The 114,207-nt window shown below is 74.5% G+C and carries 103 protein-coding genes and 3 pseudogenes (2 of these 106 running past the window's edge); 53 read left to right on the forward strand and 53 right to left on the reverse strand.

Annotated elements, in window-relative coordinates:
• The 3 genes from ACIQUR_RS16030 to ACIQUR_RS16040 all read right to left on the reverse strand — a co-directional run.
• On the reverse strand, positions 1-89 hold the 5' portion of the coding sequence (locus ACIQUR_RS16030; protein WP_403664872.1) for a dolichyl-phosphate beta-glucosyltransferase. The gene continues 2,320 nt to the left of window position 1, outside the view; 89 of the gene's 2,409 nt are visible here — the first part of the coding sequence; the start codon lies at positions 87-89; its stop codon lies beyond the left edge, outside the window.
• 56 nt (positions 90-145) lie between these two features.
• A complete protein-coding gene (locus ACIQUR_RS16035; protein ID WP_403664343.1) occupies positions 146-829 on the reverse strand; it encodes a GntR family transcriptional regulator in 684 nt (227 codons plus the stop codon).
• Positions 830-916: 87 nt separating this feature from the next.
• Entirely contained in the window at positions 917-2,278 is a 1,362-nt protein-coding gene (locus tag ACIQUR_RS16040; RefSeq protein ID WP_403664346.1) for an aspartate aminotransferase family protein, read from the reverse strand.
• A gap of 170 nt (positions 2,279-2,448) precedes the next feature.
• Between ACIQUR_RS16040 and ACIQUR_RS16045 the strand changes: the two genes are divergently transcribed.
• The 3 genes from ACIQUR_RS16045 (at position 2,449) to ACIQUR_RS16055 (ending at position 5,554) form a co-directional block, all read left to right on the forward strand.
• Entirely contained in the window at positions 2,449-3,090 is a 642-nt protein-coding gene (locus ACIQUR_RS16045; RefSeq protein WP_403664349.1) for a DJ-1/PfpI family protein, read from the forward strand.
• Complete coding sequence (locus ACIQUR_RS16050; protein WP_403664352.1) at positions 3,083-3,571, forward strand: MarR family winged helix-turn-helix transcriptional regulator; 489 nt, start codon at positions 3,083-3,085, stop codon at positions 3,569-3,571. The genes ACIQUR_RS16045 and ACIQUR_RS16050 overlap by 8 nt, the downstream gene beginning before the upstream one ends.
• A 129-nt stretch (positions 3,572-3,700) precedes the next feature.
• A complete protein-coding gene (locus tag ACIQUR_RS16055) occupies positions 3,701-5,554 on the forward strand; it encodes a serine/threonine-protein kinase (protein WP_403664355.1) in 1,854 nt (617 codons plus the stop codon).
• Positions 5,555-5,769: 215 nt separating this feature from the next.
• On the opposite strand, the gene ACIQUR_RS16060 is transcribed toward ACIQUR_RS16055, so the two are convergent.
• Complete coding sequence (locus ACIQUR_RS16060) at positions 5,770-6,510, reverse strand: response regulator transcription factor (RefSeq protein ID WP_403664358.1); 741 nt, start codon at positions 6,508-6,510, stop codon at positions 5,770-5,772.
• A 274-nt stretch (positions 6,511-6,784) separates the two neighbouring features.
• Here ACIQUR_RS16060 and ACIQUR_RS16065 point away from each other — a divergent pair, with 274 nt between their 5' ends.
• From ACIQUR_RS16065 to ACIQUR_RS16170, 22 genes are all read left to right on the forward strand, one after another.
• On the forward strand, positions 6,785-8,254 hold the full coding sequence (locus ACIQUR_RS16065; protein ID WP_403664361.1) for an FAD-dependent monooxygenase: 1,470 nt from the start codon (positions 6,785-6,787) through the stop codon (positions 8,252-8,254).
• 43 nt (positions 8,255-8,297) lie between these two features.
• A complete protein-coding gene (locus ACIQUR_RS16070; RefSeq protein ID WP_403664364.1) occupies positions 8,298-8,627 on the forward strand; it encodes a TcmI family type II polyketide cyclase in 330 nt (109 codons plus the stop codon).
• A gap of 31 nt (positions 8,628-8,658) precedes the next feature.
• Positions 8,659-9,930 carry a beta-ketoacyl-[acyl-carrier-protein] synthase family protein gene (locus tag ACIQUR_RS16075; protein ID WP_403664367.1) on the forward strand — a complete coding sequence of 424 codons (1,272 nt, stop codon included), beginning with the start codon at positions 8,659-8,661 and terminating at the stop codon, positions 9,928-9,930.
• Positions 9,927-11,150: a ketosynthase chain-length factor gene (locus tag ACIQUR_RS16080; protein ID WP_403664370.1), complete on the forward strand. Its 1,224-nt coding sequence runs from the start codon at positions 9,927-9,929 to the stop codon at positions 11,148-11,150. Before ACIQUR_RS16075 ends, ACIQUR_RS16080 begins: the two co-directional genes overlap by 4 nt.
• 75 nt (positions 11,151-11,225) lie before the next feature.
• Positions 11,226-11,501, forward strand: a complete 276-nt coding sequence (locus ACIQUR_RS16085) for an acyl carrier protein (RefSeq protein WP_403664373.1) — start codon at positions 11,226-11,228, stop codon at positions 11,499-11,501.
• A gap of 104 nt (positions 11,502-11,605) precedes the next feature.
• Positions 11,606-12,391 (forward strand): 3-oxoacyl-ACP reductase FabG, encoded by a 786-nt coding sequence (fabG, locus tag ACIQUR_RS16090; RefSeq protein WP_403664376.1) that lies wholly within the window; start codon positions 11,606-11,608, stop codon positions 12,389-12,391.
• A gap of 68 nt (positions 12,392-12,459) precedes the next feature.
• The gene (locus tag ACIQUR_RS16095; RefSeq protein ID WP_403664379.1) at positions 12,460-13,413 is read left to right on the forward strand and encodes an aromatase/cyclase; all 954 of its coding nucleotides are present in this window, start codon (positions 12,460-12,462) and stop codon (positions 13,411-13,413) included.
• Positions 13,414-13,417: 4 nt separating this feature from the next.
• Complete coding sequence (locus tag ACIQUR_RS16100; protein ID WP_403664382.1) at positions 13,418-15,775, forward strand: SDR family oxidoreductase; 2,358 nt, start codon at positions 13,418-13,420, stop codon at positions 15,773-15,775.
• Between the two features lie 12 nt (positions 15,776-15,787).
• Complete coding sequence (locus tag ACIQUR_RS16105) at positions 15,788-17,032, forward strand: MFS transporter (RefSeq protein ID WP_403664385.1); 1,245 nt, start codon at positions 15,788-15,790, stop codon at positions 17,030-17,032.
• On the forward strand, positions 17,022-17,606 hold the full coding sequence (locus ACIQUR_RS16110) for an NADPH-dependent FMN reductase (RefSeq protein WP_403664388.1): 585 nt from the start codon (positions 17,022-17,024) through the stop codon (positions 17,604-17,606). The genes ACIQUR_RS16105 and ACIQUR_RS16110 overlap by 11 nt, the downstream gene beginning before the upstream one ends.
• A 4-nt stretch (positions 17,607-17,610) precedes the next feature.
• Complete coding sequence (locus ACIQUR_RS16115) at positions 17,611-17,808, forward strand: hypothetical protein (RefSeq protein WP_403664391.1); 198 nt, start codon at positions 17,611-17,613, stop codon at positions 17,806-17,808.
• 167 nt (positions 17,809-17,975) lie between these two features.
• The gene (locus tag ACIQUR_RS16120) at positions 17,976-18,614 is read left to right on the forward strand and encodes a 4'-phosphopantetheinyl transferase superfamily protein (RefSeq protein WP_403664394.1); all 639 of its coding nucleotides are present in this window, start codon (positions 17,976-17,978) and stop codon (positions 18,612-18,614) included.
• Between the two features lie 37 nt (positions 18,615-18,651).
• A complete protein-coding gene (locus tag ACIQUR_RS16125) occupies positions 18,652-19,593 on the forward strand; it encodes an ACP S-malonyltransferase (RefSeq protein ID WP_403664397.1) in 942 nt (313 codons plus the stop codon).
• Between the two features lie 34 nt (positions 19,594-19,627).
• Complete coding sequence (locus ACIQUR_RS16130; protein WP_403664400.1) at positions 19,628-20,491, forward strand: NAD(P)H-binding protein; 864 nt, start codon at positions 19,628-19,630, stop codon at positions 20,489-20,491.
• Positions 20,488-21,558 (forward strand): alpha/beta hydrolase, encoded by a 1,071-nt coding sequence (locus ACIQUR_RS16135; protein WP_403664402.1) that lies wholly within the window; start codon positions 20,488-20,490, stop codon positions 21,556-21,558. Before ACIQUR_RS16130 ends, ACIQUR_RS16135 begins: the two co-directional genes overlap by 4 nt.
• Positions 21,559-21,725: 167 nt before the next feature.
• Complete coding sequence (locus tag ACIQUR_RS16140; RefSeq protein ID WP_403664404.1) at positions 21,726-22,382, forward strand: antibiotic biosynthesis monooxygenase family protein; 657 nt, start codon at positions 21,726-21,728, stop codon at positions 22,380-22,382.
• Positions 22,379-23,161: a class I SAM-dependent methyltransferase gene (locus ACIQUR_RS16145; protein WP_403664406.1), complete on the forward strand. Its 783-nt coding sequence runs from the start codon at positions 22,379-22,381 to the stop codon at positions 23,159-23,161. The genes ACIQUR_RS16140 and ACIQUR_RS16145 overlap by 4 nt, the downstream gene beginning before the upstream one ends.
• Positions 23,162-23,224: 63 nt before the next feature.
• Positions 23,225-24,094 carry an NmrA/HSCARG family protein gene (locus ACIQUR_RS16150; RefSeq protein ID WP_403664408.1) on the forward strand — a complete coding sequence of 290 codons (870 nt, stop codon included), beginning with the start codon at positions 23,225-23,227 and terminating at the stop codon, positions 24,092-24,094.
• 179 nt (positions 24,095-24,273) lie between these two features.
• Positions 24,274-25,389: an acyl-CoA dehydrogenase gene (locus ACIQUR_RS16155; protein ID WP_403664410.1), complete on the forward strand. Its 1,116-nt coding sequence runs from the start codon at positions 24,274-24,276 to the stop codon at positions 25,387-25,389.
• Between the two features lie 108 nt (positions 25,390-25,497).
• Positions 25,498-26,862 carry an MFS transporter gene (locus ACIQUR_RS16160; protein WP_403664412.1) on the forward strand — a complete coding sequence of 455 codons (1,365 nt, stop codon included), beginning with the start codon at positions 25,498-25,500 and terminating at the stop codon, positions 26,860-26,862.
• A gap of 147 nt (positions 26,863-27,009) precedes the next feature.
• Positions 27,010-28,080 carry an alkene reductase gene (locus ACIQUR_RS16165; protein WP_403664414.1) on the forward strand — a complete coding sequence of 357 codons (1,071 nt, stop codon included), beginning with the start codon at positions 27,010-27,012 and terminating at the stop codon, positions 28,078-28,080.
• A gap of 105 nt (positions 28,081-28,185) precedes the next feature.
• Positions 28,186-29,394: a DUF6081 family protein gene (locus ACIQUR_RS16170; protein WP_403664415.1), complete on the forward strand. Its 1,209-nt coding sequence runs from the start codon at positions 28,186-28,188 to the stop codon at positions 29,392-29,394.
• A gap of 160 nt (positions 29,395-29,554) precedes the next feature.
• On the opposite strand, the gene ACIQUR_RS16175 is transcribed toward ACIQUR_RS16170, so the two are convergent.
• Complete coding sequence (locus ACIQUR_RS16175) at positions 29,555-29,989, reverse strand: MarR family winged helix-turn-helix transcriptional regulator (protein WP_403664417.1); 435 nt, start codon at positions 29,987-29,989, stop codon at positions 29,555-29,557.
• A 97-nt stretch (positions 29,990-30,086) separates the two neighbouring features.
• Between ACIQUR_RS16175 and ACIQUR_RS16180 the strand changes: the two genes are divergently transcribed.
• From ACIQUR_RS16180 to ACIQUR_RS16215, 8 genes are all read left to right on the forward strand, one after another.
• The gene (locus ACIQUR_RS16180; RefSeq protein ID WP_403664874.1) at positions 30,087-31,475 is read left to right on the forward strand and encodes an MFS transporter; all 1,389 of its coding nucleotides are present in this window, start codon (positions 30,087-30,089) and stop codon (positions 31,473-31,475) included.
• Positions 31,476-31,528: 53 nt separating this feature from the next.
• Positions 31,529-32,485 carry an alpha/beta hydrolase gene (locus ACIQUR_RS16185; protein WP_403664419.1) on the forward strand — a complete coding sequence of 319 codons (957 nt, stop codon included), beginning with the start codon at positions 31,529-31,531 and terminating at the stop codon, positions 32,483-32,485.
• An 86-nt stretch (positions 32,486-32,571) separates the two neighbouring features.
• A complete protein-coding gene (locus tag ACIQUR_RS16190; protein WP_403664421.1) occupies positions 32,572-33,750 on the forward strand; it encodes an acyltransferase in 1,179 nt (392 codons plus the stop codon).
• 10 nt (positions 33,751-33,760) lie between these two features.
• Positions 33,761-35,137, forward strand: a complete 1,377-nt coding sequence (locus tag ACIQUR_RS16195) for a sensor histidine kinase (protein WP_403664423.1) — start codon at positions 33,761-33,763, stop codon at positions 35,135-35,137.
• Positions 35,134-35,811, forward strand: coding sequence for a response regulator (locus ACIQUR_RS16200; protein ID WP_403664425.1), 678 nt, complete (start codon positions 35,134-35,136; stop codon positions 35,809-35,811). Before ACIQUR_RS16195 ends, ACIQUR_RS16200 begins: the two co-directional genes overlap by 4 nt.
• Positions 35,812-35,899: 88 nt before the next feature.
• Positions 35,900-37,222, forward strand: coding sequence for a sensor histidine kinase (locus ACIQUR_RS16205; protein WP_403664426.1), 1,323 nt, complete (start codon positions 35,900-35,902; stop codon positions 37,220-37,222).
• Positions 37,219-37,878 carry a response regulator gene (locus ACIQUR_RS16210; RefSeq protein WP_403664427.1) on the forward strand — a complete coding sequence of 220 codons (660 nt, stop codon included), beginning with the start codon at positions 37,219-37,221 and terminating at the stop codon, positions 37,876-37,878. Before ACIQUR_RS16205 ends, ACIQUR_RS16210 begins: the two co-directional genes overlap by 4 nt.
• A gap of 158 nt (positions 37,879-38,036) precedes the next feature.
• Positions 38,037-39,254 (forward strand): cytochrome P450, encoded by a 1,218-nt coding sequence (locus tag ACIQUR_RS16215; RefSeq protein ID WP_403664429.1) that lies wholly within the window; start codon positions 38,037-38,039, stop codon positions 39,252-39,254.
• A gap of 57 nt (positions 39,255-39,311) precedes the next feature.
• Here ACIQUR_RS16215 and ACIQUR_RS16220 read toward each other — a convergent pair whose 3' ends face one another.
• Positions 39,312-40,139: a diacylglycerol kinase gene (locus ACIQUR_RS16220; protein ID WP_403664430.1), complete on the reverse strand. Its 828-nt coding sequence runs from the start codon at positions 40,137-40,139 to the stop codon at positions 39,312-39,314.
• A gap of 163 nt (positions 40,140-40,302) precedes the next feature.
• Between ACIQUR_RS16220 and ACIQUR_RS16225 the strand changes: the two genes are divergently transcribed.
• Positions 40,303-41,586, forward strand: a complete 1,284-nt coding sequence (locus tag ACIQUR_RS16225; RefSeq protein WP_399947128.1) for an adenylosuccinate synthase — start codon at positions 40,303-40,305, stop codon at positions 41,584-41,586.
• Between the two features lie 68 nt (positions 41,587-41,654).
• Here the strand turns inward: ACIQUR_RS16225 and ddaH are convergent, their stop codons facing one another.
• From ddaH to ACIQUR_RS16285, 12 genes are all read right to left on the reverse strand, one after another.
• On the reverse strand, positions 41,655-42,467 hold the full coding sequence (ddaH, locus tag ACIQUR_RS16230) for a dimethylargininase (RefSeq protein WP_403664433.1): 813 nt from the start codon (positions 42,465-42,467) through the stop codon (positions 41,655-41,657).
• A 3-nt stretch (positions 42,468-42,470) separates the two neighbouring features.
• Positions 42,471-43,664, reverse strand: coding sequence for an argininosuccinate synthase (locus ACIQUR_RS16235; protein ID WP_403664435.1), 1,194 nt, complete (start codon positions 43,662-43,664; stop codon positions 42,471-42,473).
• A gap of 22 nt (positions 43,665-43,686) precedes the next feature.
• Entirely contained in the window at positions 43,687-44,280 is a 594-nt protein-coding gene (locus ACIQUR_RS16240; RefSeq protein ID WP_403664437.1) for a formyltransferase family protein, read from the reverse strand.
• Positions 44,281-44,337: 57 nt separating this feature from the next.
• Complete coding sequence (gene yedA / locus ACIQUR_RS16245) at positions 44,338-45,240, reverse strand: drug/metabolite exporter YedA (protein ID WP_403664439.1); 903 nt, start codon at positions 45,238-45,240, stop codon at positions 44,338-44,340.
• 167 nt (positions 45,241-45,407) lie between these two features.
• Positions 45,408-46,070 carry a 2OG-Fe dioxygenase family protein gene (locus ACIQUR_RS16250; protein WP_403664441.1) on the reverse strand — a complete coding sequence of 221 codons (663 nt, stop codon included), beginning with the start codon at positions 46,068-46,070 and terminating at the stop codon, positions 45,408-45,410.
• A 276-nt stretch (positions 46,071-46,346) separates the two neighbouring features.
• Complete coding sequence (locus ACIQUR_RS16255) at positions 46,347-46,751, reverse strand: RidA family protein (protein ID WP_403664442.1); 405 nt, start codon at positions 46,749-46,751, stop codon at positions 46,347-46,349.
• 132 nt (positions 46,752-46,883) lie between these two features.
• A complete protein-coding gene (locus tag ACIQUR_RS16260) occupies positions 46,884-47,756 on the reverse strand; it encodes an alpha/beta hydrolase (RefSeq protein WP_403664444.1) in 873 nt (290 codons plus the stop codon).
• 210 nt (positions 47,757-47,966) lie between these two features.
• Positions 47,967-49,220, reverse strand: a complete 1,254-nt coding sequence (kynU, locus tag ACIQUR_RS16265) for a kynureninase (protein WP_403664446.1) — start codon at positions 49,218-49,220, stop codon at positions 47,967-47,969.
• Positions 49,213-50,058, reverse strand: a complete 846-nt coding sequence (locus tag ACIQUR_RS16270) for a tryptophan 2,3-dioxygenase (RefSeq protein WP_403664448.1) — start codon at positions 50,056-50,058, stop codon at positions 49,213-49,215. The genes kynU and ACIQUR_RS16270 overlap by 8 nt, the downstream gene beginning before the upstream one ends.
• A 177-nt stretch (positions 50,059-50,235) precedes the next feature.
• Positions 50,236-50,649 (reverse strand): DUF3151 domain-containing protein, encoded by a 414-nt coding sequence (locus ACIQUR_RS16275; RefSeq protein WP_403664450.1) that lies wholly within the window; start codon positions 50,647-50,649, stop codon positions 50,236-50,238.
• Positions 50,650-50,729: 80 nt separating this feature from the next.
• Positions 50,730-51,554, reverse strand: a complete 825-nt coding sequence (locus tag ACIQUR_RS16280; protein WP_403664452.1) for an indole-3-glycerol-phosphate synthase — start codon at positions 51,552-51,554, stop codon at positions 50,730-50,732.
• Positions 51,555-51,668: 114 nt separating this feature from the next.
• A complete protein-coding gene (locus ACIQUR_RS16285; RefSeq protein ID WP_403664454.1) occupies positions 51,669-52,619 on the reverse strand; it encodes an arylamine N-acetyltransferase in 951 nt (316 codons plus the stop codon).
• Between the two features lie 220 nt (positions 52,620-52,839).
• Here ACIQUR_RS16285 and ACIQUR_RS16290 point away from each other — a divergent pair, with 220 nt between their 5' ends.
• Entirely contained in the window at positions 52,840-54,207 is a 1,368-nt protein-coding gene (locus ACIQUR_RS16290) for an IS701 family transposase (RefSeq protein ID WP_403664456.1), read from the forward strand.
• Between the two features lie 577 nt (positions 54,208-54,784).
• On the opposite strand, the gene ACIQUR_RS16295 is transcribed toward ACIQUR_RS16290, so the two are convergent.
• Positions 54,785-56,704: a helix-turn-helix domain-containing protein gene (locus ACIQUR_RS16295; protein WP_403664458.1), complete on the reverse strand. Its 1,920-nt coding sequence runs from the start codon at positions 56,702-56,704 to the stop codon at positions 54,785-54,787.
• 259 nt (positions 56,705-56,963) lie between these two features.
• On the opposite strand from ACIQUR_RS16295, the gene ACIQUR_RS16300 reads away from it, so the two are divergent.
• On the forward strand, positions 56,964-57,746 hold the full coding sequence (locus ACIQUR_RS16300) for a 50S ribosomal protein L11 methyltransferase (RefSeq protein ID WP_403664460.1): 783 nt from the start codon (positions 56,964-56,966) through the stop codon (positions 57,744-57,746).
• Here ACIQUR_RS16300 and ACIQUR_RS16305 read toward each other — a convergent pair.
• Together ACIQUR_RS16305 and ACIQUR_RS16310 are read right to left on the reverse strand one after the other, a co-directional pair.
• Complete coding sequence (locus tag ACIQUR_RS16305) at positions 57,658-58,962, reverse strand: transaldolase family protein (RefSeq protein ID WP_403664462.1); 1,305 nt, start codon at positions 58,960-58,962, stop codon at positions 57,658-57,660. The genes ACIQUR_RS16300 and ACIQUR_RS16305 overlap by 89 nt on opposite strands.
• 21 nt (positions 58,963-58,983) lie before the next feature.
• The gene (locus ACIQUR_RS16310; RefSeq protein ID WP_403664464.1) at positions 58,984-59,958 is read right to left on the reverse strand and encodes an NADPH:quinone reductase; all 975 of its coding nucleotides are present in this window, start codon (positions 59,956-59,958) and stop codon (positions 58,984-58,986) included.
• A 103-nt stretch (positions 59,959-60,061) separates the two neighbouring features.
• Here ACIQUR_RS16310 and ACIQUR_RS16315 point away from each other — a divergent pair, with 103 nt between their 5' ends.
• The 10 genes and pseudogenes from ACIQUR_RS16315 (at position 60,062) to ACIQUR_RS16360 (ending at position 74,799) form a co-directional block, all read left to right on the forward strand.
• Positions 60,062-60,502 (forward strand): GNAT family N-acetyltransferase, encoded by a 441-nt coding sequence (locus ACIQUR_RS16315; RefSeq protein WP_403664466.1) that lies wholly within the window; start codon positions 60,062-60,064, stop codon positions 60,500-60,502.
• 276 nt (positions 60,503-60,778) lie between these two features.
• On the forward strand, positions 60,779-61,321 hold the full coding sequence (locus ACIQUR_RS16320) for an SRPBCC family protein (RefSeq protein ID WP_403664468.1): 543 nt from the start codon (positions 60,779-60,781) through the stop codon (positions 61,319-61,321).
• A 158-nt stretch (positions 61,322-61,479) separates the two neighbouring features.
• A complete protein-coding gene (locus ACIQUR_RS16325) occupies positions 61,480-63,057 on the forward strand; it encodes a class I adenylate-forming enzyme family protein (protein WP_403664470.1) in 1,578 nt (525 codons plus the stop codon).
• Positions 63,058-63,075: 18 nt separating this feature from the next.
• Entirely contained in the window at positions 63,076-64,341 is a 1,266-nt protein-coding gene (locus ACIQUR_RS16330; protein WP_403664472.1) for an FAD-dependent monooxygenase, read from the forward strand.
• A complete protein-coding gene (locus tag ACIQUR_RS16335) occupies positions 64,338-66,332 on the forward strand; it encodes an FAD/NAD(P)-binding protein (RefSeq protein ID WP_403664474.1) in 1,995 nt (664 codons plus the stop codon). Before ACIQUR_RS16330 ends, ACIQUR_RS16335 begins: the two co-directional genes overlap by 4 nt.
• A complete protein-coding gene (gene pcaB, locus ACIQUR_RS16340) occupies positions 66,329-67,843 on the forward strand; it encodes a 3-carboxy-cis,cis-muconate cycloisomerase (RefSeq protein ID WP_403664476.1) in 1,515 nt (504 codons plus the stop codon). Before ACIQUR_RS16335 ends, pcaB begins: the two co-directional genes overlap by 4 nt.
• Positions 67,844-67,927: 84 nt before the next feature.
• Positions 67,928-69,343 carry an MFS transporter gene (locus tag ACIQUR_RS16345; RefSeq protein WP_403664478.1) on the forward strand — a complete coding sequence of 472 codons (1,416 nt, stop codon included), beginning with the start codon at positions 67,928-67,930 and terminating at the stop codon, positions 69,341-69,343.
• Positions 69,344-69,422: 79 nt separating this feature from the next.
• Positions 69,423-71,576 (forward strand): annotated as a pseudogene (locus ACIQUR_RS16350) (molybdopterin oxidoreductase family protein); the annotation flags it as partial.
• Between the two features lie 458 nt (positions 71,577-72,034).
• Complete coding sequence (locus ACIQUR_RS16355; RefSeq protein WP_403664480.1) at positions 72,035-73,624, forward strand: FAD-dependent oxidoreductase; 1,590 nt, start codon at positions 72,035-72,037, stop codon at positions 73,622-73,624.
• The gene (locus tag ACIQUR_RS16360) at positions 73,621-74,799 is read left to right on the forward strand and encodes an NAD(P)/FAD-dependent oxidoreductase (RefSeq protein WP_403664482.1); all 1,179 of its coding nucleotides are present in this window, start codon (positions 73,621-73,623) and stop codon (positions 74,797-74,799) included. Before ACIQUR_RS16355 ends, ACIQUR_RS16360 begins: the two co-directional genes overlap by 4 nt.
• Positions 74,800-74,978: 179 nt before the next feature.
• Here ACIQUR_RS16360 and ACIQUR_RS16365 read toward each other — a convergent pair whose 3' ends face one another.
• The 4 genes and pseudogenes from ACIQUR_RS16365 to ACIQUR_RS16380 all read right to left on the reverse strand — a co-directional run bounded on the left by ACIQUR_RS16365 (position 74,979) and on the right by ACIQUR_RS16380 (position 77,282).
• Positions 74,979-75,299 carry a hypothetical protein gene (locus ACIQUR_RS16365; protein ID WP_403664484.1) on the reverse strand — a complete coding sequence of 107 codons (321 nt, stop codon included), beginning with the start codon at positions 75,297-75,299 and terminating at the stop codon, positions 74,979-74,981.
• A 135-nt stretch (positions 75,300-75,434) separates the two neighbouring features.
• Entirely contained in the window at positions 75,435-75,890 is a 456-nt protein-coding gene (locus ACIQUR_RS16370) for a hypothetical protein (RefSeq protein ID WP_403664893.1), read from the reverse strand.
• Between the two features lie 580 nt (positions 75,891-76,470).
• Positions 76,471-76,602 (reverse strand): annotated as a pseudogene (locus ACIQUR_RS16375) (helix-turn-helix domain-containing protein); the annotation flags it as partial.
• 38 nt (positions 76,603-76,640) lie between these two features.
• Positions 76,641-77,282, reverse strand: a complete 642-nt coding sequence (locus tag ACIQUR_RS16380; RefSeq protein WP_403664486.1) for an HAD family hydrolase — start codon at positions 77,280-77,282, stop codon at positions 76,641-76,643.
• 160 nt (positions 77,283-77,442) lie between these two features.
• Between ACIQUR_RS16380 and ACIQUR_RS16385 the strand changes: the two genes are divergently transcribed.
• From ACIQUR_RS16385 to ACIQUR_RS16405, 5 genes are all read left to right on the forward strand, one after another.
• A complete protein-coding gene (locus tag ACIQUR_RS16385) occupies positions 77,443-78,666 on the forward strand; it encodes an MFS transporter (RefSeq protein WP_403664488.1) in 1,224 nt (407 codons plus the stop codon).
• 245 nt (positions 78,667-78,911) lie between these two features.
• Positions 78,912-79,754 carry an arylamine N-acetyltransferase gene (locus ACIQUR_RS16390; protein WP_403664490.1) on the forward strand — a complete coding sequence of 281 codons (843 nt, stop codon included), beginning with the start codon at positions 78,912-78,914 and terminating at the stop codon, positions 79,752-79,754.
• A 146-nt stretch (positions 79,755-79,900) separates the two neighbouring features.
• Positions 79,901-81,475: a class I adenylate-forming enzyme family protein gene (locus ACIQUR_RS16395; protein WP_403664492.1), complete on the forward strand. Its 1,575-nt coding sequence runs from the start codon at positions 79,901-79,903 to the stop codon at positions 81,473-81,475.
• A complete protein-coding gene (locus tag ACIQUR_RS16400) occupies positions 81,472-83,070 on the forward strand; it encodes an FAD-dependent monooxygenase (protein ID WP_403664494.1) in 1,599 nt (532 codons plus the stop codon). The genes ACIQUR_RS16395 and ACIQUR_RS16400 overlap by 4 nt, the downstream gene beginning before the upstream one ends.
• The gene (locus ACIQUR_RS16405) at positions 83,070-83,651 is read left to right on the forward strand and encodes a flavodoxin family protein (RefSeq protein WP_403664496.1); all 582 of its coding nucleotides are present in this window, start codon (positions 83,070-83,072) and stop codon (positions 83,649-83,651) included. Before ACIQUR_RS16400 ends, ACIQUR_RS16405 begins: the two co-directional genes overlap by 1 nt.
• 149 nt (positions 83,652-83,800) lie before the next feature.
• Here the strand turns inward: ACIQUR_RS16405 and ACIQUR_RS16410 are convergent, their stop codons facing one another.
• Complete coding sequence (locus ACIQUR_RS16410; protein ID WP_403664498.1) at positions 83,801-84,679, reverse strand: GNAT family N-acetyltransferase; 879 nt, start codon at positions 84,677-84,679, stop codon at positions 83,801-83,803.
• Here ACIQUR_RS16410 and ACIQUR_RS16415 point away from each other — a divergent pair.
• Positions 84,672-84,905, forward strand: coding sequence for a hypothetical protein (locus tag ACIQUR_RS16415; protein WP_403664500.1), 234 nt, complete (start codon positions 84,672-84,674; stop codon positions 84,903-84,905). The genes ACIQUR_RS16410 and ACIQUR_RS16415 overlap by 8 nt on opposite strands.
• A gap of 18 nt (positions 84,906-84,923) precedes the next feature.
• Here the strand turns inward: ACIQUR_RS16415 and aroQ are convergent, their stop codons facing one another.
• From aroQ to ACIQUR_RS16525, 22 genes and pseudogenes are all read right to left on the reverse strand, one after another.
• Entirely contained in the window at positions 84,924-85,376 is a 453-nt protein-coding gene (gene aroQ, locus ACIQUR_RS16420) for a type II 3-dehydroquinate dehydratase (RefSeq protein WP_403664876.1), read from the reverse strand.
• A 60-nt stretch (positions 85,377-85,436) separates the two neighbouring features.
• Positions 85,437-86,534, reverse strand: a pseudogene (gene aroB, locus ACIQUR_RS16425) (3-dehydroquinate synthase); the annotation flags it as partial.
• Positions 86,531-87,082: a shikimate kinase gene (locus ACIQUR_RS16430; protein WP_403664502.1), complete on the reverse strand. Its 552-nt coding sequence runs from the start codon at positions 87,080-87,082 to the stop codon at positions 86,531-86,533. The gene ACIQUR_RS16430 and the pseudogene aroB, both read right to left, overlap by 4 nt.
• Entirely contained in the window at positions 87,079-88,263 is a 1,185-nt protein-coding gene (gene aroC, locus ACIQUR_RS16435) for a chorismate synthase (RefSeq protein WP_403664878.1), read from the reverse strand. The genes ACIQUR_RS16430 and aroC overlap by 4 nt, the downstream gene beginning before the upstream one ends.
• A gap of 9 nt (positions 88,264-88,272) precedes the next feature.
• Positions 88,273-89,559, reverse strand: a complete 1,287-nt coding sequence (gene aroA / locus ACIQUR_RS16440; protein ID WP_403664504.1) for a 3-phosphoshikimate 1-carboxyvinyltransferase — start codon at positions 89,557-89,559, stop codon at positions 88,273-88,275.
• Between the two features lie 15 nt (positions 89,560-89,574).
• On the reverse strand, positions 89,575-90,024 hold the full coding sequence (locus tag ACIQUR_RS16445) for a transketolase-like TK C-terminal-containing protein (RefSeq protein WP_399947211.1): 450 nt from the start codon (positions 90,022-90,024) through the stop codon (positions 89,575-89,577).
• A 96-nt stretch (positions 90,025-90,120) separates the two neighbouring features.
• Positions 90,121-90,462: a chorismate mutase gene (locus ACIQUR_RS16450; protein ID WP_403664507.1), complete on the reverse strand. Its 342-nt coding sequence runs from the start codon at positions 90,460-90,462 to the stop codon at positions 90,121-90,123.
• Positions 90,463-90,493: 31 nt separating this feature from the next.
• The gene (locus tag ACIQUR_RS16455) at positions 90,494-91,150 is read right to left on the reverse strand and encodes a TetR/AcrR family transcriptional regulator (protein WP_403664509.1); all 657 of its coding nucleotides are present in this window, start codon (positions 91,148-91,150) and stop codon (positions 90,494-90,496) included.
• The gene (locus ACIQUR_RS16460; protein WP_403664511.1) at positions 91,147-92,517 is read right to left on the reverse strand and encodes a dihydrolipoamide acetyltransferase family protein; all 1,371 of its coding nucleotides are present in this window, start codon (positions 92,515-92,517) and stop codon (positions 91,147-91,149) included. Before ACIQUR_RS16460 ends, ACIQUR_RS16455 begins: the two co-directional genes overlap by 4 nt.
• Complete coding sequence (locus ACIQUR_RS16465; RefSeq protein ID WP_403664880.1) at positions 92,514-93,479, reverse strand: alpha-ketoacid dehydrogenase subunit beta; 966 nt, start codon at positions 93,477-93,479, stop codon at positions 92,514-92,516. Before ACIQUR_RS16465 ends, ACIQUR_RS16460 begins: the two co-directional genes overlap by 4 nt.
• 92 nt (positions 93,480-93,571) lie before the next feature.
• On the reverse strand, positions 93,572-94,642 hold the full coding sequence (locus ACIQUR_RS16470) for a thiamine pyrophosphate-dependent enzyme (protein ID WP_403664882.1): 1,071 nt from the start codon (positions 94,640-94,642) through the stop codon (positions 93,572-93,574).
• Between the two features lie 131 nt (positions 94,643-94,773).
• On the reverse strand, positions 94,774-95,769 hold the full coding sequence (locus tag ACIQUR_RS16475) for an aspartyl/asparaginyl beta-hydroxylase domain-containing protein (RefSeq protein WP_403664513.1): 996 nt from the start codon (positions 95,767-95,769) through the stop codon (positions 94,774-94,776).
• Positions 95,766-96,092 (reverse strand): hypothetical protein, encoded by a 327-nt coding sequence (locus tag ACIQUR_RS16480; protein WP_403664515.1) that lies wholly within the window; start codon positions 96,090-96,092, stop codon positions 95,766-95,768. Before ACIQUR_RS16480 ends, ACIQUR_RS16475 begins: the two co-directional genes overlap by 4 nt.
• Positions 96,089-97,990 carry an anthranilate synthase family protein gene (locus ACIQUR_RS16485; protein WP_403664517.1) on the reverse strand — a complete coding sequence of 634 codons (1,902 nt, stop codon included), beginning with the start codon at positions 97,988-97,990 and terminating at the stop codon, positions 96,089-96,091. Before ACIQUR_RS16485 ends, ACIQUR_RS16480 begins: the two co-directional genes overlap by 4 nt.
• Complete coding sequence (locus ACIQUR_RS16490; protein WP_403664519.1) at positions 97,987-98,610, reverse strand: isochorismatase family protein; 624 nt, start codon at positions 98,608-98,610, stop codon at positions 97,987-97,989. The genes ACIQUR_RS16485 and ACIQUR_RS16490 overlap by 4 nt, the downstream gene beginning before the upstream one ends.
• A gap of 127 nt (positions 98,611-98,737) precedes the next feature.
• Positions 98,738-99,634 carry an SDR family NAD(P)-dependent oxidoreductase gene (locus ACIQUR_RS16495; protein WP_403664521.1) on the reverse strand — a complete coding sequence of 299 codons (897 nt, stop codon included), beginning with the start codon at positions 99,632-99,634 and terminating at the stop codon, positions 98,738-98,740.
• Positions 99,635-99,682: 48 nt separating this feature from the next.
• Positions 99,683-100,864 carry a 3-deoxy-7-phosphoheptulonate synthase gene (locus tag ACIQUR_RS16500; RefSeq protein WP_403664523.1) on the reverse strand — a complete coding sequence of 394 codons (1,182 nt, stop codon included), beginning with the start codon at positions 100,862-100,864 and terminating at the stop codon, positions 99,683-99,685.
• A gap of 92 nt (positions 100,865-100,956) precedes the next feature.
• Positions 100,957-102,588 carry a carboxylesterase family protein gene (locus ACIQUR_RS16505; protein WP_403664525.1) on the reverse strand — a complete coding sequence of 544 codons (1,632 nt, stop codon included), beginning with the start codon at positions 102,586-102,588 and terminating at the stop codon, positions 100,957-100,959.
• Positions 102,589-103,296: 708 nt separating this feature from the next.
• Positions 103,297-104,097: a BTAD domain-containing putative transcriptional regulator gene (locus ACIQUR_RS16510; protein ID WP_403664527.1), complete on the reverse strand. Its 801-nt coding sequence runs from the start codon at positions 104,095-104,097 to the stop codon at positions 103,297-103,299.
• A 209-nt stretch (positions 104,098-104,306) separates the two neighbouring features.
• Complete coding sequence (locus tag ACIQUR_RS16515; protein WP_403664529.1) at positions 104,307-105,062, reverse strand: ScbR family autoregulator-binding transcription factor; 756 nt, start codon at positions 105,060-105,062, stop codon at positions 104,307-104,309.
• A 172-nt stretch (positions 105,063-105,234) separates the two neighbouring features.
• A complete protein-coding gene (locus tag ACIQUR_RS16520) occupies positions 105,235-106,002 on the reverse strand; it encodes a glucose 1-dehydrogenase (protein ID WP_403664531.1) in 768 nt (255 codons plus the stop codon).
• A 52-nt stretch (positions 106,003-106,054) separates the two neighbouring features.
• Positions 106,055-106,768: an HAD family hydrolase gene (locus tag ACIQUR_RS16525; protein ID WP_403664533.1), complete on the reverse strand. Its 714-nt coding sequence runs from the start codon at positions 106,766-106,768 to the stop codon at positions 106,055-106,057.
• 388 nt (positions 106,769-107,156) lie between these two features.
• Between ACIQUR_RS16525 and ACIQUR_RS16530 the strand changes: the two genes are divergently transcribed.
• On the forward strand, positions 107,157-108,146 hold the full coding sequence (locus tag ACIQUR_RS16530) for a ScbA/BarX family gamma-butyrolactone biosynthesis protein (protein WP_403664535.1): 990 nt from the start codon (positions 107,157-107,159) through the stop codon (positions 108,144-108,146).
• Positions 108,147-108,374: 228 nt separating this feature from the next.
• Here ACIQUR_RS16530 and fbaA read toward each other — a convergent pair whose 3' ends face one another.
• The 5 genes from fbaA to ACIQUR_RS16555 form a co-directional block, all read right to left on the reverse strand.
• A complete protein-coding gene (gene fbaA, locus ACIQUR_RS16535) occupies positions 108,375-109,397 on the reverse strand; it encodes a class II fructose-bisphosphate aldolase (protein WP_403664537.1) in 1,023 nt (340 codons plus the stop codon).
• A 234-nt stretch (positions 109,398-109,631) separates the two neighbouring features.
• Positions 109,632-110,171 (reverse strand): orotate phosphoribosyltransferase, encoded by a 540-nt coding sequence (gene pyrE, locus ACIQUR_RS16540; RefSeq protein WP_403664539.1) that lies wholly within the window; start codon positions 110,169-110,171, stop codon positions 109,632-109,634.
• Positions 110,172-110,494: 323 nt separating this feature from the next.
• Complete coding sequence (locus ACIQUR_RS16545) at positions 110,495-111,280, reverse strand: aldose 1-epimerase (protein ID WP_403664541.1); 786 nt, start codon at positions 111,278-111,280, stop codon at positions 110,495-110,497.
• Between the two features lie 838 nt (positions 111,281-112,118).
• Entirely contained in the window at positions 112,119-113,015 is an 897-nt protein-coding gene (locus ACIQUR_RS16550) for an SRPBCC domain-containing protein (protein WP_403664543.1), read from the reverse strand.
• 99 nt (positions 113,016-113,114) lie between these two features.
• Positions 113,115-114,207, reverse strand: the 3' portion of a protein-coding gene (locus ACIQUR_RS16555) for a polyamine aminopropyltransferase (RefSeq protein WP_403664545.1). The gene runs 677 nt beyond the window's last position; 1,093 of the gene's 1,770 nt are visible here — the last part of the coding sequence; its start codon lies off the right edge, out of view; it ends in the stop codon at positions 113,115-113,117.

Genomic DNA, 114,207 nt, shown 5'->3' on the forward strand with positions numbered 1-114,207 from the left:
AGGTGGGCGCGTACGGCGTCCAGCGTGGGGCCGATGCGGCACTCCTCGTCGTACGCGGGGATGACGACGCTGAGTTCGACGGTGCCCAGCCAGAGCGCCCCGCGGTCGCCGTCGCGGTCGAGACCGGCGGGGCCGGTGGCGGCGGTCACGCGCCCGCCGCCGCTTCGAGGCCCTCGGCCCAGGCCAGCCCCTGCTCGTTGTAGTCGCGCACCAGCGCCCGCATGCCCTCGGCGTCGCCGCGGGTGACCGCGTCGACGAGTTCGCCGTGGCGGCACCAGAGCGCCTCGCGGAGCTTCGGGTCGCGCAGCAGGTGCGGGACGGCGAAGACCCAGCACTGGACGCGGATGCGGTGCAGGAAGTCGGAGATGTAGGCGTTGCCGATCAGCCCGCTCAGCTCCCGCCAGAAGCGCAGGTCGTAGCCGATCAGCACTTCGAGGGAGCCGCTGAGGGCGGCGCGGCGGGCCTCGTCGGCCCGGCGGCGCACCGAGACCAGCGCCTCGCCGGCGCCGGGGCCCGAGCCCCGCTCGCAGAGCCTGCGGAAGACGCCGTCGACGACCAGGGCGCGGGCCTCGACCATGCCGCGGAAGTCGTCCACGGTGAAGACGCGCACCCGGAAGCCGCGGTGCTGCACCGATTCGAGCAGCCCCTGCGCCGAGAGGTCGACCAGCGCCTCGCGCACCGGGGTCGCGGAGACCTCGTACTGCTCGGCGATCTGCTTGACCGTGAACTCGGTGCCGGGGGGCAGGCGTCCCGCGAGCACCTCGTCACGCAGCGCGTCCGCGATCTGCTGGCGAAGTGTGTTGCGGGTGACAGCTCCGCTGCCGGCCATGGGGTCCGTCTCCTTTGTAGGGCTTCGGACACCTTAGGCCAGGCAGCGGAGCGTCGGGCCGGTCGATTTTCGTGAGAATCAGGACATTCAGCCCGAGGTGGTGTGCCGGTCGGCGACCGTCAGCGCCTCGTCGAGCAGGGCGAGGCCCTCCTTGGCCTCCGCCTCGCTGATGTTGCAGGCGGGGACGACGTGGGTCCGGTTCATGTTCACGAAGGGCCACAGGCCGGACTTCTTGCACGCCGCCGCGAACTCGGCCATGGGCGCGTTGTCGGCACCGCCCGCGTTGTACGGGACCAGCGGCTCGCGGGTGGTCCTGTCCTTGACGAGCTCCACGGCCCAGAAGGTGCCGAGGCCGCGCACCTCGCCCACCGACGGGTGGCGCTCGGCGATGGCGGCCAGCTCCGGGCCGATGACGTTCTCGGAGAGGTGGGCGGCGTGCTCGACGATGCCCTCCTCCTCCATGGTGTTGATCGTCGCCACGGCCGCGGCGCAGGCCAGCGGGTGGCCGGAGTACGTCAGACCGCCGGGGTACGGGCGGGTGGCGAAGGTCTCGGCGATGGCCGGGGAGATCGCGACGCCGCCGAGCGGCACGTAGCCGGAGTTGACGCCCTTGGCGAAGGTCAGCAGGTCCGGGACGACGCCGAAGTGCTCGGCGGCGAACCACTTGCCGGTGCGGCCGAAGCCGGCCATGACCTCGTCCAGGACGAAGACGATCCCGTACCGGTCGCAGATCTCGCGGACGCCCGCGAGGTAGCCGGCCGGCGGGACCATGATCCCGGCGGTGCCCGGGACGGTCTCCAGGATGATCGCGGCGATGGTGGCCGGGCCCTCGAAGGCGATGGTGTCCTCGAGGTGGCGCAGCGCCCGCTCGCACTCCTGCTCCTCGGTCTCCGCGTGGAACGGCGAGCGGTAGAGGAACGGCCCCCAGAAGTGCACGACGCCCGAGGAGGCCGTGTCGGAGGGCCAGCGGCGCGGGTCGCCGGTGAGGTTGATCGCCGCGGCGGTGGCGCCGTGGTACGAGCGGTAGGTGCTCAGCACCTTCTGGCGGCCGGTGTGCAGCCGGGCCATCCGGACCGCGTTCTCGACGGCCTCGGCGCCGCCGTTGGTGAAGAAGATCTTGTCGAGGTCGCCGGGGGTCCGCTCGGCGATGAGGCGTGCGGCCTCGGAGCGGGACTCGACGGCGAAGCCGGGCGCGAGGGTGCACATCTTCGCGGCCTGCTCCTGGATGGCCGCGACGACCTTCGGGTGCTGGTGGCCGATGTTGGTGTTGACCAGCTGGGAGGAGAAGTCGAGGTAGCGGTTCCCGTCGTAGTCCCAGAACCAGGACCCCTCGGCACCCGCGACGGCGAGCGGGTCGATCAGGGCCTGGGCGGACCAGGAGTGGAACACGTGCGCGCGGTCTGCGGCCTTGACGGCGGCTCCCGCCTGCGGATCGGGCTGAGGGGTCATACCGGGCACGCTACGAGTCCGCTGGTGGGACCCGGTATCGGCGTCCTGTAAGCCGGGGAGGGGGGTGCCTCGGCAGTGTGTCTGCCGCGACGGATTTCGTTGACAGCATGCTGTCGTTATGACAGTCTTCTGTCATCGAAGAACGGCAGCCGATCCGGGAGGCGACGACCATGAGCGCGACCGACCTGAGCACGACCCGCCGCAAGCCCGTCCACCTCGCCGTGTACGACACGTACGCGGACTGGGAGACCGGGCACACCACCGCCCACCTCGCCCGGAGCGGGTACGAGATCCGCACCGTGGCCCTGGACGCGGGCAAGCCCGTCACCACCATGGGCGGGGTCCGGATCCAGCCCGACATGTCGCTGGACGAGCTGGGCCCCGAGGACTCCTCGCTGCTGGTCCTGACCGGCGCCGGACTCTGGGACGAGGGCGACGCGCTGGCCCCCTTCGCCGCCGCGGCCCGGCGCTTCCTGGACGCGGGCGTGCCGGTGGCCGCCATCTGCGGGGCGACGGCCGGGCTCGCCCGGGAGGGACTGCTGGACGACCGGCCGCACACCAGCGCCGCGTCCTTCTACCTGGCCGCCACGGGGTACGCGGGCGGCGGGCGGTACGTCGAGGCCGACGCGGTCACCGGCGGCGACCTGATCACCGCCGGTCCGACGGAGCCGGTGGCCTTCGCCCGCGAGGTGTTCGCGCGGCTGGGCGTGTACCGGGGTGAGGTGCTCGACGCCTGGTACCGGCTGTTCCACGACTCGGACCCGGAGGCGTACGGCGTCCTGGCGGCGGCAGCGGAGCGCGGGGATGCCTGACGCGCACGCGGCGGGCACGCGGGCCGAGCAGGAACTGCTGAGCCGCACGGCACTCGGGGTGTTCCGGCTCAACGGCCAGTTCCTCGCGGTCTCGGAGGAACTGGCCGGCCCGGCCGGGCTGACCGCGGCCCGCTGGCAGGTGCTCGGCGCGGTGCTGCGCGAGCCGCTGCCGGTGGCGGGGATCGCCCGGGTCATGGGGATCACCCGGCAGAGCGTGCAGCGGGTGGCCGACCTGCTGGTGGCGCAGGGGCTGGCCGAGTACGCGGCCAACCCGGCCCACCGGCGGGCCAAGCTGGTGCGGCCCACCGAGGAGGGCCGGGCCGCGGTGGCCCGCATCGGTCCCGGGCACGCGGACCTCGCCCACCGGCTGGCCGCCGAGCTGGGGCCGGAGGAGTTCGCCGAGACCGTGCGGGTGCTGGAGCGGCTGGCGCGCGTGATGGACACCCTCAGAACGGGTGCCGAAGAGGGCACCGAGGGCTGAAACTGAACCCCACGGCCGCGGCGTCTCGTGAGGCGGAGAGGGACGACCGCGGAAGACGCGACGGCGGGACGGGCCGGGACGGGACGAGCGCCCGGCCGGCCGGAACCCGGGGAGAGGGGCCGCGCGGCCATGGAGCAGCTGGCATTCGGGGATCCGCAACGGATCGGCGGCTACCGCCTGTTGGCGCGGCTGGGCGCGGGCGGGATGGGCCAGGTCTACCTCGCCCGGTCAGAGCGCGGGCGGACGGTGGCGGTCAAGCTCGTACGGCCCGAGCTGGCCGAACGCGCCGAGTTCCGGGCCCGGTTCCGGCAGGAGGTGGCCGCCGCGCGGCGGGTGGGCGGCGAGTGGACCGCGCCCGTCCTGGACGCGGACACCGAGGCGCCGGTGCCCTGGCTGGCCACCGGGTACGTGGCCGGGCCCAGCCTGAGTGCCGTCGTGGCCCGGCAGTTCGGGCCGCTGCCCGAGCGCTCGGTGCGGATCCTGGCGGCCGGGCTGGCGTACGCGCTCCAGGACATCCACGCGGCCGGGATGGTGCACCGCGACCTCAAGCCGTCGAACGTGCTGGTCACGCTGGACGGGCCACGGGTGATCGACTTCGGCATCGCGCGGGCGCTGGCCGGCGATCCGGGCCAGACGCGGACCGGTGAACTGGTCGGCTCCCCCGGCTTCATGGCCCCCGAGCAGGTGCGGGGCGAGGCCGTGACGGCGGCGTGCGACGTGTTCTGCCTGGGTTCGCTGCTGGCCTACGCGGCTTCCGGGCGGCTCCCGTTCGGGGAGGCGGAGGGCGCGGGCGGGGTGGCCGCGCTGCTGCTGCGGATCGCGGAGGCCGAGCCGGACCTGACCGGGGTGCCGGAGTCGCTGCGGCCGCTGGTCCGCGACTGCCTGCGCAAGGATCCGGGCGCCCGGCCGACGCCGTCCGACGTGCTGGCCCGGGTGGGTGCCGGGGACACGGTCGCCGACGGCCGGGCGCTGGAGCCGTGGCTGCCGGCCGCGCTGGTGGCCCAGCTGGGGCGGCACGCGGTGGAGTTGCTGGACCGGGAGGACGCGGGCCCGGCCCGGGCGGAGCCGCCCCCGGGGCCGCCTCCGGGGCCGACGACCCGGGTGGGGCAGCCCCCGCCCGCCGCGGACGGGTACGGGTACGGGCCCCCGCACGGCCCGTACGGCGGCCCCCCGGGCGGCCCCGGAACCCCGCCGGGCGGCTACGGGCAGCCGGCCGGTTACGGGCAGCCGGCCGGACCGGGTGCCGCGCCCGCGGGGCCCGCCGCGTACGGGGCGCGGACCGTCCCGGGGTACGGGCCGGACGGCGGCTCCGGAACGGGCGGCGGCCAGGGGCCGGGCGGCGGGTACGGAACGGGCGGTGGCTTCGGAACGGGCGGGGGGTTCGGGCCGGGCGGCGGCTTCGGGGTGGCCTGTCCGCCTCCGCCGCCGGTGCCCGCGGAGCGCCCCCGCGGCGGGTCGACCGCGTTCCTGGTGGCGGTGGCGCTGGTGGTCGCGGCGCTGGCCGGCGGCACGGTGTTCGCCTTCATGAACGGCTGGCACGGCGACCACGACCGCGACGACCTGAAGGGCACCGGCCCGCGACCGGCCACCGCCTCCGGCACGCCCGACCGGGGCCGTACCGCGAGCCCCCCGCCGTCGGCCACCGCGCCCGGCCCGACCGCCGGCACCGGCATCCCGGCCGGCTACCTCGGCACCTGGACCAGCGACCTGCGCACCTGGCGCCTCACGCTGCGCGCGGGCGCGGTGGGCGAGCAGGTGATGACGCTGGTCAAGACGGACCCGGCGTACACCTGCACCTGGACGGCCACCCTGCGCTCGGCCGGTCCGCCGGTCGAGCTGGACGCCTCGACCGTCACCTCGGGCGACCCGACCACCTGCGGCCCCGGCCCCTGGAGCGTGCTGACCCTGCTGCCGGACGGCCGGCTGGAGCGGCGGCTGACCGGCAGCGACAAGCCTCCGCTGACCTACACGCGGGAGGGCTGAGCCCCGTCCGGCAGCGCAAAGGCGTCCGCCACCGGCGCGGCGGCCTCCGGGTCGCGCGGGCCCGCCCGCAGGCGACCCGCAGGAGCGGCCCGGCCGCCGGGGCCGCGTCGTAGGCGGCCCCGGCGGCCGCAGCCCGTCCTTACGCCCGCGCCGTTGGAGCCGCCGAAGGCCCGGCCGAGCCCGCCCCCGTCACCGTTTCGAATCGGTTCCCGAATTTACGGGAAATTGACGTTCCCTATACGGAAACCCACACCCCGGACCGTGATCACCCAGTCCCGGGAACCCAATTTCGTACGCAGACTGCTCACGTGGGTGTCGACGGTCCGGCGCGAGCGGGAACCGCCCCAGACGCGATTCATCAACTGGCGCCTCGGCACGATCGCCTCGGGGTGCGCGGCCAGCACGTGCAGCAGGTCGAATTCCTTGCGCGACAATTCGACCGGCTCGTCGTCGAGGGTCACCTCGCGGGCTGCCACGTCGATTCTCAGCCGCCCGTGCTCGATGGTCTCCGGGGCCAGCGGCTGGGGCTTCACCCGCCGCATCACGGCGTCCATCCTGGCCATCAGTTCCTGGAAGCCGTACGGCTTGACCAGGTAGTCGTCCGCGCCGGCCTGCAGGCCCAGCACCCGGTCGAGCTCGCTGCCGCGGGAGGTCACCACGATGACCGGGACGTCACTGGCGGCGCGGATCTGCCGGCACACCTCCAGCCCGTCGAGGTCGGGGAGTTCGAGCTCCAGCAGCACCAGGCTGGCGTCCCCGTACGACTCCAGCGCCGAGCTGCCCGTACCCGAGGTCCACACCTCGTGGCCGTGCCGGCGCAGCCGGTCGCCCAGGGCCTGCGCGTCGCGCTGCCGGCTGTCGATCACCAGCACCCGCCAGCTCTCCGACGGGCGGGATTCGCCGCCGCGCTGGAGCGGCAGGGGGGTCTGCACCACGGACAGCGGTACCTGGCCCATCTCTCCCCCTCGCTAGTGCTCCGCGAACGCGCGAACACCGGGAATTCTATGCATCGGGGGCCGCATGCCACCCCGGCCTAATTGAGTGTGTCAAGTCGCTCAGAACCCTGACCTGTTTTCTCTTTTCTGCGCGATTCCTGCGCGCACATCACCAAACTGCGCACGGACCTGAATGGCCGCACCTTGTTCCGGCAATTACCCGGCGGCGAAGCTCGTGGCTAGCTTCCGCAGTTCTGTGTCGAAAGTTCTGTGTCGGACGACCGAGGAGAGGTACATGGATTCCGCTGTGATTGTCGTGGGCGCGGGACCCGCGGGCATGATGCTCGCCGGTGAACTGCGCCTGGCGGGCGCGGACGTCATCGTCCTGGAGAAGCTCGCCGCCCGGACCGGGGAGTCCCGCGGGCTCGGCTTCACCGCCCGCACCATGGAGGTCTTCGACCAGCGCGGACTGCTCTCCCGGTTCGGCGACATCGAGGTCAGCAACCAGGGCCACTTCGGCGGCCTGCCGGTCGACTTCGGGGTGCTCGACGGTGCGCACCAGGCCGCCAAGACCATCCCGCAGTCGGCCACCGAGACGGTGCTGGAGGAGTGGGCGACGCAGCTGGGCGCCGACATCCGGCGCAGCCACGAGGTCCTCTCCGTCAGGGAGAAGGAGGACTGCGTCGAGGTCGAGGTCAGGGGCCCCGAGGGCGTGCACACGCTGCGCGCCGAGTACCTGGTCGGCTGTGACGGCGGCCGCTCCACCATCCGCAGGCAGTCGGGCTTCGACTTCCCCGGCACGGCCGCCACGCTGGAGATGTTCCTGGCGGACGTGAAGGGCATCGAGCTGGCGCCCCGGATGATCGGCGAGACCCTGCCGGGCGGCATGGTCATGGTCGGCCCGCTGCCCGGCGGGATCACCCGGCTGATCGTGTGCGAGCGCGGCACCCCGCCGCAGCGCCGCAAGACCCCGCCCGCGTGGGCGGAGGTCGCGGCCGCCTGGCAGCGCCTGACCGGCGACGACATCTCGCACGCCGAGCCGGTCTGGGTGTCCTCCTTCGGCGACGCCACCCGCCAGGTCACCGAGTACCGGCGCGGCCGGGTCTTCCTGGCCGGCGACGCCGCGCACATCCACCTGCCGGCCGGCGGCCAGGGCATGAACACCAGCATCCAGGACGCCGTGAACCTCGGCTGGAAGCTGGGCGCCGTGGTCCGCGGCCGGGCACCGGAGGCGCTGCTCGACACGTACCACGCCGAGCGCCACCCGGTCGGCAAGCGGCTGCTGATGAACACCCAGGCCCAGGGCCTGCTGTTCCTCTCCGGCCCCGAGGTGCAGCCGCTGCGCGACGTGCTGACCGAGCTGATCCGGTACCCCGAGGTCGCGAAGCACTTCGCCGCCATGGTCTCCGGCCTGGAGATCCGCTACGAGCTCGACGGCGGCCGGCACCCGCTGCTGGGCCGCCGCCTGCCCGAGGTCGCCCTGGCCGGCGACCGGCTCGTGGACTCCAGCACGAAGGCCCTGCACCAGGGCCGCGGCGTCCTCCTCGACCTCGCCGACAACGCGGAGCTGCGCCGCCGGGCCGCCCCCTGGCTGGACCGCGTGGACGTGGTCACCGCGACCGCGTCCGGGCTGCCCGCGGACAGCCCGCTGGCCGACACCGCCGCCGTGCTCGTACGGCCCGACGGATACGTCGCGTGGGCGGCACCCGGCAGCCACGGCGACCTGCCGATGGCGCTGGAGCGCTGGTTCGGCCCCGCCCGCTGACCCGCCGCGGCCGCCCCCCATCCACTGACGGAAAGAGACGCACATGCACAGCACGCTGATCGTCGCGCGCATGGACCCCGGGTCCAGCCTCGACGTCGCCAAGCTCTTCGGCGAGTTCGACGGCACCGAGATGCCCCACCGCATGGGCACCCGCCGCCGCCAGCTCTTCTCGTACCGGGGCCTGTACTTCCACCTCCAGGACTTCGACTCCGAGGACGGCGGCGAGCGCATCGAGGCCGCCAAGACCGACCCGCGCTTCGTGGGCATCAGCGAGGACCTGAAGCCCTTCATCCAGGCGTACGACCCGGCCACCTGGCGCTCGCCCGCCGACGCCATGGCCACGCGCTTCTACCACTGGACGGCCTCCGAGTGAAGGCGTCCGCGGACATGATGGGAGGCAGCCCGTGACGGGGCGCCGAGTGGTCATCACGGGCATCGGCGTCCTGGCGCCGGGCGGCGTGGGGGCCGAGAACTTCTGGAACCTGCTCAGCGCGGGGCGCACCGCGACCCGGGGGATCACCTTCTTCGACCCCTCCCAGTTCCGGTCCCGCGTCGCCGCCGAGATCGACTTCGATCCCGAGGCCGCCGGTCTGGCCCCGCAGGAGATCCGCCGGATGGACCGCGCGGCGCAGCTCGCGGTCGTCGCCGCCCGCGAGGCGGTGGCGGACAGCGGCCTGGACCTGGCCGCGGGGGACCCGTACCGCACCGGGATCACCATCGGCAGCGCCGTCGGCGCCACCATGGGCCTCGACGAGGAGTACCGGGTGGTCAGCGACGGCGGACGGCTGGCGCAGGTGGACCACAGGTACGCGGTGCCGCACCTCTACAACTACCTGGTGCCCAGCTCCTTCGCGGCCGAGGTCGCGTGGGCCGTGGGCGCCGAGGGGCCCTCCACGGTGGTCTCCACCGGCTGCACCTCAGGCCTGGACTCGGTCGGGCACGCCGTCGAGCTGATCCGCGAGGGCTCGGCCGACGTGATGGTCGCGGGCGCCACCGACGCGCCCATCTCGCCCATCACCCTGGCCTGCTTCGACGCGATCAAGGCGACCACCCCGCGCAACGACGACCCCGAGCACGCTTCGCGGCCCTTCGACGGCACCCGCAACGGCTTCGTGCTCGGCGAGGGCTCCGCGGTCTTCGTGCTGGAGGAGCTGGCGAGCGCCCGCCGGCGCGGCGCGCACATCTACGCGGAGATCGCCGGGTACGCCACCCGCTCGAACGCCTACCACATGACGGGCCTGCGGCCGGACGGCGCGGAGATGGCCGAGGCGATCGGCGTCGCCATGGCGGAGGCGCGGCTGAACCCGGAGGACATCGACTACATCAACGCGCACGGCTCGGGCACCAAGCAGAACGACCGCCACGAGACCGCCGCGTTCAAGAAGAGCCTCGGCGAGCACGCGTACCGGACCCCGGTCTCCTCCATCAAGTCGATGGTGGGCCACTCCCTCGGCGCGATCGGCTCGATCGAGATCGCCGCCTCCGTGCTGGCGATGGAGCACAACGTCGTGCCCCCGACCGCCAACCTGCACACCCCCGACCCCGAATGCGACCTCGACTACGTGCCGCTGACGGCGCGCGAGTGGCGGACGGACGCCGTGCTGACCGTCGGCAGCGGGTTCGGCGGCTTCCAGAGCGCCATGGTGCTCGCCCGCCCCGGAAGGAGCGCCGCATGAGCGACAGGCCCGCCAGGACGGTCGTCACCGGCATCGGCATCGCCGCCCCCAACGGCCTGGGAAACCAGGACTACTGGGAGGCCACCCGGGTCGGCAAGAGCGGCATCGCCCGCATCACCCGCTTCCCCGCCGACTCCTACCCCGCCACCCTGGCCGGGGAGATCCACGACTTCCGGGCCGAGGACCACCTGCCCAGCAGGCTGATCCCGCAGACCGACCGGATGACCCGGCTCGCGCTCGTCGCCACCGACTGGGCCCTGGCCGACGCCGGCGTGGACCCGAAGGAGCTCGCGGCCTACGACATGGGCGTCGTGACCGCCAGTTCCTCCGGCGGCTTCGAGTTCGGCCAGGGCGAGCTGCAGAAGCTGTGGAGCCAGGGCAGCCAGCACGTGTCCGCGTACCAGTCCTTCGCCTGGTTCTACGCGGTCAACAGCGGCCAGATCTCCATCCGCAACGGCATGAAGGGCCCCTCGGGCGTCGTCGTCAGCGACCAGGCGGGCGGCCTCGACGCCCTCGCCCACGCGCGCCGCCAGATCCGCAAGGGCACCCGGCTGATCGTCTCCGGCTCGATCGACGCCTCCATCTGCCCCTGGGGCTGGGTGGCACAGCTGGCCGGCGACCGGCTCTCCACGGCCGAGGACGCCGACCGCGCCTACCTGCCCTTCGACGCGGACGCCCGCGGGCACGTGCCGGGCGAGGGCGGGGCGATCCTGATCCTGGAGGACGAGGAGGCGGCCCGCGCCCGCGGCGCCCGCGTCTACGGCGAGATCGCCGGGTACGGCTCGACCTTCGACCCCCGGCCGGGCAGCGGCCGCGAGCCGGGCCTGCGCAAGGCGATCGAACTCGCCCTGGCCGACGCCGGGGTGACCGCCGGCGAGGTCGACGTGGTCTTCGCGGACGGCGCGGCCGTGCCGGAGCTCGACCGGACCGAGGCCGAGGCGATCACCGCCGTCTTCGGGCCGCGCGGCGTCCCCGTCACCGTCCCGAAGACGATGACCGGCCGCCTCTACTCGGGGGCCGCCCCGCTGGACGTCGCCACCGCGCTGCTGGCCGTCCGGGAGGGCGTCATCCCCGCCACCACCAACGTCGAGCCGGCCGGCTCCCACGAGCTGGACCTGGTCACCGGCCAGGCGCGCACCGCCGAGGTGCGCACCGCGCTGGTGCTCGCCCGCGGCCACCACGGCTTCAACTCGGCCCTGGTCGTCCGGGCCGCCGGCTGACCGCGGTCCGGGCCCCGCCGCGCGCGGCCCGGACCGTCCCCCACGCACGCACACGGAAGACAGGAAGGCACACGCATGTCCCAGCACGAGTTCACCACCGAGGACCTCAAGCGCATCCTGCTGGAGGGCGCCGGCGCCGACGAGAGCGTCGACCTGGACGGCGACATCCTCGACACCGAGTTCGAGCAGCTCGGCTACGAGTCCCTGGCCATGCTGGAGACCGCCAGCCGCATCGAGCGCGAGTACGGGATCACCCTCGACGACGACGTGCTCGCCGACAACCCCACCCCGCGCGCCCTGGTCGCGGCCGTGAACGCGGCGGTCGCCGCGAGCGCCCCCGTCGCCGCCTGACCGGGCCGCCCCGGCACCTCCCGGTACGCCGCCGCGGCGGGGCCCGCACCCCGCCGCGGCGGCCACCGCCCCTGTCCCGTCCCCTTCCACAGGAGAGCCCTTTCATGTCGAACACCGAGCAGCGGGTCGCCCTCGTCTCCGGCGCCACCAGCGGCATCGGCCTGGCCGCCGCCCGGCTGCTGGCCCGGCAGGGCCACCGCGTCTTCATCGGCGCCCGTGACGCCGAGAACGTCCGCAACACGGTCAAGGAGCTGCGCGAGGAGGGCCTCGACGTCGACGGCCAGAGCCTCGACGTGCGCTCCCAGGAGGCCGTCGACGCGTTCGTCGCCGCCGCGGTCGAGCGCTTCGGCACGGTCGACGTGCTGGTCAACAACGCCGGCCGGAGCGGTGGCGGCGTGACCGCCGACATCGCCGACGAGCTGTGGGAGGACGTGATCGACACGAACCTCAACAGCGTCTTCCGCCTCACCAAGGCCGTGCTCAACGCCGGCGGCATGCGCCACAAGGACCGTGGGCGGATCATCAACATCGCCTCGACCGCGGGCAAGCAGGGTGTCGTGCTCGGTGCCCCGTACTCCGCCTCCAAGCACGGCGTCGTGGGCTTCACCAAGGCGCTGGGCAACGAGCTGGCGCCCACCGGCATCACCGTGAACGCAGTCTGCCCCGGCTACGTCGAGACCCCGATGGCCCAGCGCGTCCGCCAGGGCTACGCGGCCGCCTACGACACCTCCGAGGACGCCATCCTCGAGAAGTTCCAGGCCAAGATCCCGCTCGGCCGCTACTCCACCCCGGAAGAGGTCGCCGGCCTCGTCGGCTACCTCGCCTCCGACACCGCCGCCTCCATCACCGCCCAGGCGCTCAACGTCTGCGGCGGCCTCGGCAACTTCTAGTCCCCCGGCGCCCGTCCGGCCCCCGAGGCCCACCACCGGCCCGCCCCCACCACCCAGAAGGGACAAGCATGTCTGTGTCCGGCCCGCGCGAGGTGCGCGAGGTGGAGCACGAGATCACCGTCTCCGCCCCGGCAGCCGCCGTCTACCGGCTGATCGCCGAGGTGGAGAACTGGCCGCGGATCTTCCCGCCCACCCTCTACGTCGACCACCTGGAGCGCTCCGGCAACGAGGAGCTCATCCGGATCTGGGCCACCGCCAACGGCGAGGCCAAGAACTGGACCTCGCGCCGCGTCCTCGACCCGGAGGCGCTGCGCATCGAGTTCCGCCAGCAGGTCTCCACCCCGCCGGTCGCCTCCATGGGCGGCGCCTGGATCATCGAGCCGCTCTCGGACACCGAGTCCCGGATCCGGCTGCTGCACGACTACACGGCCGTCGACGACGACCCGGCCGGCCTCGCCTGGATCGACGAGGCCGTCGACCGCAACTCGCGCTCCGAGCTGGCCGCGCTGAAGACGAACGTCGAACTCGCCACCGCCTCCGAGGAGCTGACCTTCTCCTTCGAGGACACCGTCGAGATCGCCGGCTCCGCCAAGGACGTCTACGACTTCATCAACGAGGCCCAGCTGTGGTCCGAGCGGCTCCCGCACGTGGCCACCGTCCGCCTCACCGAGGACACCCCGGGCCTCCAGACCCTGGAGATGGACACCCGCGCCAAGGACGGCTCCACGCACACCACGAAGTCGTACCGCGTCTGCCTGCCCACCGAGAAGATCGCGTACAAGCAGACCACGCTCCCGGCGCTGATGAACCTGCACACCGGGTACTGGACCTTCCGCGAGACCGCCACCGGCGTCGCGGCCTCCTCCCAGCACACCGTCGTGCTGCGCGCCGAGAACATCCACGCGATCCTGGGCCCGGACGCGGACGTCGCGCAGGCCAGGGAGTACGTGCGGACCGCCCTCAGCACCAACAGCCGGGCCACCCTCGGCCACGCCAAGGCGTACGCCGAAGGCAAGCGCTGAGCCCATGGACGCCGTGGACACCCATGTCATCGTCGTCGGGGCGGGCCCCGTCGGCCTCATGCTCGCCGGTGAACTCCGGCTGGGCGGCGCCGACGTGACCGTGCTGGAGACCCGGGACGCGCCGACCACCGAGTCCCGCGCCTCGACCCTGCACGCCCGCACCATGGAGCTGCTCGACCAGCGCGGCCTCCTCGACGGGCTGGGCACGCCCCCGCACGAGCCCATGGGCCACTTCGGCGGCGTCCCCCTCTCGCTGGACCTCCCCAGCCCGCACCCCGGGCAGTGGAAGGTCCCGCAGATCCGCACCGAGGAACTGCTCGGCGCCTGGGCCACCGGCCTCGGCGCCGACCTCCGGCGCGGCCACGAGGTGACGGACCTGGCCCAGCACCCGGACCACGTCACCGTCGAGGCGCGCGGCCCCGGCGGACCCGTCCGCCTCACCGCGCGCTACGTGGTGGGCTGCGACGGGGAGCGCTCGGCCGTACGGCGGCTGTCCGGCTTCGAGTTCCCCGGGCACGACGCGGAGCGCGAGCTGATCCGGGCCGACGTGGACGGCGTCGAGATCCCGAACCGGCGCTTCCAGCGGCTGCCCGGCGGGCTCGCCATCGCGGCCCGCCGCGGTGACGGCGTCACCCGCGTGATGGTCCACGAGTTCGGCCGGGCCGCGCGCGAGCGGTCCGCGGAACCCGCGTTCGCGGAGATCGCCGAGGCCTGGCGGAACGTCACCGGCGAGGACATCACCGCCGGCACCCCGCTGTGGGTCAACGCGTTCGGCGACGCGTCCCGGCACGCCGGCCGCTACCGCGACCGCCGCGTGCTGCTCGCCGGCGACGCCGCCCACCAGCAGATGCCGATCGGCGGCCAGGCCCTCAACCTCGGCCTCCAGGACGCGGTCAACCTCGGCTGGAAGCTCGCGGCCACCGTCCTGGGCCGCGCCGCGCCCGGGCTGCTCGACTCCTACCACCACGAGCGGCACGAGGTCGGCCGCCGGGTGCTGGGCAACATCTCCGCCCAGGCCCGGCTGCTGCTCGGCGGCCCCGAGGTGGAGTCCCTGCGCTCCGTCTTCGGGGAGCTGATCGGGTACGAGCGGGTACGGGCCCACCTGGCCGGGATGATCAGCGGCCTCGACATCCGGTACGGGGCCGGCCCCGGCGCCCACCCGCTCACCGGAGCCAGGCTCCCGTACGCGGAACTCGCCGGCGCCGCGGCTCCCGGCACCGTCCTCGGGCCGCTCCGCGCGGGCCGGGGCGTGCTGCTGGTCTTCCCGGGGCCGGGCGCGGCCGCGCTGGCCGGTGCCGCCGGGTCCTGGTCCGGGGCCCTGGACACGGTCACCGTCCCCGCCGCTCCCGAGGGCGGCGACCTGGTCGGCGTACCGGCGCTGCTGGTGCGCCCCGACGGCTACGTCGCCTGGGCCGGCGGCGATCCGGCCGGGCTGGCCGCGGCGCTGGACCGCCTGTTCCGGCCCGACGGCTCCGACGGGTCCGGCGCGCCCGGCCACGGCTCCACCGGGAAGTCCGGCCGGCCCGCCGCCGCGCCCCTCACCACACCACCGACCACCCCCACCACACGGACGCCCCAGCGCGTCGACAGGAGTGCCCCCATGGGAAATCTGACGGGTAAGACCGCCCTGGTCACCGGCGCCAGCCGGGGCATGGGCCGCGCCACGGCCGAGCGCCTCGCCCGCGAGGGCGCGCTCGTCGCCGTCCACTACTCCACCGGCGCGGACGCCGCCGCCGAGGTGGTCGCCGGCATCGAGAAGGACGGCGGCCGCGCCTTCGCCGTCCAGGCCGAACTCGGCGTCCCCGGCGACGTGCACGCCCTCTTCCTGGCCCTGGAGGAGGGCCTGAAGGAGCGCACCGGCTCCACCGAGCTGAACATCCTGGTCAACAACGCCGGGGTGATGGGCGGGGTGAAGCCCGAGGACACCACGCCCGAGCAGTTCGACCGGCTGTTCGCCGTCAACGCCAAGGCGCCGTTCTTCATCATCCAGCGGGCCCTGGCGAACATCCCGGACGGCGGACGGATCGTCAACATCTCCTCCGGGCTGACCAGGTTCGCCAACCCCGACGAGATCGCGTACGCCATGAGCAAGGGCGCCGTCGAGATGCTCGCCCTGCACTACGCCAAGCTGCTCGGCCCCCGGAACATCACCATCAACTCCGTGGCCCCGGGCATCACCCGCAACGACAACCCGCTCTTCGACGTCCCCGAGGCCGTCGAGGCCATGTCGGGCCTGTCCGCCTTCAACCGGGTGGGCGAGCCGCGGGACGTCGCCGACATCATCGCCTTCCTCGCCTCCGACGACGCCCGCTGGATCACCGGCTCGTTCGTCGACGCGACCGGCGGCACCCTCCTCGGCTGAGCCGCACGGACCATGACCCTTCCCAAGACCGCCCTGTGGGGGCTGCTCGGCGTGCTGGCGGGCAACATGCTCATCGACGCGCTGGAGGTGTCCACCGCCGTCGTGGCGGCCCCCGCGATCGGCGCCGACCTCGGCATCCCCGACAGCGGGCTGCACTGGGTGCTCAGCGCCTTCGCGCTCGGCTTCGGCGGGCTGCTGCTCTTCGGCACACGGATCACCGGCCGGTACGGGCGCCGTCCCGTCTACCTGGCCGCGCTGCTCGGCTTCGCCGCGGCCTCCGTGGCCGGCGCCCTCACCGACGAGCCCGGGGTGCTGTTCGGCACCCGGCTGGTCAAGGGGATGTGCGCGGCGCTGACCGCGCCCACCGGGCTCGCGATCATCGCCACCGCCTTCCCCGAAGGGCGCCCGCGGGAACGGGCGTTGTCCGTGTACACGCTCTTCGGGGCCGCCGGGTTCACCGGGGGGCTGCTGCTGTCGGGCGCCCTCACCGAGGCCGGCTGGCGGCTCACCTTCGCCTTCCCGGCGCCGGTCGTGCTCGTGCTGTTCGTCCTCGGACTGCGGCTGATCCCGGCCGACGGCACCCCGCGGGTCGCCGCCGGCGGGCCGCTGGTGCCGGGGGTGCTGCTGCGCACCCCGGCCCTGGTCCGGTCCGCGCTCGGCGCCGCCGCGCTCAACGGCTCGTACCTCGGGCTGCTGTTCCTGCTCACCCTGCGCCTCCAGCACGGCGCCGGCTGGGGGCCGCTCGCGACCGGGCTGGCCTTCCTGCCCGCGAGCGTGCCGCTGATGCTCACCGCCCTGCACTCGGGGCGGCTGGTCAGCCGGTTCGGCGCCGCCCGCCTGATCGCCCTGGGCGCGGTGGCGCCGCCCGCCGGCTACCTGCTGGCCCTCGGCGTCGGCACGCCCGTCCGGTACGCGAGCCAGGTCCTGCCCGTGATGCTGCTGGTGGGCGCCGGCTTCGTGCTGTCCTTCACCGCCCTGCACACCCAGGCCACCGCCGCGGTGCCCGCCGAGCTGCGCGGCACCGCCGGAAGCCTCTACCAGACCGCCGTCCAGACGGGCGCGGCCCTGACCCTCACCGCGGTGGCCTCGCTGAGCGCCGCCGGGTACCGCACCGCACTGCTCCTCGTGACCGGCGTCGGCCTGGCCGGGCTGTGCGTCGCGCTGGCCGGCGTACTCCCCGGCCGCCGCGCGCCCGCACCGGAGCCGGCCGTCCCCCGGACCTCCCCGACCCCTCGGAAGGAATCCCGTGTCCACTGAACCCCTCCGCCTCGCCGTGATCGTCGGCAGCAGCCGCGCCGGCCGCTTCGGCCCCGTCATCAGCTCCTGGTTCACCGGCATCGCCCGCGAGCGCGGCGACCTCGACGTCGACCTCATCGACCTCGGGGAGCACGCCCTGCCGCTGGAGCTCTCCCAGGACCCGTCCGCCGAGGCGCGGGCCGTGCTCGCCGAGGTCTCGCCCCGGCTCCAGGCCGCCGACGCCTTCGTCGTCGTCACGCCCGAGTACAACCACAGCTTCCCGGCCCCGCTGAAGAACCTCATCGACTGGCACTACACGCAGTGGCAGGCCAAGCCGGTCGGCTTCGTCTCCTACGGCGGCCTCTCCGGCGGCCTGCGCGCCGTCGAGCAGCTCCGCCCGGTCTTCGCCGAGCTGCACGCCGTCACCGTCCGGGACTGCGTCAGCTTCCACTCCGCGCACGAGCAGTTCGACGCCGACGGCCGCCCGCGGGACGAGACCGGCCCGGAGCGCGCCGCCAAGGTGCTGCTCGACCAGCTGACCTGGTGGGGCACGGCGCTGCGCGAGGCGCGCAGCCGCGTGCCGTACGGGAGCTGATCCCGTGGGCCCGATCAGGAGCGGTGCCGCCCGCCCCGCCCGGCACCCGGCGCTCGGCGCCACCGACACCGACGCCCGCACCCAGGTGGTCAACCGGTACGTGTACGGCGTGCTGGGCACCGTCCTGGGGCTGGGCCCCGAACTGTCCGACCCGTCGGGCGGACCGGCCGGCGGAAGCCGGAGAGGAGCCGTGCGGAGCTGAACGGAACACGTACGAGGCGCCCCGCCCCGCGGACCCGCACCGCCACGGCCGAGGTACCGGAGGACCCCACCCGGGCGCCGGGCGCGCGGGGACCCGCCTCACCCGGCGTACCCCGGCGCCGGCGGCCCCCCAAGGGACTGCCGGGACCGGGGCTGGTCGACCTGTGGATGCTGAAGGCGCCCCCGCCCGAGGCCGGCCCCCTGGACCTGTCCGTCCTCGACCCGGCGGAGCGGGAGCGGGTGGCCGCCTTCGTACGGCCCACCGACGCCCGCGCGTACGCCGCCGCGCACATCGCGCTGCGGCGGCTGCTGGCCGGCTGGCTGCGCATCGGCCCCGAGGAGATCCCCATCTGGCGGGAGCCGCTGGGCCGGCCGGTCATCCCGTGCCCGGGCCTGAAGCTGCACTTCTCCGTCTCGCACAGCGGCGGGCTCGCCCTCTTCGCCGTGGCGGCCACCCCCGTCGGGGCGGACGTCCAGCGCAGGACCGGGGACCGGACCATCGACGCCGTCGCGCGCACGCTCCACCCGGCGGAGCGGGCCGAGCTGGAGGCGGCGCCCGAGGAGGCCCGTCCCGAGCTGTTCGGCCGCATGTGGACCCGCAAGGAGGCCTACCTCAAGGGCATCGGCACGGGGCTGCGCCGCTCGCCCGCCGCCGACTACCTGGGCTCCGACCACCGCCTGCGGCCCTACGGCTGGACGGTGTTCGACGTGTCCTGCCCGCCCGCCCACACCGCCGCGGTGGCGGTCCAGGGGCCCCCGCCCCGGCAGCTGCGCGTCCACTGGCTGCCGCCGGACTGGCTCGCCTGACCCGGGGCGGCCCGAACAGAGAAAGGAAGCAACTGGCATGACCCGTACCGCATTCCTCTTCCCGGGGCAGGGCGCGCGGCGCGCCGGCATGGGCCGGGACCTGCTCGCAGGCCGTCCCGAACTGGCCGACCGCTACTACCTGGAGGCCGACCGGCTGCTGGGCATCCCCCTGTCCTGGGCCTGCCTGCACGGCCCCGACGGGCCGTTGCGCGAGGCTCCCGTGAGCCAGCCGGCCGTGCTGCTGACCAGCCTGGTCACGCTGGACGTGCTGCGCTCGCGCGGTGCCGAGCCGGACGTCGTGGTGGGGCACAGCCTCGGCGCGTACACGGCGCTGGTCGCGGCCGGCGCGCTGGACTGGACGGACGCGCTGTGGCTGGTGCGGCTGCGCGGCGAGCTGGTGGCCGCGGCCGACGACCGGGTGCCCGGCCGGATGGCGGCCCTGTGGGGGCTGCCGCTCGCGGCGGCCGCGCGGCTGTGCGCCGAGGCCCGGCTGGCGACCGGCGAGACCGTGGAGACCGCCAACGACGGCGAGGGCGGCCGTGTCGTCGTCTCCGGGCAGCTGCGGGCCGTGGCGCACGTGCTGGACGCGGCCGGGGCGGCCGGGATCCGCGCCACGGGCCTGTCGGTGGGCGCGGCCCTGCACTCCAGCCTGATGCGGGAGACCGAGGCGGAGTTCGGCGAGGCGCTGGCCGCCACCGAGTTCCGCGACCCGGTCGTGCCGGTGGTCTGCGGCTCCACCGGGGAGTTCCTCACCACGGGCACGGCCGCGCGGGAGAGCCTGCGCGGCGAGCTGAGCCGGCCGGTGCGCTGGGCGGCGGCCGCGGACCGGATGGCCGCCCTCGACGTGACCCGGTTCGTGGAGGTGGGCCCCGGCCGCACCCTCGGCGGGCTGCTGCGCCGGCTCGACCCGAAGGCCCGCGTGCACGCCACCGGCACGGCCGCCCAGCTCTCCCTGACGACCGCGGCGCTCGCCGCGTGATCCATCCCCCACCTCACGAGAAAGGCACCCCCTGATGCCGCAGACCGTCCTGGTCACCGCCGCCACCGGCAACGTCGGCCCGCACGCCCTGGCCCAGCTGCTGGAGGCGGGCGTGACCGCCCGTGCCCTGGTCCTCAAGGACGACCCGAACATCGGCCGCGTCCCCGACGGCGTCGAGCTCTTCGAGGGCGACCTCCAGGACCCGGACAGCCTGGACGCCGCCCTGGAGGGCGTGGACGCGGTCTTCCTCATGTGGCCGTTCTTCACCACCTCGGTCGAGACCGCGCCCGCCGTGGTCCGCAAGATCGAGGCGGCCGCCCGCCGGGTGGTGCTGGTCTCCTCGGTGGGCGTCCACATCGGCCTGGAGCGCGTGGACAACAACTGCCACGCCTACCTGGAGGAGCTGCTGGAGGACACCACCCTGGAGTGGACCTTCCTGCGCACCACCGGCTTCCAGGCCAACGCCCTCGGCTTCGCCGGCCAGATCAGGAACGGCGGCACCGTGCACTTCCCGTACGGCGCGGCCACCCGCACCTCCGTGCACGAGGCCGATGTGGCCGCCGTGGCGGTGGCCTCGCTGACCGAGCGGGGCACGGCCCACGCGGGGCGGAAGTACCTGGTCACCGGCCCGCTCGCGGAGTCGCAGGAGGAACAGGTCCGGATCATCGGCGAGGTGATCGGCCGCGAGCTGGAGTGGCGGGACATCGAGCACCAGGCCGCCAGGGACGCGATGGTGGGCGCCGGCTGGCCGCCGTCCTACGCGGACGGCGCGCTCGACTACTTCAGGATGCTCACCACCGAGGCCGAGGTCGGCTCGACGGTGGTCGAGGAGATCACCGGCCGACCGGCCCGCACCTTCCGGGAGTGGGCGCTGGAGCACACCGCGGTGTTCCGGTGACCGTGCAGGAGGTGCTGCTCGACGCCGGCGGGGTCCCGCTGTCCGGGCTGCTGGCCGAGCCGGCCGGGGGTCCGCCGCGGGCGCTGGTGCTGGCCCTGCACGGGGGCGGGATGCGCGCCGGGTACTTCGACAGCCGGGTGGTGCCGGGTCTCTCGCTGCTGGAGCTCGGGTCCCGGCTGGGGTACGCGGTACTGGCCCTGGACCGGCCCGGGTACGGGGCCTCGGCCGCCGCCCTGCCGGACGGGCTGCCGGTGTCCGGGCAGGCCCGCACCGTCCGCGCGGCGCTGGCCGGCTTCGCGCGGGAGCACGCGGTGGGGGCCGGGGTGTTCGTCCTCGCCCACTCCAACGGCGGCAAGCTGGCGCTGGCCCTGGCGGCGGACGCCTCCGGGGGCGGGCCAGGCTCCGGTTCCTTCGGCTTCGGCTCCTTCGGCTCCGGCTCCGGCTCCGGCTCCGGCCCAAGCTCCGGGCCCGGTTTCGGCTTCGGCTCCGACCCCGGCCCCGGCCCCGGCTCCGGCTCCGGCTCCGGCCCAAGCTCCGGGCCCGGTTTCGGCTTCGGCTCCGACCCCGGCCCCGGTTCCGGGCCCGCGCTGTTGGGGCTCGACGTCTCGGGGATCGGCAGCCGGTTCGCCGTGGGGCCCGAGCTGATGCCGGGTCCGGACACCGCGGGCGACTGGCGGCGCCACTGGGGTGCCCTGCGCTGCTACCCGCCGGACGCGCTGCGGCGGGGCCAGGAGCTGCTGGCCCGGGTGCCGGACACGGAGGCCCTGGAGGGCCCCCGGTGGCCCGAGCTGTACCCCGCCATCGCCGCCCGGGTGCGGGTGCCGGTCCGGTTCACCTTCGCCGAGCAGGAGCGCTGGTGGCGGCACGACGAGGAGGCGGTGGCGGCCCTGACCGCGCCGCTCGCCTCGGCCGTCGTACGGGTCGACCGGCAGCCCGACGCCGGCCACAACATCAGCCTGGGCTGGGCGGCCCGTACGTACCACCTGCGCGCCCTCGGGTTCCTGGAGGAGTGCCTGCTGGCCCGCGACGCGGCCGCACCGAGCCGCGCCCGCGCGGCGGCCGCCTGACCGCGCCCCGCCCGGCCGTCGCCCGACCCCGGATTCCGGCCGGGGCACGCCACCGCCGCTCGCCGGGGCCCGGGCCCCCCGCGATCCGGCGCCGGCGAGCCGGGCGGGACGCCGTGCCCGCGCTCGTACCCCGTCTCCCTTCGATCCCCGTCGCTCCGGAGGAGCCCATGTCCGCCACCCGTACCGCAGAGCCCTTCGTCACCTTCGACACCTGGCATACGGAGAACCGCGCCGCGGCGTCCGGCCTCGCCGACGCCCTCGAGGCGGAGCTGCGCGACCGGTACGCCCCCGCGCCCGGCTTCGCCTTCGCCCGGGTGCACCTCAGCCTCGACGGCCGCACGGTCGTGACCTGCACCGAGTGGGACGCGCAGGCGCACTGGACGGCCGCGGCCGCCGCGCTGCCCGCCGGCGCGGCGCTCCGCACGGAGCCCGGCAGCGCCTTCCGCGGCACCCGCGCGGCCCACGTGGCCGGCCCCGAGGCCGGCACGGTCCCGGGCATCGTCTCCGTCGCCACCCGGCACGTCGGCACCGCCGTCGCGGCCCGCGCGCTGCTCCGGCACCTGCTGGACACGGCCGGCTGGAAGCGCACCTTCCCCGGCTTCGTGTCGGCCACCCCCTTCATCAGCCTGGACGGCGCCACGTACCTCAACTACCCGCAGTGGACGGACGAGGCGGCGTACCGGGCCTACATGACGGATCCGCGCAACGCGGCCGCGCAGGGCGGGATCGCCGCCCTGGAGGTCGCGCCGCCGGAGTTCGTGATGGCGGTGGTCCACGCGCAGGTGACGGCGGCGGACGCCGCGGGCGCGGGGAGGGCGGCGTGAGCTCGTACAGCACGGGGTCGCTGACGAAGGACCAGCTCTCGCGGCTGGACCAGGTGCGGCTCTTCGAGCGGAAGTACGACCCGGTGACCGTCTCGATCCTGGAGTCGCTGCCGGTCGGGCGCACCTGGCGGTGCCTGGAACTGGGCGCGGGCGGCGGCTCGATGGCGTACTGGCTGGCGGACCGCGCCGATCTGGGCAGCGTGCTGGCGGTCGACGTCGACACGGCGTACCTGGAGGAGGACCGCGCGCCCAACCTGACAATTCAGCGGTCCGACATCAGCGCCGGCGACTTCACCCCGGGTACGTTCGACCTCGTGCTCGCCCGCGCCACGGTCGAGCACGCGGCGAACCCCGACGAACTGCTGGAGCGGGCTGCGGGCTGGGTCGCGCCCGGCGGCTGGCTGGTGGTGGAGGACTTCTACTACCTGCCCGCCGAGCACGCGCCCACCAGCGTCGGACGGGCCCTCGTCGGCGCGTACGTCCGGCGGATGGAAGCACAGGGAGCGGATCTGGGCTGGGCCCGTCATCTGCCCGCGGCGCTCGCGCGCACCGGGCTGACGGAGGTCGGCTCGCGGGTGACCCCGGCCGGTCCCGGACAGTCGGCCGCCGACGACGAGCTGATCCGTCTGCGCATGCGGCAGGAGGGTCACACGCTCGTCGAGAGCGGGCTGGTGGAGGCCGGGCAACTGGCCGCCTTCATCGACGCGTTGGGCACTCCGCAGGCGCGCGACATGACGACCCTGATGGTTTCGGCTTGGGGACGCAGGCCCCAAGAGTAGATAGTTGGCCAGCCAAGCAATATGGTTGGTGGGCCAACAGTTATCTGAGTGGAAGGCATTGCCATGTCTGTTGTTGCCGGGACCGTGCTCGTCTTCGGCGCCACCGGCCGTCAGGGCGGCGCCGTGGCCCGCGAGCTGCTGCGCCGTGGCCGGCCGGTGCGCGCCCTCGTCCGGGACCCCGCCTCGGAGGCCGCGCGGGCCCTCGCGGCCGCCGGCGCCGAGCTGGTGCGCGGCGACCTGGAGGACACCGCCTCCCTGGACGCCGCCCTGCGCGACGTCCATGGCGTCTACAGCGTCCAGACCTTCACCGGCCCCGACGGCGCGGCCGGCGAGGAGCGGCAGGGCAAGGCCGTGGCCGACGCCGCCGCCCGGGCCGGCGTCGCTCACTTCGTGTACGGCTCGGTCGGCGGCGCCCGGCGCGGCAGCGGCGTCGAGCACTTCGAGAGCAAGGGCAGGATCGAGGCCCACATCGAGGAGCTGGGCCTGCCCTCCACCGTCCTGCAGCCCACCATGTTCCTCGACAACTTCCAGTGGATCGGACCCGCTTGGGTCGACGGCGAGCTGGTCCTCCACCTCGCCCTGGAGCCGGACACCAGGCTCCAGATGATCGCCTCCAGCGACATCGGCGTCTTCGCCGCCGACGCCTTCGCCGACCCGCAGGGCCACCTGGGCCGCACCATCGAGATCGCCGGCGACGAGCTGACCGGCCCGGAGATGGCCGACGCCTTCGCGAAGGCGGCCGGCGTCCCGGTGCGCTTCCGGCAGCAGCCGATCGAGCAGCTCCGTTCCTTCAGCGCCGAGATGGCCACGATGTTCGACTGGTTCAACAAGGAGGGCTACCGGGCCGACCTGCCCGCGCTGCGCGCCCGGCACTCCGACCTGATCACCCTCGAAACCTGGGCCGCGCGGAACTGGACCGCACCCCAGGGCTGACCCGGAGCCCCGGACCCGGTCCCGACCCGGACCGGCGCCGGTCCGCATCCGGTCCCGACCCGGACCGACCCAGGTCCAGCCCTGGTCCCTACCCCGCTCCGGCCCTGGTCCCGACCCCGGTCCGGCCCTGGTCCCGACCGGGCCGTCACGCACCCACGCACCGCCTTTGGAGGTACCCCATGTCCGCACCGACTGCCGCGATCACGGCCGCCCGCGCCGCCGGAGCGGTCGCGGCGCGCCACGCGGCCGAGGCCGACGCCGGCCGGCGTCTGCACGGCGACGTGGTGGCGGCCCTGACCGGGGCCGGGTTCGCCCGGCGGTTCGTACCGGAGCACCTGGGCGGCGAGCCGGTGACCTTCACCGAGCTGACCGAGGCCGTGGCGGCGGTCGGCGAGGGCTGCGCCTCCGCCGCGTGGGTGGCCTCGCTGACGGCCCACGTGGGGCGGTTCGCCACGTACCTGCCCCTGGAGGGCCAGGAGGAGGTCTGGGAGAAGGGTCCCGACACCCGGCTCGTGGCGGCCGTGGTGCCGCAGGGCACCACCGGGCGCGTGGACGGCGGCTGGCGGATCTCCGGCACCTGGAACTTCCTCAGCGGGGTCGAGTTCTGCGACTGGGCGCTGCTGCTCGGACCGGCGGCGCCGGGCGGCCGCCCGACCGGGAAGGAACGGTTCTTCGTGGTCCGGCGGGACGACTTCGTCATCGAGGACACCTGGGACACCCTCGGCATGCGCGCCACCGGCAGCCATTCCGTGCGGGTCGACGACGTCTTCGTACCGGACCACCGGACCTTCCGGCAGGCCGACCTCTTCGAGGGCCGGCGGTCCGAGGAGGCCGGCGGTGCGCGCACCGGTGTTCCGGGGGACGGGCTGCCGATCTTCGCGGTCAACGGCCTGACCTTCGCCGCCCCCGTCCTGGGCGCCGCCCGCGGCGCCCTCGCCCTGGCCGAGCAGTCCCTCGGCGGTACGGACGGCCGTCCCCCGGCCCGGGACGCGTACCGCACCGCCTTCGCCCTGTCCGCCGGCGAGATCGACGCGGCCGGGCTGCTGCTCCGGCGGGTGGCCGAAACCGCCGACCTCGGCGGCCTCACCCCCGGACTGGTCACCCGCGCCCGGCGCGACAGCGCGCTCGCGACGCGGATGCTCGCGGGTGCGGTCGACCGGCTCTTCAAGGGCAACGGCGTGCGCTCGACCGCCACCGGCGCGCCGCTCCAGCGCTACTGGCGCGACGTGACCAGCGCCGCCACCCACGGCGTGCTCCAGTTCGAGCCCGCGGCGCTGGAGTTCACCAGGCGCTGACCCGGCGCCCGGGCTGCCCGTCCGCTTCCCGTTCTCCGCCTCCCGTCCCCTCCCGCCTCCCGTCCCCTCCTGCTTCCTGTCCCCTCCGCTCTCCCTTGTGAGGACCAGATGAGCTCACCCAGCCCGGCCGCGCCAGGCCCGGCCGGACCGGCCGTACCGGCCCCGGCCGACGGCCCGGCGCAGCCCGCGGGCACCCCGGCGATCCTCTCCGTGCTGCTGCTCGCCACGACGCTCACCGTGATGGCCGGCGCCATCGTGATGCCCGTCGTCGAGGTGATCCGCGGCGACCTGGGCATCAGCGGCACCGAGGCCGGCCTGATCCTCACGGCGCACGGCCTCTCCCTGGCCGTCGCCAGCCCGCTCACCGGCTGGCTGGTCGACCGCATGGGCGTCCGCACGCCCCTCGCGGCCGGCCTGGTGCTCTACGGGCTGGCCGGCGGAGCGGGCCTGCTCACCGACTCGTACCCGTCGCTGCTGCTCACCCGCATCGTCTTCGGCATCGGCGCGGCCTTCGTCTTCACCGGCACCACCGTGGCCGTGCTCGCCCTCTACCAGGGGCCCGAGCGCGACCGGGTGATGGGCTGGCGGGCCACCGCCCAGTCCCTGGGCGGCGTCGTCTGGCCGCTGATCGGCGGCGCGCTCGGCGGCGTCTCCTGGCACGCTCCGTTCGCCATCTACCTGCTCGGCGTCCCGCTCGGCCTGGCCACGCTGGCCGCCCTGCCCGACACCCGCGGCGCGGGCGGCCCCGCCAAGGGCGGCACGGTGCTCCAGCTGCTCCGGCGGCGGCCCGCGCTCATCGGCTTCTACCTGCTCCAGGCCGTCTGCTCGGTGCTGCTGTACGCGATCGGCGTCTTCCTGCCGCAGCGGCTGGCGGAGCTGGGCGTCGAGGAGCCGTTCCTGGTGGCCCTCTACAACGTGGTCATGACCGTGGTGATGAGCCTGGTCGGCCTCGTGTACGCCAAGCTGCGCGCCGGTCTCGGCTACACCCTGCTGCTCCGGCTGGCCGCCGTGGCCTGGGTCGCCGCCTTCCTGATCCTGGGCGTCGCCGACCAGACCCTGTTGCTCTTCCTCGCCCCGGCGCTGTTCGGCCTGGGCCTCGGCATGGCGTTCCCGGCCCTGGCCGTGCTCATCGGCGAGGGCGCCCCGCCCGAGCTGCGGGGCCAGGCCACCTCCCTGTCCGGCACGGCGACCTTCCTCGGGCAGTTCGCCTCGCCGCTGCTGCTCGGGCCGCTGATCGGGGCCACCTCGGTGACCACCGGGTTCCTGGCCTCCGCCGGGCTCTCCGCGGTGGTGCTGCTCCTGCTGCTGCCGTTCAAGGCGGGCGGGGCGGCGGCCGCACCGGGCGGGGCGGCCGCCGACGATGCGGCTCCGGCCGCTGCGGCCCGGGCCGATGCCCTTCCCGCCGGCTCGGCTCCGGCCGGCTCGGCTTCCGTCGGCCCGGCTCCGGCCGCCGGGGAGCGTGCCGACGCCTGACTTCCGTACCGCCGTGCGGGCCGTCCGGGCCCGCGCGTCACGTACCGCCCGCGGGTGCACCCGTACCCGCACGCCAGACCCCCATCCGGGGCGCCCGTTCCCCCGTACCGGCGCCCGACTCCGTATCACCCTTCAGTGAGGACACTCATGACCACCGCATTCGACCCGGCCGACCTGGCGGGGACCAAGCTCGCCAACCGTCTCGTCATGGCCCCGATGACCCGGAGCCGTGCCGCCGAGGGCGGTCTGCCCACCGAGCTGACCGCCGAGTACTACGCCCAGCGCGCCTCGGCCGGTCTGATCATCACCGAGGGCACCCAGCCGAACGTCAACGGCCAGGGCTACCCCTTCACCCCCGGCATCCACAGCGCCGAGCAGGTCGCCGCGTGGCGCGTCGTGACCGACGCCGTGCACGCCAAGGGCGGCGTGATCTTCGCGCAGCTCATGCACGCCGGCCGCATCGGCCACCCGGTCCTGCTGCCCGGCGACATGACCCCCGTCGGCCCCTCCCCGGTGGCCGCCAAGGGCCAGGTCTACACGCCGGAGGGCCCGAAGGACTTCGTCACCCCGCGCGAGCTGACGGGCGACGAGGTCCGCGCCACCATCGCGGACTTCGTCTCCGCCGCCCGCAACGCCGTCGACGCCGGCTTCGACGGCGTCGAGCTGCACGGCGCGGCCGGCTACCTGATCCAGCAGTTCCTCGGCCCGGTCAGCAACCAGCGCACCGACGAGTGGGGCGGCTCGGTCGAGAACCGCATCCGCTTCGCGGTCGAGGTCGCCAAGGCCGTCTCCGCCGAGATCGGCGCCCACCGCGTGGGCCTGCGCATCTCCCCCGGGACCAACCCGTTCAACGACATCCAGGAGCCGGAGCCGCAGCCGACGTACGCGGCGCTGATCGAGGCCCTCAACCCGCTCGGCCTGGCCTACCTGCACATGATCGAGGGCGCCGACCGCGACCTCATGCTCACCATCCGCAAGGAGTGGCAGGGCACCTTCATCCTCAACCCGGCCACCGAGGGCCGCCCGACCGGCGTGGAGGAGCTGAAGCTGATCGAGGACGGCACGGCCGACCTGCTCGCCTACGGCGCGCTGTTCCTCGCCAACCCCGACCTGCCGGCCCGCCTGGCCGTCGGCGGCCCGTTCAACGAGGCCGACCCGGCCACGTTCTACGGCGGCGGCGCCGAGGGCTACACCGACTACCCGGCGCTCGCCGGCTGACCGACGGCACCGCCGGGTTCCCCCAGGCGCCCGGTCCGGCCCCGCCCACGCGGTGACCGGGCCGGGCGCCTGCCCGTACGGATGACACCCCGAGGAGACCAGAGCATGGCCCGCCGTACCACCCGTACTCCGTCCGCCTTCCGCATACGCCGAACCGCAGCCGGACTCCGCACGCGCCGTACTCCCACCGCCCTGCGCACGCGCCGTACTCCCGCCGGGCTCGGCGACGGCCTCCGCGCCGGATCCCGCGGTGGAGCGCGCAGCGGATTCCGCGGTGGCCTCCGCGGTGGCCTCGCCGCCGCCGTGGCCGCCGCCGCGATGACCGCCGCGCTGCTCCCGGCGACCGCCGTCGCCGAGGAATCCGACGGCCTGACCGCGCCGCGACGGGTGCTGTTCCGCGACGACTTCACGGCCGGCTTCGCCAACTCCGGCGCGGGGGCCAGGTGGAGCACCCCGTTCACCGACGGCGTCGTGACGACGTCCGCCGCCGGACTCAAGGTCGTCCCGTCCGGCACCGACCCGGCCACCGGCCGGCCGGCCTTCCAGTGGACCACCGGCCAGCAGTCGAGCGGCGGCATGGGCACCCTGGACCACATCAAGTGGGCCTCGATGACCACCCACACCGCGTCCACCGGCCTGGCCGGCTTCGACACCCCGGCCACCGGCACGCTCAGCTGCGCCACCACCCTGTCGGCCACCGGCACCGGGATGGGCGCGCACCCGTTCGGCGCGGCCGTCTCCGACGCCGAGGCCGACCCGCGCCTGGGCTCCGGCGCGCTGCTGTTCACCGACCCGGAGTCCAACGTGGTCTTCGACTTCTTCGTGACCAACAAGAAGATCTACGCCGTCTACGAGCGGCTCCGGAAGCCCGGCACCACGTACGCCGCCTACTCGTACGCCGTCCCCGTGGCCTCCCGGACCAGCACCTCGACGGACACCCTGAAGATCTCCGTGAACCGCGCCAACGCGAGCGTGACGTGGACGGTCAACGGCGCGAACGTCCTGTCGGTGCGGGGCATCGGCAACCGCGTGCCGGACCGCGCGTACATGACCCTGGACCACGGCGGCACGGAGGAGACGGTCCGGCCGCGCCAGCTCAACTGCGGCCTGGGCACCTTCACCCTGCTCGACGGGGCGGCGGGCGCCGACGGCAAGGGGCTCGTGAAGATCGACTCGACGGTCGACTACTTCAACCCGCGGCAGGGGGCGCCGGCCGCGCAGACCTTCGTGGACGGCGCGGGCCTGGCCGGGAACCGGCTGTGGGGGCAGGGCGTTCAGCTGAAGGTCGCCAGCCTTGAGGTGACGAGCAGCTGACCGGCCGTCGGCCGGCGGTTCCGTCGGCGGGCCGTTCCGTCGGCGGGCCGTTCCGTCGGCGGGCCGTTCCGTCGGCGGGCCGTTCCGTCGGCGGGCCGTTCCGTCGGCGGGCCGGCTGCCCCGGGGCGGCCGGCGTCGGTCCGCACTGTGGTGGGAGGCCTCAGGCCTCGCGCGGTTCCACCAGGTTGCGTTCCATGCGGCGCAGCAGCCGCAGGGCCTCGGTGCGCTGGCGTTCCGACATCCCGGCCGTGGTGATCGTCTCCAGGTCCGCCCAGGCGCGCTCGACCTCGCCGCGCAGCGCCCGGCCCTCGGAGGTGAGGGAGACGATCACCGAACGGCGGTCGTCGGGCGCGGTCTCGCGGGTGATCAGCCCCTGCTGCTCCAGGCGCTGCACGGTGCGGGTGACCGTCGAGCGGTCCAGCTTGAGCGCGTTCGCCAGCGCGCTCTGGGACTGGTGGTCGTTCTCCCACAGCCGCATCAGGAGCAGCTCCTGGCCGGGGTAGAGGCCGATCCGGCCGAGCAGCGGCGAAGCGGCCGCCCAGTGGGCGCGGGCCAGCCGGAGAATCATGTGCCCGATCTCCCCGTACTCCTCCACCGGGCCTCCACGCCGCCGTCCCACAATTCGTCGCCGGGCCCACGTCCGTGGCCCGGCCACACACTACAGCGGCGCCGGAAGGGGTCCCTTGAACACGATCAGGCGGACGTTCCAGTCCCTCTCGGTGCGGAACTTCCGCCTCTACGCACTGGGCCAGCTGATGTCCGTGACGTGTACGTGGATGATGATCGTCGCCCAGGACTGGCTGGTCCTGGGCCTGTCCGGCGATTCCGGCACGGCCCTCGGCGCCATCACCGCCGCCCAGTTCGCCCCGGTGCTGCTGCTGACCCTGTACGGGGGGCGGCTGGCCGACCGGCACGACAAGCGGCGCATCCTCGTGCTGGCCAACCTCGCCGCCGGCGTGCTCGCGCTCGCGCTGGCGCTGTGGGTGGTGGCCGGGGGCGTGCGGCTGTGGCACATCGGGGTGTTCGCCGTGCTGCTGGGCGCGGTCAACGCGGTGGAGGCGCCGACCCGGATGTCCTTCATCAGCGAGCTGGTGGGCACGGAGCTGCTGCCGAACGCCTCGGCCCTGAGCGCGGCGTACTTCAACACCGCCCGGGTGGCCGGGCCGGCCCTGGCGGGGCTGCTGATCAGCGGCTACGGGGTGGGTCCCGTGATGCTGCTGAACGCGGTGAGCTACCTGGCGACCGTGGTGAGCCTGGTGCTGATGCGGCCGGACGAGATGCGGGGCGGCGGTGCCGGGCGGGCGCGGGACACGCGGGTGGTGGACGGGCTGCGGTACCTGCGGTCGCGGTCCGACCTGCTGCTGCCGATCGGGCTGGTCGCGGTGAACGGCCTGTTCGCCTTCAACTTCCAGCTGACGCTGCCGCTGTTGGCCAAGACGGTGTTCGGGGCCGGCTCGACGACGTTCGGGCTGCTGAGCAGCGCCCTGGCCGTGGGCTCGCTGGTGGCCGCCTTCGCCACCACCGCCCGGCGGGGCCGGCCCTCCGCGGGCGTGGTGACGGGCGGTGCGGTCGCCTTCGGGGCTCTGGAGGCGCTGACGGGGTTCGCGCCCTCGCTGCCGGTGGCGCTGGTGCTGCTCGCGGCCACGGGGTACGCGATGAGCCATTTCGCGCAGTCCTCGAACCACCGCATCCAGCTGGGGTCCGATCCGCGGTACCGGGGGCGGGTGATGGCGGTGTACACCCTGATCTTCCAGGGGTCGACGCCCGTGGGCGCCGTGCTGACGGGCCTGCTCTCCGAGGAGTTCGGGGCGCGCTGGGGGATGACCGCGGGCGGGCTGGTCTCGCTGGCTGCGGGGCTCGGCGCGTGGTGGCTGCTGCGGCGGGGGTACGGGGTGGGGGCTGTCGGGGCCGCGGGGCCGGGGGGTGCGGCTGCGGGGCCGGGAGGTGCGGCCTCCGGGGAAGGGGCTGCGGGGCCGGGAGGTGCGGCTTCCGGGGTGGGGCCTGTCACCCCCGTAGTACTTGAGAGCTACGCGGAAAGGGCGCTCCCCAGCGGGACGCCGACCACGCGGCGCGGTTCGTAGCTTCGGGTCCGGTGGGGGCGCGACCGGTGTCCCCAGGACCCGGAGGTGCCGCGATGACCACCCAGCACGACCGTGCCGCACGACCCCCGCGCTTCGGCCGGCTGCGCCGCACGCTGCTGGCCGCGCTGGTCGCCGCGGCGGTGGTGGTGCCGGTGTCCGCCGCGGCGCTGCCGGAGGCGCCGGCGCCGGCTGCGGTGCGGTTCGGGGAGGCGGTCCCGCTCCAGGAGCGGTACGCGGCGAACCGCACCGCGCTCGCCGAAGCCGCGCGGATGGCCGCCGGGGCCGGGCACGACAGCCGGGCGGCGCAGCTGCGGGCCATGGCGTCCGGGCGGTTCCTGGCCTTCGACGGCCACCGGACCGGGCGGGCGGTGGAGGTGCTGGGGGACCTGGCGGGTGCCCGGCGGGTGGCGGTGCTGGTGCCGGGGTCCGACACCACGCTGGACACGTACGCGCGCTTCCGTGCCGGTGCGGCCGCGCTGCGGGAGCGCCTGCTGAGGGAGGGCCGCGGGGACACGGCGGTGGTGGCGTGGCTGGGGTACGACACTCCGGGCACGGTGAGCCCCGCGGTGGCCACCACCGGGCGCGCCGACGATGCCGCCCGGGAACTGACGCCCTTCCTTTCCGGGTTGGCGCGGCTGGCGCCGGGTGCCGGGATATCCCTGCTGTGCCATTCGTACGGCTCGGTCGTGTGCGCGCGGACCGCCACTCCGGCGGCCGTGACGGACGTGGTCCTGTACGGCAGTCCGGGCACGGGTGCCGACCGGGCCGCGGACCTGCCGACCTCTGCCCGGGTCTGGGCCGGCCGGGGTGCCGGGGACTGGATCGCCGACGTGCCCCACGTGCGCCTGGAACTCCTGTGCGGCTCGCTCGGGTTCGGCACCGACCCGGTCGATCCCGCCTTCGGGGCCCGGGTGTTCGACGCCGGGGGCGGCGGTCACAGCGACTACCTCACGGCGGGTACCGCCTCGCTGGCCCGGCTCGCGCGCATCGCCGCGGGTGAGCGGCCGTGATCCGCCCCCCGGCCCCCGCCCCGGTCACCGCCCTCTCCTCCCCCGCCGTCAGCCCGGAGCCACGCGAACGCCTTCGGAGGCCACCCATGCCGAAACCCACCGGACTCGCCCAGCGGATGGACGCGGCCACTCCTGCCGGCCGCGACCGTGCCGTCGACGGGCTGCGGGCCCTCGCCATCACCGGCGTGGTGCTGGGCCACTGGCTGGTGACCGCGCTGACCCCGGCGGACGGCGCCCTGCGGGCCACCAGTCCGCTGGCCCACCTGCCCTGGCTGGCGCCGGTGTCCTGGATCTTCCAGACGCTGGCGGTGTTCTTCCTGGTCGGCGGGTACGTGGCCGCGCGGAGCCATGCCTCCGCCAGGTGGCGCGGGGTGACGTACGCGCAGTGGACCGGGGGGCGGCTGGCCCGGCTGTTCCGGCCGGTTGCGGCCGTCCTGGTGCTGTGGACCGTGGCCGCCGTGGCGATGTCGGCGGCCGGGGTCGGCGCGGACACGCTGCGGACGCTGCTGCGGCTGGTGCTGTCCCCGCTGTGGTTCCTCCTGGTGTTCGCCGCGCTGACCGCCGCCACCCCGCTGGTGGCGCGGCTGCACCCGGTGTGGCCGCTGGCCGTGGTGGCGGGGGTGGACCTGGCCCGGTTCGCGTGCGGCGGGCCCGCCTGGCTGGGCTGGGTCAACGTCGCGGCGGGCTGGCTGGTGCCGTACTGCCTCGGCGCCCTGTGGGCCCGGGGCGGCTTCACCCGGCGGCGGCCGGGCGTGCTGCTCCTGGCCGGCGGGGCGCTGGCCACCGGGGTGCTCGTGCTGTGGGGCGGTTACCCGGCCTCCATGGTGGGGGTGCCCGGCGCGGAGGTGTCGAACCTCAACCCGCCGACGCTGGCGGCCGTGACGTTCGGGCTGGCGCAGTGCGGGCTGGCGCTGCTGGTGCGGGAGCCGCTGGGCCGGGTGCTGCGGCGGCCGGTGGCCTGGGCCGCGGTGGCCGTGGTGAACCTGTCCGCGATGACCGTGTTCCTGTGGCACCAGACCGCGATGATGGCCGTCACCGCCACGGGGCTGCTGTTCGGCACGCGGCTGCCGGGGCTGCACACGGTGCCGAACGGCCTGGAGTGGATACCGGCCCGGCTGATGTGGCTGCCGGTGTTCGCGGTCGCGCTGCTGGTGTGCTGGTCGGCGTTCCGTACGTACGAGCAGGGCGGGCGGCGGCGCTCCCGCGGGGCGTCCCTGGTCGTCCGCGAGCACCACCCTTCCGGGCAGGGGGCGTTGCGTGCCTAGGGTGGGCGACGTGAACCCGCACGAGACGACCAGGGCGGCCGGCACGCCGGGCGACGGGCAAGGGCCGGACGAGCTGACGGCTGCCCTCGACTGGACCGCCCACGCCACGCGGAGACTGGTGCGGGTGGCCGCGCGGACCCTGCGGGAGGACCTGTTCACACTGGAGCGGGACCCCCTGCCGCCGATGTCCCGGCCGCGGTGGCTGGCCCGGCTGCCGCACATCCTGGTCTTCCTGTACGGCTGGGTGGCGACGATCCCGTCCGTCCAGCTGCTGCTCAACTCCTACCAGGCGCGGGGCGAGCTGGTCGTGATGCAGGTCGTCGTCCAGGCGGCCGCCCTGCTGATGGCGATGAGCAGGCCGGTGCTCGGCTGGTGGCTGTCGCTGGGTGCCGCGTTCATCACCCAGATCGCCGTGACCCGGGTCGGCGAGAACCCCTGGCCCTGGACGCTGCCCGAACTCGCACTGCACGGGCTGGTGTTGCTGCTGCTCGCGCTGCGGGTGCGGCCGCGGGTCGCGGTCGAGGCCCTGGTGCTGTCGGTGGGCTTCGGCTTCCTGGCCGTCGCGTTCAACAACTTCGGTGTCGGGTACCGGGGCACGGCGGTCGGGGCCCTCGTCTACTTCGGCTTCACCGTGGTGATCGGCTCGGCGCTGCGGGCCCGCCGGGTGGCCAGGACGCAGCTGGTGGAGCAGACCTCGCTGACGGAGGAGGAGCGGGCCCGGCGCACGCTGCTGGAGGAGCGCAGCCGGATCGCCCGTGAGCTGCACGACGTGGTCGCCCACCACATGTCGGTCATCTCGATCCAGGCGCAGGTCGCCCCCCACCTGGTGGAGAACCCGTCGGCGGAGCTCAGGGAGAACCTGGCGGGGATCCGGGAGAACGCGCTGGAGGCGCTCACCGAACTCCGCCGGGTGCTCGGCGTGCTGCGCTCGGAGAGCGCCGCGGACCCGGCCAACCCGCACCACCCGCAGCCCACCCTGGCCGACCTGGGCGGGCTGGTGGACAACGTGCGCGGTGCCGGCCTGGACGTCACCACCGAGATCGCCGGGGTGGCCCGGCCGCTGCCTCCGGGCGTGGAGCTGACCGCGTACCGGATCGTCCAGGAGGCGCTGAGCAACTGCCTGCGCCACGCGCCCGGTTCCGTGGTGGAGGTGGGCATCGCCTACGGTCCCAGGGAGCTGCACGTGTGCGTGGCCAACTCGGCGCCGACCCGGTCCGTGCCGCCCTCCCCCGGCGCCGGGCACGGCCTGCTCGGGATGCGCGAGCGGGCCGGGATGCTCGGCGGCGAACTGGCCGCGGGTCCCCGCCCCTCCGGGGGTTACGAGGTGACCGCGGTCCTCCCCATGGACACCCCCGCCCGGACGACCACCGAGAAGGACTCCGTATGACGACGCCGCCGCCGATCCGCGTGATGATCGCCGACGACCAGATGATGGTCCGGCAGGGCTTCACCGTGCTGCTCAACGCCGAGCCCGACATCGAGGTCGTCGGCCAGGCCGTGGACGGCGCCGACGCCGTGGCCAAGGTGGCGGAGCTGCGTCCGGACGTGGTGCTGATGGACATCCGCATGCCCGGGGTCGGCGGGATCGAGGCGACCGCCCGGATCACGGGCGAGCCCGACGCCACCGTGAAGGTGCTGGTGCTGACCACCTTCGACCTGGACGAGTACGTGTACGAGGCGCTGCGCGCGGGCGCTTCGGGGTTCCTCCTGAAGGACGCGTCCGCGGACCAGCTCGCCGAGGCGGTGCGGGTGGTGGCGGCGGGCGAGGCGCTGCTCTCGCCCAACATCACCAAGCGGCTGATCACCGAGTTCTCCCGGCTGGGGGCGCCGCGTGCTCCCTTGAAGGAGCGGCTGGGCGAGCTGACGGAGCGGGAGACCGAGGTGCTGGCGCTGGTCGCCCAGGGCCTGTCGAACGCGGAGATCGCCGCCCACCTGCACGTGGCGGAGCAGACCGTGAAGACCCATGTGAGCCGGATCCTGGTGAAACTGGGGCTGCGTGACCGCACCCAGGCGGCGGTCTACGCGTACGAAACCGGGCTGATCCGTCCGACGGGCTACTGAGGTCGGGGCGTAGTACCTGAGGGGGACCTGGAGAAATCCCCTTCCGGCCCGACGTGGGTGAGGGGGACGGCGGCCTACCGTTCTGTACGTGACCGAGACGACCACCGGGGGGACCCGGACCCATTCGCCGGAGCTGAAGCTGGCCTCCGGGATCGTTGCCCAGCTGCGGCACGACCTGATCACGGACGCGTTCGCGTACCGGCCGCTGGAGCGGATGCGCACGGACGGGCCGCTGACCAGGCTGCTGCCCCGGCGGATACGCCCGCGGGCGGCCTGGACGCCACACGCCCTGATCGTGATGAGTGCCGGGTTCGTCGTGCTGATGAGCCTGGCCAACGGCAGCGGCGCCTCCGGGCCCTTCAGCGCCTTCGTCTTCGGCCTCGTCGCGGCGGCGCCGGTGCTGATGACGCTGGTGCGGCCGGCGGGCGCGTTCTGGGCCTCGCTGGCGGCCACGCTGGCGCTCGCCGTGGTCGGCCCCACCGGTTTCTGGCCCTGGTCGCCGGCCACGTTCGTGGCCCACGTCCTGGTCATGGTGCTGGTGACGGCCCGCACCCGGCCCCGGGTCGGGGGGTGGATGTGGTTCGTCACGGTGCTGCTCGGGGGCCTGCTGAGCAGTGCGCTCAGCCTGGACGGGACGGACAACACGGGCCCGCTGGCGGTCGTGTCCGCGATCGCGCTGCTGGCCGTCAGCGTGCTGAAGATCCGGAGCCAGGCGGCGAAGGAGGTCACCGCGCAGCAGGAGGTGACGGCCGTCGAGCGGGACAAGCGGACGCTGCTGGAGGAGCGCACCACCATCGCGCGGGAGCTGCACGACGTGGTCGCGCACCACATGTCGGTGGTCGCGATCCAGGCGGAGGCCGCCCCCTACCGGGTGGAGAACCCTCCGCCGGAGCTGGAGCAGGCGTTCCTGACCATCCGGGAGAACGCGGTGGCGGCGCTGACCGAGCTGCGCCGGGTGCTGGGTGTGGTGCGGTCCGCCGACTACGAGGCCCCCGAGGCCCCGCAGCCTACGCTGGCCTCGCTGGACGGGCTGCTGGCCAACGTCCGTGAGGCGGGGCTGACGGTGGACAAGACGGTGACCGGGGCGGTGCGGGAGCTGCCGCAGGGCGTGGAGCTGTCGGCGTACCGGATCATCCAGGAGGCGCTGAGCAATACGCTGCGCCATGCGCCGGGGGCGCGGGCGGGCGTCGAGATCGGGTACGTCCTGGGCGGGCTCGGGCTGCGGATCGTGAACGACGCGCCGACCGGGGACGTCAGGCCCTCGCCGGGTGCGGGGCACGGGATCACGGGGATGCAGGAGCGGGTGGCGATGCTGGAGGGCGAGATGACGGCCGGGTCCACGGCGGACGGCGGCTACGAGGTCGCGGTCTTCATACCGGTGCGGGCGCGGACGGGCGAGGACGCCGCATGACGATCAGGGTCCTGATCGTGGACGACCAGATGATGGTCCGCGAGGGCTTCTCGGTGCTGCTGAACGCGATGCCCGACATCGAGGTGGTGGGCGAGGCGGTCGACGGCCGCGAGGCGATCACGCAGGTCGCCGCGCTGCGGCCGGACGTGGTGCTGATGGACATCCGGATGCCGGTGCTCAACGGCCTGGAGGCGACCCGGGAGATCGTGGCGGCCGACGCGGACGCCAAGGTGCTGGTGCTGACCACCTTCGACCTCGACGAGTACGTCTACCAGGCGCTGCGGGCGGGGGCTTCCGGCTTCCTGCTCAAGGACGCCTCGGCCCGCCAGCTGGCCGACGGGGTCCGGGTGGTGGCCTCGGGCGAGGCGCTGCTGGCCCCTTCGGTGACCAAGCGGCTGATCGCGGAGTTCTCGAAGCTCGCCGAGTCCCCCAGGGTGGGCGACCGGACGCAGGTCGGTGAGCTGACGGACCGCGAGACGGAGGTGCTGATCCTCATCGCCCAGGGCCTGTCCAACGCGGAGATCGCGGAGCGGCTGGTCATCGCCGAGTCCACGATCAAGACCCACGTCAGCCGGATCCTGGTGAAGCTCGGCCTCCGCGACCGCACCCAGGCCGCCGTCTTCGCGTACGAGGCCCGGCTGGTCACGCCGGGGTAGGCACGTTCCCGCACACGGATGGCGTATGCCGACGGCAGCCGCGGCGGCTCGGTCCACGGGCGCGTTCGGCGACCTGGTCGTGCTGCCGGCACCGGTGGGGATCGAGTTCGAGACGGAGGAACTCAAGAAGTACGTCCGCCAGGCGGTAGCGTCGGGTCATGGACGAGGGCGCTGTTTTCGATCCGTGGTCGGCCGGGTTCGTCGCCGATCCCTATCCCGCGTACGCCCGGCTGCGGCGCGCGGGGCGGGCCGTGTTCTACGAGCCCACAGGACAGTGGCTGATCCCGCACTACGACGACGTGAGCGCGCTGCTGCGGGACCGGCGGCTGGGCCGCACGTACCTGCACCGGTTCACGCACGAGGAGTTCGGGCGCACTCCCCCGCCGGCCGCGCACGAGCCCTTCCACGTGATGAACGGCAACGGGCTGCTCGACCTGGAGGACCCTCACCACGCGCGGGTCCGGCGGCTGGTGGCCAAGGCGTTCACGCCCCGGATGGTGGAGCGGCTGGCGCCGACCGTCCGGCAGCTGGCGGGCGAGCTGGTCGAGGGGCTGCTCGCGGACGGCGGCGGGGACCTGATCGCCCGGGTCGCGGAGCCGCTGCCGGTGGCGGTGATCGCCGAGCTGCTCGGGGTGCCCGAGGGCGACCGGCACCTGCTGCGCCCCTGGTCGGCGGCGATCTGCGGGATGTACGAGCTCAACCCGTCCGAGGAGACCGCCCGGGCGGCGGTGCGGGCCTGCCGGGAGTTCGACCTCTACCTGCGGGAGCTGATCGAGGAGCGCCGGCGGGAGCCGGACACCGATCTGATCTCGGCGCTGATCGCCGCGCACGACGAGGAGGGGCGGCTGAGCGAGCAGGAGATGGTGTCCACCTGCGTGCTGCTGCTCAACGCCGGCCACGAGGCGACGGTCAACACCACGGGCAACGGCTGGTGGACCCTGTTCCGGCACCCCCAGCAGCTGGCCGCCCTGCGCGCCGACCCGGCCGGGGTGCTGTCCACAGCTGTGGAGGAGCTGATGCGCTTCGACACCCCGCTCCAGATGTTCGAGCGCTGGGTGCTGGACGACATCGAGGTCGGGGACGTGAAGATCCCGCGCGGCTCCGAGGTGGCCCTGCTGTTCGGCTCGGCCAACCGCGACCCGGCCCGGTTCGCCCGTCCGGACGAGCTGGACCTCGTACGCACCGACAACCCGCACATCACCTTCGGCGCCGGCATCCACTACTGCCTGGGCGCGCCGCTGGCGCGGCTGGAGCTGTCCGCCTCCTTCGGCGCGCTGCTCGCGGACGGCGTGCCGCCGCTGCGGCTCGCCGCCGAGCCGCAGTGGCAGGAGGGCTATGTGATCCGGGGCCTGAAGGAGCTGCGGGTCGAGTTCTGACGCCCGGCCGCCACCGCCGCCCGCGCCGGTGTCCGCCCGCGCCCGTACCCGTGCCCCCTACCCCCGCGGCAGCGTCAGCCCCCACGCGCCCGGCCGGAGGGTCCACGTACGCCGCCGCACCGGACCGGTGACGCGGTGGTCGGCGCGGTAGCGGAAGTCCGCCCCCGAGACGGTCACGGTGCGGGCCCGCGCCGTCACCGGGTCCCGCGACAGCCCGGTCCGTACGGTGACCTCCGCCAGCCCGCCCGCCGAGGCCACCGACACGTCCCGCACCGGCTGGTCCACGTCGCTGAGCAGCACGCCGTCCGCCTCCACCCGCAGCCGCGCCCCCGCCTGCCCGCCGACCGGCGGCCGCACCAGGGTCCGCACCAGCGACCGGCAGGCGCTCCACACCGAGGGCGCCGGCGGCGGCGCCGCGCCCACCGCCGGGATCCGCAGGCCCCCCAGCACCACCCCGTCGCTGTCGTCGACCAGCAGGTCGAGCCGCTCCACCACCCCGTCCAGCGCCGCCCTGGCCGCCAGCACCGCGCTCGTCGGCACCCCCAGCGACCGGGCCACCGCCAGCGAGCCGGACGGCCCCACCGGCACCAGCGAGACGGCGCCCTCGCGCAGCTCCCGCTCCCGGTGCAGCAGCGACACGGCACGGGCCAGAGCCCGGTCGTCCCCCACGATCACCGGCCGCCGATGGCCCCGCCGGGCCAGTGCCCGCGCGAACTCCTCCGGCCCCTCGGGGAGGCAGATCTTGGCCTCCGCACCGGCACTCAGCACGTCCTTCGCGATCCGCACGGACTCGCCGTCCAGGCGGCGGGCGACCGGGTCGACGAGCACGAGCAGGCCGGCCTCCGCCGCGCCCGCGTGGCTCATGGTGGGCTCTGGAGCCGACACCTCGGTCCTTCCTCGGGTAGCATCTTTGTGCAAGAGCCCCTTGCGCTATTGCGCCAGGGGCTTCGTCTATTCCGGGGCACCGGTCCGACGGCTCAGCCTGCGGTGTACATCGTCGTACGCCCCCTGACCTTGGACATGCCCCATCCGGAAGAGGTGTACGCCTGTGCCCGCTCTTGTGCTGCTCGGAGCCCAGTGGGGTGACGAGGGCAAGGGAAAGGCCACCGACCTCCTCGGTGGTTCCGTCGACTACGTCGTCCGCTACCAGGGCGGCAACAACGCCGGCCACACGGTAGTCGTGGGCGACCAGAAGTACGCCCTGCACCTCCTCCCGTCCGGCATCCTCACCCCTGAGTGCACCCCGGTCATCGGCAACGGCGTCGTCGTCGACCCGGCCGTGCTGCTCTCCGAGCTCAAGGGCCTCAACGAGCGCGGCGTCGACACGTCGAAGCTGCTGATCAGCGGCAACGCGCACCTCATCACGCCCTACAACGTCACCCTCGACAAGGTGGGCGAGCGCTTCCTCGGCAAGCGCAAGATCGGCACCACCGGCCGCGGCATCGGCCCCACCTACGCGGACAAGATCAACCGCGTGGGCATCCGGGTCCAGGACCTCTACGACGAGTCGATCCTCATCCAGAAGGTCGAGGCGGCGCTGGAGAACAAGAACCAGCTGCTCGCCAAGCTCTACAACCGCCGCGCGATCGAGGCCGGCGCGATCGTGGAGGAGATGCTCCAGTACGCGGAGCAGATCAAGCCCTTCGTGGCCGACACCACCCTGATCCTCAACAACGCGCTCGACGAGGACAAGGTCGTGCTGTTCGAGGGCGGCCAGGGCACCCTGCTCGACGTCGACCACGGCACGTACCCCTTCGTCACCTCGTCGAACCCGACCGCCGGCGGCGCCTGCACCGGCACGGGCGTCGGCCCGACGAAGATCACCCGCGTGATCGGCATCCTCAAGGCCTACACCACCCGCGTCGGCGCCGGTCCGTTCCCGACCGAGCTCTTCGACCAGGACGGCGAGGACCTGCGCCGCATCGGCGGCGAGCGCGGCGTCACCACCGGCCGTGACCGCCGCTGCGGCTGGTTCGACGCGGTGATCGCCCGCTACGCCACCCGCGTCAACGGCCTCACCGACTTCTTCCTCACCAAGCTGGACGTGCTGACCGGCTGGGAGCAGATCCCGGTCTGCGTCGCGTACGAGATCGACGGCAAGCGCGTCGAGGAGCTGCCGTACTCGCAGACGGACTTCCACCACGCCAAGCCGGTCTACGAGTACCTGCCGGGCTGGTCCGAGGACATCACCAAGGCCAAGACCTTCGCCGACCTGCCGAAGAACGCGCAGGCGTACGTGAAGGCCCTGGAGGAGATGTCGGGCGCCCCGATCTCCGCGATCGGCGTCGGCCCCGGCCGCACCGAGACGATCGAGATCAACTCGTTCATCTAGGGCACGCACCCGAGGAGCCCCCCACCGCGGCGCGGTGGGGGGCTCCTCGCGTTCCGGGCGCCGCGGACTCAGCTGTCGCGCAGCTCCTGCGTGCAGCACTTGACGCTGCCGCCCGCCTTGAGGAGCTCGGACAGGTCCACCCCGACGGGGTTGAACCCGCGGGCGGCCAGCTCGGCGGCCAGCCGTTCCGCGGCCTTCGGCAGCACCACGTTGAGCCCGTCGGAGAAGGCGTTCAGCCCGAAGACCTCCGCGTCCCCGTCGGTGGCGAGCAGCGCGTCCGGGTAGAGCCGCTCCAGCACCTCGCGGCTCTCCGGCGAGAAGGCCGCCGGGTAGTACATGACCTCGGTGTCGCTGAGCACCGCGAGCGCGGTGTCCAGGTGGTAGAAGCGCGGGTTGACCAGGTGCAGCGGGGTGACCGGGACGCCGAGGAAGGCCTCGGCCTCGGCGTGCGAGCGCGGGTCGGTACGGAAGCCCGTACCGGCCAGCAGCCGGTCGCCCACCAGCAGGTAGTCGCCCTCGCCCTCGTTCACGTACTCGGGGTCGAGGAGGTCGGCCCAGCCCTGCTCGCGGAACCAGGAGAGGTAGGCGGGGCCCTCGGCGGCGCGCTCGGGATAACGGAAGCGCGCGCCGAGCACCTTGCCGCCGACGACGGTGGCGCCGTTCGCGGCGAACACCATGTCGGGCAGGCCCTCCACCGGGTCGATCTCCTCGACCTTGTGTCCCAGTTCCTTGTAGAGCTCGCGCAGCTGGACCCACTGGCGGACCGCGAGGGGGTTGTCCGCGCCGTCCTCCGGCTCCATCCACGGGTTGATGGAGTAGCGGACGTCGAAGTGGTGCGGTCGGCACATCAGCAGATGGCGGACGGTTGCCTGGCGGGTCATGCCTTACTGGTCCTTTCGCTGCATTGCGGATATCCGGCCGGGCAGGGACCAGATGTAGGAGAAGCCCGTACCGGCGCCGTGGTCGAACTCGGCCTCGGACTCGTACGAGGCGATGCTCAGCCGGTACAGCGAATGGCCGGAGTGGCGGGTCTGAACGGTGACGGAACCCTTGTAGAGGCGGACGGACACCTCGCCCGAGACCCGCTCCTGCACGTGCTCGAAGAAGGCGTCCAGGCTCTGCCGCAGCCCGCCGAACCACTTGGCCTCGTATACCAGTTCGGCGTACTTGCGCGAGACGAGCTCCTTGTAGTGGAACAGGTCCGACTCCAGGACCAGGTTCTCCAGCTCGCGGTGGGCCTCGTACAGGATGGCCGCGGCCGGGGCCTCGTACACCCCGCGGACCTTGAAGCCGACCAGCCGGTTCTCCATGATGTCGATCCGGCCGACGCCGTGCGCGCCGCCCAGCTCGTTGAGCCGGGAGACCAGCTCGACGGGGCCGAGCCGGACGCCGTCGAGCGCGACCGGTACGCCGCGCTCGAAGCCGATCGTGACGGTGGCCGGCTCCTCGGGGGCCGCCTCCGCCGCCGCGGTGATCTTGTAGACCTCCTCGGGCGGCGCGGCCGAGATGTCGTCGAGCGGACCGCACTCGACGCTCGTGCCCCAGATGTTGGTGTCCCGGCTGTAGGGGCTGGTCTTGAAGGCCGGGATGGACAGGCCGTGCTCCTCGGCGAACGCGATCTGCCGGCCGCGGGTGGTCAGGTCCCACTCCATCACCGGGGAGATGATCCGCAGGTCCGGGTTGAGCGCCGAGATGCCCGCGTAGAAGCGGACCTGGTCGTTGCCCTTGCCGGTGGCACCGTGCGCCACGGCGTCGGCGCCCTCCGCCTCGGCGATCTCCACCAGCCGCTGCGCGATGAGCGGGCGGCTGAGGGAGGCGGCCATGTAGTACTTGCCCTCGAAGACGGCGTCCGCCTTCAGGGCCCGGAAGGCGTACTCCTCCAGGAACTGCTGCCGGAGGTCGTCGACGTACACCCCGGACGCGCCGTTGCGCTTCGCGCGGTCGGCGACGTCCGACAGGTCCTCGAACTGGCCGATGTCCGCGCAGAACGCGATCACCTCGGCGTCGTAGTGCTGCCGCAGCCAGCCCAGGGCGAGGGAGGTGTCGAGTCCGCCCGAATACGCCAGAACGATCTTCATTGGCACCCTCTCTGCGACCGGGTCAGGAACCGACGGCGGAGAGCTCGTGCGCGAAGGGCGCACCCTCTCCGGCGCGGAAGCGGGTGAGCATGGCCCGGGTGTAGAGCCGGGGTCCCCAGACCTCTGGCGAGAGGGGCAGGTCGGCGCCGTCGTGGATGAGGCCGACGATCTCGTAGAAGAGGGTGAGGCAGTACGCGGCGGTGCGCTCGCTGAGCCCCTCCGCGGTCTCCTCGGCCGCGTTGATCGGGAAGCGGACCACCTTGATGATCGGGCCGGCGTCGATCTTCGCGTTGATGTGGTGGGCGGTGGCGCCGAACTCGGTGCCGCCGTCGTTGATCACCCAGTCGTAGCCGCCGATGCCGCGGTACGTCGGGATCGCGGGGTGGAAGTTGATCGCGGACTTCTTCGCACTGGCCAGGTTCTCCGGGGTGAGGATCAGGTCCGCCTTGAAGCAGAAGATCCGGTCGCCCTGCCAGGAGTCGACGAAGGCCGGGCGTTTACCGCCGTGGTCCCACAGCACGGTGTCGGTATGGGGGAAGAGGGAGGTGAGGTAGGCGGAGGCGAGTTCGCTCCAGCGCGAGTTGTCGCCGATGAATAAGACGGAGTCGTTCGACATGGTGGAGCCTCTTCTTCTCTCTTGTCGTTTTCGTGGTACGAACACGAGTGCCGTCGGCTACTCCGACTGCACGGAACGGCCCTTGAAGATGAAGGCCACGCCGCAGAGCACCGCGACGACGGCGGCGGCGGTGACGGGGGTGATGTCCTCCGACAGCAGCCAGTACCCGAGGAAGACCGCGATCACGGGCGTGACCAGCGTGTAGCTGGTGGCGATCGCCGTGCGGACCGTCTTGAGCAGGTACATGTACGCGGTGTAGGCGAGCAGGGAGCCGCCCACGATGAGGTAGAGCCACGACCAGACCGCGCTGGAGTCGGGCATCTCGGTGATGCGCTCGCCGCCGATCAGGCCGACGAGGGTGACCAGGGTGCCGCCGGCCAGCATCTCGGCGGCGTAGGCCATCGGGCCCTCGGGGATGTCCACGTGCTGGCTCATCACCGAGCCCAGGGACCAGCAGAGCGCGGCGATGCTGATGATGACCGCGCCCTTGGTGGCGCCGGAGATGCCGCCTTCGAGGTTGATCAGGATCACGCCGAGGAAGCCGCAGGAGATGCCGACGATCTCGAAGCGGTTGGGCCACTTCTTGGTGTAGAGGCCCGCCATGAGGGCGGTCCAGATCGGCACGGTCGCGATGCCGACCGCGGCCAGGCCGCTGGTGATGGACTTCTGCGCCACCGCGATGCTGGCGACGCAGCCGCCCTGCATCAGGGCGCCGATGACGGCACAGTTCACCCACTGCTTCAGGGTCGGGAGCTGGTGCTTCCGCAGGTACAGGAAGGGCAGCAGCAGGAGCCCGGCGAGCAGGAAGCGGGTGCCCGTCATGACGTAGGGCGGCATGGTGGCGAGCGTGTAGTCGATCGCCAGGTAGGTGGAGCCCCACACGATGTACGTGATGATCACCGCGACGATCGCGAGCGGTGCCAGCCCGGTCTTGGTCTGGGGGGTGTCAATGGCCGTCACGAATGACTCGCCTTCTCACAGGGGGACGGGGAACACGCGGGAAACACGGAGAACGCGTCCGCGGGGACGCGTACGGCGAGCGCGGGCACGAATGCGGGCGCGGGGGTGTGTGGGGCCGGCGGTCCGGCAACGCCTGGCCGGCGGTCGCGCTCCGGCCGGCCGTGGGGCTACTGCTCCTCGAAGCCCGGCGAACAGGTGTAGCCGAGGATGAGGATGTCGCGCACGGCGGGAGCGGAGTGGTCGACGACCGTGATCGGGCTGACGGAGTGCAGGACCTTGCGGTCCGCCCAGAACATCGTGTCCATCGGGCCCTGGAGCTGGAACTGCGCGGTCAGCCGCTCGTCGTTGTCGTAGACGCTGGAGATGCCGCCGTCGGCGTTCGTGCGGGACATCAGGTGGATCGCACCGAAGTCGATCTCGTCGCGGTGCACGCCCTCGGGGGTCGGTTCGCCGATCTCCTCCGGCCGGGCGATGATCCTGAACTGGTGACAGGCCACCAGCCAGGGGTGGTCGAGGCGTTCGTCCTCGACGGGGAAGTGGTCGAAGTCGAACTCGACCAGCTCGCGCATCAGCGGGTTCTTGACGGCCGCCTCGGTGACGGGCTCGACCACGCGGTGGATGCCGCCGGCGTAGCGGTTGGCCGTCTCCGACTGGAAGTACGGCTGGTGGGCGAGGAGGCGGAAGTTCCGCTCGCGCGGGATGTAGAGGAAGCGGCCGTAGCGGCGCTCCCGGAACCGCGCGTTGTTCTTCAGGTAGTTGTCAGGGCCGAGACGGTCCCACTCCGCGGCCAGCTCCGCCTCGTAGGCGGTGCTCGTCAGTGCCGCGCGCATCTCGGCCCCGCGGACTAAGGAGTAGCCCTGTCCTGCGAGGTCGTCGGATATCTGCTTCGTGCTGCTTGCAACTGCCATGTGCCGTGCACGCCCTTTCGGGTGCCTTGTGAGCCTTGTAAGGAGACGCACCCGGGAACGACTGTGACGGAGGTGATCGGGGTCACTCAAGGCAAGCCATTGAAATGTGACCCCAATCACACTCAAGCAGTTCTCGATGAGAACTGGCCTGTTTTTTAGCACAGTTGGAGCAATTTTGGTCAGCCGGATCGCCCCGGGTCAGGCGGCCGCGATCACTTCGATCTCGACCATCCAGGACTCGGAGAGGGTCTGCGCCACGATCGCGGTCGTGGGCACGGGGCGTCCGCCGAGCGCCGCCGTCCGGGCCTTGGCGTTCGCGCCCGCATACGACGCGTCGCGCAGGTAGCTGGTCAGTCGCACGATGTTGTCGACGCTCATGCCGGCCGATCCGAGGATGGTCCGCAGGTTCGACCAGATCAGGTCCAGCTGCTCCTCCAGCGTCGCGCCCGCCGCGCCGCTCTCGTCCAGGCCCATCGTCCCCGCGACGAACAACAGCCGCTGCGGGTTCACGACCTCCATGGCGTGGACGTAGTCGCCGCTCGCCGGGTACACGCCGCGGTCGGGGTTGTGGGTACGGGTCTCCGCAAGGGTGATCTCGCTCATGTGACGGATCCTGGCAGGAGGTACGAACCAATCCGGACAGCAGCGCTCGCGCTTACCCCGATCAAGTGACGGACATGTCCGACTTCGTAACCCGGCCTTCACCCTGGCTCGTTAACGTCCCCGTTACGCGCTTTACCAGGCGAGTTGGGCGATCTCCTCGGACACCACCGCGCAGGCGTCCGCGGCCGGGTCGATGAGCGGGAAGTGCCCGACCCCGTCGAGCACCGTCAGGCCCACCGTTTCACCGGCCTTCGCGGCGGCCGCCACGTACGACTCGGCCACCCGGCACGGCACGACGATGTCCTCCCGGCCGTGGACCACCGTCGTGGCGATGCCCGTCGGCAGCAGCGCGGCCGGGTCGGCGTAACGCAGCCGCTCCTCGAACCGATCCTGCCCGCCGAGGAGTTGCGCACACGCCCCGCCGCAGACCGCGAGTTCCTCGGAGAGCCGGAAGTCCGCGATCGGCGCCAGCGCCACCACCCCGCGCAGCGGCGGCGGCTCCGCCAGCCGCCACGGCGAGCCGGCCGGCAGTACGTGCCGTGCCGCCGCCCAGAGCGCCAGCTGCCCGCCGGCCGAGTGCCCGGTCACCACCGTCCGCCGTACGTCGGCCCCCGGCAGCGCGGCCGCGGCCAGCCCGGGCAGCGCGTCCATCGCCGCCGCCACGTCGTCGAAGGTCTCCGGCCAGCGGCCCGCCACCGGACCGGAGCCGCCCTGGTGGGGTACGGAACTCCCGCGCCGGTACTCCACGTTGGCCACCGCGAAACCCTGCCGGGCCAGGAAGCCGGCCAGCGGCGTGATGTGCTCGCGGTCGTACGGGGCCCGCCACGCGCCACCGTGCAGCACCACCACCAGCGGTGCCCGCTCCCCGCCGTCCCGCGGCGCGTAGAAGTCGACCACCTGGTCCGGGTGCGGACCGTACGGGGCCGTCGCGTCGGGGGCCACGGGCGGGTGCGAGAAGGCCGACGCCTCCTCGGCGGCGTCCCGTTCCACTGCGGGGTCCGTCACGTGGCTCAGCCTCTCTGGGACAGGGGACCCGTCGGTCCGGGCAGCGGGACCGTATCAGCATCCACCGGAGCGTCTGCTTCCGGCCGGGGCGCGGGGCGCTGCGCGGGCGGGACCGGGGTCCCGCCCGCGCAGCGGAGCAGTGTCGTTTCGCCCCCGGTGCCGCCCGGGACGGCGATGATCACCCGGAAACGTGACCCGGGCGGGGGACGGTCAGGCCGAGAGGATCCCGGCCAGCGTCCGCGCGGCGCGCTCCGCGTCGGCGAAGCCCACGTACAGCGGCGTGAAGCCGAACCGCAGCACGTCCGGGTGGCGGAAGTCGCCGATCACGCCGCGCGCGATCAGCTCCTTCATCACCGCGGCCGCGTCGTCCGTCCGCAGCGCCACCTGACTGCCCCGCTCGGCGTGGGCGGCCGGGGTGACCGACTCGACGCGGCCGGCCGGCACGTACGCCTCGACGCACTCCAGGAAGAAGTCCGTCAGGGCCAGCGACTTGGCGCGCACCGCCTCGACGTCCACCCCGTCCCACACGCCGAGGGCCGCCTCGAGCGACAGCATCGACAGGATGTCCGGGGTGCCGACGCGGCCGCGCAGCGCGCCGTCCGCGGGCACGTACCCGAGGCTCATCGCGAAGGGCTCGGCGTGCGAGTTCCAGCCCGGCAGCGGGGAGTCGAAGGCCGCCTGGTGCCGTTCCGCGATGTACAGGTACGCGGGCGAACCCGGGCCGCCGTTGAGGTACTTGTACGTACAGCCCACCGCGAGGTCCACGCCGTGCGCGTCCAGCCCCACGGGCAGCGCGCCCGCCGAGTGGCACAGGTCCCAGACGGCCAGCGCGCCGGCCGCGCGGACCGCGGCGGTCAGACCCGGCAGGTCGTGGAGGCGCCCGGAGCGGTAGTCCACGTGGTTCATGAGCACCACGGCGGTACGCGGACCCAGCGCGGCCAACAGCTCCGCCGGCTCCACCGGGACCACGGTCAGCCCGGTCATCCGGGCCGCCGAGGCGGCGATGTAGCCGTCGGTCGGGAAGGTGGTGGCGTCGACGATCAGCTCCGTACGGGGCTCACCGCCGGACCCGCCCCCCGCCTCTGCCGCGCCGCGCGCCGCGACCAGCCGGGCCGCGCCCACCAGCGCCTTGAAGAGGTTCACGCTCGTGGAGTCGCCCACCACGATCCGGCCGGGGGCCGCGCCCACCAGCGGGGCGATCAGGTCGCCGATCCGCTCGGGGGCGGTCCACCAGCCGCTCTCGTCCCAGGAGCGGATCAGCAGCTCGCCCCACTCGCGCGCGACCACGTCCGCGACGCGGCCGGGCACGGCGGCGGGCAGCGCGCCGAGGGAGTTGCCGTCGAGGTAGACCACGCCCTCGGGGAGGGCGAAGCGCTCGCGGAGCTTGAAGAGCTCGTCCGCGGCGTCGAGTTCGGCGGCGCGTATGGACAGGTCGGGGTGCGGGTTCGTGGTCGGCTCAGACATGGCTGCGTGCCGTCCACAGCTCGGGGAAGACGTTCTTGCCGGCGCGCTTCTCCAGCCAGGCCACGCCCGCGGAGCCGCCGGTGCCGACCTTCGCGCCCATCGCGCGGCGGGTGGCGACCAGGTGGTCGTTGCGCCAGCGCCAGACCAGCTCGCCGACGTCCGTCAGCGCCTCGCCGAGCCGGACCAGCTCGCCGTGCTGGTCGTCGGCCGAGTAGATGCCGGCCCAGACCGCCTCGACCTCGGGCGAGGGCTCGTACTTCTGGGACAGGTCGCGGTCCAGCACCGCCGACGGCACCCCGAGGCCGCGGCGCGCGAGCAGCCGCAGCACCTCGTCGTACAGGCTGGGCTCGTGCAGCGCCTTCTCCAGCTCGGCGTGCACGCGCGGGGCGCCGCGGTGCGGGACAAGCATGGAGGCGGACTTCTCGCCGAGCAGGAACTCCATGCGGCGGTACATCGCGGACTGGAAGCCGGATCCCTCGCCGAGGGCGCTGCGGTAGGCGTTGAACTGCGCGGGGGTGAGGTTGATCAGGGGCCGCCAGGAGGCGTTCAGGGCCTCCAGCTCGCGGCAGGAGCGGGCCAGGGCGTCCATGGCGACGCCGAGGTCGTCCTCGCGGAGGGCCCGCGCGGCGGTCTCCCACTCGTGGACGATGACCGTGAACCACAGCTCCATGACCTGGGTGGTGACCAGGAAGACCATCTCTCCCGGATCGTCCGAGAGGGGGTGCTGGAGGTGGGTGAGCACGTCCGCCTGGACGTAGTCCTCGTAGGGGGTGGTGCCGGCGAAGTCGAGGTTCGGGGTGTCCGAACCGGCTCCGGAGGCATCAAGGGGGTGCGACATCGCTGTCTCCTCGACACGAACTTCCGGGTAGCGGTCCGCTCCTTCCTGGTGGCTGTGGAGCCCCGGTCCCCTGCGGGCATCATAAGCCGCATCCCCCGGCCCGTCCCGGGGTGATATGGGCCACTTTCCGGCCGCGCTCGAGCCCAACCGGAAAGCAGCCCTCCGCCCCGCGGGGGCTCAGCCGAGGGTCTCGGCCGCGGTCTCCGAGGAGTCGCGCAGGAAGGTGGAGCAGCGCTCGTACTCCTCCTGCTCACCGATCGCCTGCGCGGCGCGGGCGAGGGCGTGCAGGGCACGCAGGAAGCCGCGGTTCGGCTCGTGCTCCCACGGCACCGGGCCGTGTCCCTTCCAGCCGGCCCGGCGCAGGGCGTCGAGACCGCGGTGGTATCCGGTACGGGCGTAGGCGTACGACTCGACCGCGCGGCCGCCCTCGAAGGCGTCGTCCGCGAGACGGGCCCAGGCCAGGGAGGAGGCGGGGTACTTCGCGGCCACCTCGGCCGGCTCCGTCCCGGCGGCCAGCAGCTCGCGGGGCTCGGGGTCGTCGGGCAGGTGGGTGGGGGCGGGGCCCCCGAGGAGGTTCTGGTGGGTTGCCATGTGCCCAGTGTGCCGCGTACCCCCCGCTCCTCCGCGCCGCGGGGGCCCCGCGGGGCACGGCGTGGGCCCGGCGGCGGCGGTCAGGGGGTGGAGGTCAGGGCGCTCAGGAGGGTGGCCGGGGCCGGCGAGGTGATCAGGGCCGCGCCCACGAGGAGGGTGTCGGCGCCGGCCTCCCTCAGGGCGGCCGCGTCGGCCGGGGTGGTGATGCCCGACTGGGCGATGCGGATGACGTGGGGCGGGACCGGCGCGGAGAGCTTGGCGAAGGCGTCCGGGTCCAGGGCCAGGGTGTGCGGGTCGCGGGCGTCGATCGCGATGATCCGGGCGTCCGCGGCCAGGGCGCGGGTCACCTGTTCCTCCGTGTGCGCCTCCACGACCGGGGTGAGGCCGATGTCCTCGGCCAGGTGGAGGAAGCGTTCGAGCTTCCGGCCCGGCAGGGCGGCCGCCATCAGCGGCAGCAGGTCGGCCCGGCGCGCCCGGGCCTCCCAGACCTGGTACTCCGTCACCACGAAGTCCCGCAGCATGACGGGCACGTCCACCGCGGCCCGTACGGCGTCGAAGTCCCCCTGCGCGCCGCGGTGCCTGCGCTGCTCGGTCACCACGCTCACCGCCGCCGCGCCGCCCGCCACGTACGCGGCGGCCAGCGCGCCCGGGTCGGGCACGTCGGCCAGCGGGCCCCGGGCCGGGTCGGCGCGCTTGACCTCGCCGATCACCCGTACCCCGTCGGGCCCGCGCAGGACGGCGCCGGCGTCGACCGGCCGGCAGGCCGTCGAGACCCGCTCCCGCAGATCGCTGAAGGGCACCGCCAGCTGGCGGACCACGACGTCGGCCCGTACCCCTTCCATCAGTGTGGCCAGGGGGGAGTGGGAGCGCGTGCTGTCGGTACGAGGGGTTCCGCTTCGATTCACAGGCCGATGGTCCGGGCCGGGGCGGCCGGGGCACAATCAACGGCCGCCCGGTGTGTCAGATCCCGGCCGGAGTGCCGGAGCCCGGCTCTGGTGCCAGACCGTCAGGGACCCGGGTCAGGTGCGCGGGAGGGCCGCCGGGGGTGCCGGCAGGCGGTCCCGGTACGGCGCCTCGCCCGGCAGGGCGATCGTGGCCCGGCTGACGAGCTGCGCCCGGTCCGCGTAGGGGAGTTCCAGCCCGAACACCTCCTCCAGCAGGTCCGGCACCTCGGCCGGCGCGAAGCGCCGTTCGGTCGCGGTGCCGTCCGGCGTGACGGTGGTCAGGACGGTGCTGTCGAGGAAGAGGTGCCGGTCGGGGGTCATCCGCTGGGCGACCAGCCGTACGGCGAACGGGGAGCGCCGGTGCGTCGACATGAAGTGGCTGGCGACGAGCCAGTCCGACGGGTGGCGCTCGTCCGTGGTGAAGGCGTGCAGGTCGAACCACCCCTCCGGGCCGCGCGCCCGGAGCGCGTACACCCCCCGGCCCAGCGCGGTCGACTCGCGGCGCAGCCGGAAGCCCCAGCCGTCGGTGCTCGTGGCGCCGTCGGCCAGCTCCAGCGGCTCCAGCGGGCTGCGCCCGAAGCCGGGGTCGCAGATCCAGGCCCGCCCGGTGCCGGCGGTCTCGGCGGTCTCGACCCGCAGCAGCGCGTGGGTGGCGGGCCGGACGCCGGCGGCGCCGGCGCGCACGCGCGAGCAGAGCCCGGTGACGCCGAAACCGATCCGCTCCAGGGCGGCGGCGAAGAGCAGGGCGTGCTCGTGGCAGTAGCCGCCCCGGCGGCGGCGGACCAGCTTGTCCTGGAGGTCGGCCAGGTCGAGGGAGAGGGTCCGGCCGAGCGCGATGTCCACGGTCTCGAACGGGACGGAGGTGACGTGCGCCCGCGACAGGGCCCGCAGCACGGCGAGGGTGGGGGCCAGGTCACCGTCGTACCCGATCCGGCGGAGGTACGCGTCGAGGTCGAGGCGCCGGCCGTCCCAGGAGGCGGCGGGCGCGGTGAACGGGGCGGGCGGCGAGAGCGGGGCGGCGGTCATGGCGCCCCATCGTGCACGTCCGGCCACCATCCGCCTCACGGCCCGTAGCGACAACGTCACCTCCCGCCTCCCGTACGTCACCTCGGGGCCCCCTCCCGTGACGGGGGTGGTGGGCCCCCCACCACCCGGCGCCCGAGCCAGGTGCCCGGCGCACCTCCCCGCGGGACCGCCCCCGGAACGACGGTGGGAAGGCAACCGACTCAGCCAGAGGGGGCATGGCGTGAACACCGTTGTCAGGAAGGAACTGTCCGTCGTGGGGGCGCAGGCGGGGCGAGGCCCGGCCCGGCTCCACCGGGACCACGTCGCCGAGGTGACCGAGGACCTGTGCTCCACGGTCTTCACCTCGCTGCGGCGCCGGGACCAGCGTGAGAAGGGGCGGCAGTACGTACGGGGGCTGCTGGCCACGCGCGGCCGCAAGTCGATCCGCAACATCGCGGCCCAGATCGGCGGCCCGGCCGCCGAGCAGAGCCTGCACCACTTCATCTCCAGCTCGACCTGGGACTGGCAGCCGATCCGTACGGCGCTCTCCCGCTACCTGGAGTCCTCCACGCCGCTGACGGCGTGGGTGGCGCAGCCGATGGCCATCCCGAAGGGCGGGGACCACTCGGTGGGGGTGGGGCACCGCTTCGACCCGCACCAGGGACAGATGTTCCGGGGCCAGCAGGCCTTCGGCATCTGGTTCACCTCGGCCGACGTGATCACGCCGGTCGGGTGGCGGCTCTTCCTGCCGGAGCAGGGGGAAGAGGGCGAGGCGGCGGCGTACGAGGCCCAGGCCGCCGCCGGTGACGGGGCGTCGGTGCCGGGGCCGGTGCCCGGCTCGGGTCCGGTGCCCGGCGAGTCGTACGAGGAGTGCGCGACCACCGGTGTGCTGGACACGGTCCGGCAGTGCGGGATGCCGCCGCGGCCGGTGATCATGGACATCCGGGACATCGGCACGCGGTCGACGATGAACCGTTTCGCCGAGGCGCGGCTGCCGGTGATCGCGCGGATCAGCCCGTCCACCCGGCTGCTGGTGACGGATCCGGCGCTGCCGGGTCACGGTGCGGGGACGCTGGCCGCGCGGGACATCCTGCAGTCCGTGAAGGGGCTGCGGGCGCCGGTGGAGTGGCCGGACCCGGTGCACCCGGGGATGCGGCGGAACTCGCTGGTGGCCGCGGTGCGGGTGATGATGCCGGACCCGTCCCCGGCGCGACGGCGGCACCTGCTGCTGCTGGGCGAGTGGACGGACCCGCGGCGGCTGCCGTCGCAGCTGTGGGTGACGGACCTGGTGCGGATGCCCGCGGCGCCGTTGCTGCGGCTGACGAAGCAGGCGCGGCGGGTGGCGGTGGCCTCGACGCAGAGCGTGCAGGAGGTCGGGCTGCGGGATTTCGCCGGGCGGTCCCTTCCGGGGTGGCACCGGCACGTGACGATGGCGTCGGTGGCGCATGCGGCGCGGTGCCTTTCCGCCGGCGCGGGCTCGGCCGGTGCCGGTTCGGCCGGCGCCGGCTGGGGTGCTGCCGGTTCGGCCGGTGCCGGCTGGGGTGGTGCCGGTTCGGCCGGTGCCGGGCGGCTGGCGGTGCCGGCGTACGCGCGGGCGGCCCTGGCCTAGGCCCGGTACCGGTCCCGTGCCGGGCGCCGGTCCCGTGCCGGGTGCCGGTCCCGTGCCGGGTGCGTTGCCCGGTGCCGGTGCCGGTGTCGTGCCGGGTGCGGGTGCCGTGCCGGGTGCGGGTGCGTTGCCCTGCGGGGCCAGGTCCCCTACCCGCCCTTCCTCCGTTCCCCGGGCTCCGCCCGGACCCCGTCGGGGGCTCCGCCCCCGTACCCCCGCTCCTCAATCGCCGGAGGGGCTGGATATGCCTGCGGGGGCTACTGCCAGCCTCGCCGGCGTTTGAGGCGCGGGGGTCTGGGGGCAGCGCCCCCAGTTTCGGGAAGGGGCGGGGTGGGGAACCGGCTCCGCGCAGCGGCAACGGCCCGCACCCGGCAACGGACCGCACCCAGCACGGGACCGGCACCCGGCACGGGACCGGCACCCGGCAACGGACCGCACCCCGCACGGGGCCCGCACCCGGCACGGGACCGGCACCCGGTAACGGCGCCGCACCCCGCACGGGACCGGTACGGGAACCGCGCCCCCGGCAACGGACCGCACCCGGCACGGGGCCCGCACCCGGCACGGGAAGCGGACCGGGCTACGGGACGCGGCGCCGGAGGGACGTGCGGGCTTTGCGGAGGCGGAGGGCCATCTGGATCTCCAGGGCCGCCGCCGGCTTCTGCCATTCCGGCCCCAGCAGCTCCGCGATCCGCTCCAGACGCCGCGACACGGTGTTCGGGTGCACGTGCAGCGCCTCGGCCGCGTGCGTCGGGCTGCCGCCCGAGTCGAAGTACGCGTCCAGCGTCCGCGTCAGCTCCGTGAAGCGGCCCGCGTCGTACTCCAGGACCGGCCCGATCGTCCGCCCGATGAAGGCGTCCACGTCGTGGTCGGCCGACAACAGCAGCCCCAGGAAGCCGAGTTCGCGCAGCGAGGCCGTGCCGCCCACACCGTCCAGCGCCGTCAGCGCGTCCAGGCAGCGGACGGCCTCCTCGTACACCCCCGCCATCGAGGACGCGCCCTCCGCCGGCCCCGCCGCACCCGTCGAGACGGGGTGGCCCAGCAGCGGCGACAGCTCCGCGGAGACCTGGTGGCCGGCGGCCGAGGCGTCGGTGCCGGGCAGCATCAGCACGATGCAGCCGCGGCGCACGCTCTTCAGGCCCGACATCCGGTACGCGTACGAGGACGCCCACGCCACCGCCTTGCCCAGCTCCCCGCCCTCCGGCCGGGCCACCACGATCACGTGCGGGGTGTCGAGGTCGATCCCCAGCCGCCGGGTGCGCTCGCGCAGGTGCAGGTCGGAGCCCTGCGGGCGGTCCAGCAGGTCCTGGAGCAGCTCGTCGTGCACGGGGCCCTCGGCGGCCGCCGTGCCACGCTGGATCAGCATCAGGGAGGCCACCGACTGGCCCGCGAGCTGGAGCAGCCGTACGTCCTCGTCGGTGAGCGGCGCCGACGGGCTGAGCACCAGCACGCCGAGGTCCTCCGCGCCCGCCAGGACCGGCGCCACCCACGCGCCCCCGTCGGCCGCGACCGGCCGCCGGTCGGTCTGCGCCTGGAGCACCGCCCGAGTGATCGTTTCCTCGGCCAGGCAGCCCGGCGGGAACACGCCGGTCACGGTGAGCTGCCGGCCGCCGGGGTCCCGTACCTCCAGGACGCCGTCCAGCGCGTCCGCGATGGCCCGGGCCAGGGTGCCCAGGCCGGCCCCGTCGAGCACCAGGCCGGCCATCCGGGCGTGGCACTCCCAGAGGTAACGGACCCTGGTGAGCGCGGTGTTGGTGCGCGAGCCGAAGCGTTCCAGCTCGGTCACCTCGTCGCGGGTCTGCTCCAGCAGCCGCGCCTTCTCGATCGCCACCGCGGCCAGGTCGGCCAGCGAGAGCAGCACCCCGATCTCGTCCGGGGTGAAGTGCCGCACCTTCCGCTCGGCGCCGTACAGCGCGCCCAGCGTGGTGTCCCCGTGCCGCAGCGGCACCGCGATGATCGCGTGCAGGCCCTCGGCCCGCACCACCTCGTCGATGCCGGGCGCGTGCGGGATGGTGTCGTCGGCCAGGTAGTCGGCGCTCCACACGGGCGCCTTGCGGGCCTGCGCGAGGCTGCCGAGGCCCTGCCCGTCGCCCAGTTCGAGCCCCACGTTGAGGGCGGTGGTCTCGCCCTCGGAGGTGCGCACGTACGCCGACCCGTCCGGCCGGTTGAAGCTCACGTACGCCATGTCGAAGTCGAGCAGCCTGCGTGCGCGCCGGGTGATGACCCGCAGCAGCCCGTCGATGTCGTAGGGGGACGTCAGGTCGTGCGCGGTGTCGACGAGCGCGGCCAGCGCGGCCTCCCGCTGTCTGCGCCGGCCGGCGCTGTCGCGTACGGACCGGGCCAGTTCGACGGCCCGGGACAGCTCCTCCAGCTCCCCCGGGGCCGCGCCGGACCGGCGGGCCTCGTGCAGCAGGTCGTCGAACCGGCCCCCCGGCGCCTCCTGGGCCAGCAGTTCGAGCACGGCGAGCGCACCGCCCCCCGCGGATTCGTCGTCGGCCATGGCGATTCCCCTCCCTCCCCGTCAGCGGAATCAAGCCACGGTGATTGAACCTAGGTTCCTGTGATCCACGGGTCAAGCGGGCTCCTGACCAGCGAGTCGAGCGGTGGCCGGACCACCACCGGGGGGCGGATATGTGTCACCGGGTCACCTTCCCGCGCGCCTCTCGGGGCGGGGAGTGTGGCGGTCACAGGCACCGGGGGGTGCTCCCCCCTGCCTGTCCACAGCTGTCCGCACAAGGCTCCGTAACTGGGGGGACGCCATGTCACACATCAGCGACTACCGCCGCTCGCTGGAGCGCAGCAGGCTGTCGCGCGCGAGCGGGGACCGGCCCGGCACGTTCGACCTGCGGGGGCGTGAATGGGACCTGCTGCCCGACGTGTTCGCGCCATCCCACTCGCGTTCCACGGACGTGGCGATGAAGCTGCTCGGCTTCGACGACGACCTGGAGGTGCCGCGTGCCGGCTCCTTCCTGGAGATCGGCAGCGGTACGGGCGTGATCGCCGTCTCCGCGGCCCTGGCGGGCTGCGAGCGGGTCGTGGGCTCGGACATCAGCCCCCAGGCGGTGCGGAACACCGCGCTGAACGCGGAGCGGCACGGCGTGTCGGACCGGCTGCGGGCGGTGCAGGGCGACCTCTTCGAGGGCCTGACGCCGGGCGAGCGGTTCTCCACCGTCTACTGGCACTCCAACTTCGTGCTGGCCCCGGCGGACTACACGTACCGGCACGTGCACGAGCGGGCCTACGTGGACCCGGGCTACGCCGCGCACCTGCGCTACCTGCGCGAGGCCCCGCTGTGGACGGAGCCGGGCGGCTCGGCGCTGCTGCACTTCAGCGACCGGGGCGACGTGCCGGGGCTGTGGAACATGGCGGACTCCTGCGGGCGGGAGCTGCGCGTGCTGCGCAGCCGCCGGATCAAGGAGGGGGCGGAGACGGTGGAGCACATGCTGTTCGAGATCACCGTGGCCGAGGCGGTGGTGCCGATGCCGCTGCCGAAGCCGGTGCCGCGCCGCACGGTCCCGCTGCGGGGGCCGGGCCACCTCTGAGGTGCGCCGCGGGCGGTACGGGTCCCGCTGCGGCACCCGGCGGTCCGGGGTCCTGCGCGGCACCACGCCGTACGGGGTCCTGCCCGGCGCCACGGCGTACGGGGTCCTGCCCGGCGCCAGGCCGTACGGGGTCCTGCCCGGCCCCAGGCCGTACGGTGCCCCGCGCGTCCGCCGGAGGTACGGGGTCCCCCGCCGCCAGTTCGCGGGTCACCAGCCGTACCGCGCGGGACCAGAGGGCGAGGACGGCCCGGGTGTGCGCGGCCGCGAGGGCGGCCGCGGTGGCCGGCGCGATGCCGCCGCGCGACGGCAGGCGGCCGATCCTGGGGCCCGTACCGCTGAGGGTGTCGCCGCGCAGCCGCGTGCTGCGGGCGACCCGGGCCAGCGCGGGCAGGGAGAGGGCCATGCCGGTCCCCCAGCCGACCAGGCGCTCGACGGCGCCGCCGTCCCCGAGGCCGGTCCACATCAGGCGCTGCGGGCGGGCGCCGGCCCGTACCAGGTCGTGCCAGCGGGGTGCGCCGAGGGCGGCCTCGTAACACTCGTACAGCAGCCGGGCGAGGCCGACGGCGGTGGCGCCGAGGTCTTGGACGCGGACCGAGGCGAAGGAGGCGATGGCGCGCAGGTCGAGGCCGCGGTCCCGGGCGCGTTCGAGGCCGGAGAACCAGGCCTGGACGAGCGCGGTGTAGCCGTCGGGGCCGAAGACGGGGCCCGCGTGCACGCCGAGGCCGGCGCCGAGGCAGCGTTCGGAGGCCGCGAGGCCCTCCTCCGTGGCCGGCAGGACGACGACAACGTTGGGGCGGTCCACCGCGAGCACCGTGCGGTGGGCCGCCTCAACGGTGCCGTCGACACCGCCGTGCCACGGCGCGAGGGGGACGGCGACCAGGCCCTGGGCGCCGTCGCTGGCGCGGTACAGGGGCAGCAGCGCGTCGCACGCGCGCCGGGCGTCGTGGACGAGCAGTTCCTCCAGCGCGGTGCGGGCGGGGATGCCCCGCGCGGCGAGTTCGGCGAGCTGCGCCGCGTACGCGCCGGTCTCGCGCAGGCCCTGGACGAGCGTGCCCAGGTCGCAGAGCAGCCCCTGGACGCCGGTGCGTCCGGCCAGCCGCCGGAGCTGGCCGCCGTCCAGTCCGGCCCGGCCGATGCCCTCCAGCCAGGGGGTGACCCCCTCGTCGGCGAGCTGCCGCAGCACGTCCGGGGTTTCGGACAGGTCGGCGCAGGTCATGGGGCCGCTCCCCTCGGGTGGTCAGGCGTCCAGGGAGGGCAGCAGCAGGGCGCGGCGGCCGTGCAGCCCGCCCTGCTCGATGCGCCGGTGCACGTCGGCGGCGGCGCTGAGCGGCAGCCGCTCGACGGAGCGGGGGCGCAGGGTGCCGGCGGCGAGCAGCCGGTTGATGGCCACGGCGGCCTCGGCGAGTTCGGCGGCGGTGGCGCTGGAGATGACGAAGCCGCGGACCGAGCCGTCCTTCATGTACAGGGCTCCGGCGGGCAGCACGGGCTCGGTGCGGGCGCCCGCGAGCAGCACGATGCGGCCGCGGGGGGCGAGCAGGGCGACGGCGGCGGCCAGGTCGTTGCGGCCGGAGGTGTCGAGGTGCAGGTCGATGCGCCCGGCGAGGGCCTCGGCGGCCGCGGGGTCGCGGTAGTCGAGCACCTCGTGGGCGCCGAGGGAGCGCACGTACTCGGCGTCCTCGGCGCGGGCGGTGGCGATGACGCGGGCGCCGGCCTCGGCGGCCATGACGGTCATGGCGGAGCCGACGTTGCCGGCGGCACCGGCGACCAGGACGGTCTCGCCGGCGCGCAGGCCGCCGTGGGTGAAGAGGCCCAGGTAGGCGGTGGCGGCCGGGTGGACCACGGCGACGGCCTCGTGGGGGTCGGCTCCCTCGGGCAGCCGGTAGAGCCGGTCGCCGGGGACCACGGCCAGTTCGGCGGCCGGGCCCTGACGGCCCGCGTGGCCGAGGCTGTTGCTCCACACCGGGTCGCCGGGGCGGAACCCGGCGGCGCCCGGTCCGGCCTCGACGACGGTGCCGACGAGATCGCGGCTGATCACGAAGGGGAAGCCCAGCGGGGTGCGGTAGAGGCCGGAGCGGACGAAGGTGTCCACCGGGTTCACCGTGGTGGCCGTGACGCGCACCAGGACGTCGGTCGGCCCGGGAAGCGGGTCGGGGAGTTCGCCGTACCGGATGGCGTCCGGGGTCCCGAGGTCTTCGATGAAGGCAGCACGCATACCACGGGAGTCTGGCGGTGCCCCGGCGGCCCGGCATCCTGCCGCCCGCCAGTCTGTCAACTCTCGCTGACGCCGGCGGGCTTCCTTCCGTACGGTGTGCCGGGTGGAACTGGAATTCACTGACGCAGAACCGGGATCCGCCCTGCTCGACGGGCCGGTCCGGACCCTCTACCGGAACCTCCGTCCGGCCCTGACGGACGACTCCTTCACCGACTTCGCCCGGGAGGCCGCCGGGCAGGGCCTGGTCTTCACCGTGGGCCTGAGCAGCGGCGAGGCCGTGGGCGTGGCCGGGCACCGCGTGCTGGCCACCAGCCGGGGCCGGGTGCTGTTCGTGGACGACCTGGTCACCGGTCCCGCGCTGCGCGGGGGCGGTTTCGGCGCGGCGCTCTTCGGCGAGCTGGAGCGCCGGGCGCGGGCGGCCGGCTGCGTGCGCATCGAGCTGGACTCGGGGGTGGTCAACCGCGGGGCGCACCGCTTCTACCACCGGCAGCGGATGTCCGTGGCCGCCTTCCACTTCGCATACGAGCTGCCCGCGGCGGGCTGACCGCCCGCCCCCTACGGGCCCGCCCCCGCATGCCCCCCCCCGTACGCCCCCGCCCCCGCATGGCCCCCGTACGCCCCCGCACCAGCTCCCGCCGGCGGCCGGACCACCCGCCCGCCCGGCCCGCCGGATTTCCGGAATCGTCCGGTCCCCGGATATCCGGGCACCGGCCCACCTGACGTACTCCATTACCGCCAACCCCGCCCCTGAACAGGGGACTTGACGGACCTCCCGGGCATTCTTTGACCCTCCGCCGCGACGCTCAGCAAGCTCTCGGCCATGGCTCAGACGACACACACCGAAACCCCGCTCTTCGAACTCAGCTCCTCGCTCCACGTCGACGCGGCCCCGGAAGAGGTCTACGCCGTCGTGAGCGATCTCGGCCGCAGCGGCGAATGGAGCCCGGAATGCGTCGGCGGCGAATGGATCAGCGGTGAGCCCCGCACCGTCGGCGCGGTCTTCCGCGGCGAGAACCTGCGCTCCGAGGACGTGGTCGGCTGGGCGCCCGTCGTGCGCGGCACCTGGTTCACCGAGTCCGAGGTCGTGGCCGCCGAGCCCGGCCGGATCTTCGACTGGGCCATGCGCGACAGCGCCGGCCGCAGGCAGGAGAGCGTCTGGGGCTTCGCCATCGCCCCGGAGGGCACCGGCTCCCGCCTGACCCACCACTTCCGGATGGGCTCCGCCACCGAGGGCATCAAGGGCATCACGGCGGAGATGAGCGCCGAGCGCAGGCAGCAGTTCTTCACCGAATGGGGCGCGAAGGTCGAGGGCGACCTCGGTGCCACGCTCGCCCGCATCAAGGACGTCGTCGAGGAGAACTGACCGGTTCCGGGTTCCGGGAATTCCCTTCCCCCGGAAACGGGTGCGGGGAATTCCCGGCGGACCGCCGCCGGAATTCCGGCGCTCCTCCCCACCATCCCACGCAGTGGAGTCCCGGTTTCCCCGACCGGATTCCCGTACCCAAAGACGAGATTGGCCATATGCTTCTGCAGCGCATAGGAAATCGTGGAATCCGCCTGGGAACCCTCTTCGAGCGAGCTGCTTCCCGGCACCCCTCGAACGTCCTGATCCTCGACCACGACCTCGACACCGCCCCGCAGCTCGGCCGTCGCGCCACCATCGCCGAGGCCGCCGACGCCGTGGACGACCTCGCCTCCCGGCTGTGGGCGGTCGGCGTCCGCCCCGGCACCCGCGTCGTCGTCTACAAGACCGACGGCTTCGACATCACCCTCATGGCCTGCGCCGCCGCCCGCGTCGGCGCGGTCCCGGTGCTGCTCTCCCCGCAGCTCGACGGCGCCACCGCCGCCGAACTGGTCCGCCGTACCGAGCAGCCCTTCCTGGTCACCGACCGGACCAAGCTGGACACGGAGCTGCCCGAGGAGGTCTTCGCACTGGCCGAGCGCGTGATCCTCACCTCCGGGGAGCACGAGCAGGCCACCGCGCTCGCCTCGCTGGCCGGCGTACGGCGCATCCCGCCGGTCACCATGCCGCCGGACCACCCCACCCTCATCACCCACACCTCCGGCACCACCGGCACCCCGAAACTCGCGGTCCACACCGGCCGCAGCCTCCAGGCCCGCTACCTGCCGCAGGCCGCCGCCGTCCGCCCGGTGCTGCCGGGCCGCGAGACGATCGCGCTGCACGTCTCCTTCGTCCACTCGCGGCTCTTCACCGCCCTGGCGATCTCGCTGCTGCGCGGCTTCCCGATCGTCGTGCTGCGCGACTCCGAGCCCGGGCACGTCGCCGACCTCTTCGCCCGCCTCAAGCCCGGCGTGCTGGAGGCCCACCCCAACTCCTTCATGGAGTGGGAGGAGCTGGCGGACGACCCGCGCGGCCCGCTGTCCAACGTGAAGCTCTTCAGCTCCACCTTCGACGCGATCCACCCGCGCACCGTGCGCACCCTGCTCGCCGCCACCCGCCGCCGCGGCGCGCTCTTCGGCCAGCTGTACGGCCAGAGCGAGGTCGGCCCCGCCGTCGTACGCGCCTTCTCCCGCCGCCGCGGCGAGGACGAGGACGGCCGCTGCGTGGGCATCCCCTTCCCCGGCATGACGGACGTCCGCGTGGTCAGCCGCGACGGCAACCCGCCCTCCGCGGAGAACCCCGGCTACATCGAGGTCCGCAGCGACGGCCGGATCGTCACCTACCTCGGCGAGCAGCAGCGGTACGACAAGCAGCTCTCCGAGGGCGGCTGGTGGCGCATGGGCGACGTCGGCTACCGCACCAAGTGGGGCTGCGTGCACCTGCTGGACCGCGAGGTCGACCTCATCGAGGACTTCGGCTCCACGCTCGCCGCCGAGGACACCCTCTTCGGCCGGCTCGACGAGCTGACCGAGGTCATCATCATCCCCGGCCCCGACGGCCGTGCCACCCCCATCGTCTGCACGAAGAACGACGAACCGCTGGACGCCGTCCGCTGGCAGTCGGCCGCTTCGCTGCTCAACCCGATGGCCGAGCCGGTGCACATGCGCCTGGACGAGCTGCCGCAGACCGCCACCACCAAGATCAAGCGCCTGGAGCTGGCCCGGCTGCTCGCCGACCGCCTCCCCGTGGGCGCCTGACCGCTGCCCGGAGACCACATGTCAAGGATCATCATCGTGGGCGGCGGCATCGGCGGACTCGCCGCCGCCCTCAGCGTGAGCGCGCAGGGCCACCGGGTCCTCGTACTCGAACGCGCGCCGGAGTTCGCCGAGATCGGCGCCGGCATCCAGCTCGCCCCCAACGGCCTGCACGCCCTCGACCGGCTCGGCGTCGGCGAGGAGACCCGCGCCATCACCGTCCGCATGGACGAACTCCGCTTCATGGACGGCGTCTCCGGGCGCCACGTCACCAGCCTGCCCCTCACCGAGGAGTACCGGGAGCGGTTCGGCAACCCCTACGCCGTCGTCCACCGCGCCGAACTCCACCGCATCCTGCTGGAGCGCTGCCTGGCCGACGACCGCGTCGAACTGCGCGGCGACTGCGAGGTCACCGGCTACGGCCAGACCCCGCACGACGCCACCGTCCTCCTGAAGGACGGCGGGCGGCTCACCGCCGACGCCGTCATCGGCGCCGACGGCATCAACTCCGCGATCCGCGCCCAGCTCGTCGGCGACGGCGCCCCCCGGATCTCCGGGATCACCGTCTACCGGGCCGTCATCCCCATGGCCGAGGTGCCGGCGGAGCTCCGCGAGCGCGCGCACACGGACCGCGCCGTCGCCTGGTGGGCCGGACCCCACTGCCACCTCGTGCACTACCCCATCGCCGGCGGCCGCCACCTCAACCTGGCCGCCAGCAAGGACGACGGCGGCACCGAGGCCTTCGCCGGCCGCCCGGTCGACGGGACCACCGTGCTCCGGGAGTTCGCCGGCCTCGGCGACACCGCCCGCCGGCTCCTCGCCCTCGGCCGCGACTGGAAGACCTGGATGCTCGTCGACCGCGACCCGGTCGACACCTGGACCGACGGCCGCGTCGCCCTCCTCGGCGACGCCGCCCACCCGATGCTCCACTACGCCGCCCAGGGCGCCTGCCAGGCCCTGGAGGACGCCATCGTGCTCGGCGAACTGCTCGACTGCCCGGCCGGCGACTTCGCCGCCCGCTTCGAGGAGTACACCGCCCTGCGCCGCGAGCGCACCGCCCGCGTCCAGCTCGCCGCGCGCTGGTCGACCGCCCTCTGGCATCCCTCCGGCGAGGCCGCGGCATCACGCAACACGCTGCTGGAGTCCCTCACCCCGGCCGAGCTGACCGACCACGTCAGCTGGATGCACGGCGTACGCGACCCGCTGCGCGACTCCCTCACGGGGGCGGCGCCCACCCGCGCCGCCCTCACCCGTCCCGCCACCAGCCCGATCGGAGCCACCGCATGACCGCGTCCACCGAGAACCATGCCGAACTGTGCGTCGTGGGCGCCGGCCCGCGCGGCCTGTCCGTGATCGAGCGGCTGCTCGCCCGCGAGCGGCACACCCCCCGCCACGCCTCCGTGACCCTGCACGTCGTCGACCCGGCCGCGCCCGGCGCCGGGGCGGTGTGGCGCACCGAGCAGTCCCGCCACCTGCTGATGAACACCGTCAGCTCGCAGATCACCGTCTACACCGACGCCAGCTCCAGGATCGACGGCCCGATCGAGCCCGGCCCCAGCCTCTACGAGTGGGCCCGCTCGCTCGCCCTGCTCGGCACCGAAGGGGAGCACTCCGAGGAGACCCTCGCGGAGGCCCGCGCCCTCGGCCCCAACACCTACCCCTCGCGCGCCTTCTACGGCGAGTACCTGCGCGACAGCTTCCGGCGCCTGGTCGCCGGCGCCCCCGCGCACGTCACGGTCGAGGTCCACCGCGCGCGCGCCGTCGCCATCGCCGACACCCAGGGCATCCCCGGCGGTCCCCAGGGCATCCGCCTGGACAACGGCACCCGCCTCGACGACCTCGACGGCATCGTCCTCGCCCTCGGCCACGTCCCGGCCCGCCTCTCGGTCCGCGAGGAGCGCACCGCGAGCCTCTCGCGCATCCACCACCTGACCTACGTCACGCCCGGCAACCCGGCCGACGTGGACCTCAGCACCATCGAGCCCGGACAGCCGGTCCTGCTGCGCGGCCTCGGCCTCAACTTCTTCGACCACATGGCGCTGTTCACCGCCGGCCGCGGCGGTTCGTACGAGCGGCGCGAGGACGGCACGCTGGCCTACCGGCCCTCCGGCCGCGAGCCGAAGCTGTACGCCTTCTCGCGGCGCGGCGTCCCGTACCACGCCCGCGGGGAGAACGAGAAGGGCACCGACGGCCGCTACTTCCCCCGCCTGCTCACCGCCGAGTTCATCTCGGGACTGCGCGAGCGTGCCGAGGGCGGCGTCCCGGTCAACTTCTCCGCCGACCTGTGGCCGGTGATCTCCCGCGAGGTCGAGTCCGTCTACTACGCGACCCTGCTCGCCGCCCGCGGCCTCGGCGAGGCCGACCGCGAGCGGTTCACCCGCCGCTACCTCGCCTTCCCGCACGGCGTCGACGCCGGCGGCCTGCTCACCGAGTACGGCATCGGCGAGGCCGACCGCTGGGACTGGGAGCGGCTCTCCCGCCCGTACGGCGACCGGAAGTTCACCAGCCGCGCCGAGTTCCACGCCTGGCTGGTCGAGCACCTCGCCGCGGACGTCGCGGCCGCCAAGGAGGGCAACGTCAGCGGGCCCCTCAAGGCCGCCCTCGACGTCATGCGCGACCTGCGCAACGAGATCCGCCTCGCCGTCGACCACGGCGGCCTGGAGGGCAACTCGCACCGCGACGACCTGGAGGGCTGGTACACGCCGCTCAACGCCTTCCTGTCCATCGGCCCGCCGGCCTCCCGCATCGAGGAGATGATCGCGCTGATCGAGGCCGGGGTGCTCAGCATCACCGGCCCCGGCACGGTCGTCCGCATCGACACCGCCACCAAGCAGTACGTCGCCGAGTCCACGGAGGTCCCCGGCGAGCCGGTGCGCTCCACCGCCCTCATCGAGGCGCGGCTGCCGGAGCCGGACATCCGCCGCACCGCCGACCCGCTGCTCCAGCACCTGCTGAACACCGACCAGGCGGCGCCGTACCGGATCGCCGGCACGCACGGCACCTCGTACGAGACCGGTGGCCTCGCCGTCACCGAGCGGCCGTACCACCTGATCGACGGGCGCGGCCAGGCCCACCCGCGGCGCTTCGCGTACGGCGTCCCGACCGAGTCCGTGCACTGGGTCACCGCCGCCGGCATCCGCCCGGGCGTGGACTCCGTGACCCTCGGCGACTCCGACGCGATCGCCGGCGCGGCCCTGGCGCTGCCGCCCGCCACGCGGGTGCCCGCCGGGGTGCGGCCGGTCGTCTCCGACACGACCCTGACCGGGGTGATCGTTTGACCCGCCGGCCGGCCGGGGGGCCCTTTGCCGGGGGCTCCCCGTCGGGCGGGGCGCGGCCGGACGCCGGGCGGCTTCCCCTCGACGCCGGTCTGCTGTCCCCCGTCCGGGCCGGGACCCCGGTCGAGGCCGCCACCGACGACCGGGCGTGGTTCGCCGCCATGCTCGGCGCCGAGGCGGCCCTCGCCCGGGCCCAGGCCCGGCTCGGCACCCTGCCGCCCGCGGCGGCCGAGGTGATCACCGCCGCCGCCGACCCCGACCTGTACGACGTACGGGCCCTGGCCCTGGCCGCCCGCGAGACCGCGAACCCGGTGGTCGGCCTGGTCGCCGCGCTCACCGCCGAGGTCGCCCGCCGCGACCCGGCCGCCGCCGACTCCGTCCACCGCGGCTCCACCAGCCAGGACGTCTTCGACACCGGCGCCATGCTGGTGGCCCGGCGGGCCCTGCGCCTGGTCCGCGCCGACCTGCGCCGGACCGCCGCCGCCCTCGCCGAGCTGGCCCGCGAGCACCGCGACACCCCCGTGGCCGGCCGCACCCTCGCCATGCAGGCCGTTCCCACCACCTTCGGCCTCAAGGCCGCCGGCTGGCGGGAGCTGGTCCTCGACGCCGAACACCGGCTGTCCACGGTGCTGGAGACCGGGCTGCCGGTCTCCCTCGGCGGCGCCGCCGGCACCCTCGCCGGCTACCTGGAGTACGCCGAACTCGACTCCGGCCCCGGCTTCGACCGCGAGCGGTACCTCGACGACCTGGTCGACGCCTTCGCCGACGAGACCGGCCTGGCCCGGCCCGTACTGCCCTGGCACACCCTGCGCACCCCGCTCGCCGACCTCGGCGCGGCCCTCGCCTTCACCGCCGGCGCCCTCGGCAAGTTCGCCGTGGACGTGCAGGGCCTGGCCAGGACCGAGACCGGCGAGGTCAGCGAGCCCGGCCCGGCCGGCCGGGGCGGTTCCTCCGCCATGCCGCACAAGCGCAACCCCGTACTCGCCACCCTGCTGCGCAGCGCCGCGATCCAGGTGCCGCCGCTGGCCGCCGGGCTCGCCCAGTGCCTGCTCGCCGAGGACGAGCGGTCCGCCGGAGCCTGGCACGCCGAGTGGCTGCTGCTGCGCGAGTGCCTGCGGCTCGCCGGCGGGGCCGCGCACACCGCCGTCGAACTGGCCGAGGGGCTGGTCGTGGACGAGGAGCGGATGCGGGCCAACCTCGCCCTCACCCGCGGCCAGATCGTCTCCGAACGGCTGGCCGCCCGGCTCACCCCGGAGCTCGGCAAGGCCGCCGCCAAACGGCTGCTCACCGCCGCCTCCGCGCACCCGGGCCCGCTCGCCGACGCCCCCGAGCTGGCCGGCCGGCTCACCCCGGCCGAACGCGCCGAGCTGTGCGACCCGGCCCGGTACACGGGCGCGGCCGGCCTCCTGGTCGACCGCGCGCTGACCCGCGGGGACGGCGGGGACGGCGGGGACGGCGGGGACAACGGGGACCACGGGGACCACGGGGACGGCGGGGACAGCGGAGACAGCTGACACGGCTGAGCCGGGGGAGATGGCCGGCGAAGACGGCAGAGAACACGGATGGGGCAGGACCCCGGAGACTTCGGAAGGGACCCGATGAACGTGCACGACCGCCGGCACGAGGGCCGGCACCACGGACGGTGGATCACCGAGTGGGACCCCGAGGACCCCGCCTTCTGGGAGCGCACCGGCCGTCGCGTCGCCCGCCGCAACCTCTGGCTCTCCGTGCTCTCCGAGCACATCGGCTTCTCCGTGTGGAGCATGTGGTCCGTCCTCGTGCTCTTCATGTCCCCGGAGATCGGCTTCGACTTCACCAAGTCGGAGAAGTTCCTCCTGGTCATCACCCCCACCCTGGTCGGCGCGGTGCTGCGGCTGCCCTACAGCAGCGCCGTCGCCCGTTTCGGCGGCCGCAACTGGACGGTCTTCGCCTCCGGTGTGCTGCTCGTCCCGGCCGGCCTGGCCGCGTACTTCGTCCAGCGCCCCGGCACGCCGCTGTGGGTGTTCCTGCTGATCGGCGCCCTCGCGGGCGTCGGCGGCGGGAACTTCGCCTCCTCGATGACCAACATCACCGCCTTCTACCCGCTGCGCCACCAGGGCTGGGCCCTCGGCCTCAACGCGGGCGGCGGCAACCTCGGCGTGGCCGTGGTCCAGCTGCTCGGCCTGCTGGTCATCGCGACCGCCGGCGACACCCACCCCTCGTACGTCGCCGCCGTCTACCTCCCGCTGATCGCCCTCGCGGCCGTGCTGGCCGCGCTCAGGATGGACAACCTGGCGAGCGTACGGACCGAGCGGGGCGCCCTGCGCGAGGCGGCGGCCCGCCCCCACACCTGGTGGATCTCGGCCCTCTACATCGGCACCTTCGGCTCCTTCATCGGCTACGGCTTCGCCTTCGGCCTGGTGCTCCAGAGCCAGTTCGGCTCGACCGCGCTGGAGGCCGCCTCGGCCACCTTCCTCGGCCCGCTGCTGGGCTCCCTCTCCCGGCCGATCGGCGGCCGGCTCGCCGACCGGTTCGGCGGCGCCCGCGTCACGTTCTGGAACTTCCTCGCCATGGCCGCCGGCACCGCGGTGCTGCTCGCCGCGTCCGCGGGCGGCTCCTTCGGGCTGTTCATCGGCGCGTTCACCGTGCTCTTCGTCCTGAGCGGGCTGGGCAACGGCTCGACGTACAAGATGATCCCCGCCGTGCACGCGGCCGAGGCCGAGCGCGCCGTGGCCGCCGGGCACGACGCCGCCCAGGCCTTCACCCGCTCCCGCCGCCTGGCCGGTGCCGTCATCGGCATCGCCGGAGCCGTCGGCGCCCTCGGCGGGGTGGGCATCAACTTCGCCTTCCGCACCGCGTACGGCACCTGGGGCTCCGGCACCGCGGCCTTCGCCGTGTTCCTCGCGTACTACGGCCTGTGCATGCTCCTGGTGCGCGCGGTGTACCTGCGGCGCGGTCCGGGGCGCGGCGAGGACCCGGCGACGTCGTCCGCGGCCGGGCCGGCCGCCCGGGTGCGGAGCGGCGCGGGTGTCTGAGGCACGTACGGCGGGGGTGTCCGGGGGGCGTACGGCGGGGGTGTCCACGGGGCGTGGGGCCGGCGGGCGTACGGCCGGGGTGGCCGGAGTCCGTGGGACGCGGGGCGACGGGGCGGGCGCGCGGGGCGGCGTACCCGGCGCACCCGGCGCCCCCGCCGCCCGGGTCGACACGCACTGCCCGTACTGCGCCCTCCAGTGCGGGACGGTGCTGGAGCGGGGCGGGGACGGAGGGGACGGAGGGAACAGAGGGGACGGGCACGGCGTCACCGTCCGGCCCCGCGAGGACTTCCCCGTCAACCGGGGCGGCCTGTGCCAGAAGGGCTGGACCGCGCCCGAGGTGCTGGGCGTCGCCGACCGGCTGCGCACGCCCCTCGTCCACGGCCGCCCCGCGACCTGGGACGAGGCGCTCGACACCGTCGCCGACGGGCTGCGCCGGATCCAGGAGCGGTACGGGAAGGACGCCGCGGCCGTCTTCGGCGGCGGCTCCCTCACCAACGAAAAGGCCTACCAGCTGGGGAAGTTCGCCCGCGTCGCCCTCGGCACCAGCCAGATCGACTACAACGGCCGCTTCTGCATGTCCTCCGCCGCGGCCGCCGCCGGCGCGGCCTTCGGCGCGGACCGCGGCCTGCCGTTCCCCGTCACCGACCTCGGCACCGCCGACGTCGTCCTGATCGCCGGCGGCAACCCGGCCGAGACCATGCCGCCGCTGATGCGGCACCTGGAACGCCCCGACCTGATCGTCATCGATCCGCGGCGCACCCGCACCGCCCGTCAGGCCGCGCTGCACCTCCAGCCCGCCCCCGGCACCGACCTCGCGCTCGCCCTCGGCCTGCTGCACGTCGCCGTCGCCGAGGGGCTGGCCGACCGGGCGTACGTCGAGCGGCGCACCACCGGCTTCGAGGCCGCCTGGCAGCGCGCCGCGGCCTGGTGGCCCGAACGCACCGAGCGCGTCACGGGCGTGCCCGCGGCGCAGCTCCGCGAGGCCGTCCGGATGCTGGCCGGGGCGGAGCGCGCGTACGTGCTGACCGGGCGCGGCGCCGAGCAGCACAGCAAGGGCTCCGACACGGTCGCCGCGTTCGTCAACCTCGCCCTCGTGCTGGGCCTGCCCGGCCGCGAGGGCGGCGGCTACGGCTGCCTCACCGGCCAGGGCAACGGGCAGGGCGGCCGCGAACTCGGCCAGAAGGCCGACCAGTTGCCCGGTTACCGGCTGATCACCGACCCGGCCGCCCGCGCGCACGTGGCGCGGGTGTGGGGCGTGCCGGCCGACTCGCTGCCGGGCCCCGGCCGGAGCGCGTACGAGCTGCTCGACGCGCTCGGCACCGAGGGCGGCCCGCGCGGGCTGCTGGTCTTCGGCTCCAACCCGGTGGTGTCCGCGCCCGACGCGGGCCGGATCCGGGACCGGCTGGCCTCCCTGGACCTGCTGGTGGTGGCCGACTTCGTGCCGTCGGAGACGGCCCGGATGGCGCACGTCGTGCTGCCGGTGGCCCAGTGGGCCGAGGAGGAGGGCACGATGACCAGCCTGGAGGGCAGGGTGCTGCGCAGGCGGCGGCTGCTCTCCCCGCCGCCGGGCGTGCGGACCGACCTGGAGGTGCTGGCCGGGCTGGCTTCCCGCCTCGGGGCCGCCACCGGCTTCCCGTCGTCCCCGCGGGAGGTCTTCGCGGAGCTGCGCGAGGCCACGCGTGGGGGCGTCGCGGACTACTCCGGGGTGAGCTGGGAGCGGCTGGACGCGGGCGAGGTGCTGCACTGGCCCTGTCCCGAGGGCGGCGACGGCACGCCCCGGCTCTTCCTGGACGCCTTCGCCCACCCCGACGGCCGCGCCCGCTTCGCGGCCGTGGACCACCGGGACAGTGCGGAACTGCCCTCCGCGGACTATCCGTTGTACGGGACCACGGGACGCGTCCTTGCGCAGTACCAGTCCGGTGCGCAGACCCGCCGGGTGCCGGAACTGGTCGCCGCCGCGGGCGAGCCGTACCTGGAGGTCCACCCCGACACCGCCGAACGCGCCGGTCTGGCCGACGGCTCCCTCGCGCGGGTGTCCTCGCCGCGCGGGGGCGCGGTGGCGCGGGTCCGCTACGACGGCACCCTGCGCACCGACACGGTCTTCCTGCCCTTCCACTGGCCGGGCGGAGCGAGCGCGAACCTCTTCACGAATCCGGCCCTGGACCCGCGCAGCCGGATGCCGGAGTTCAAGGTGTGCGCGGTCCGGATCGGGCCTGCGGGGGAGGCGGAGTCGATTGCGGCGGGCGGGACTTGGAGTGGTGCTGCTTCGGGGGCGGCTTCGGGGGCGGCTTCGGGCCGGGCCTCTGGTGCGGCTGCCGGGGTGCTGGGTCCGGAGGTGAACTCGGCTGGTAGCAGCGCTGGTTCCGGCGGTTTCCGGAACTCCCCTGTGCCTGATGGCGGTTCAGAATCCGGTACGAACTCAACTGCCAGCAGGCTTGGTTCAGGACGTACCGCGAACTGGGGCTCGGGTGACGCGCGTTCGGGCGCGATCGCGAACTCGACTGCGCCTGGCGTCAGTTCACGACATCTACCGAACTCCCTTGCTGACAGCACTGGTTCTGTATCGGCCGGCTCGGCATCGGGCGGCTCGGCTTCGATCGGCTCGGCTTCGGGCGAGGACGACGCGGCTGCGGGTGCGGACGGGTCCGCGGGGAGTGTGGAACCGGTGGCCGCCGGACAGGCGGGTGCGGCATGACCGGGCCAGGAGTGGTGGTCGTCGGGAACGGTACGGCCGGGCGGGCGGTGGCCGAGCGGCTGGTGGCCCTCGGGGTCGCCGTGACCGTGCTGGGCGAGGAGCCCGCGTACCACCGGCCGCTGCTGGCCGGTGTGCTGTCCGGTGACCTGCCGGGGGCTGCGCTGGAACTGCCGCCGGTGCCGGGTACGCGGGCCGGGGTGCGGGTGACCGGCCTCGACCTCGCGCGCCGGGTCGTGCGGTGCGCCGACGGTACGGAGGTGCCGTACGCGCAGCTGGTGCTGGCCACGGGTAAGGTGCCGCGGCTGCCGGAGCTGCCGGGCATCGACGGGCCGGGCGTCGTGGTGCCCCGTACCGCGGCGGCGTGCGCCGCGGTTCCCGAGGGGGCGGCGGTGGTGCTGGGCGGGGGCCCGCTGGCGGTCGAGGCCGCCTTCGCCCTGCGCCGGTCGGGCCGCGAGGTGGCGCTGGTGCACCGTGGCCCGTGGCCGCTGGACCGGCACCTGGGCGCCCGTGCGGGAGCCGCGCTGGCCGGCCGGCTGACCGCAGCCGGCGTCTCCCTGCACCTGGGTGCCGGGGCGGCCGAGTTCACGCCGGGCAAGCTGCAGCTGGCGGACGGCACGGTGCTGGCCGCGGACGTGCTGCTGCCGTGCACCGGAGCGTCCCCCGACACCACCCTCGCCGACGCCGCCGGCCTCCCCACGGCCACCGGCATCCTGGTCGACCCCTCCTTCCGCACCCCCGACCCGCACGTCTGGGCCCTGGGCACCTGCGCCCGGCCCCTCGCTCCACGGGAGTTCAGGGCGGTACGGCTCGCGTACGAAACCCCCGGCACCACCCGGGCACGCACGGCCGGGCCCGATGCCGAGTGGGCAGCACCGGGGCCGGCACCAGCACCGGGGTCGGCGCCAGGGGCGGCGCCGAGCCCCTCGGCCGACAGCACCGGAACCGCCCCCGCCCTCGACCCCACGCGGTCGGCAACCGGCGGCGGATCCCCCGGCTTCGACACCGTCCTCCGGCAGGCGGACACCCTCGCGGCGGCCCTGACCAGGGCCCTCCACGCCGAGGCCGCGCCCGCACACGACGCCGACGCCCCCGGCCAGCCCCCCACCGGCACGACCCCGGACCCCCGGTCCCGATCCACCGGCATGCCCGACCTGCTCCGGCTCCGGGCGCCCGAGGCCGACGTACTCCGCCTCGGGACGTTCGACGGCGCCCACGAGACCGTCACCCTCAGCGACCCGGCACGGCACCGCCACGCCGAAGTGGCGTTGCGGGAAGGGCGGGTGGGCGGGGCCGTCACCGTCGGCCTCCCGCACGGCGCCGCCGCCCTGACCCGCCTCCACGACTCCGGCGCCCCCGCGCCCCGGGACCTGCTGGCCCTGCTCCTCGGCGCACCCGTGGTGCTCCCCCGTACCACCGACCCGCTCGACGACGTGGTCTGCCACTGCAACAACGTCACCGGCCGGCACCTCGCCGAGGCCCACGCCGCCGGCACCCGTACCCGGGCCGGCACCGGCTGCGGCGGCTGCGCCGCGGACGTCCGCACGTTCTGCGCCGCCCTCGGCCCCACCACCAACGGAGCGATATGACCCGGCACCTGGTCGTCGTCGGCTACGGAATGACGGGCCACCACCTGGTGGCCGAGACCGCCGCCCGGGACACGGCGGGCGAGTGGCGGATCACCGTACTCGGGGAGGAGGACCGCCCCGCGTACGACCGGATCGCCCTCACCACCTGCGCCACGGGCCGGGACCCGGACGAACTCGCCCTCCCCGCACCGGAACCCGACAGGACGGCCCTCCGCCTCGCCACCACCGCCACCCGCCTCGACCCGGCGGCCCGCACCGTCACCACCGCCAGGGGTGAGGCGATCCGGTACGACGCGCTGGTCCTGGCCACCGGCTCACGGCCCTTCGTGCCGCCCGTACCCGGGCACGACGGGCCGACCTGCCACGTGTTCCGCACGGTCGACGACGTACGCGCCATCCGCGCCGCCGCCCGCCCGGGCCGGCCCGCGGTCGTGGTCGGCGGCGGGCTCCTCGGCCTGGAGGCAGCCGCGGCCCTGCGCGACCTCGGCATGCGCGTGCACGTCGTCGAACGCGCGCCGTGGCTGATGGCCCTCCAGGTGGACGAGGGCGGCGGAGCAGCGCTCGCCCGCCAGATCACCGCTCTCGGCGTCGCGGTGCACTGCGGGGCCTCGCTGCTCTCCGTGGACCCGGCGGGCGTCGACCTCGACTCCGGCCGCATCCCCGCCGACCTGGTGGTCTTCGCGGCCGGCGTCCGGCCCCGCGACGAACTCGCGACGGCCGCCGGCCTGGCCCGCGCCGAACGCGGCGGCATCCTCACCGACGTCCGCCTCCGCACCTCCGCCCCCGGCATCTGGGCCGTCGGCGAGTGCGCGGCCGTGGAAGGGCGCTGCCACGGCATGGTCGCCCCCGGACAGCGCATGGCCGAGGCCGTCGCCGCCCAGCTCACCGGCGACCCGGAGGCGGCCTTCCCCGGCGCCGAGCTCGCCGCCCGCCTGAAGGTCCTCGGCGTGGAGGTGGCCGGCTTCGGCGACGTCCACGGCGGCACACCGGGCGCGCTGGAGTTCACCCGCCACTCCCACACCACCGGCACCTACGCGAAGCTCACCCTGGACGCCGGAGCGCACACCCTCCTGGGCGCCGTCCTCGCGGGCGACACCCGCCCGTACGCCCGCCTCCGCGCCCTCCACAACACCCCCCTCCCCGCCTCCCCCGACCGCCTCCTCCTGCCGTCCTAGCCTGCGGCTGGTGCCCTCGCCGGCTGCACCGGCCGAAGCGGGATCAGCGCCCCCGCGGCACTCCGGGTGCGCGTACGCCGGTTCCCTCGCGCCACTGGCGGAGAAGCCGTCGTGGACCAGGTGCGTCCGGCGCGGCTCAACCGGCCTGTCGCAGAACGGGCAGAGCGCGGCGACCCCGTTCACCGGCTCCTCACCGCCGCCGGGTCGCCACCGAGCATGAGGTGGAACCTGCGGACGGTGCGTGCCGTGGCACGGCAGTAGCTCCACGCCCCGATGCGACCGTCGTCCGCAGGCCCGCGGGTGGTGAGTGTTTCCCAGTCCGCGAAGGCCCCCTCCGCGCCTCCACCCTGCCGGGCCGCGGCGTCGCGGACCCGCCGGCCGTGGCGGAGCAGCCGGTCGGTGAGCCGTGCGACCGTGTCGGCATCGGGCATCTGCCCGAAAGGGACGAGGGCTTTGGCGACAAGAGCCCGCCCCTCCGCGAGATCGATGCGTGTCGTCATGCGGACACCTCGCTGTGAAACGGCGAAAACGTTGTGGTCATGGCCCCTCCGACTCGTCCGACTGGCGCGACGGTCAGATCGTGCCCCTCCGCAATGGGGACGAGGGACACAGCCTGTGTCCCTCTCCCGTATCCGTCAGACCCGTCCGATCCACTCCGCGAACGACGCCAGGGCTTCACTGGTGGACCGCTTGATCCGGAGGATCTTGCCGATGTCCTCCCGGGCCCACGGATGCTCGCGTACGTGTTGTGGTGCCAGCCCGCGGGCCGTCCTGAGCGATGCGAACGCCTCGTCCGGCCGGCCCGCCCAGAGCTGCGCACGGCTCAGCTCCACGTAGAAGCCGCTGCGCCGCTCCGCCGGCAGTTCGTCGCCGGGCTGCCACTCACGTGCCAGGTCGAGCGCGGTTCCGACGTGCTCCCCGCCCAGGCTCACCGCGACGGCGACCTCGTGGACGCGGACGCTCGAGGGACCGAACGCAGTGCCCGAGTAGATGCCCTCCGCCAAACCGTCGGCCAGCGCCGCTGCCTCCCTCAAGTGGTCGTGGGCGGCGCCGGCGTCGCCGGCCCGGGCAATGACGACCGCCGCGCGCATGTGGAGAGCACCACGTACTGCGGCCGACCGCCGGTTGTCCGGCGGGGGTGCGCTGTCCAGCGCCCGTTCCAGAGCGAGCTGTCCGGCCCGGTGCGCGCGCCGCGAGGAACGTCTCCGCCTGTACGTAGGCGACGGCTGCTTCGGTGTGCGGATCACCGGTCTGCGCCGCTCCCCACCGCATGACCTCGATCAACCGCGCCGAAAGGTCGTACGCGCCGAACTTGTAGGCGACCGCATCCGCTGCTCGTGCCACAGCTACGACGAGCTGTGCGGCCGCGGCCCGCTCCCGCCCCCGTGCCTGGTGCAGGTGTCCCAACGAGTCGGTGAGCAGTCCCGGGGTCGTGTCCGCGATCCGCCCGTACTGGGCGGCCAGCCGCCATCCGGCCGCTGCGTCCACCAGGTTCCGCAGGGGTACGAACGGACGCTCCGGCGGACCGAGTGGGAGGTCGTACCCGGCGATGGCCGCGGAAAGTGCGGGCAGCGCCGCGTGGACGCGGTGGCCGGTACCGGCGTAGGCGGGGTCGAGCCGTGACGCGTCCAGGTCCAGGGCGGCGGCGAGTGCCTCGAGAAGTGCCGGCCCGGGCCGGCGTGCGCCGCGTTCGACTGCCTTCACCATCGAATGCGACACGTGCGCTGCGCGGGCGAGTTCGGCCTGGGTCATGCGGCGGGCGCGGCGGCGCAGGGCGATGCGCTGCCCGATGTGTTCGGCCATGTGCGCACCGTAGTGGGAGGCGAAGTCGTGCGCGTCCGTTACGCCTTGACGATGTCGACCAGCTCGGCCAGGGAGTCGATGGACCAGTCGGCCGCCGCGCGCACCTCGGGGTCGTCGGCCCACCAGTGGCCCCACGGCCCCCGCCGCAGGTGGGCCGTACGCAAGCCGGCCGCGCGGGCGGGATGGATGTCGTTGGCGGGGTGGTCGCCCACGTAGAGGGTCTCGTCCGCCGGGGCACCGGAGACCTCGAGTACGCGGGCGAAGAACTTCGGGTCGGGCTTCGAGACGCCCCACTCGCCCGAGGTGGCCACCACATCGGCGGGCAGGTCGAGCGCGCGCAGCAACTGGCCCATACGCGGGCTCTGGTTGCCTGCGATGACCACGCGTGTCCCGGCCGCGCGCAGTGCTGCGAGGGCGGGGCGGACGTCTTCGTACAGGTCGCTCTCGTCGAGTCGTTCACCGCGGCCGGCGGCCTCGCGGGCCGCGTACTCGGCCGCGAGGTCGATGCCGGGCCGGAGCAGGCGCACCGCGTCGGCGTTGTCGCGCCCGTCGACGACGACTGCGCCCACCAGCGCGGACAGCGTGTGCGCCGGCACGCCGAGCCAGTCGGCCCAGGCCGCCCAGTAGCGGTCGTCGCGGGTGAGCGTCTCGCCTACGTCCAGGACCACGGTGCGGATCACCGGGCCACCGTACCGGCTGCCGGAACCGCCACGGACCCCTACGTGACGGACCGGCGGCGCACCTGACGGAGTGCTGGGTTCGCGATGGCCGGGGGAACGTGGCCGGAACAGGATGCATTCGACTCACCACGCACGCTCCCCCGACGGAGGAAGTCGAACCATGTCCGGTACCGCCCCAGCAGAACAAGACCAGACAGGCCAGGCCCCGTTCGGGGCCACGGTCGCGGTGATGGCCGTCGTCGGGCTCGTGCTCGGCAGCCAGGCGTACGTGACGATCCCCCTGATGCCGCAGATCGCGGAGGCCTGGGGCGTCTCGCAGTCCTCGGCCGCCTGGGCCACGTCCGCCTTCGCCATCGCCTACGCGTGCGGCTCGCTGCTCAGCGGCCCGCTCGCCGACCGCTTCGGCCGCCGCAGCGCCATCTGGTCCACCCTCGCGGTGATGGCCGTGGCCACCGTGGCCGTGCCGCTGGCCGGCGGGCAGGGCACCGGGCTCGCGCTGCGGGCCGCGCAGGGCGTGGCGGCCGGCGTGTTCGCGCCCGTCGTGTTCGCGTACTTCGGCGAGCGGCTGCCCGCACAGCGGCTGGCCCTCGCGCTGACCACCGTCTCCGCCGCGCTCGGCGGCGCACTGGTCTTCGGCCAGCTCGCCGCCCAGTTCCTGGAGGCCCAGCTCGGCTGGAGCGCCGTCTTCTGGATCACCGCCGTGGTGCTCGCGCTCGGCGCCGCGGCCGCCCGCAAGGTGATGCTCCCGGACGTCCCGCGCACCGCCCGCGGCGGCTTCGCCTTCGGCAACGTGCTGAGCAGCCCGCGCCTCGTCCCGCTGTTCGTCACCGCCCTGGCGGTGCTCGGCGGCGTGACCGCCATCTACACCGGCGTCCAGCTGTACGGCCCGGACTCGCTCGGCGACCCGGACGCGATGTTCGCGCTGCGCGCCAGCGCGCTGCCCTCCCTGCTGGTGGCCGTGCTCGCCGCCCCGAAGCTGGCGCACGTCAAGCCCACCACCCGCGCCGGCGGCGCCCTCGCGCTGGCCGCGCTGGGCATGGTCGGTGCCGCCCTGTCCGGCGACAGCGTGCTGGTGCTCGGCATCGCGCTCTTCGTCACGATGGTGGGCGCCTCCACCGCCGGTCCCGCGCTGGTCCAGGCCGTCGGCGGCGCCGCGGGCGCCGACCGCGCCACCGCCATCGCGGTCTACAGCTTCCTGCTCAACCTCGGGGCCGGCCTCGGCGCCCAGGTCCCGCAGTCCACGGACGTCTTCACCCACCTCGCCCTCTGGATCGCGCTGGCCTTCGTCGCCGCCATCGGGCTGGTGGCGCTGGCCGCCAAGGCGTCCGCCAGGACGGCCGCCGCCGAGCAGCAGGCGGCCCCGGTCCTCAGCCGGGCCCGCTGATCCCGAGGGCCGGGCCCGCTGATGCCGAGGGCCGGGCCCGCTGATCCCCGGGACCCCTGATTCCCAGGGCCGCCGATCCCCGGGCCCACCGCGGCCCGCGGCCCGCGGCCCACGGCCCGAGGCCCACCGCTCCCCCTCACTCCCCACCGCTCCCCGCCGGCCCGCCGACCCCGGCAGGTCCCCGATCCCAAGGCCCGCCGATCCCCCCCAGGTCCGCCGATCCCCGTACGAGAGGTCTCTTCCGCATGAGCACCCTGCCGCCCCCGCCGAGCACGGACTGGAACTCCGACGCGCTGGTCCTCGACGCCTACCTGTACCGCATCGGCTACACGGGCGAGATCGCCGACGACGCCGAGACGCTGCGCGCGCTGCACCGTGCCCACACCGACGCCATCTCCTGGGAGATCGTCGACCTGGCCCTCGGCAACCCGATCGCCCTCGACGTCCCCAGCCTCTACAAGAAGATCGTCGACGCCGGCCGCGGCGGCTGCTGCCTGGAGTCCAACCTGCTCTTCGCCGCCGCGCTGGAGCAGGCCGGCTTCACCGTCACCCGCCACCTCGCCCGCGTCCGCCGCGGCAGCACCGCGCTCCGCTACCGCTCCCACGCGGTAGTCGTCGTCGAGGCCGGGGGCCGCCGCTGGCTGGCCGACGTCGGCTTCGGCGACGAGGGCCCGCTGGAGCCGCTGCCGTTCGAGGACGGCGCCCAGGTCACCACCGGCGACTGGACCTGGCGGCTGGACCGCGAGGGCCAGGACTGGATCCTGCGCTGCCTGCACCACGACGGCTGGTTCGACGTGTACAGCCTGCGCGAGGAGCTCCAGGCGCCGGTCGACTTCGAGGTGTCGAACGTCTACACCTGCACCAACCCCTCCTCGCCGTTCATCGGCAAGCTGGTGGCCCAGCGCGGCGGCGACACCGTCCGCCACGTCCTGCGCCACCGCACGCTGACGGCGACCTGGCCCGACGGCCGCCAGGAGGTCACCGAGCTGACCGCCGACGAGACCGTCCGGCACCTGCGCGAGACCTTCCGCATCACCCTCACGCCGGACGAGGAGCGCGCCCTTCGCGAGGGGGTCCTGTCCCGCTAGCGGCTCCCCGGGCCTGCTCCCCGCGACGGGGGGGAGCAGGCCCCTGCCGTACCCCCGCCGCACCCCTGCCGTACCCCCGCCCGCACCCCCGCCCGACCCCACACGCCCGTACCCACCTGCCCGTACCCCGTACGAGGAGACACCTGATGCTGCGGAATCCCGCCCGAACGAGCGGGCTCTACATAGGGACCGTGCCCGAGCAGGCCGCCGCCACCCGCCCGGGCACCACGATCACGGTGGACCACGCCCTGGACGTGCTGCCGGACGTCTCGCGCCACCTGACGGTCACCGAACTCGCCGAGCACGTCGACGACATGGCCGCGCGCCTGTACGCGGCGGGCGTCCGGGCGAGCGACCACGTGGCGATCTACAAGAACAACAACTTCGACATCTACATCCTGGCCAGCGCCGCCTCCCGGCTCGGCGCCGTGCCCGTGATGCTGTCCCCCGCCCTCGACGGGGTGAGCGCCACCGCCCTGCTCGGCCGCCTGGACACCCCGCACCTGCTGACGGACGACACCAAGCTCGACGGCGTGCTCGACGCCGCCGAGGTCGCCGCCGTCACCCGCGGCGTGATCTCCGCTTCGCCGGCCCGCGAGGGCGTCGTCTCGCTGCACGACCTGGCCGGCTCGCCGCGCCGCGAGCCGGTGCTGCTCGACGCCGACCAGCCGGCCCTGATGACCCACACCTCGGGCACCACCGGACTGCCCAAGCTGGTCATCCACTCCGCGCGCAGCCTGTACGGGCGCTTCCGCCCCCAGCGCCGGCTGGCCCGCCTCATCAAGAGCGGCGAGACGGCCGCCATCCACCTGTCGTACGTCCACTCCCGGATGTACCTGGGCATGGCGGTGCTGCTCCGCAAGGGCATGCACGTGGTGGTCATGAACGACACGGAGCCGGAGCGGGTCGCGGACCTCTTCGCCCGCGTCCGGCCCGGGTTCGTCGAGACCCACCCCAACTCCTTCATGGAGTGGGAGGAGCTGGCCTCGGACCCGCGCCGGCCCTTCTCGAACGTCAAGTACTTCTCGTCGACGTTCGACGCCATCCACCCCGGCACGATGGACCGCCTGCTGAAGGCGTCCGACCGGGACAACGCGGTCTTCTTCCAGATCTACGGCCAGAGCGAGTGCGGCCCCCTCACCGGCCGCTCGTACACCCGCAAGAACGCGCACAAGGCGGACGGCCGCTGCCTCGGCTTCCCGATGCCCGGCATCACCAGGTACCGCCTGGTGCCGCGCAACGGGCAGCGCCCCTCCCGCGAGCACCCCGGCTACATCGAGGTCAGCACCCCGGGCCGGGCCATCGGCTACTACGGCGAGAAGGAGCGCTTCGCGCAGCAGGCCTTCGGCCCGTGGTGGCGCGGCGGCGACGTCGGCTTCCGCACCAAGGTCGGCTGCCTGCACCTGCTCGACCGCGAGGTCGACGTGATCCCGGGCATCCACTCCACCCTGGAGGTCGAGGACGCGGTGCTCCAGCGCCTGGAGGAGCTGGCCGAGCTGGTCCTCGTACCCGGCCCGAACCAGGAGCCGCTGCCGGTGGTGTGCACGCGCCACGGCGAGCCGCTCGACGAGGCCCGCTGGGCGCAGGCGGTCGCCGACCTGCCGCGGATGGCCGCCCCGATCCAGATCCCCCTGGCCGACCTGCCCAGGACCGCCACCATGAAGGTGCAGCGGATCAAGCTGGCGGCCGACCTCCGCGCACAGCTGGAGCAGGCGTCGTGACCGAGCACATCCAGAGCACCGCGACGGACTACGACGTCCTGGTCGTCGGCGCCGGCCCCACCGGCCTGATGGCCGGCTGCGAACTGCTGCGCCGCGGCGTCCGGGTCCGCATCATCGACATGGCCCTGGAACCGCTGGAGGTCCCCAAGGCGCTGGCGCTGTGGCCGCGCGCGCTGGACATCCTGGAGGACATGGGCGCCGGAGCCGCGATCCGGGCCGCCTCCACGCAGATCAACGGCTTCAGCTACTACTCCGACCGCCGGCACCTTGCCACCTTCGACTTCCCCGAGGACCTCGCGCCGCGCCACCTGCCGCAGCCCGAGACGGAGCGGGCCCTCACCGCCCGGCTGCACGCGCTCGGCGGGAAGATCGAGCGCGGGGTGCGGCTGCTGGGCGTGGAGAAGGTCGACTACTCCGGCGACATCGACGCCACCGACGGGGTCACGGCCGTCCTGGAGCACGGCGACGGGATGATCGAGCGGACCCGCGTGCCCTTCCTGATCGGCGCGGACGGCGCGGGCAGCAAGGTGCGCGGCGAGCTGGGCTCCGGCTTCACCGGCAGCACGTACGAGATGGAGTTCGCGCTGGTCGACTCCCGCATCGAGGGCCACCTGCCGGCCGACCAGATCCTGTACTTCCAGAACCCGAACGGCACCCTGGTCATCGTCCCGCAGCCCGACGGCGTCTTCCGCTTCCTGTCCGTCATGCCGCGCGGCGGCGAGGGCAGGGTCGGCACCGAGATGATGCAGCGGATCCTGTACGACCGGGGGCCGCGCGGCGTGAAGCTGACGGAGCCCGTGTGGGAGACGGTCTTCCGCGTCCACGCGCGCACCGCGACCGACTTCCAGCGCGGCCGGATCTTCCTGATGGGCGACGCGGCACACGTGCACAGCCCCGCGGGCGGCCAGGGCATGAACAACGGCCTCCAGGACGCCCACAACCTGGCCTGGAAGCTCGCCGCGGTCATCCACGGCCGCTCCCCCGCCCGGCTGCTCGACACGTACGGGCCGGAGCGCTCGGCCGCCACCCAGCGCATCGTCCGCGACACGGACCTGCAGACGCGGGCCTGGATGTTCAACGGACGGGTGCAGGTGCGGGCGCGGGACGCGGCGTTCCGCGTGCTGGACCGCACCGGGATCGTCTCGCACTTCTACGCGCCCGTGATGGCGGGGCGCCGGCTGGCGTACGACATCGTCCGCGAGACCCAGCGGCCTTCCCGCAAGGCGGGCTGCGGTCTGCACGAGAAGCTGCCCGGCGGCCTGAAGGTCGGCGCGGTCTTCCCGCGCCGGCTGGCCGTCTCCCACCGGATCTCCGGTCCCGACGCGGACCCGGAGGCCTGGTCGCTGGTCGTGCTGCCGCCCTCCAGCGGCGGTTCGGACTGGCTCACCGAGATCGGCCACATCGTCGACCGCTGGCCGCAGGTCCGCGTCGAGCGGCTCCGCCGGCGCAACTCCGTGCGGGCCACCGGCTGCTGGCGGCCCGGCTACTACCTGGTGCGGCCGGACGGCCACATCGCGGCGCACGGCCACGACCGCGACCTCAACAGGCTCGAAGCCGAGCTGGCCGCGGCCCTCCTCCCGATCGGAACCCGCTGATGCGCCCCCTCGTCGTCGTCGCCTACCACTCCGGGTACGGACACACCGCCGCCCTCGCCGCGGCCGCCCGGGAGGGCGCGGAGGAGGGCGGGTCCCGGGCGGTGCTCGTGGACGTGGAGACGGTGGACGACGCCGGGTGGGCGCTGCTCGACGGGGCGGACGCGATCATGTTCGGCGCCCCGACGTACATGGGCAGCGCCTCGGCGGCCTTCCACGTCTTCGCCGAGGCCGGCTCGAAGCGGTGGGCGGCCCGGGCCTGGCAGGACAAGCTGGCCACCGGCTTCACCGTGGCCGGCTCGATGAACGGGGACAAGCTGCACACCCTGCAGTACTTCTCGATCCTCGCGGCCCAGCACGGGATGCACTGGGTGAACCTGGACGTCACGCCCGGCTGGAACTCCACCACGGGCTCGGAGCACGACCTGAACCGCCTCGGCATCAACCTGGGCGCCGGCGCCCAGGCCAACACCGACCAGGGCACCGAGGGCGTCACCAAGGCCGACGTGGAGACCGTCCGCCACCTGGGCCGCCGCATCGCGCAGCTCGCGGTGGCCCTGCACGGGGTGGCACGGGCCCACTGAGCCGCCCGGCCCGGGGTACGACGTCGACGGCCCGGCCCCCGCTCGTCGCGAGCGGGGGCCGGGCCGTCGGCCTGCGGGGCGCCGGGCCGCCGGGGCGTTGGGGGCGCCGGGCCGTCGGGCCGTCCGCGCACGGCGCCGAGCGCCCGGCCCTACCCGTCGCGGCGGCGGTCCCGTACCTCGGGGAGCGGGACGAAGCCGGCCGCCCGGTACGTGGCCACGGCGGCCGTGTTGGCGCTCGGCGTGCAGACGTCGGCGCCGGACGCGCCCAGCTCCCGCAGCGCCGCCGCCGCGGCCCGGGCGACCGCCGTGCCGTACCCGCGGCCGCGGTGGTCCCGGTGGACGCCCAGCGGTTCGAGCAGCCCGGGCCGTCCGGGCCCGGCGGACCACACGGTCACCGCGGCGACCGCTGCGCCCTGCCCGTCGTACGCGACCAGGCACCGGGCGGCGGCGTACGGCGCCCCGGACGCCATCGCGTGCCAGCGCTCCTCGGTGAACGTCGACCCGTCGAACGCCGACCGCAGTACGGCGGTGAACGCGGCCGCCCCCTCCGGCCCGGCCGCCCCGACCCGCAGGCCCGTTTCGCGTACCGGCGCCGGCACCGGCTCCGCCAGGTCGCACCGCAGCGGTGTCCACGGCTCGTCCACGCCCCAGCCGTCCGCGTGCAGCAGCTCCTGGAGCAGCGCGTCCGCCGGAGCCTCGACGTTGGCGCTCCCCGCGGGCAGCACGCCCCGCTCCGGCCGGCCCGCGTCCTCGGCCAGCCGCCGCGCCAGCTCCTCGTCCCGCCGCGCGTCCGGCGCGATCGTCAGGCGCAGCAGCCCGGGCCCGTCCAGCAGCCCCACGGCGAGGATCCGGCCGTCCCGGCTCCACGTACGGACCGCCGCGGCGGTCTCCGCCGCCCCGAACCGCCAGAACCACCCCACGTCCCCCGGGTGCAGCTGTACCGCCGCCCGGTCGTCCTGCCAGTGCCGCAGCGCCTCCAGCGCCGCGCCCAGCCCGTCCGCGTCCGGCGTACCCAACTCGATGGCCACGGCCCGATCCCACACCACCGCGCCCCCGCTCCGCACCCGGTATTTCCGAACGCCGCTGGGGCTCGCCGGGGCGGCCGGCGTCGCCGGGGAACAGGCCCGGCTGGTCGGCGGGCTCCGGCACCCGGTGGTCACGGGGGGCGACCGGGTGCTGGCGGAGCGCCTGCGCCGGCTCGCGCCGACGTACGAGCGGCTGCGCGCCGCCCTGGAGGACGGCGCGGCGGCCTGACGCGGACGCGGGCCGGCGTCAGCGGGCGGTGCCGGCCGCGAGTGCGCGCAGGGCCAGGTGGTACGACAGGGGGCCGAAGCCGGCGATGGTGCCGGTCGCCACGGCGGAGATCACCGAGACGGAGCGGAAGTCCTCGCGGGCGTGCGGGTTGGAGATGTGCACCTCGATCAGCGGGGCGGTGCGCTGGGCCACGGCGTCGCGGAGGGCGTACGAGTAGTGCGTGAACGCGGCCGGGTTGAGGACGACCGGGATCTCCTGGTCGGCGGCCTCGTGCAGCCAGCCGATCAGTTCGGCCTCGGCGTCGGACTGGCGGACCTCGACGTCGAGGTCGAGTTCCTTGCCCAGCCGTACGCAGCCGTCGGCGAGTTCGGCGTGGGTGGTGGTGCCGTAGATGCCGGGCTCGCGCAGGCCCAGGCGGCCCAGGTTGGGGCCGTTGAGCACGAGCACCCGGCGCGGGGCGGTACCGGCCACGGGAGCGGGTGCCGGTGCGGTCGCCGCTTCCCCGGCCGGCGGAACGGCCTCCCCGGCCGGGGCCGAGAGCTGCGCGAAGGCGGCGTCCAGGGTGCCGCGCGCGGGGGCCTCCAGGATGCCGGGGCGGCCCACCCCGTCGAGGACGACGAACCTCAGGCGGTCGCCGCGGCTCTTCTTGTCGACCCGCATCGTGTCGAGCAGCTCGGGCCAGCGGTCGGCCCGGTAGCTCAGGGGCAGGCCGACGGCGTCGAGCACCGCGCGGTGGCGGCGTACCGTGGCCCAGTCCAGCCGGCCCTCCACGCGGGCGAGTTCGGCGGCGAAGACCATGCCGACGGCGACGGCCTCGCCGTGCCGCCAGGTGTAGCCCTCGGCCTTCTCGATGGCGTGGGCGAGGGTGTGGCCGTAGTTGAGGACCTCGCGCGGCCCGGCCTCCCTGAGGTCGGCGGAGACCACCTCGGCCTTGACCCGTACGGCGCGGACGACCAGCTCGGCGGTGTGCGGGCCCTCGGGGGTGCGGGCGGCCGCCGGGTCCCCTTCGACCAGGTCCAGGATCACGGGGTCGGCGATGAACCCGGCCTTGACGATCTCGGCGAGGCCGCTGACGTAGTCGGCGGTGGGCAGGGTGGCCAGGGCGTCGAGGTCGCAGAGCACGCCGGCCGGCGGGTGGAAGGCGCCGACCAGGTTCTTGCCCTCGGCGGTGTTGACGCCGGTCTTGCCGCCGACGGCCGCGTCGACCATGCCGAGGACGGTGGTCGGTACGGCGATCCAGCGCACCCCGCGCAGCCAGCCCGCGGCGACGTACCCGGCCAGGTCGGTGGTGGCGCCCCCGCCCAGTCCGACGACCACGTCGGTACGGGTGAACCCGGCCCGGCCCAGGGCCGCCCAGCACTCCCCGGCGACCCGGAGGGTCTTGGCCTCCTCGGCGTCGGGCACGGGGAGGGCGGTGACACGGTGGCCGAGGGCGGTGAGCCGGTCCCGCACCTCCGCGGCGCGCGCCCCGAGGGCGTCGGGGTGGATCAGGGCCACGCGGCGGGGCTCTTCGCCGACGAGCGGCGGGAGCTCGCCGAGGAGGTCCCGGCCGACCAGCACCTCGTAGGCGGGATGGCCGGCCGAGGCGGCGACGGGCACGCGGGTCACGGCGGGGGATGCGGTCGTCATGGGGTCTCCGGCTCCAGTGCGTCGAGGACCGCGTCGGCGACCTCTTCGGGGGTGCGGTCGTCGGTGGGCACGACGACCCGGGCGACCGCGGAGTACAGGGGGCGGCGCCGGTCGCGCAGCTCGCGCCAGCGGCGGTCCGGGTCGGCGGCGAGCAGGGGGCGGGTGCGGCCGTCGCCGACCCGGCGCAGGGCCACCTCGGCGGAGACGTCGAGGAACACGACCGGCAGACCGGTGAGGAGAGCACGTGTTCCGGAGTGGAGCACCGCTCCGCCGCCGAGCGAGAGCACCGCTCCCGGTTCGGCCACCGCCCTGACGACGGCCCGGTGTTCGCGCTCGCGGAAGCCGGCCTCGCCCTCCCGGGCGAACAGCTCCGCCACGGTCAGGCCGGTCTCGGCGGCCACGTCCTGGTCGGTGTCCCGGTAGGCGGCACCGAGCCGGCGCGCCAGCAGCGCGCCCACGGTGGACTTCCCCACCCCCATCGGCCCGACCAGCACGACCGCGGGCCCGGCGGCCGCCCGGCCGCCCCCCGTCACCGCCGCGCCGGTCACCGGTAGGTGAGGTGGTCGAGGTACGACGTGACGTTGCGGCGGGTCTCGGCGACCGAGTCGCCGCCGAACTTCTCCAGCACCGCGTCGGCGAGGACCAGCGCCACCATGGCCTCGGCGACGATCCCGGCCGCCGGCACCGCGCACACGTCGGAGCGCTGGTGGTGGGCCGCGGCGGCCTCGCCGGTCGCCACGTCGACGGTGGCGAGCGCGCGGGGCACCGTCGCGATCGGCTTCATCGCGGCGCGCACGCGCAGCAGTTCGCCGGTGCTCAGGCCGCCCTCGGTGCCGCCGGCGCGCCCGGAGGTGCGCTTGATGCCCTCGGGGGTGGCGACGATCTCGTCGTGGGCCTTCGAGCCGGGGACCCGGGCCAGGTCGAAGCCGTCGCCGACCTCGACGCCCTTGATGGCCTGGATGCCCATCAGCGCCGCGGCCAGACGGGCGTCCAGCCGCCGGTCCCAGTGGACGTGGGAGCCGAGCCCGACGGGGACCCCGTACGCCAGCACCTCCACCACGCCGCCGAGGGTGTCGCCGTCCTTGTGGGCCTGGTCGATCTCGGCCACCATCGCCTTGCTCGCGCCGGCGTCGAGGCAGCGCACCGGGTCGGCGTCGAGCTTCTCCACGTCCGAGGGGGCGGGCAGGGATCCGTACGGGGCCTTCGCGGCGCCCAGTTCGACCACGTGGGAGACGATCTCGATGCCCGCGGCCTCCTTCAGGAAGGACCGGGCCACCGCGCCGAGGGCGACGCGCGCGGCGGTCTCACGGGCGCTGGCCCGCTCCAGGATCGGCCGGGCCTCGTCGAAGCCGTACTTCTGCATGCCGGCCAGGTCGGCGTGACCGGGGCGCGGACGGGTCAGCGGCGCGTTGCGGCCGGTCTCCTTCAGCTCCGCCGGGTCCACCGGATCGGCGGACATGACCTTCTCCCACTTGGGCCACTCGGTGTTGCCGACCATCACCGCCACCGGCGAACCCAGCGACAGCCCGTGCCGGACACCACCGAGGAAGGTCACCTCGTCCTGCTCGAACTTCATCCGCGCGCCCCGCCCGTAGCCCAGGCGGCGTCGTGCGAGGTGGTCGGCCACCAGGGCGGTGGTGGCCGGGACCCCGGCCGGCAGCCCCTCCAGGGTGGCGACGAGCGCCGGTCCGTGGGACTCACCGGCGGTCAGCCAACGCAGCCTGCTCAGCACTTTCTCTCACTTCTCCTTGGTGGGGACTTCGTACAGGGGGAAGAGGCGGGCGAGTTCGGTGTGGAACTCGGGGAAGGTCTTGGCGACGCACCCCGGGTCGTCCAGCGTCAGCGGCACGCCGCTGCCGAGCCCGAGGACCGCGAAGGACATCGCGATCCGGTGGTCGCGGTGGCAGTCGACGACCGCCGGGTGCGGCAGGCCGGGGTGGACCGTGAGCGACTCCGGGGTCTCGTCGACGCGGATCCCGCAGGCCCGCAGGTTGGCGGCCATGGCGGCGATCCGGTCGGACTCCTTGAGCCGGGCGTGGGCGACGCCGGTGATGGTCACGGGCCCGTCGGCGAGCGGCGCGATGGCGGCCAGGGTCATGAAGGTGTCGGAGATCTCGCCCATGTCGACGGTGAACCCGCCGGTCAGCCCGCCGGCCGGGCCGGTGACGGTGGTGGCGTGGTCGCCGATCTCCACCTCGGCGCCGGTCAGCCGGAGCACCTCGGCGAAGCCCAGGTCGCCCTGGAGGCTGCCCGAGCCCAGGCCGGGCACGGTGACCGTGCGGCCGGTGACGGCCGCGGCGGCGAAGAAGTAGGAGGCGGTGGAGGCGTCCGGCTCCACGACGAAGTCGGTCGCGGTGTAGCCGGTGGGGGCCACCTCGACGGTGCTGCCGGTCTCGGTGACCTCGGCGCCGAAGTACCGCATCAGCGCGATCGTCATGTCCAGGTACGGGCGGCTCACCAGCCGCGGCACGTCCACCGTCAGCGGCCCGGCCATCAGCGGCGCCGCCATCAGCAGCCCGCTCAGGTACTGGCTGCTCAGCCCGGAGTCCAGCTCGACCCGGCCGCCGGCCAGCCCGTTCGCCGCGATGGTGAGCGGCAGCCCGCCGCCCGGTGCGGCCTGTACGTCGGCCCCGAGGCGGGCCAGCGTCCGGGTGAGCGGGCCGAGCGGGCGGGCGCGCAGCTGGTCGGAGCCGTCGAAGACGAAGGTGCCGCGTCCGGTGGCCGCGAAGGGCGGCAGGAAGCGGGCCGCGGTGCCGGCGTCGGCGCACCACACCCGGCCGGGTGCGAACGGGCCGACGCCGTTGCCGGTGACCTCCCAGCACTCGTCGGAGGGCGTGGCGGAGGTGGCGACGCCGAGGGTGCCGAGCGCCCGCCGGAAGGCGACCGTGTCGTCGCTGACCAGCGGCGCCCAGAGGCCGGAGGTGCCGGACGCGGCGGCGGCCAGCAGCAGGGCGCGGTTGGTGAGGCTCTTGGATCCGGGAACGCGGGCCGACAGCACGGGCGGCCGGGACGTGTCGAGCGTCATGGTGACTCCTGGGTCTCAGCGGGTGCGTGGACTGCGGGCACGGCTGCGGGCGCGGCTCCGGGCGAGCGAGTGGCGGGCGGCGGCCGCGACGCGGTCGGCGGTGAGCCCGTACTGGCCGTACAGGCGGCGGAACGGGCCGTCGGCGCCGAAGCGTTCGAGCCCGACCGCGTCCCCCGCCCCGCCGACCATCGCGTACCAGCCGAGTGCCGCCCCGGCCGCCACGGAGACCCGGGCGGTCACGTGCGGGGCCAGCACCCGGTCGCGGTAGGCGCGGTCCTGGGCCGCGAACCGCTCGGGACGCGGCAGGCAGACCACGCGGGTGCCGATGCCGTCCCGTTCGAGGATGTCCCGGGCCTCCAGGGCCACGGCCGTCTCGCCGACGGCGGCGATGAGCACCGTCTGCGGCTCACCGCCGCAGGCCTCCGCCTCAGCGAGGACGTATCCGCCACGCGCTTCGTCGATCATGCGGTCATCGTGGGCCAGCGGGCCGGGGCCCTCCAACGGCCCCGGGGCCCGCTCGTCAGGTCGGTGCCCCGGTCCGTCAGGTCCCGCGGCGGGACCCTAGGGCCGGCCACGGCCGAGTTCGAGCAGCAGCCGGGCGAACTCCTGTCCCACGACGCCGAACTCGGCCTCGTAGGAGCCGACGATGCGCTGCTCGCGGCCGCGCACGATCCGCGGCCCGCCGGAGGAGATGCGGGCCTTCTGGACCTCGCCGGAGAGCCGGCACCGCTCCTTGATCAGCTCGATCAGCCGGCGGTCGGCGTCGTCGATGGCGGCCCGGTGGGCCAGTACGGCCTCCACGGCCTCGGTCGCGTTGTGCGCCCCGGCACGCACCCCGGTGGCCGGGTCGAAGACCGGGTCGAGGGGCGCGGCGGGCGCGGTGTCGAGGGACAGGACGGACATGGGAACTCCCTTGGGTGATCGGGACGAACGATCAGACGGCCGCGGGCACGGGCGCGCGGAGCCCGCCGAGGGCGAGCGCCGCCACGACGCGGGCGGGGACGGCGCCCCGGCCCGCGCGGCGGGCGACGGCCGCGCCGAGGGTGTCGAGCAGCAGCCCGGCACACAGGTCCGGCGGCAGGTCCTGCCGTACGGAGCCCTCGCGGGCGCAGTCGCGGATCAGCTCGGCGACCCGCCGCTCCAGGTCGGCGCGCGCGCCGGTGACGGACCGTCCGTCGGGTCCCAGCAGCAGCTGGACGAAGGGGAGTTCGCGGGCCGGCCGGTCGGGCACGGAACGCACGAACCGTTCGAGCCGGACGAACGCCGGGTGGGCGTCGTCCGTCGGGCGGAGTGCGGACAGGAGGTGCCGGCCGGCCCGGTCCAGGGCCATCTCCAGCAGTTCCTCCTTGCCGCTCACGTGGTGGTAGAGGGTGGACTTGGTGAGGCCGAGGCGTGCGGCGAGCACGCCCATGCTGGCTCCCGCGAAGCCCTTCTCGTTGAAGAGGCGGACCGCCTCGGCGAGCAGGGTGTGACGGGAGTGCGGGGTCCGCCGGGCGACCGGTCGGGCGGTGCGGCCGGCCGGCGCGGACGGCGCGGACGGCCCGACCGGTGCGGACGGTCCGACCGGCGCCGCCGTACGGACCGCCGTCACAGGTCCGCCAGGGCCCGGACCGGGTCCTCGATGCAGTCGGCGACGAACCGCAGGAAGCCGCCGGCCGCGCCGCCGTCGCAGGCGCGGTGGTCGAAGACGAGGGACAGCTGCGTGGTCTTCCGGGAGAGGACCCGGCCGCCGACCGACCAGGGCCGCTCGACGATCCGGCCGATGCCGAGGATCCCGGCCTCGGGGGCGTTGAGCAGCATGGAGCTGCCGTCGACCCCGAAGACGCCGAAGTTGTTGAGGGTGAAGGTGCCGCCGGACAGCTCGGCCGGGGTGAGCGCGCCGTCGCGGGCGCGGCCGACCAGGGCGGACACCTCGGCGTGCAGGGTGCGGGCCGACATCCGGTCGGCGCCGCGGACCACGGGTACGAGCAGACCGGCGTCGGTCTGGGCGGCGACGCCGAGGTGTACGTCGCGGTGGCGCAGGATCTCGTCGTCGCGCACGGTGGCGTTGAGCTCGGGGTACCGGCGCAGACCGGCCACGGTGAACCGGGCCAGCAGCGCGAGCAGCCCGGGCCCGTCCGCGTCCTGGCGGGCCCGCAGCGCGAGCAGCTCGGTGGCGTCGACGTCCACCCACACGGTGGCCGTGGGCACGGCGGCGGCCCGCGCCACCTTCCGCGCGATGGCCCCCCGAACCCCCTTGAGCGGAACCCTGTCGACACCGTCCAGGCCGCCGCCGGCCCCGTCACCCGCCGCGGCGGCGGGGCGTGCGGCCGCCGCCTCCGTTCCGGCCTGCTCGGCCGCGCGGCGCAGGTCGCGCTCGGCGAGTGCCGCGTCGACGTCCTGACGCGTGATCACCCCACCCGCACCCGACCCGCTCACGCCCGCCAGGTCCAGCCCGTGCCGGGCGGCCAGCGCCCGCACCACGGGCGACACGACGAGCACGGCCCCGGCGGCCGGGGCAGCCGGCCCCGGACCGACGCCGCCCGCCGCCACACCCGCGCCCGTCAGGGAGCGCCGGGGCGGGCGGCGCCGGCCGACGCCGGACGGCTGGGTGCCGTAGCCGATCAGGACGCGGCCCGAGCCCTCCGGCTCCGCCGCGCCGGTGCCGGCGGCATCCGCCCCGGCAGCCGCACCCGGAGCAACCGGCACCCCGGTGTCCGGCGCGAACGAGATCAGCGGGCGGCCGACCTCCAGCACCGCGCCCTCGGCCGCGTGCAGGGTGGCGACGCGGCCCGCGTACGGGGACGGCACCTCCACGGTGGCCTTGGCGGTCTCCACCTCCACCACCGGCTGGTCGACGGCGACGGCGTCGCCCTCCGCCACCAGCCAGCGGACGACCTCCGCCTCGGTCAGGCCCTCCCCCAGGTCCGGCAGCAGGAAGTCCGTCGTGCCCACGCCGTCGCTCCGGTCCGTGCTCATGCGTCCTCCCACTGGAGTTCGTCGACCGTGTCGAGGATCCGGTCCACCCCGGGCAGGTGGTGCCGTTCCAGCTTCGGCGGCGGGTACGGGATGTCGAAGCCGGTCACCCGCCGTACGGGCGCGTGCAGCGCGTGGAAGCACTGCTCTCCGATGCGTGCGGCGATCTCGGACGCCACACTCGCGAAGCCCGGGGACTCGGCGATCACCACGGCGCGCCCGGTCCGCCGCACCGAAGCGGCCACCGTCTCCTCGTCGTACGGCACGAGGGACCGTACGTCGACCACCTCCAGCGAGCGGCCCTCCGCCGCCGCGGCCCCGGCCGCCTCCAGCGCCACCGGCACCGAGGGCCCGTACGCCACCAGCGTCGCGTCCGTGCCCGCCCGCCGGACCACCGCCCGGCCCACCGGCTCGGTCCGCGCCGGCAGCGCCACCGGCTCCTTCGCCCAGTACAGCCGCTTGGGCTCCAGGAACACGACCGGGTCCGGCAGCTCGATCGCCTCCCGCAGCAGGCTGTAGGCGTCCGCGACGGTCGCCGGGGCCACCACCGTCAGCCCTGCGGTGTGCGCGTAGTACGACTCCGACGAGTCGCTGTGGTGCTCCACGCCCCCGATGCCGCCCGCGTACGGGATCCGGATCACCATCGGCAGGTTCAGCCGCCCCCGCGTCCGGTTCCGCATCTTCGCCACGTGGCCCACCACCTGCTCGAAGGCCGGCAGCGCGAAGGCGTCGAACTGCATCTCGGCGACCGGCCGGAAGCCGTTCATCGCCATCCCGACCGCCATGCCGATGATCCCGGACTCGGCCAGCGGCGTGTCGAAGCAGCGCTCCTCGCCGAACCGCGCCTGCAGCCCGTCGGTGATCCGGAAGACGCCGCCCAGCGGGCCCACGTCCTCACCCAGCACCACCACCGACGGGTCCTCGGCCATCGCGTCGGCCAGCGCCCGGTTGAGGGCACCCGCCATCGTGACCCGCTCCACGGCCGCACCGGCCACGGCGGCCCCGGCCCCGGCCACCGCACCGGCCACCGTCTCCACCCCCGACAGGGTCGGCGTGCTCATCGCTCCTCCTCCAGCACCATCTCGGCCGCCAGCAGGGCCGCCTGTTCGCTCAGCCGGGCGGACCCGCCGCCGCGCACGTGCCGGAACAGCTCGCCCGCCTCCGGCGGCGCCGAACGGACCAGCCGCTCCCGCAGGTCCGCGGCCCGCTCCTCCGCGACGCGCACCGCGTCGGCCGCCTCCGCGTCGGACAGCAGCCCGGCCCCGCGCAGGTACGTCTCCAGCCGCGCCAGCGGGTCCCGGGCCACCCAGCTATCGGTGACCGCCGGGTCCCGGTAGCGGGACGGGTCGTCGGCACTGGAGTGCGGGTCCATCCGGTACGTGTGGGCCTCGACCAGCGTCGGCCCCTCACCCGCCCGCGCCCGGGCCACGGCCCGGTCCAGCACGGCCAGCAGCGCGGCCGCGTCGTTCCCGTCGACCTGCTCGGAGGGGATCCCGTACCCGATGCCCTTGTACGCCAGCGAGGGCGCGGCGCTCTGCTTCTCCAGCGGCACGGAGATCGCGAACCCGTTGTTCTGGATCAGGAAGACGACCGGGGAGCGGAAGACCGCGGCGAAGTTCAGCGCCTCGTGGAAGTCGCCCTCGCTGGTCGCGCCGTCGCCGATCAGCACCAGCGCCACCGTCGGCTCGCCGCGCAGCCGCGCCGCGTGTCCGACGCCCACCGCGTGCGGGGCCTGCGTGGCCAGCGGGGTGGCCTGCGGCGCCGTGCGCCAGCGCACCGGGTCGTAGCCGCAGTGCCAGTCTCCGCGCATCAGCGTGAGCGTCTCGACCGGGTCCACCCCGCGGGCGGCCACGGCCACGCAGTCCCGGTACGTCGGGAACAGCCAGTCGTCCTCCCGCAGCGCGAGGGCGGCCGCGATCTGGCAGGCCTCCTGCCCGTGCGCCGACGGGTACACCGCGAGCTGGCCCTGCTTGGCCAGCGCGGTGGCCTGCTGGTCGAAGCGCCGGCCGGCGACCATCGCCCGGTACGCGGCCAGCAGCCGTGCCCCGTCGGGCAGCCGGTCCGCCGCCCCGTCCGTCAGGGTGCCGTCGGCCTCGATGAACCGTACGGGCCGCTCGCCGGGCAGCAGCGGGTGCCGCCCTGCCCTCCCGGCCGCGGCCGGCCGCGGCCGCCTGCCGCGCGCGGCGGCGGGCCGCCGCTTCGCCTCGGCCCCCGTTCCCGCCCCGGCCCCCGCGACGGAACGCGTCTGATCGACGGTGCTCACGACTCCCCTTCTTCCTGCCCTCGTGGGTCCCTGGATCCCTTGGTCACGCCCGGTACGGCCAGCTCGGCCGTACCGCGCCCGGTCCGCGCGTACAGCACGGCCCCGTACGAGCCACCGGTGCCGTACGAGCCGCCGGCCCCGTACGGGCCGCCCGCCCGCCGCACCCGCAGCGTCCGCTCCTCGCTCCGCCCGGCGAACCGGAACTCGCCGCCGCCCAGGTGCGTCAGCGGCAGCACCCGCCCGCCCCCGGTGCGCAGCCAGAGCCGCTCCCCCCGGTCGTCGGCCGGCTCAAGCGTCACGGCCGTACGCGCCTGCCCCGCCCGGAACGGGTCCTCGTCCTCCCGCGCCAGGAAGCCGGCCGGCACGCTCAGCTCCCCGGCCAGCGCCGCGGCCCCGCCCGGCGCCAGCGGCCGCGGCGGCCGGTTCACCAGCACGTCCCCGCGGTGGAAGAACTCCCGCCAGGCCACCGGGAAGGCGCGCACCAGCCGCTCCGTCACCGGCACGTCGAGCGCCAGGTGCACGCAGTGGTCCTGGCCGTGGTTCAGCACCTGGTGGGTCCGGGTGAAGTCCCCGAACCACAGGTCCCCCGGCGCCCACCGGTGCACCTCGCCGTCCAGCACCAGCACCGTCTCGGTGTTGGTCTGCACGGGGACGTGCAGCCGGGCCGTGCCCCAGCGCAGCCCCTGGGCGGCCTCGATCCGCCCCGCCGCCCCGGTGCCGGGCCGGCGGCACATGAAGCGCGCGCCGAACACCGGTGCCGGGAAGGTGTCGAGGATGTACCGGACGTGCGGGAAGCGCTCCAGCAGCGGCGCATCGGTCCAGTCGCCCGGCCCGCCCGGCGAACGCAGCACCAGGCAACGCCAGTCGTCGGCGGGCGGCCGTACGCCGCGCAGCTCGGCGGCGAGCCAGCCGGCGTTGAAGGAGGTGCTCAGCCGGGCGGCGGCCGCGGGCATGGGCACCACGGCCGCCCCGGCGAGCACCTCCGTGCTCACAGCGCGGTCCCGAGCCGGGCCAGCGACGTCAGCGTGTGCACGCCCTCGGTGGTGGCCTCCACGTCGAAGACCATCCGCTCGTCCGGCATCTTGCCGATGATCTCGGCGGCACGGGTGGACAGCGGCTGCCCGAGGGCCTCCGCCGACTCCCACAGCTGCACGGCGCCCCAGCGGCCGCGCTCCTCGTCGCTGATCCACACCTTCAGCAGCAGGCCCTCGTAGCCGGCCCAGCGGTCCACGGCCTCGTCGCGCAGGAACTCCCGCAGCGACTCGGGCGTGTGGCCGGTGCCCTCCAGGTCCCACCACGCGATGACGGCCTTCACTCGGCCTTCCCCTCTCCCGCGAGCAGTTCCCGCACCAGGCCTCCGACGATCCGGGGCCCGTTGCGGGTGAGCAGCGATTCGGCGTGGAACTGCACGGACGCGAAGTGCGGTCCGCGCAGCGCGTGTACCTCTCCGGTCTCCCGGTCGCGGCTGACCTCGACGACGCCGACGCCCTCGACCTCCGCCTTGTCCTCGGCGGAGCGGGCGGCGAACGTGTTGTAGAAGCCGACGAGTTCGTCGGCGCCGAACAGCTCCACCGGCTTCTGGACGCCCTGGTTCGGGGTGTCCCGGCGGACCAGGTCGAAGCCGAGGAGGGTGCTGAGCACCTGGTGGCTCAGGCAGACCGCGAAGAACGGCCGCCGTTCGTCGAGCAGCCGCCGGACCGTGCCGCGCAGGTGCGCGATCTTCGGGTGCCCGGTCTCGCGCGGGTCACCGGGGCCGGGGCCCATCACCACGAGGTCGTACGCGGTCACGTCGTACGCCTCGTCGAAGCGGCGTACGGTCACCCGCGTCCCGAGCGAGCGGAGCTGCTGCTCGATCATCGAGGTGAAGGTGTCCTCGGCGTCGACCACCAGGATCCGCTTGCCGGCCAGGGCCGGGTCGGGGTGGGCGGTGAGCCGCTCGTCGGCGTCGTCGAACCAGAAGCGGGCCACCGTCTCGTTGCGGGCGGCCAGTGCCGACAGGACCTCCGGGTGCCGGGCGAACGAGGCCGGGCCGGTGTCCTTGAGGGCGCCGAGCAGCGAGGACGCCTTGGCGCGGGTCTCGGCCACCTCGCCCTGCGGGTCGGAGTGCCGTACCAGGGTGGCGCCGACACCGATGCGGACCTGGCCGGTCCGGTCGATCTCCGCGGTGCGGATCAGGATGGCCGAGTCCATGGTGCGGGCGCCCCGCTCGTCGCGGCCGATGAGGGCGAGGACGCCGCTGTAGTAGCCGCGGCCCTCGGGCTCGTACCGGGCGATGACCCGCGCCGCGCTCTCCAGCGGACTGCCGGTGACGGTGGGCGCGAAGAGGGTCTCGTGCAGGATCTCGCGCGGGTCGCGGTCGGTGCGTCCGCTGATGAAGTACTCGGTGTGCGCGAGGCGGGCCATCTCCTTGAGGTGGGGCCCGGTGACGATGCCGCCCGTGTCGCAGATGCGGGCCATCATCTTCAGTTCCTCGTCGACCACCATGTACAGCTCGTCGGCCTCCTTGCGGTCGGCGAGGAAGTCCAGCAGCCCGGACAGCTCGGGCCCCTGCGGCGGGTAGCGGTAGGTGCCGCTGATCGGGTTCATCACGGCGGTGCCGTCGTGCAGGCTGACGTGCCGCTCGGGGCTGGCGCCCACCAGGGTGCGCTCGCCGGTGTGCACGATGAAGGTCCAGTAGGCGCCGGACTCCAGGCGCAGCAGCCGCCGGTAGAAGGCCAGCGCGTGACGCGGGGAGTAGTCGGAGATGTCGGCGACGAAGGAGCGGCGGATGACGAAGTTCGCGCCCTCGCCCCGGCCGATCTCGTCCTCGATGATGCGGCGGACGGTGTCGGCGTACGCCTCGTCGTCCACGTCGAAGCCGCCCTCGGACACGCCGAGCGGGATGTCCGGCAGCCGCTCCAGCGCGTCGGCCACCGGCAGGACCTGGCGGCCCGTGACGCGCAGGGAGAGCAGCGGGGCGCCGTCGTCGGGCGCGTGGAAGCCGCGCTCGGCGAGCTGGCGGTACGGGATGAGGGTGAGCACCTCGGGGCCGGGCCCGGCGGCCGGGTCGAGGGGGACGCCGGCCAGCGTCTCGGACGTGGTGACGTCCCCGGTGAGGACCTCCAGCCGGCTGCCGTTCGTCTCCGGGCGGTGCAGTACGGCGAAGGCGGGCGGGCGCTCGCCGAGGATCCGGCGGAGCAGGTCGTCCCGGCCGGTGGTGTCCTGGGCCGTCATGCGGTGACCTCCTTGGCTGTCGTGACCACCGCACAGCGCGAAGCCGCGTACCGGACGGTCATCCAGTGGTCCTCGGCCGAGAAGTCGGCGATCGCGTCCGCGACGAGGAACGGCTGGATGTCGTGGGTGAAGGCCTCGACGGCGCTGGCGAGGATCCCCACGTGCGCGTAGACGCCGACGATGATCAGCTGGTCGCGGCCGGCCGACCTGATGCGGTCGAGCAGGTCCGTGCGGAAGAAGGCGCTGTAGCGCCACTTGGTGAGCACGGTGTCGCCGTCGCGCGGGGCGAGCGGCTCCACGATCTCCCGGTCGGCCGGGTCGGCCCGCATGCCGGGCCCCCAGAAGTCCTTCAGCAGGCCGCGGTCGGCCTCGCTCATGCTGCCGGGCTGGGCGGTGTAGTACGTCGGGATGCCGTGCCGGGCGGCGAACTCCCGTACCTGCACGGCGTGGTGGACCAGCGACTCGCGCAGGTCGCCGGGGAGGGGCTTGAGGAAGTAGCGCTGCATGTCGTGCACGAGCAGCACGGCGCGGTCCGGGTCCACCGTCCAGTCGGCGGTGTTCCCGGGCAGCTCGCCGGCGGTGGGCAGCGGGTAGGAGGTGATGGGCGGGATCCCGGCCATGTCGGTCCTCTCGTGGCTGGAGTGGTGCGGAGGAACGGGCCCGTGCGGCACTCGGGACAGGGCCGCACGGGCCCGGGGCGGGGCCGGCCCGGGACAGGGGGCCGGCCCCGCGGCGGGGCGGGCCCGGTCAGGCGGCCCCGAGCGAGGCACCGCCGTCGACGGTCATGACGTGCAGGGTGATCTGCTCCGCCTCGTCGGACAGCAGGAAGGCGACGGCGTCGGCGACGTTGTCCGGCTGGGCGATCCGGCCCAGCGGGATGCCGATGCGGAAGGCCTCGGGATTGCCCTCCAGCGTGCCGCGCGCGGCGGACTCGTCCGGCCACATCGAGCGCAGCATCGGCGTGTCCGTGGAGCCGGGGGCGACGATGTTGCAGCGGATCCCGTGCCGGGCGACCTCCAGGCCCAGCGACTTGGTGAACATCGCCGCGGCCGCCTTGGAGGCGGCGTACGCGGCCATGTCGGCGCGCGGCGTCGCGGCCGCGTTCGAGGCGACCGTGACCAGCGCGCCCCGGTGGCGGGTGAGCATCCGCCGGGTCACCGCGCGGGACAGGTGGAAGACGCCGTCCGCGTTGACCCGGAAGGTGGTCTGCCAGTCCTCGTCGCTGTAGTCGGTGACCTTGCCCAGCCGCAGCACGCCCGCCGAGTTCACCAGGTACTCGATCGGACCCAGCTCGTTCTCGACGCGCTCCGTCAGCTCGTCCACAGCGGCGCTGGAGGCGACGTCCGCGGCGAACGCGTAGATGCGCGGCCCCTTGTACTCGGCGGGCGGCGCCTCCGGCACGTACTGGCCGTCCGAGCCGATCCGCACCGCCTCCCGCACCTCGGCGAGGTGGGCCGCCTCCGCGGCGCGGGCCGCGGCGCACTCCACGCGGAGCTCCTCGTTCAGCTCCTCGACGGCCGCGCGCAGCGTGTCCGCGTCCCGGTCCACGGCGGCGACCAGCGCCCCGCGCCGCGCCAGCGCGCGGACGACGGCCCGTCCGATGCCCCCCGCCGCGCCCGTGACGACGGCGACCTTGTCCAACATGGTTCCCCTCCAAGGGATTCGCGGGGCCGCCCCATCTCGGCGGCCGCGTCACTTCTGCCAGGCGGTGACCACCGAGATGGCCTGCGACGGGTTGAGCCGCGGGTCGCAGAAGCTCGTGTACGCGTCGCCCACCCGGTCGGCGGCGGACGCGTTGACCACGCACTCCGTGACGTCGTCGGGCGTCGTCTCCAGGTGCAGGCCGCCGGCGACGCCGCCGGCGGACTCGACGGCGAACTGGAAGGCCCGTACCTCGCGTTCGACGGTCTCCAGGTACCGCGTCTTGTAGCCGCCCGGCGTCGAGACGGTGTTGCCGTGCATCGGGTCGGTCAGCCAGATCACCGGGTGCCCGGCCCGCCGCACCGCCTCCACCAGCGGGGGCAGCTTGTCGGCGGCCGCGTCCGCGCCCATCCGGGCGATCAGGGTGAGCCGGCCGGGCTCGCGCCGCGGGTCGAGGATCCCGCAGAGCGTGACCACGTCCTCGGGGCTCATCGTGGGGCCGACCTTGCAGGCCACCGGGTTCTCGACCTGCGACAGCAGCGCCACGTGCGCGCCGTCGAGCTGCCGGGTGCGCTCGCCGATCCACGGGAAGTGCGTGGAGGCCAGGTAGCGGCCGCCCTCCCCGTCCGGGCGGACCTGCGGCAGCTCGTAGTCGAGGAGCAGCGCCTCGTGGCTGGTCCACACCGGCGGCTCCAGCAGCACGTCGTTGCCGTCGCGGCGGTCCGCGTACCAGCCGAGGTGCTTGTTGATCTCGCAGGCGGCCATGTAGCCGGTGAGCATGCGCAGCGGGTCGGGGCGGCGCGAGGCCGGGTCCGGCTCGGGGCCGTTGACCAGGTGACCGCGGTACACGGGCAGTTCGACGCCGTCGATGACCTCCGTGGGGTTGGAGCGCGGCTTGGCGAACTGGCCGGCGAGGCGGCCGATCCTGACCACCGGCTTGTGGGTGATCATCTTGAGCGCGCCGGCGACCAGGTCGAGCACCGCGGCCTTGCGGTGCACGTCCCGGGCGGTGCTCTCGTCGGGGTCCTCGGCGCAGTCCCCCGCCTGGACCAGCTTGGCCTCGCCGAGGGCGACCCGGGCGAGCGCCTCGCGCAGGGTGCGCACGTCCTGGGCGCGGACCAGCGGGGTGTGGGCGGCCAGCTCCTGGCGGACGAGCTCGACCTGTGCGTGGTCTTCCCATTCGGGCTGTTGGAGGGCCGTCTTGAGGCCGATGTCGAGCAGGGTGTTGTCCACGGGTGTCTCCTGGTGCGTAGATCGTTCCGAGGTACGAGTGACTCGGCGCGCGTCGTCTTCGGCACGCGCCGGGGTGAGGGGTGGCGGGGCGGTCAGGCGCGGCCGGGCACCCGTCCCGTGTCGTCCCAGAAGCGCAGCTGCCCCTGCTGGGGGAGCGCGCCGGTCCTGGCGACGGCGGCGCCGCCGAGGACCAGCGCGCGTGGCCGGCCGGGGGAGAGGGCCGGCCAGTCGGGGACCCGCGGAGCGCGCGGCACTCCGGTGCGTGCGAAGGAGACCACCAGGTCGGCGAGGACCTCGCCGGCCTCCGTCGGCTCCCGGCTCGGCTGCCCGTCGGTGTCGGCGGCACCGGCGAGGTGTCCCGCCGGACCACGGGTGCCGAAGAGGAGGGCCACGGCCGCCTCGTGGGCGGCGGCCGGGTGCGCGGGGCCCGCGGGGCCTGCCGGGTGGGCGGGATCCGCCGGGTGGGCGGCCGCCGGGAGGGCGAGCTCCAGCACGTACTGCGGCCAGCGTCCGGCCCGCGCGTGGCGGTCGGCCATGCGCAGCACCGGGTGGCGGAAGTGGGCGTCCTCGCGGATCGCGGCCCACAGGGACGGGAGGCCGGCGGTCCGGCCCTCGGCGAGGGCCGCGGCGCGGTAGGCGCGCAGCACCTCGTCCGCCGCCGTACGGTCCGCGGCCGGGTCGGCCTGGCGCAGCAACTCGGTGATCCAGGTGCGCAGTTCGGCCTCGTCGGCGGGTCCGGGGCCGGCCGGCGGGAGGCCCGGGGCGGCGTACACGGAGAGCACGGGAAGTTCCGGGGGCGGCTGTTCGTGGTCGTACGCGCGCAGCCAGACGCCGTCGAGCACCGGGCCGCGGTAGTGCCGGCCGCTGCGTACGGGGCGTTCCTCGGGGCGTACGGAGAACAGCCGGTGCCAGGCGGCGTTGAGCTCGGCCGCCGGCACCGCGCGCAGGCCGGGCACGGTGGTGCCGAACCGCGCGGCGAGGGTGTCGTACACGGTGCGGGCGTCCTCGGCGGTGAGGCAGAGGCCGGGGGCCCGGACGTGCGCGGGCCTGACGGGGACGATGCGGCGGATCAGCGGGCGGGTCACCGGCAGCAGGGCCAGCTGGTGCACGCTCGCACCGCCGGCCTCGGCGCCGACGAGGGTGATGTTGCCGGGGTCGCCGCCGAAGGCGGCGGCGTTCTCGTGGGTCCAGCGCAGGGCGGCGACCTGGTCCTGGAGGCCCCAGTTCGCGTACGAGCCGGTCTCCGGGTCGGCGAGCTCCTCGTGCAGGCCGAAGCCGAAGACGCCGAGGCGGTGGCCGAAGGTCACGACCACGACGTCGCCGCGCTCGGCCAGCCGGGCGCCGTCGACGCCGGCCGCGCCGCCGGAGCTCCACGAGCCGCCGTGCACGTGGACGAGGACGGGCCGGGCGGTGGTCTGGTGGGTCGAGGGGGTCCAGACATTGACGTACAGGGCGTCCTCGGATCCGGTCCCGTCCGGCTGGAGAAACGTTCCTGCCGCCTGGCCGGCGTCCCGTACGCCGCTCCAGGCGGCCGGCGGGCGGGGCGACGCGAACCGCAGCGGGCCCACGGGCGCGGCGGCGTACGGGATGCCGCGGAAGGCGATCACCCCACCGGTGCGCTCGCCCTTCACGTAACCGGCGGTCGTCCGGGCGACGGGCGGCGCCGGCGGGACGTCCGCCCGGGCGGGCAGGACGGCCGGAGCCTGGGCGCGGGTGGCGTCCACCTCACACCTCCCGGCGGGACGGGAGGCGGCCGGGGGGTACGGGAACACAGGTGGCCGAGCAGCAGAAGACGGCGGCCGTGGTCATGCCGGAACTCACTCCTCGACGGATCAGGGAGGCTCGTGGCGAGCCGGTGGCGGGTCCTGTCGATCGTGTCGGCTGGCCCAGGGGCCGCCCAACGCAGTGATCCGCTTTCCGTCAAGTGCCGTCACAGTGCGTCAGGTCCTGTGGGGCGGGGTTCCGGTGCCCTATTGGGCTTCTGACGTGGGGAGTTGGAGTTTCGGGCCGTCCTCTCGGGAGCCGGCCGGGGGGCCGGTTCCGGCCGCGGTCGCCGGTCGGGCGGCGACCGTTTCCCGGCCTGGCGGCCGGGGGCCGTGGCCATCCGGCGCGGAGCCGGCCCCAGGGAGTCAGGCAGGCGTGGCCGGGCCGGTGGCGGGCTGTCGGCGGGCCGGTGGAGGCGCCCACGGACGGCACCCACGCGCACCGGAACGCACGAGCCGGCCAGGGGCCGGGGCGCGGGGCGGCTGCGGGGCGACTGCGGGACGGCGCCCGAAGGCCCGTGGGCCGATGGCCGGCCGGCCTTGACAACGCCTCGGGGAGGCGCACCCCGGAAGACAGGTCCACGGGCCCACCGTGGACCACCGCCCCGGGGCGCGGGGCCGGGCACGGCCCGCACCACGGCGCACCACCCCGCACCCGTCCCGGAAGCCTCAGGCCACCTGCCCCGCCACCGCCGCCGGCTGCGTCCCCAGCAGCAGCGCCCGCCGGACGGCGCGGGCCGCCGCCGCGCCGTTGCGGCCCACGTCCGCGCGCAGCGCGTCGGCCAGCGAGCGGTAGGTGTCCAGCGACTCGGCCCGCCGTCCGGAGCGCCGCAGGGCCGAGAGGTACGGGGCGCTGCCCGCCTCGCGTCCCCGGTAGGAGGCGATCAGCTCGGACAGCTCGGTGCGCAGCTCCTGGTGGCGCCCCAGGGCCAGTTCGGCCTCCACCCACTGCTCCAGGACGGACAGCCGGGTGGCCTCCAGCTGTGCGATGCGTTCGCCGAGGCGGGCGCCGGCGGCGACCCCGTCGAAGGCGGGCCCCTTCCAGAGGCGCAGCGCGCCGCGCAGCCGGCGGGCCGCGGTCTCGTAGTCGCCGCGGGCCATGGCGCGGTAGCCGGCCCCGGCCTCGCGTTCGAACTCGTGCAGGTCGGAGCGGCCCCAGCCGGTGTCGAGGAGGTAGCCGCCCGGCAGCGAGACCAGCACGGTCTCGGGGGTGCGGGCCTCGGCGCCCTCGGCACGGCCCAGGGCCGCGCCGAGCTGGTCGCGCAACTGCCGTACGCAGCTGTGCAGGACGGCACGGGTGTGCTCCGGCGGCGCGTGCGCCTCCAGTTCCTCGGCGAGCACCGCGACCGGGACCACCTGGTCGGTGTGGGCCGCGAGCACCGCGAGCACCTGCCGCGCCTGCGGCGTGGCGGGCGTGATGGGCACACCGTTCTCGAGGACGTCGAGCCCTCCGAGCACGTCAATGTCCACAGATCTCTCCCAGGGCAGGGCGAGGCCGCGGTCGGCGGCGAGCCTCACTCACAAAAAAATAATACCCGGAAGTTTTTTTCAGGGCTACAGAGATGCGCCCGCGGGGATGCGATCCCCGTCACGGCCCCCCGGCGGCGCCGGCCCCGCGCACGCAAAGCGGCGGCCCGGCACGGGGCCGGGCCGCCGGAGAGGGCGGGAGAGGGGGAACGTCAGGCGGCGGGAGCGCCGGGGGTCGCGTCGGCGCGGCACGAGGGGCAGTCCCCCTCGGCCTCGGCCGTCGCCTCCTCCTGGGGGGCGACGGCGGCGGCCGCGGTGAGGTCCGGGGCGAGCGCGCCCAGGGCCCGCCCGCCGCGCCCCGGCAGGGTGTCGAGCAGCACGGCCACGGCCGGGATCACCAGGCTGGGCATGAGCAGCGTGTAGAGGGTGGAGACCTGTTCGTCCAGGTCGGAGCCCTGCAGCGTCTGCGACATCAGGTTGATGCCGGCGTACGCGCCGACCACCAGCCGGGCCGTCGCCACCGGGTCCACGTGCGGGAGCAGCTCACCGCGCTCCTTGGCCTCGGCGAGGATCCCGGAGTTGAGGTCGATCCAGCCGTGGAACGGACCCGAGCGGGCCAGGCTGCGCCCGGTCTGGTCGAGGGTCAGCCGTGCGCTGCCGCGCATGAGGATGTCGTGCTTGAGCCGGTACGAGAAGATCATCCCGACGTCGACGAACTCCTGCGCCTTGAACTCCTGCGGCGTGTGGGTGGGTTCCACGTGCACCTGCGCGTCGATCACCGCCTGCGCGAGGTCTTCCTTGGAGTCGAAGTGGAAGTACAGCGCCCCCTTGGTCACCTGGGCGATCTTGACGATGTCGGTGAGTTTCGCGGCGTCGTAGCCCCGCTCCTCGAACACCGTGGCGGCCGCCTCCAGGATCGCCTGGCGCGTGCGCACCGCCCGGTCCTGCTTGACCATGGGTCGTTCCATCCTGCTCATCTGCTGTTCTTCCCTCTCCTGCCCCCCATCTTTCAAAGCGCCGCACAACCCCCCTGCAGCGAACGGTGAGCGCGTTCCGTCCTGTCGTGTTCCGGTGTTCCCAGTCTGTTTTCCGGCACCCGCGGCAATACATGCCCGCGGGTACGTTCCTCGGGAACCAGCTTCACACCATCGTGAAGCCGCCGTCCACCGGCATGGTCACACCGGTGACGAAAGACGACCGCTCACTGCACAGCCAGGCGGCCGCCTCCGCTATCTCCCGCGGGTCGGCCGTACGCGGCTGCGGCGTGGCCGCGTGGAGCTGCTCCTCGATGCCCGGGACGGCCGCGAACCACTGCTCCACGACCTCGGTGCGCGTGGTGCCGGGCGCGACCGCGTTGACTCGAATTCCCTGTGCGGCGTACTCCGCGGCCGCGGCCCGCGTCAGGCCGATCACCGCGTGCTTGGCCGCCACGTACGGCGCGGCGACCGGGGTCGCGACCACGCCGCCGACGCTGCTGGTGTTCACGATGGTGCCGCCGCCGGTCTCCAGCATCGCGGCGATCTCGTCGCGGAGACAGTTCCAGATGCCGCGGACGTTGACGTCCATGATCTCGTCGTAGAGCTGGTCGCCCATCTTGTGCAGCGGGCTGCGCCCCACGCCCCAGCCCGCGTTGTTGAACGCCGCGTCCAGCCGGCCGAAGGTCGTGACCGCCTGCTGGACCGCCTCCGCGGTGTCATCGGGCCTGGTCACGTCCGTCACGGCGTACGTCGCCTCCGCGCCCCCCGCCCGCAGCTCGTCGACGATCTCCTTGAGCCGGTCCTCACGGCGGGCGGCCAGCACGACCTTCGCGCCCTCGCGCGCGAAGACCCGGGCCGCGGCGGCACCGATGCCGCTGCTCGCTCCGGTGATCAGTGCGACCTTGCCTGCCAGCAGTCGGTTCTCGGACATGGATGGGCCCCCTTGGTGGCGAATGTCGATTGTTGCTGCGTGTTCCTGGAAATCAAGCGGCCCAAGCGTGCCCGCTCGCGGCCTCTGCGTCCAAAGCGCGCAGCAGCGGCTCGTCGATCTCCGCGAGGGAACCGACGACGTGGCGGACGTCGGCCTCGCGCATCAACTGCCGCTGGAAGCCGTGCTCGAAGGTGCTCGGGTGGCCGATGAAGGCGGCGCCCAGGTCGCGTGCCGCGTCGGAGACGCGGGCGACGTCGTCGATGAAGACCGCCCGGGAGGGCTCCAGTCCGAAGAACTCGGTCGCGATCTCCCGGACGCCGGGGCGGAAGTCGTTGGTGCAGACGTACCGGGGGCCGTCGAAGAGGTGCGCGTAGTGGCCGAGGTGGCGGTCGAAGTGCTCCTTGGACAGGCCGCCGTAGCAGACCGTGCGCAGCCCCAGGGCCCGCAGCCGGTGCAGCAGCTGCTCGGCACCCTCCAGCACCCGCAGCGGGTGGCGCTCCAGGTAGGCCGCGCGCTCCTCGAAGTACACCTCCAGCACCCGCTGCGGCGTCCAGTCCAGGCCGGCGGCCGCGGCGGCCGCGCGGGCGGCGACGTGCCGGGGCTGCGAGAAGATCTCGCGCTCGACGGCGGCGTCGTAGTGGCCGCCGCGGCTGGTGACGAAGTGGTGGATCACCGGGCTGAAGGTGTCGCTCAGGAGAACGCCGTCGATGTTGACGGCGGCGAGGCGCAGGTGCCGCAGCGGACGGATGTGCTGCACGGAGTGCACGGGGTTCTCCAATCGGCGGAGCCGGTATCGCGTGGGGTTCAAGAAGGTTTCCGGGCGGCTGCCGCCATGTGCATGCAGAGCGTCCCCCCGAAAAAAACCTGACAGCAGGGATGTTGTCAGGTCCCAAAAGATACCCGATTACGTTCCACAGGGAACCCCTGGACCGGACTTTTCGATCATCCCGGAACGATCAATTCCTCCCGGCTGACCAGCCACTTTTCCCGCCTGACCAGCGAAAATGCGGTTTTTGAGGGGTGTGAATCATGTCACTCGGGCCCCCCGGAGGGGATGATCATCGGGTAATCCTGGGCCTGTCAAAGAAACCCGGAAGTACGTACTTTGCCTTCGGCGGGCTCAAGTCACTTTCGGCCAGACCTCAAGGGACCTCATGATCACGACCCTGGAACCGACCGACCGCGCGACCACGTCCACCCCCGTGCGCTGCGAGTGTCCGTCGCACCTCGACGGGCTCACGACCACGGTCCCGCGCCAGCTCGTCCACCGGGCGGCCGTCGCCGAGGTCTTCCTGACCGGCTGGTGCCGGCTCGCCGAGGACCGCTTCCACGTGCGGGCCCAGTGGCCCCGCGGGCACAGCTTCTTCACCCCGATCGCCGGCAGCCACTACGACCCGATGCTCGTCGCCGAAACGGTCCGTCAGGTCGGCGCGCTCCTCGCGCACGCGGCGTACGACGTGCCGCAGGGCTACCAGTTCCTGATGTGGGGCCTGGACTACACCGCCGTCGCCGACCACCTGGTGATAGGAGGGGCGCCGGCCTCCCTCGACCTGGAGGTCACCTGCCCCGACGTCCGCCGCCGCGGCAAGCAGCTGACGGGCCTGCGGTACGAGGTCGTGGTGCGCCAGTCCGGCCGGGTCATCGCCACCGGCGGCGCCGGCTACACCTGCACCTCGCCCGCCGTCTACCGCAGGCTGCGCGCCGAGCAGCTCGCGCAGCGGCCCGCCCCCGGCCTGCCCGCCACCCCCGTCGTCCCCTCGCAGGTCGGCCGGCTGTCGCCGTTCGACGTGGTGCTCTCCCCCACCGGCCGCCCGGACGCCTGGCAGCTCCGCTACGACACCCGCCACCCGGTGCTCTTCGACCACCCCGGCGACCACCTGCCGGGCATGGTGCTGCTGGAGGCGGCCCGCCAGGCCGCGGTGGCGCTCTCGCCCGAGCGCGGGGTGCTGCCGGTCACGGTCGACAGTTCGTACCACCGGTACGCGGAGTTCGGCAGCCCGGTCCTGCTCGGCGCCGAGCGGCTCGGCCAGGGGCGCGACGGCAGCCGCCTGGTCCGCGTCACGGGCACCCAGGACGGCGAGACGGTCTTCACGGCCGTGGTCACCACGGCCCGCCCGGCCGTCCCCCTCGCCCTCTGGTCCTGACCGGACGCACGACCCGCCGCACCCCCGGGCACGGATCCCCTGTCCCTGCCGGGGGACCACGCGCGTCCGGGCCCGTGCGCGCCGGGCCCGTCGGCGCCGGGGCCACCCGTGACCCGTCCACACCGAACGCAGGAAGGGGCCTCCCCACCGCTCACGCGGACGGGAAGGCCCCTTCCTCCACAACCTGGGGACGAACCGGCCGGACGGCCGGCCGACGCTCCCCGGCCGTTACTTCAGCTTGGTGCCGGTGGAACGCAGGTTCGCGCAGGCCTCGGTGACGCGCTTGGCCATGCTCGCCTCGGCCAGCTTGCCCCAGGTGCGCGGGTCGTAGGTGGACTTCTTGCCGACCTCGCCGTCGACCTTCAGGACACCGTCGTAGTTGCGGAACATGTGGTCCGCGACCGGGCGGGTGAAGGCGTACTGGGTGTCGGTGTCGAGGTTCATCTTCACGACGCCGTTCTCCAGCGCGGTGGCGATCTCCTGCTCGGTGGAGCCGGAGCCGCCGTGGAAGACGAAGTCGAACGGGTTGGTCTTGCCGTACTTCTCGCCCACGCCCTGCTGCAGGTCCTTCAGCAGCTCCGGACGCAGCACCACGTTGCCCGGCTTGTAGACGCCGTGCACGTTGCCGAAGGAGGCGGCCAGCAGGTAGCGGCCCTTCTCGCCCAGGCCCAGGGCCTCGGCGGTGCGGATCGCGTCCTCGACCGTGGTGTACAGCTCGTCGTTGATCTCGTGGCTGACGCCGTCCTCCTCGCCGCCGGTCGGGGTGATCTCGACCTCGAGGATGATCTTCGCGGCGGCGGCCTTGGCGAGCAGCTCCTGGCCGATGGCCAGGTTGTCGGCCAGGGTCTCGGCGGAGCCGTCCCACATGTGCGACTGGAAGAGCGGGTTGCGGCCGGCCTTCACGCGCTCGGCGGAGATGTCGAGCAGCGGGCGGACGTAGCCGTCCAGCTTGTCCTTCGGGCAGTGGTCGGTGTGCAGGGCGACCGTGATGTCGTACTTCACGGCGACGACGTGCGCGAACTCGGCCAGGGCGACCGCACCGGTCACCATGTCCTTGTTGTACTGGCCGCCCAGGAACTCCGCACCGCCGGTGGAGATCTGGATGATGCCGTCGCTCTCGGCCTCCGCGAACCCACGCAGGGCCGCGTGCAGGGTCTGGGTCGAGGTCACGTTGATGGCCGGGTAGGCGAACTTGCCTGCCTTCGCCCGGTCGAGCATCTCGTTGTAGACCTCGGGGGTTGCGATGGGCATCTGTCCGCTCCTTGTGATGTGCGGGTGGTGTGCTGTTGGCCCTGACCTGGGGGCGACGTCATCGTCGGGGCTATCTTTCCAGACTCTCGGCCCCGGTCCACCCGGCGTATCCGTGCCACAAGCACACAAGGCGGAGCGTTTCACGTGAAACACTCCGCCTTGCCCATATAGCCGCAGGTCAGCCGCGCCAAAGGACGAAAGTCACGACTTGTCGCCCGTCAACGCCGGTTGCTCCTAGGCGAGGCCCAGCTCGTCGAGCTGGTACCCGGTCAGGTACGGCAGCCCGGCCTCGGCGATCGCGCCGGCCGCACCGCGGTCCACGATCGTCGCCACGGCGACGACCTCGCCGCCGGCCTCGCGGACGGCCTCGACGGCGGTGAGCGGCGAGCCGCCGGTGGTGGAGGTGTCCTCGACGACCAGGCAGCGACGGCCCTTGACGTCGGTGCCCTCGATGCGGCGCTGCATGCCGTGCGCCTTCTGGGCCTTGCGGACCACGAAGGCGTCCAGGCGCCGGCCGCGCGCGGCGGAGGCGTGCAGCATCGAGGTCGCGACCGGGTCGGCGCCGAGGGTGAGGCCGCCGACGCAGTCGAAGTCGAGGTCGGCGGTGAGGTCGAGCATGACCTGCCCGACCATCGGCGCCGCCTGGCCGTCGAGGGTCACCCGGCGCAGGTCGATGTACCAGTCGGCCTCGCGGCCGGAAGAGAGGATGACCTTGCCGTGCACGACGGCCTTGTCCTTGATCTGCTGGAGCAGCTCACCACGTACGTCACTCATGCCTTTGAGCTTAGGGCCTGTCTTCCCGCCCCGGTCCCGCCCCGATCCCGCCCGCGGCCAGGCCCTGTCTTTCGGGTCACGTCGGGCGGCTCGCGGGGCCCGGCACGCACGCCCACCGCGTTGTCGTCCCTCCTCCGCCTCGCGATCGCACGCACCAGGGCCTAGGCCCTGTCTTTCGGATCAGGCCGGATCAGGGAGCGGGGCCTGGTGCGTGCGATCGCAAGGCGGAGGAGGGAGTCAACGCGGAGCGTTGGCGACCGACGACAACGCGGCGAGCGTGCGTGCCAGACCCCGCGAGCCCGGCGTGATCCGAAAGACAGGGCCTAGAGCCGCCGCCAGGACCACACGGTCTCGATCTCCAGCGGATCGACCGGCGTCACGAGCCGCGGCAGCGTGTTGAGCCCGTTCGGCGGACCCGACTGCGGCTCCACGCACACGGCCTCGGCCTGCTCGTCGTACACGACCACCCATTCGGCCCGGCTCCGCACCGTCAGCTCCAGCTGCCCCGGCCAGGTCAGCGTGACCCGGACGCCGTCGGGCATCCCGAAGCAGTCGTCCCAGGGCCCCGGCAGCGGATCGATCCGCCGCCCGGTGGGCAGGTGGTCGTCCCCGCGCTCCTCCTGCCAGGCCGCGTCGAACTCCACCCGCGCGTCCTCGCCGCCGATGTTCCGCAGGAACCAGGGGTGCCAGCCGGCCTGCGCCGGGAAGGAGTCCTGGTACGTCTCCACGCCGAGCGCGAGGGTCAGCGAGTCCTCGGCCAGCTCCACGCGCTGCGTGACCCGCCCGCTGTACGGCCAGGGGTCGGCCAGGTCGTACGTGAACGCCGCCGAGGCCTTCTCGGCCGCGGCCACCCGCCAGGCGGCGTCCCGCGCGAAGCCGTGGATGGCGTGCGGGGGTGCGTTCACCGGCATCTGGTGCTCGGCGGCCCCGTCCCGGAACCGCCCGTCCCGGATCCGCCCGCACCAGGGCACCATCGGAAACGCCCCGTACCGCTCGCCCTGCCGCAGCAACTCGGTCCCGTCGACCCGCAGACTCGCGATCCGGCACCCGTTCCCCTGATCGACAACCAGATCCACGCCACCGGCGCTCAGTTCGGTCACTTCACTCATGCCCCGACCCTACGACCGCCACCCCGATTCCTCCCCCACCCCGAGCGCCCCCGCGAGATCCTCGCCACCGAACACCCGTGACCACCCCCCGAAGAGCCCGAGCCACCACCCCGCCGCGGCCCGAGCCACCGCCCCGCCGGCGCCCGAGCCACCACCCCGCCGCAGCCCAAGCCACCACCCCGCCGCAGCCCAAGCCACCACCCCGCCGGCGCCCGGGACAGAGCCCCTCCAGACCCGGCGCACAGCCGGTCCAGTTCCGGCGCACAGCTCCGAGGAGGCCCCGGGCCACAGGCCCGGCGGGGCCCGGGGCACCCCCGTGCGGGCCCGGAGGCCGCTCGGCTGAAGCGGGAAGATGCCCCTGCCCCGCCCTTCTTCCGTTCACCGGGACCACGCCCCGGACCCCGCGGGCCTGCATCCCGAACCCGCGCACCTGTGCCCCACACCCCCTCGGGGCTGCACCCCGGGCCCGCACGGACTGTCCCCACACCCCTCGGGCGGGGCCCGGGGCGCAGCCCGACGGGGGTTCCGAGCCGCAGGCCACCGGCGGGGATCCGGGGCAGAGCCCCGGTGAACGGGAGAAGGGCGGGACCGGGGCACGATTCAGCGGGGCGGCCCGGCACCACGTCCCCACCCGGTACCGACCCAGCCGGACGGTCCCCGGGACCGGGCCGAAAACCCGTACCGGCCCGACCGGCCGGCCCCGGGGCCCGGGGCAGAGCCACGGTGAACGGAAGAAGGGCGGGACCGGGGCACAGCGGCAGCAGCCCCCGGACCGGCAGGTCACCGGCAGCAGCCCCCGGACCGGGAGGTCAGCGGCAGCAGCCCCCGGACCGGGAGGTCAGGGCCGGCGACGCCGAAGCGACCGCGCCACCACGACCGCCCCCGCCAACGCCAGCGCGGCAGCCGGCGCCACCCACCGCATCGCCCCGCCCGCTCCCCCCGCCTCCGGGGCCGGAACCGGCGCGTACCGCCCGCGCGGCGGCGCGTGGTCGACCTCCTCCGCGCTGCGCCCGATCATCGTGCGCCGCGCATGGGCCGCCTCGGCCGGCACCCGCGTGCCGAAGTCGTCCTCCAGGAAGGGATCCAGCGCCGGATCGAGCGACGGCGGCGGCACCTCCGCGTCGAACACCGAAGCCGACCCACCAGCCCCAGCCCCCGGATCCACACCCGCACCCGCACCCGGCACGGGACCCGCACCCGACGGAGACTCCCCCTCCGCCCCGCCCCCCGGTGCCACGGCCGCCTCGTCCCCGAGCGCCGAACCCACCCGGTCCAGCAGCCTGCGCACCGCCGCGTCGGCGGCCTCCGGCGCGAACTCGGCGGCCCTCCCGGCCACCTCCGCGTCCCCGGCGAACTCCAGCCAGGTCCCCTCGGCCCCGCCCCGCAGCGCCACCCGCAGGGTGACCGACACCGAGCCGGAGCCGCGTACCTCCGCGCCCTCGGCCACCACCACGAACCCGGCATCACCGGCCTCGACCACGGAGACCACGCCCCGGTACGTCACGGTGCTGTTCCCGACCCGCACCTTGAGCCGTCCGCCGAACGACCCCCCGCCGACACCGCCGAGACCGCCGACAACACCGGTACCACCGGCCCCGCCCCCGGCCTCAGACGCAGAAACCGCTTCACCCGCGTCCCGCTGGAGCCCGGGCACGCAGCCCGCCACCCGCGCGGGATCCCGCAGCACGGCTCGGAGGTCGTCCACGGCCACCGGTACGAACACCTGATGCTCCATGACAGCCGAGCCTACCCACGGGGACGCCCCGCGCACCCTCCCGCGCACCGCCGACCCACCGGACACCGCCCCACCGCCATCCCCACCCCGGCGGAACCCCTACGTGTACCGGGGATGCGGCAGCGTGGAAGCCGGCAGCCCGCGCATCCTGGCCCGCTCCGCGTCCCGCGAGGCCGCGTCCAGCGCGGCGTCGGACAGCGAACGCAGCGCACCCGCGTCCCGCCGCACCCCCAGCGCGGGCGGCCGTCCGGGGCCGGCCAGTACGAATCCCCAGTCCACCGGCGCCCCGCCGCGCCCGGTCGACCGGTCGGGCCCGGCCTCGAACCCCGACAGCCGGCCCCCCGCCGTGTACGGCCGGGTCGCGAGCCCCGCGGCCCGCAGCGTCGCCTCGACCGTCCAGAACGTGCGCGGCCGCGCCGACAGCGAGCCGGCGTGCACCACCGCACGGCCCCCGGGCCGCAGGGCCCGCGCGACCAGCCCGTAGAACTCCTGCGAGTACAGCTTCGTACTCGGCGTGATCCCGGGATCCGGCAGGTCGGACACGACCACGTCGTACCCGGCGGTCCGGGCCGGCCCGGCGGCACGGGACCCCGCCCCGCCACCCGGACCACCCCCACCCACCCGGCCCTCCCCCTCGCCCGCCCCCTCCCGCAGCCACTGGAAGGCGTCCGCCGTCACCACCCGCACCCGCGGGTCGCCGAAGACGTGCCCGTTCAGCTGCGAGAGCATCGGGTCCGTACGCGCCAGCCGCACCACCCCCGCGTCCAGCTCGACCACCGTCACGCGCCGCACGTCCGGGTACCGCAGCACCTCGCGCGCAGCCAGCCCGTCCCCGCCGCCCAGCACCAGCACCCGCTCGTGCGGTCCGTTCATCGCGGGGTGCACCAGCGCCTCGTGGTAGCGGTGCTCGTCGTACCCGCTCACCCGCAGCCGCCCGTCGAGGTACAGGTCGAGCGACCGGGGTGACCCGCGCGAGGGGCCGGTGACCACCAGTTCCTGTACGTCGGTCTGTACGGCGACCCGCACCTCGGCCCCGTACACCGCCCGCCGCGCCACCCGCTCGAAGTCGTCGGCCAGCACGGTGGCGGAGGCCAGCACGGCGAGGACGCAGAGGTTGGCCGCGAGCAGCAGCCAGCGCGCCCGCCGGCTGAGGTCCCCCCGGAACAGCCACAGGACGAGCGCCCCGCCGACG

Source organism: Streptomyces sp. NPDC101132, assembly GCF_044759225.1.
GTDB lineage: Bacteria > Actinomycetota > Actinomycetes > Streptomycetales > Streptomycetaceae > Streptomyces.

Bases quoted from the DNA above. Each gene is read 5' to 3' on its own strand.
- ACIQUR_RS16035 (WP_403664343.1), bottom strand. From the start codon at position 829: ATGGCCGGCAGCGGAGCTGTCACCCGCAACACACTTCGCCAGCAGATC.
- ACIQUR_RS16520 (WP_403664531.1), bottom strand. From the start codon at position 106,002: ATGTCCGAGAACCGACTGCTGGCAGGCAAGGTCGCACTGATCACCGGA.
- fbaA (WP_403664537.1), bottom strand. From the start codon at position 109,397: ATGCCCATCGCAACCCCCGAGGTCTACAACGAGATGCTCGACCGGGCG.
- ACIQUR_RS16530 (WP_403664535.1), top strand. From the start codon at position 107,157: ATGATCACGACCCTGGAACCGACCGACCGCGCGACCACGTCCACCCCC.
- ACIQUR_RS16125 (WP_403664397.1), top strand. From the start codon at position 18,652: ATGACCCGTACCGCATTCCTCTTCCCGGGGCAGGGCGCGCGGCGCGCC.
- ACIQUR_RS16100 (WP_403664382.1), top strand. From the start codon at position 13,418: ATGGACGCCGTGGACACCCATGTCATCGTCGTCGGGGCGGGCCCCGTC.
- ACIQUR_RS16495 (WP_403664521.1), bottom strand. From the start codon at position 99,634: ATGTTGGACAAGGTCGCCGTCGTCACGGGCGCGGCGGGGGGCATCGGA.
- ACIQUR_RS16450 (WP_403664507.1), bottom strand. From the start codon at position 90,462: ATGTCCGTCCTGTCCCTCGACACCGCGCCCGCCGCGCCCCTCGACCCG.
- ACIQUR_RS16385 (WP_403664488.1), top strand. From the start codon at position 77,443: ATGTCCGGTACCGCCCCAGCAGAACAAGACCAGACAGGCCAGGCCCCG.
- ACIQUR_RS16370 (WP_403664893.1), bottom strand. From the start codon at position 75,890: ATGCGCGCGGCGGTCGTCATTGCCCGGGCCGGCGACGCCGGCGCCGCC.
- ACIQUR_RS16235 (WP_403664435.1), bottom strand. From the start codon at position 43,664: ATGAAGATCGTTCTGGCGTATTCGGGCGGACTCGACACCTCCCTCGCC.
- ACIQUR_RS16485 (WP_403664517.1), bottom strand. From the start codon at position 97,990: ATGACGGCCCAGGACACCACCGGCCGGGACGACCTGCTCCGCCGGATC.
- ACIQUR_RS16305 (WP_403664462.1), bottom strand. From the start codon at position 58,962: ATGACCTGCGCCGACCTGTCCGAAACCCCGGACGTGCTGCGGCAGCTC.
- ACIQUR_RS16515 (WP_403664529.1), bottom strand. From the start codon at position 105,062: ATGGAACGACCCATGGTCAAGCAGGACCGGGCGGTGCGCACGCGCCAG.
- ACIQUR_RS16130 (WP_403664400.1), top strand. From the start codon at position 19,628: ATGCCGCAGACCGTCCTGGTCACCGCCGCCACCGGCAACGTCGGCCCG.
- fabG (WP_403664376.1), top strand. From the start codon at position 11,606: ATGTCGAACACCGAGCAGCGGGTCGCCCTCGTCTCCGGCGCCACCAGC.
- ACIQUR_RS16405 (WP_403664496.1), top strand. From the start codon at position 83,070: ATGCGCCCCCTCGTCGTCGTCGCCTACCACTCCGGGTACGGACACACC.
- ACIQUR_RS16045 (WP_403664349.1), top strand. From the start codon at position 2,449: ATGAGCGCGACCGACCTGAGCACGACCCGCCGCAAGCCCGTCCACCTC.
- ACIQUR_RS16320 (WP_403664468.1), top strand. From the start codon at position 60,779: ATGGCTCAGACGACACACACCGAAACCCCGCTCTTCGAACTCAGCTCC.
- ACIQUR_RS16310 (WP_403664464.1), bottom strand. From the start codon at position 59,958: ATGCGTGCTGCCTTCATCGAAGACCTCGGGACCCCGGACGCCATCCGG.
- ACIQUR_RS16065 (WP_403664361.1), top strand. From the start codon at position 6,785: ATGGATTCCGCTGTGATTGTCGTGGGCGCGGGACCCGCGGGCATGATG.
- ACIQUR_RS16215 (WP_403664429.1), top strand. From the start codon at position 38,037: ATGGACGAGGGCGCTGTTTTCGATCCGTGGTCGGCCGGGTTCGTCGCC.
- aroA (WP_403664504.1), bottom strand. From the start codon at position 89,559: ATGACGCTCGACACGTCCCGGCCGCCCGTGCTGTCGGCCCGCGTTCCC.
- ACIQUR_RS16270 (WP_403664448.1), bottom strand. From the start codon at position 50,058: ATGTCGCACCCCCTTGATGCCTCCGGAGCCGGTTCGGACACCCCGAAC.
- ACIQUR_RS16365 (WP_403664484.1), bottom strand. From the start codon at position 75,299: ATGACGACACGCATCGATCTCGCGGAGGGGCGGGCTCTTGTCGCCAAA.
- ACIQUR_RS16250 (WP_403664441.1), bottom strand. From the start codon at position 46,070: ATGCGCGCGGCACTGACGAGCACCGCCTACGAGGCGGAGCTGGCCGCG.
- ACIQUR_RS16190 (WP_403664421.1), top strand. From the start codon at position 32,572: ATGCCGAAACCCACCGGACTCGCCCAGCGGATGGACGCGGCCACTCCT.
- ACIQUR_RS16150 (WP_403664408.1), top strand. From the start codon at position 23,225: ATGTCTGTTGTTGCCGGGACCGTGCTCGTCTTCGGCGCCACCGGCCGT.
- ACIQUR_RS16120 (WP_403664394.1), top strand. From the start codon at position 17,976: ATGCTGAAGGCGCCCCCGCCCGAGGCCGGCCCCCTGGACCTGTCCGTC.
- ACIQUR_RS16070 (WP_403664364.1), top strand. From the start codon at position 8,298: ATGCACAGCACGCTGATCGTCGCGCGCATGGACCCCGGGTCCAGCCTC.
- ACIQUR_RS16550 (WP_403664543.1), bottom strand. From the start codon at position 113,015: ATGGAGCATCAGGTGTTCGTACCGGTGGCCGTGGACGACCTCCGAGCC.
- ACIQUR_RS16185 (WP_403664419.1), top strand. From the start codon at position 31,529: ATGACCACCCAGCACGACCGTGCCGCACGACCCCCGCGCTTCGGCCGG.
- ACIQUR_RS16085 (WP_403664373.1), top strand. From the start codon at position 11,226: ATGTCCCAGCACGAGTTCACCACCGAGGACCTCAAGCGCATCCTGCTG.
- ACIQUR_RS16465 (WP_403664880.1), bottom strand. From the start codon at position 93,479: ATGGCGGGTGCCCTCAACCGGGCGCTGGCCGACGCGATGGCCGAGGAC.
- ACIQUR_RS16255 (WP_403664442.1), bottom strand. From the start codon at position 46,751: ATGAGCGAGATCACCCTTGCGGAGACCCGTACCCACAACCCCGACCGC.
- ACIQUR_RS16325 (WP_403664470.1), top strand. From the start codon at position 61,480: ATGCTTCTGCAGCGCATAGGAAATCGTGGAATCCGCCTGGGAACCCTC.
- pyrE (WP_403664539.1), bottom strand. From the start codon at position 110,171: ATGAGTGACGTACGTGGTGAGCTGCTCCAGCAGATCAAGGACAAGGCC.
- ACIQUR_RS16275 (WP_403664450.1), bottom strand. From the start codon at position 50,649: ATGGCAACCCACCAGAACCTCCTCGGGGGCCCCGCCCCCACCCACCTG.
- ACIQUR_RS16300 (WP_403664460.1), top strand. From the start codon at position 56,964: ATGTCACACATCAGCGACTACCGCCGCTCGCTGGAGCGCAGCAGGCTG.
- ACIQUR_RS16345 (WP_403664478.1), top strand. From the start codon at position 67,928: ATGAACGTGCACGACCGCCGGCACGAGGGCCGGCACCACGGACGGTGG.
- ACIQUR_RS16210 (WP_403664427.1), top strand. From the start codon at position 37,219: ATGACGATCAGGGTCCTGATCGTGGACGACCAGATGATGGTCCGCGAG.
- ACIQUR_RS16330 (WP_403664472.1), top strand. From the start codon at position 63,076: ATGTCAAGGATCATCATCGTGGGCGGCGGCATCGGCGGACTCGCCGCC.
- ACIQUR_RS16055 (WP_403664355.1), top strand. From the start codon at position 3,701: ATGGAGCAGCTGGCATTCGGGGATCCGCAACGGATCGGCGGCTACCGC.
- ACIQUR_RS16460 (WP_403664511.1), bottom strand. From the start codon at position 92,517: ATGAGCACGGACCGGAGCGACGGCGTGGGCACGACGGACTTCCTGCTG.
- ACIQUR_RS16545 (WP_403664541.1), bottom strand. From the start codon at position 111,280: ATGAGTGAAGTGACCGAACTGAGCGCCGGTGGCGTGGATCTGGTTGTC.
- ddaH (WP_403664433.1), bottom strand. From the start codon at position 42,467: ATGACCCGCCAGGCAACCGTCCGCCATCTGCTGATGTGCCGACCGCAC.
- ACIQUR_RS16285 (WP_403664454.1), bottom strand. From the start codon at position 52,619: ATGACCGCCGCCCCGCTCTCGCCGCCCGCCCCGTTCACCGCGCCCGCC.
- ACIQUR_RS16240 (WP_403664437.1), bottom strand. From the start codon at position 44,280: ATGTCGAACGACTCCGTCTTATTCATCGGCGACAACTCGCGCTGGAGC.
- ACIQUR_RS16200 (WP_403664425.1), top strand. From the start codon at position 35,134: ATGACGACGCCGCCGCCGATCCGCGTGATGATCGCCGACGACCAGATG.
- ACIQUR_RS16355 (WP_403664480.1), top strand. From the start codon at position 72,035: ATGACCGGGCCAGGAGTGGTGGTCGTCGGGAACGGTACGGCCGGGCGG.
- ACIQUR_RS16050 (WP_403664352.1), top strand. From the start codon at position 3,083: ATGCCTGACGCGCACGCGGCGGGCACGCGGGCCGAGCAGGAACTGCTG.
- ACIQUR_RS16360 (WP_403664482.1), top strand. From the start codon at position 73,621: ATGACCCGGCACCTGGTCGTCGTCGGCTACGGAATGACGGGCCACCAC.
- ACIQUR_RS16105 (WP_403664385.1), top strand. From the start codon at position 15,788: ATGACCCTTCCCAAGACCGCCCTGTGGGGGCTGCTCGGCGTGCTGGCG.
- ACIQUR_RS16140 (WP_403664404.1), top strand. From the start codon at position 21,726: ATGTCCGCCACCCGTACCGCAGAGCCCTTCGTCACCTTCGACACCTGG.
- ACIQUR_RS16490 (WP_403664519.1), bottom strand. From the start codon at position 98,610: ATGGCCGGGATCCCGCCCATCACCTCCTACCCGCTGCCCACCGCCGGC.
- ACIQUR_RS16060 (WP_403664358.1), bottom strand. From the start codon at position 6,510: ATGGGCCAGGTACCGCTGTCCGTGGTGCAGACCCCCCTGCCGCTCCAG.
- ACIQUR_RS16160 (WP_403664412.1), top strand. From the start codon at position 25,498: ATGAGCTCACCCAGCCCGGCCGCGCCAGGCCCGGCCGGACCGGCCGTA.
- ACIQUR_RS16040 (WP_403664346.1), bottom strand. From the start codon at position 2,278: ATGACCCCTCAGCCCGATCCGCAGGCGGGAGCCGCCGTCAAGGCCGCA.
- ACIQUR_RS16165 (WP_403664414.1), top strand. From the start codon at position 27,010: ATGACCACCGCATTCGACCCGGCCGACCTGGCGGGGACCAAGCTCGCC.
- ACIQUR_RS16445 (WP_399947211.1), bottom strand. From the start codon at position 90,024: ATGATCGACGAAGCGCGTGGCGGATACGTCCTCGCTGAGGCGGAGGCC.
- ACIQUR_RS16415 (WP_403664500.1), top strand. From the start codon at position 84,672: ATGGCCACGGCCCGATCCCACACCACCGCGCCCCCGCTCCGCACCCGG.
- kynU (WP_403664446.1), bottom strand. From the start codon at position 49,220: ATGTCTGAGCCGACCACGAACCCGCACCCCGACCTGTCCATACGCGCC.
- ACIQUR_RS16395 (WP_403664492.1), top strand. From the start codon at position 79,901: ATGCTGCGGAATCCCGCCCGAACGAGCGGGCTCTACATAGGGACCGTG.
- ACIQUR_RS16155 (WP_403664410.1), top strand. From the start codon at position 24,274: ATGTCCGCACCGACTGCCGCGATCACGGCCGCCCGCGCCGCCGGAGCG.
- ACIQUR_RS16335 (WP_403664474.1), top strand. From the start codon at position 64,338: ATGACCGCGTCCACCGAGAACCATGCCGAACTGTGCGTCGTGGGCGCC.
- ACIQUR_RS16080 (WP_403664370.1), top strand. From the start codon at position 9,927: ATGAGCGACAGGCCCGCCAGGACGGTCGTCACCGGCATCGGCATCGCC.
- ACIQUR_RS16170 (WP_403664415.1), top strand. From the start codon at position 28,186: ATGGCCCGCCGTACCACCCGTACTCCGTCCGCCTTCCGCATACGCCGA.
- ACIQUR_RS16095 (WP_403664379.1), top strand. From the start codon at position 12,460: ATGTCTGTGTCCGGCCCGCGCGAGGTGCGCGAGGTGGAGCACGAGATC.
- ACIQUR_RS16390 (WP_403664490.1), top strand. From the start codon at position 78,912: ATGAGCACCCTGCCGCCCCCGCCGAGCACGGACTGGAACTCCGACGCG.
- ACIQUR_RS16295 (WP_403664458.1), bottom strand. From the start codon at position 56,704: ATGGCCGACGACGAATCCGCGGGGGGCGGTGCGCTCGCCGTGCTCGAA.